This is a genomic window from Enterobacter sp. RHBSTW-00975 (genome assembly GCF_013615235.1).
Lineage (GTDB): Bacteria > Pseudomonadota > Gammaproteobacteria > Enterobacterales > Enterobacteriaceae > Enterobacter > Enterobacter ludwigii.
The window spans coordinates 4,646,177-4,761,519 of the sequence record NZ_CP055883.1 but is presented as its reverse complement, the minus strand read 5'-3'; the positions used below and the strand labels follow the sequence as shown (position 1 = coordinate 4,761,519).

The window sequence follows — 115,343 nt, the reverse complement described above, 5'->3', positions numbered from 1 at the left end:
CAACTGTCGCCGACCTTCTGGCGCGTCGTGGCAAGCTACGGCTGGCGTGAGACACCAAACGTCGAAGAGGTGTTCCATCGCTGCGGTCTGGAAGGTCTGAGCTGTCGCATGATGGAGACCTCGTTCTTTATGTCCCACGAGTCGCTGATTATCGGCAAGCGCCCCTGGTATTTGCGTCTGCGCGGCAAGTTGTACCTTATCCTGCAGCGTAACGCCCTTCGCGCGCCTGACCAGTTTGAGATCCCGCCTAACCGTGTGATTGAGCTGGGAACGCAGGTCGAAATCTAGGTCCTCGAGTGGCCTGAAGCCCTCTCCTGGATGGAGAGGGTGCAACCCTAAAAAAGCGGTAACCAAAGGGTTACCGTTTTTGCATTTATCGCCTTCTCATTTCACGTAGCGAAACGTTTCGACGCCGATCACAAATCTGTTATGTCATGGTGGTTTTCTGAACACCGTTAAGACTAAACTGATTTCAGCGAAACGTTTCGCTAGTGGAGCAAGAAAATGAAGAAAGGCACCGTTCTTAACGCAGAAATCTCATCGGTTATTTCCCGTCTTGGGCATACCGATACGCTGGTGGTTTGCGATGCAGGCTTACCGGTTCCGCGCAGCACCACCCGTATTGATATGGCGTTAACGCAGGGCGTGCCCTCGTTTATGCAGGTACTGGACGTGGTGACGGCGGAGATGCAGGTTGAGGCGGCCATTCTCGCGACGGAAATTAAACACCATAATCCGCAACTCCACGAAACGTTGCTCAGCCACATTGAGCAACTGCAACAACACCAGGGAAACACCATAGAAATTCGTTACACAACGCACGAGCAATTCAAACAACAAACCGCAGACAGTCAGGCGGTGATTCGCAGCGGGGAGTGTTCCCCGTATGCGAATATCATTCTCTGTGCTGGCGTCACCTTCTGAGGCCATCATGGACGCATTACTGCAACTGAAAGGGATCGATAAAGCGTTCCCGGGCGTAAAAGCCCTCTCTGGCGCGGCACTGAACGTTTATCCCGGACGCGTAATGGCGCTGGTAGGCGAAAACGGGGCCGGCAAATCCACCATGATGAAAGTGCTGACCGGTATCTATCAACGCGATGCCGGCTCGCTGCTGTGGCTGGGTAAAGAGACCACGTTCAACGGCCCGAAATCCTCCCAGGATGCGGGGATCGGTATTATCCACCAGGAGCTGAACCTGATCCCGCAGCTCAGCATTGCGGAAAACATCTTCCTCGGACGTGAGTTCGTTAACCGGTTTGGCAAAATCGACTGGAAAACGATGTATGCCGAAGCGGATAAACTGCTGGCGAAGCTAAACCTGCGCTTCAAGAGCGACCGTCTGGTGGGCGACCTTTCCATTGGCGATCAGCAAATGGTTGAAATCGCGAAGGTGCTGAGCTTTGAGTCGAAGGTCATCATTATGGATGAACCGACGGACGCGCTGACCGATACCGAAACCGAATCTTTATTCCGCGTTATCCGCGAGCTGAAATCGCAGGGACGCGGGATTGTCTATATCTCTCACCGTATGAAAGAGATTTTCGAGATCTGCGACGACGTAACGGTCTTCCGCGACGGGCAATTCATTGCCGAGCGCGAAGTCGCCACGCTGACCGAAGATACCCTTATCGAAATGATGGTGGGACGTAAGCTCGAAGACCAGTATCCGCATCTGGACAAAGCACCGGGTGAGATCCGCCTGAAGGTGGACAACCTCTGTGGCCCGGGCGTGAACGATGTCACCTTTACCCTGCGCCAGGGGGAGATCCTTGGCGTGGCGGGGTTAATGGGGGCAGGCCGTACCGAGCTGATGAAAGTGCTCTATGGCGCACTGCCGCGTACCAGCGGTTATGTCACGCTCGACGGTCATGAGGTGGTGACTCGCTCTCCACAGGATGGCCTGGCAAACGGCATCGTCTATATCTCTGAAGACCGCAAGCGTGACGGCTTAGTGCTGGGGATGTCGGTAAAAGAGAACATGTCGCTTACTGCCCTGCGCTATTTCAGCCGCAGCGGTGGCAGCCTGAAGCACAAAGATGAACAGCAGGCGGTCAGCGATTTTATCCGTCTCTTCAACGTTAAAACGCCGTCGATGGAGCAGGCGATTGGTCTGTTGTCCGGTGGTAATCAGCAAAAAGTGGCCATTGCACGCGGTCTGATGACGCGCCCGAAAGTGCTGATCCTTGATGAGCCAACCCGCGGCGTGGACGTGGGGGCCAAGAAAGAGATCTATCAGCTGATTAACCAGTTCAAGGCCGACGGCCTGAGCATCATTCTGGTCTCTTCCGAGATGCCAGAAGTATTAGGCATGAGCGATCGCATTATCGTCATGCATGAAGGGCATCTCGGTGGTGAATTCACTCGCGAGCAGGCCACCCAGGAAGTTCTGATGGCTGCCGCTGTGGGCAAGCTTAATCGCGTGAATCAGGAGTAAGAAGATGACTACCCAGGCTGTTTCTGGTCGCCGTTATTTCACAAAGGCATGGCTGCTGGAACAAAAATCGCTGATTGCCCTGCTGGTGTTGATCGCGATTGTTTCGACCATGAGCCCAAACTTTTTTACCGTTAATAACCTGTTCAATATTCTTCAGCAGACGTCGGTTAACGCCATTATGGCGGTAGGGATGACGCTGGTGATTTTGACATCGGGTATCGATCTGTCCGTCGGTTCCCTGCTGGCGCTCACCGGTGCGGTTGCGGCTTCAATTGTAGGGATTGAAGTCAACGCGCTGGTGGCCGTTGCAGCTGCGCTGGCACTTGGGGCGGCAATTGGTGCCGTGACCGGTGTGATTGTGGCGAAAGGTCGCGTTCAGGCGTTCATTGCGACGCTGGTCATGATGCTCCTGCTGCGCGGTGTCACCATGGTTTACACCAACGGCAGTCCGGTAAATACCGGCTTTACGGATAACGCCGATCTGTTTGGCTGGTTCGGTATTGGTCGTCCGCTGGGTATCCCGACGCCGGTCTGGATCATGGCTATCGTTTTCCTCGCGGCGTGGTACATGCTGCATCACACCCGTCTGGGTCGTTATATCTATGCGCTGGGCGGTAACGAAGCGGCAACGCGTCTGTCCGGGATCAGCGTCAATAAAGTCAAAATCATCGTCTATTCGCTGTGTGGTCTGCTGGCCTCTCTGGCAGGCATCATCGAAGTGGCGCGCCTCTCTTCTGCGCAGCCAACGGCGGGGACGGGGTATGAGCTGGATGCCATTGCGGCAGTCGTTCTGGGCGGTACGAGTCTTGCGGGCGGTAAAGGTCGCATTGTTGGGACATTGATCGGCGCACTGATCCTTGGTTTCCTGAATAATGGTTTGAATTTATTGGGTGTTTCCTCCTATTACCAGATGATCGTTAAAGCAGTGGTGATTTTGCTGGCGGTTCTGGTAGACAACAAAAAACAGTAACTGACGACACTACAGGACATCTTAGATATGAACATGAAAAAACTGGCTACCCTGGTTTCTGCTGTCGCGCTGAGCGCAACCGTAAGTGCTAACGCAATGGCGAAAGACACCATCGCGCTGGTTATCTCCACGCTGAACAACCCGTTCTTCGTCTCTCTGAAGGACGGAGCACAGAAAGAAGCTGACAAACTGGGCTACAACCTGGTGGTGCTGGACTCTCAGAACAACCCGGCGAAAGAGCTGGCAAACGTTCAGGACTTAACCGTACGTGGCACCAAAATCCTGCTGATCAACCCAACGGATTCTGACGCCGTGGGTAACGCCGTGAAGATGGCAAACCAGGCGAAGATCCCGGTCATCACCCTTGACCGTCAGGCGACGAAAGGCGACGTAGTCAGCCACATCGCTTCTGATAACGTACTGGGTGGCAAAATCGCGGGTGACTACATCGCGAAGAAAGCGGGTGAAGGCGCGAAAGTTATCGAACTGCAGGGTATTGCCGGTACGTCAGCGGCGCGTGAGCGTGGTGAAGGCTTCCAGCAGGCTGTTGCAGCGCACAAATTTAACGTACTGGCCAGCCAGCCTGCTGACTTCGACCGCACGAAAGGTCTGAACGTGATGCAGAACCTGCTGACCGCGCACCCTGACGTGCAGGCTGTGTTTGCACAGAACGATGAAATGGCGCTGGGCGCGCTGCGTGCTCTGCAGACCGCAGGTAAATCTGATGTGATGGTTGTCGGATTTGACGGCACGCCGGATGGTGAAAAAGCAGTAAAAGATGGCAAACTGGCGGCGACCATCGCTCAGCTGCCTGAGCAGATCGGCGCAACGGGCGTGCAGACTGCTGATAAAGTGCTGAAGGGCGAAAAAGTTCAGGCCAAATATCCTGTTGACCTGAAACTGGTCATCAAGCAGTAAAAGGCGAATCAGGCAGTCGCTGGCTGCCTGAGGGACACCCTATAAAGAAAAGTGTGGCATACGCCACCGGGTCACACCGGTGGCGCTCTCAGATGGACACCTCAACCATGAAAACCGCAGGCAATCTTGTCGTCCTTGGCAGTATCAATGCCGATCACATTCTTAACCTTGAATCGTTCCCGACACCGGGCGAAACCGTCACCGGTAATCAGTATCAGGTGGCATTCGGCGGTAAGGGCGCCAACCAGGCCGTCGCCGCAGGACGCAGTGGGGCGAAGATCGCCTTTATTGCCTGCACGGGTGATGACGATACCGGTGAGCGCGTACGCAAACAGCTGGCCAGCGATAACATTGATATTGCGCCTGTCAGCGTTGTCGAAGGGGAATCAACCGGCGTGGCGCTGATTTTCGTCAACGCGGAAGGTGAGAATGTCATCGGTATTCATGCGGGGGCTAACGCCGCGCTGACCACTGAGCGGGTGAACGCGCAGCGCGAGATCATCGCGAATGCCGAAGCGCTTCTGATGCAGCTGGAATCACCTGTTGAAAGCGTCCTGACGGCCGCAGAGATAGCGCATCAAAATCATACCACTGTCGTACTCAATCCTGCGCCTGCGCGGGTATTATCAGACGAGCTGCTGGCGCTGGTGGATATCATTACCCCGAACGAAACTGAAGCGGAGAAACTGACAGGCGTTCGCGTTGAAAATGATGACGACGCCGCGCGGGCGGCGAAAGTGCTGCACGATAAAGGCATCGGCACCGTTATCATTACCCTTGGCAGCCGAGGAGTGTGGGCCAGCGTAAACGGGGAAGGCCGTCGCGTGCCGGGCTTTAAGGTTAAGGCTATTGATACCATCGCGGCGGGAGATACCTTTAACGGTGCATTGATGACTGCGCTGCTGGAAGGCAAGAGAATGGATGATGCTATCCGCTTTGCCCATGCCGCCGCGGCGATTGCCGTAACGCGCAAAGGTGCCCAGCCTTCCGTTCCGTGGCGTAAAGAGATTGATGAATTCTTAAGTCAGCAGGGGTAACGCTTGGCCACAATGAAAGATGTCGCCCGCCAGGCGGGCGTTTCTACGTCGACAGTCTCCCACGTCATTAATAACGATCGCTTCGTTAGCGAGGCGATTCGGGAGAAAGTCGAAGCCGCGGTTAAAGATCTCAATTATGCGCCGTCCGCGCTGGCGCGCAGCCTCAAGCTCAACCAGACGCGCACCATCGGCATGCTGATCACCGCCAGTACCAACCCCTTTTATTCTGAACTTGTTCGCGGTGTCGAACGCAGCTGCTTCGAGCGTGGTTACAGCCTGGTGCTGTGCAATACCGAAGGGGATGAGCAGCGAATGAACCGCAACCTGGAGACGCTGATGCAAAAACGCGTCGACGGGTTACTGCTGCTGTGTACCGAAACACATCAGCCCTCGAAAGAGATTATTCAGCGCTACCCTTCTATTCCCACGGTGATGATGGACTGGGCGCCGTTCGACGGTACCAGCGATCTCATTCAGGATAACTCGCTGCTGGGGGGTGACATGGCCACCCAGTATCTGATCGATAAAGGCTATACCCGCATCGCCTGCATTACCGGCCCCCTGGATAAAACCCCGGCGCGTTTGCGTCTTGAGGGGTATCTTTCTGCGATGGCGCGGGCGGGGCTTACTGTTCCGGATGGCTACCGTATTACCGGTGATTTCGAATTTAACGGCGGCTTTGAAGCTATGCAGAAATTGCTGTCGCAAGCGCAGCGTCCGCAGGCTGTGTTTATCGGCAACGATGCGATGGCGTTTGGCGCGTATCAGGCGTTATATCAGGCGGGACTGCGTGTTCCACACGATATGGCGGTGATTGGTTACGATGACATTGAACTGGCCCGCTACATGACGCCGCCGCTCACCACGATTCATCAGCCAAAAGATGAACTGGGCGAGCTGGCCATCGATGTGCTTATCCACCGAATGGCCGAGCCCGGCCTGCAGCAGCAACGTCTGCAGCTTACTCCTGTTCTGATGGAACGGGGTTCGGTTTAGCCTTTGCTTTGTGGCGCTCTTTGATCAGGTTGCGGCCATCTTTGGGTTTTAACAGCATAAAGACCAGCGCCGACACGACGGTGAGTGCGCCCATGGTAATAAAGGTATAGTGGAACTGTTCGACGGTGTTCGCGCTGTCAAAACCTTCATAAAACCGCAGCACCGCCGCACTGACGGCCACCCCCAGACTGATCGATAACTGCTGAGTCACTGCCAGCACGCTGTTGCCGCTACTGGCGTTATCGTCGGTCAGGTCGGCGAGGGTGATGGTGTTCATCGACGTGAACTGTGTCGACATGGCCATTCCCAGCACAAACAGGGGCAGGATCAGCATCCAGACCGGTAAAGAGGCGGATTGCAGGGAGAACTGCGCGATCATCAGCCCGATAAAGACCGTTACACCTACCAGCGTCTTACGATAGCCAAACCAGCGCAACACCTGCGTGACGGTTGATTTGGCCAGAATAGAGCCCATCGCCGTGGGTGCCATCATGCAACCGGCAATCAGAGCCGGGTAGCCGAAACCCACCTGCAGCATCAGTGGCATCAGGAACGGCACGCAGCCCGTCCCCAGGCGTGAGGCAATGTTGCCCGCAATCCCCACGGAAAACGTTCGGGTGTTAAACAGCGACAGAGAAATTAACGGCGTCGGGTGACGGCGTGCATGACGTATATAAAGAAGGAACAGCAAAATACCGCCGAGGATGACGGAGAGTGCAATCCATGTCGCCACGATCTTCTCACCAAACAGCTCCATCCCACTGGAGAAGAGCACCAGGCTCAGGCCAAACAGGAAAAAACCACGCATATCGAAACGGCGTCTTGGGGTGGTGAAGTTCGGCATATATTTGCGGGCATAAAGCAGCCCCGCGACGCCAATGGGAATATTAATCAGGAAGATCCAGTGCCAGCTTGCCCAGGTGACGAATACCCCGCCGAGAACCGGACCCAGTATGGGGCCGACCAGGCCGGGCATTGTGACAAAGTTGAGCACAGGAAGCAGTTCACTGCGCGGATAGGCGCGCAGTAACGCCAGACGCGCCACGGGCATCATCATCGCCCCGCCAACGCCCTGAAGAACACGGAAGATGACCAGCTCTGTAAGAGACGTTGACAGCGCACAGGCCAAAGAGCCGAGCGTAAAGAGCGTCACAGCCAGCATGAATATTTTGCGGGTGCCGAAGCGGTCAGCCAGCCAGCCGCTCACCGGAATGAGCATCGCGACAGTCAGGGTATAACTGATGATGGCGGACTGCATCGCCAGCGGGGATCGGTTAAGGCTTTGTGCAATCGCGGGTAGCGCTGTGTTGAGGATGGTGGCATCCAGTGCCTGCATAAAGAACGCCATGGCTGCAATCCACGGCAATCCGGCCATGCTGCGCGCTTTTTTCTCTCTCATTTATGTACCTGCTGGTGGGTTGGCGCGGCCAGCAATGCCTGGCATGCATCCTGGGCTCGCTGCCCGTCGCTCTCCTGAATGGCATCAACAATCGCCTGGTGCAAATCCAGCTTTACCACTTCGTCTTGCGTAATAGAGGTAAAGTAGGTGTGGTATACCGAATGGAATAAAGAGGCAAAGGATGTCAGGAACGGATTGGCGCTCATCATATAGATGTGTTCATGCCAGGCCATATCGACCTCAATCCAGCGTTCGCGGTTGAAGTGTTTTTTCAGGAACACCATCTCTTCCATCAGGGCATTGAGCTGCGCTTTCTGTTCTGCCGTCCCGAGCGTGGCGGCAAGGAGGCAGGCCTGAGGTTCAAGACTGCTGCGCATCACCAGGAAGTGATCGACAACCTGATGAAAGTTATCTTCCGTCATCCACCATGAGAGCAGTTCCTGATCGAGGAAGTTCCAGTTGCTCTGTGGCATCACACGCGTACCAATGCGAGGACGCGGAAGCACCATGCCTTTTGCCGTTAAGGTTTTCACCGCTTCGCGAACGGCGGTACGGCTCACCCCAAACTGCTCACCCAACTCCATTTCACCCGGCAGGATGCTCCCCGGGGCATATTTACCCGCTAAAATCAGCTGAGCCAGTTTTTCTGCCAGCACATACGACAGGTTTTTTTGGGCAGCCAGTTGTTGTGCGCTTAATGGCATCGCGTTTATTCCTTAAAGATTCATGCTGATAATTATGCCACCTCGGGTGTTATTGTGGTTGCAGATACATCAAATAGAACAATTTGTAGCTTGATTTCACCCCTGTTGGTGAAAAAAAACACGGACAGAAACTTTTTTTGAATTTCCTCTTGTCACTTCAGAATAACTCCCTATAATGCGCCTCCACTGACACGGAACAACGGCACACACGCCGCCGGGTCAGCAGAGATAAGCGAAAATAAATGCTTGACTCTGAAGCGGGAAAGCGTAATATGCACACCCCGCGCCGCAGCGAAAACGAAGCGGCACTGCTCTTTAACAATTTATCAGACAATCTGTGTGGGCACTCAAAGTGACATGGATTCTTAATGTCTTCGGACACTAAATGAATACCAAAGTCTCTGAGTGAACATACGTAATTCATTACGAAGTTTAATTCACGAGCATCAAACTTAAATTGAAGAGTTTGATCATGGCTCAGATTGAACGCTGGCGGCAGGCCTAACACATGCAAGTCGAACGGTAGCACAGAGAGCTTGCTCTCGGGTGACGAGTGGCGGACGGGTGAGTAATGTCTGGGAAACTGCCTGATGGAGGGGGATAACTACTGGAAACGGTAGCTAATACCGCATAACGTCGCAAGACCAAAGAGGGGGACCTTCGGGCCTCTTGCCATCAGATGTGCCCAGATGGGATTAGCTAGTAGGTGGGGTAACGGCTCACCTAGGCGACGATCCCTAGCTGGTCTGAGAGGATGACCAGCCACACTGGAACTGAGACACGGTCCAGACTCCTACGGGAGGCAGCAGTGGGGAATATTGCACAATGGGCGCAAGCCTGATGCAGCCATGCCGCGTGTATGAAGAAGGCCTTCGGGTTGTAAAGTACTTTCAGCGGGGAGGAAGGTGTTGCGGTTAATAACCGCAGCAATTGACGTTACCCGCAGAAGAAGCACCGGCTAACTCCGTGCCAGCAGCCGCGGTAATACGGAGGGTGCAAGCGTTAATCGGAATTACTGGGCGTAAAGCGCACGCAGGCGGTCTGTCAAGTCGGATGTGAAATCCCCGGGCTCAACCTGGGAACTGCATTCGAAACTGGCAGGCTAGAGTCTTGTAGAGGGGGGTAGAATTCCAGGTGTAGCGGTGAAATGCGTAGAGATCTGGAGGAATACCGGTGGCGAAGGCGGCCCCCTGGACAAAGACTGACGCTCAGGTGCGAAAGCGTGGGGAGCAAACAGGATTAGATACCCTGGTAGTCCACGCCGTAAACGATGTCGACTTGGAGGTTGTGCCCTTGAGGCGTGGCTTCCGGAGCTAACGCGTTAAGTCGACCGCCTGGGGAGTACGGCCGCAAGGTTAAAACTCAAATGAATTGACGGGGGCCCGCACAAGCGGTGGAGCATGTGGTTTAATTCGATGCAACGCGAAGAACCTTACCTACTCTTGACATCCAGAGAACTTTCCAGAGATGGATTGGTGCCTTCGGGAACTCTGAGACAGGTGCTGCATGGCTGTCGTCAGCTCGTGTTGTGAAATGTTGGGTTAAGTCCCGCAACGAGCGCAACCCTTATCCTTTGTTGCCAGCGGTCCGGCCGGGAACTCAAAGGAGACTGCCAGTGATAAACTGGAGGAAGGTGGGGATGACGTCAAGTCATCATGGCCCTTACGAGTAGGGCTACACACGTGCTACAATGGCGCATACAAAGAGAAGCGAACTCGCGAGAGCAAGCGGACCTCATAAAGTGCGTCGTAGTCCGGATTGGAGTCTGCAACTCGACTCCATGAAGTCGGAATCGCTAGTAATCGTAGATCAGAATGCTACGGTGAATACGTTCCCGGGCCTTGTACACACCGCCCGTCACACCATGGGAGTGGGTTGCAAAAGAAGTAGGTAGCTTAACCTTCGGGAGGGCGCTTACCACTTTGTGATTCATGACTGGGGTGAAGTCGTAACAAGGTAACCGTAGGGGAACCTGCGGTTGGATCACCTCCTTACCTTAAAGAACCTGCCTTTGTAGTGCTCACACAGATTGTCTGATGAAAAGTAAATAGCAAGGCGTCTTGCGATTGAGACTTCAGTGTCCCCTTCGTCTAGAGGCCCAGGACACCGCCCTTTCACGGCGGTAACAGGGGTTCGAATCCCCTAGGGGACGCCACTTGCTGGTTCGTGAGTGAAAGTCACCTGCCGACATATCTCAAAACTCATCTTCGGGTGACGTTTGAGATATTTGCTCTTTAAAAATCTGGATCAAGCTGAAAATTGAAACGACACACAGTTAATGTGTGTTCGAGTCTCTCAAATTTTCGCAAGCCGGTGATGAATCGAAAGAAACATCTTCGGGTTGTGAGGTTAAGCGACTAAGCGTACACGGTGGATGCCCTGGCAGTCAGAGGCGATGAAGGACGTGCTAATCTGCGAAAAGCGCCGGCGAGGTGATATGAACCTTTGACCCGGCGATGTCCGAATGGGGAAACCCAGTGTGTTCCGACACACTATCGTTAACTGAATACATAGGTTAACGAGGCGAACCGGGGGAACTGAAACATCTAAGTACCCCGAGGAAAAGAAATCAACCGAGATTCCCCCAGTAGCGGCGAGCGAACGGGGAGCAGCCCAGAGTCTGAATCAGCTTGTGTGTTAGTGGAAGCGTCTGGAAAGTCGCACGGTACAGGGTGACAGTCCCGTACACGAAAGCACACAGGTTGTGAACTCGAAGAGTAGGGCGGGACACGTGGTATCCTGTCTGAATATGGGGGGACCATCCTCCAAGGCTAAATACTCCTGACTGACCGATAGTGAACCAGTACCGTGAGGGAAAGGCGAAAAGAACCCCGGCGAGGGGAGTGAAAAAGAACCTGAAACCGTGTACGTACAAGCAGTGGGAGCCTCTTTTATGGGGTGACTGCGTACCTTTTGTATAATGGGTCAGCGACTTATATTCTGTAGCAAGGTTAACCGTATAGGGGAGCCGAAGGGAAACCGAGTCTTAACTGGGCGTTAAGTTGCAGGGTATAGACCCGAAACCCGGTGATCTAGCCATGGGCAGGTTGAAGGTTGGGTAACACTAACTGGAGGACCGAACCGACTAATGTTGAAAAATTAGCGGATGACTTGTGGCTGGGGGTGAAAGGCCAATCAAACCGGGAGATAGCTGGTTCTCCCCGAAAGCTATTTAGGTAGCGCCTCGTGAACTCATCTTCGGGGGTAGAGCACTGTTTCGGCTAGGGGGCCATCCCGGCTTACCAACCCGATGCAAACTACGAATACCGAAGAATGTTATCACGGGAGACACACGGCGGGTGCTAACGTCCGTCGTGAAGAGGGAAACAACCCAGACCGCCAGCTAAGGTCCCAAAGTCATGGTTAAGTGGGAAACGATGTGGGAAGGCACAGACAGCCAGGATGTTGGCTTAGAAGCAGCCATCATTTAAAGAAAGCGTAATAGCTCACTGGTCGAGTCGGCCTGCGCGGAAGATGTAACGGGGCTAAACCATGCACCGAAGCTGCGGCAGCGACGCTTATGCGTTGTTGGGTAGGGGAGCGTTCTGTAAGCCGTTGAAGGTGTCCTGTGAGGGGTGCTGGAGGTATCAGAAGTGCGAATGCTGACATAAGTAACGATAAAGCGGGTGAAAAGCCCGCTCGCCGGAAGACCAAGGGTTCCTGTCCAACGTTAATCGGGGCAGGGTGAGTCGACCCCTAAGGCGAGGCCGAAAGGCGTAGTCGATGGGAAACAGGTTAATATTCCTGTACTTGGTGTTACTGCGAAGGGGGGACGGAGAAGGCTATGTTAGCCGGGCGACGGTTGTCCCGGTTTAAGCATGTAGGCGGAACGATTAGGTAAATCCGGTCGTTTATTAACGCTGAGGTGTGATGACGAGGCACTACGGTGCTGAAGTAACAAATGCCCTGCTTCCAGGAAAAGCCTCTAAGCATCAGGTAACACGAAATCGTACCCCAAACCGACACAGGTGGTCAGGTAGAGAATACCAAGGCGCTTGAGAGAACTCGGGTGAAGGAACTAGGCAAAATGGTGCCGTAACTTCGGGAGAAGGCACGCTGATATGTAGGTGAAGCCCCTGCGGGTGGAGCTGAAATCAGTCGAAGATACCAGCTGGCTGCAACTGTTTATTAAAAACACAGCACTGTGCAAACACGAAAGTGGACGTATACGGTGTGACGCCTGCCCGGTGCCGGAAGGTTAATTGATGGGGTTAGCGGTAACGCGAAGCTCTTGATCGAAGCCCCGGTAAACGGCGGCCGTAACTATAACGGTCCTAAGGTAGCGAAATTCCTTGTCGGGTAAGTTCCGACCTGCACGAATGGCGTAATGATGGCCAGGCTGTCTCCACCCGAGACTCAGTGAAATTGAACTCGCTGTGAAGATGCAGTGTACCCGCGGCAAGACGGAAAGACCCCGTGAACCTTTACTATAGCTTGACACTGAACACTGGTCCTTGATGTGTAGGATAGGTGGGAGGCTTTGAAGCGTGGACGCCAGTCTGCGTGGAGCCAACCTTGAAATACCACCCTTTAATGGCTGGTGTTCTAACGTAGACCCGTAATCCGGGTTGCGGACAGTGTCTGGTGGGTAGTTTGACTGGGGCGGTCTCCTCCCAAAGAGTAACGGAGGAGCACGAAGGTTAGCTAATCCTGGTCGGACATCAGGAGGTTAGTGCAATGGCATAAGCTAGCTTGACTGCGAGAGTGACGGCTCGAGCAGGTGCGAAAGCAGGTCATAGTGATCCGGTGGTTCTGAATGGAAGGGCCATCGCTCAACGGATAAAAGGTACTCCGGGGATAACAGGCTGATACCGCCCAAGAGTTCATATCGACGGCGGTGTTTGGCACCTCGATGTCGGCTCATCACATCCTGGGGCTGAAGTAGGTCCCAAGGGTATGGCTGTTCGCCATTTAAAGTGGTACGCGAGCTGGGTTTAGAACGTCGTGAGACAGTTCGGTCCCTATCTGCCGTGGGCGCTGGAGAATTGAGGGGGGCTGCTCCTAGTACGAGAGGACCGGAGTGGACGCATCACTGGTGTTCGGGTTGTCATGCCAATGGCACTGCCCGGTAGCTAAATGCGGAAGAGATAAGTGCTGAAAGCATCTAAGCACGAAACTTGCCCCGAGATGAGTTCTCCCTGAGACTTTAAGTCTCCTGAAGGAACGTTGAAGACTACGACGTTGATAGGTCGGGTGTGTAAGCGCAGCGATGCGTTGAGCTAACCGATACTAATGAACCGTGAGGCTTAACCTTACAACGCCGAAGGTGTTTTGGCGGTGAGAGACGATTTTCAGCTGATACAGATAACAGAATTTGCCTGGCGGCTTTAGCGCGGTGGTCCCACCTGACCCCATGCCGAACTCAGAAGTGAAACGCCGTAGCGCCGATGGTAGTGTGGGGTCTCCCCATGCGAGAGTAGGGAACTGCCAGGCATCAATTAAAAGAACCCCGTACCGTATGGTGCGGGGTTTTTTGCTTTGGGTTTTTCCCGCTGCCGGAGAGAGCATCAGACAGCACACCAATTCAAAATAAACGCGGCGATCTCCTCAACGTTATTCAAATCCAGTACCGGTATCTCCAGATCCAGGGCTACGTCACTGGCGACTGCAATCACATGCTCATCGAGCGTCAGCTCGTGAACATCATGCCCGGCATGGCTTCTGAACAGCAGGATCTTCGCCACCGCGTCATGCTTAAACCCCTCAACCAGCACCAGATCCAGAGTAGAGTGATCCATCCGACTAACCAGATACATGAGATCCAGCGGCGCTTCATTCGGTGTTTCAGTCATCAATGCCCAGCGCTGATCACTCGCCACCATCGTTTGGGCTGCACCTGCCTTACGCAGCTCATAGCTGTCTTTTCCCGGCTTATCGACATCCATATTGTGATGCGTATGCTTAATTAATCCGGGGCGAACACCTTTAGCGCAAAGCGCAGGGATCAGTTTTTTCAGCAGCGTCGTTTTCCCGGTACCACTCCAGGCTGAAATGGCCAAAACAGGTATCATTTTTTCTCCTGCATCATCTGCAAATCTTCTGTGGTATTGACGTTCATAAACGCCGATTTCAGATCGCTAAAATCGACGGGATGGCCGCCTGACTGGCGCATAAAAGCCATCACCCTGCGCTCTCCTGCCGTCAGGTACTCCTGTAACGCCGGAACTAACGAACGGTGGATCAACGCAACAGCAGGGTGGTCGCGCTCACCGTCATGGGCCCAGACAACGGGTGCGCTACCACGAAGCCGTACCATGCGTTCGACAAGACAAGACGGAATAAACGGGGTATCACACGGACAGAAGATAAACCACTCTCCGTGCGACTGCTGCATAACCGAAAGCATACCGGCCAGCGGCCCGGGGTAATTCTCATGGGTATCCTCGTAAACGGGATACCCGCTACGCTGATAAACATCTCTATGCCTGTTAGCGCTGATGGCCATTGTCATGACCTGGCCCGCAAGCGTATCAGCGACATGCTGCCAGAGTGGCTTACCGTTAAGGAGCTGAAGACCTTTATCTTTCCCCCCCATTCGGGTTGCCTTGCCACCCGCCAGAACAACGCCGATTATTTGCTGGCCATGATTCATGAATATCGCCTCTTTTATTGTGGGATTGACCCTGCTAACGTGTCACTCTCAATGAAAGGAGCACCACCATGAAATGTAAACGTCTGAATGAAGTCATTGAACTCCTCCAGCCGGCCTGGCAAAAAGAGCCAGAGCTTAATCTGATGCAATTTTTACAGAAACTGGCGAAAGAGTCAGGTTTTGACGGCGAACTGACAGACCTTTCTGACGATATCCTGATCTACCATCTCAAAATGCGCGACTCTGCCAAAGACGCTGTTATTCCTGGTATTCAGAAAGATTATGAGGAAGATTTTAAAACCGCGTTGCTGCGCGCACGTGGCGTAATTAAAGAGTAAAAGCTTGTAAGCGGCGGCACCGAAATCGCCACAAGATGATATCCTGAATCATTCGTATAATTTCCGGATGATCGGATGAACGACCAGGCTTTTACTTTCAAGACATTACACCCGGATACCATTATGGATGCGCTGTTTGAACAGGGTATTCGGGTGGATTCCGGGCTAACCCCCTTAAATAGCTACGAAAACCGCGTCTATCAGTTTCAGGACGAGGATCGTCAGCGCTTTGTCGTAAAGTTCTATCGCCCTCAACGTTGGTCCGCAGAACAAATTCAGGAAGAGCACCAGTTTGCTCACGATCTGCTGGATGATGATGTTCCCGTTGCCGCGCCGCTTAAATTTAATAACCAAACGCTGCTCACCCACGAAGGGTTTTACTACGCCGTATTCCCAAGCCTGGGGGGTCGCCAGTTTGAAGCGGATAATATCGATCAGATGGAGTGGGTTGCCCGATATCTGGGACGCATTCACCAGACGGGACGTAAAGAAGACTTTATTGCCCGTCCGACAATCGGTATTCAGGAATACCTGCTTGAACCTCGTCAGGTATTTGAAACCTCGGCGCTAATCCCCAAAGCGCTTAAGGATAATTTCCTCAACGCGACCGATAAACTTATTGATGCGGTGAAAACCTGCTGGTGCGATGATATTTCCGTTCTGCGTCTGCACGGCGATTGTCACGCTGGTAATATTCTCTGGCGTGATGGCCCGCTGTTCGTCGATCTCGATGATGCACGTATGGGGCCAGCGGTTCAGGACCTGTGGATGCTGCTCAATGGCGATAAAGCTGAGCAACGGATGCAGCTTGAAACGATTATTGAGGCCTACGAAGAGTTTAGCCCTTTTAATTCAGACGAAATTGTCCTGATTGAACCTTTACGCGCGATGCGTTTTGTTTATTATCTCGCATGGTTAATCAGGCGTTGGGACGATCCTGCATTTCCCCGTAATTTCCCGTGGCTTACCGGAGAGGATTACTGGCGCAGCCAGATATCCACATTTACTGAGCAGGTTAAGGTTCTTAAGGAGCCCCCTCTGCAATTAACGCCGATGTATTAATTGGACACACCCAGGAGAGAGTTAATCATGAAAAAAATTTGGCTGGCGCTGGCAGGTATGATTCTGGCATTTAGCGCTTCTGCTGCGCAGTTTACCGACGGCAAACAGTATACGACGCTGGAAAAGCCAGTCGCTGGCGAGCCACAGGTTCTGGAGTTCTTCTCGTTCTATTGCCCACATTGCTATCAGTTCGAGCAGGTGCTGCATGTTTCCGATAACGTGAAGAAAAAGCTGCCAGAAGGCACCAAAATGACCAAGTATCACGTTGAGTTCCTGGGCCCATTGGGTAAAGACCTGACTCAGGCGTGGGCGGTAGCTATCGCGCTGGGCGTGGAAGATAAGATCACTGCACCAATGTTTGAAGCAGTCCAGAAAACCCAGACAGTTCAGACGACTGCAGATATCCGTAAAGTCTTCGTGGATGCCGGTGTGAAAGGTGAAGAATACGACGCGGCATGGAACAGCTTTGTGGTGAAATCTCTGGTAGCCCAGCAGGAAAAAGCCGCCGCAGACCTTCAGCTGCAGGGCGTTCCGGCGATGTATGTTAACGGCAAATATCAGCTGAACACGCAGGGCATGGACACCAGCAGCATGGATATCTTCGTACAGCAGTACGCGGATACCGTGAAATATCTGGTCGAGAAGAAGTAAGATCAATAAAGAAAAAAACGCCGGTCACTGACCGGCGTTTTTGTATGAAGATTTAATCTTTTCTATCTGTTCATCTTTCTCATTCCAGAGCGTATTCAGCCAACGCTGGAAAAGACGTTTGAAATTCTTATCGTTAACGTAATCCCCGTGCAACCCGTCATCAACCGGCACCAGCTCGATACGTACAACGATCCGCGTCAGCTTGCCGCTGAGCATATCGAAGAACGGTGTCCTGTCGTTTTCCGGATAGCAGAGCGTGACGTTGAGTAATTTATCGAACTGCGCGCCCAACACGTTAAGCGCCATCGCAATGCCCGCAGCCTTGGGCGGCAGCAGGTGCTGATAAGGAGAGCGAGTTTGTTGACGCTTCTCTTCCGTAAAGCGCGAGCCTTCCACGAAGTTCACAATGGTTGTCGGATGCGCGCGAAATTTTTCGCAGGAGCGGCGGGTGGTTTCTACATCTTTACCACGACGCTCCGGATGACGAAGCAAATAGCTGCGCGAATAGCGTTTCATAAACGGCATATCGAGCGCCCAGCAGGCCAGACCGATAAAAGGCACCCAGGCGAGCTGCTGTTTCAGGAAGTATTTGTTCATCGGGATATGTTTGCGGAAAAGCACGCATAACACCACGATGTCTGCCCAGCTGTGGTGGTTGCAGATAAGCAGGTACCAGTTCTTTTTGTTGAGGCCTTCAAGCCCTTCCACATCCCACTTCAGGTGTGGGTTCAGGTACAACAGGAACGCCAGTCCTTCACACCAGCAGTACATCATGAAATTACAAAATGCGGATACGGCTCGCCATACCACGGGCACGGGCAGCAGCAACTTAATGATGCCGGCAACAATGATCGGCACAGAACAGGCGACAGTCACCAGAATAGTTAAAATGATGCTTAAAGGTAATGTTATTGCTGCGAGCAATCTCGACATGATGAGCTTTTTCAGATGGTTAGCTGTAAGTGAGCGGCCGGCTATCCGGTGCAGGGCGCTGATTTTATCAGAAATCAGACAAAATAAGGGTGCTTTCATGCCAGGCGTTGCGGGATAACGCCCGGGAGCAGAAGATTTCGCTATAACGGCATGCGGCCCTGGGCTTATATCCACATAGACTAAATTGTCATCAATTGGCCATAAAGATCAAATGAAACATAATAACTCTATGATATATAGAATCTATTTATTATGAGGTATGTACTTTTAGCGTCTGTTATTCCTATGACGTAAAAGTATGCACAAACTTATCCACAGATTTATTTTTGCGAGCGATCCTCACGATCGCAAAATCTTTTCCTGTATCTGGCGCTAATAACTGATGTTTTCATCCTTCTGTGGCATCCTTTACGCATAAATTGATTAAAGGCACGGACATTATGGTTCAGATCCCAGAAAACCCTCTTATTCTCGTCGACGGCTCTTCTTACCTGTATCGGGCGTACCATGCGTTTCCTCCTCTGACCAATAGCGCAGGGGAACCTACCGGCGCAATGTACGGCGTGCTAAACATGCTGCGCAGCCTGATCCTTCAGTACCAGCCAACCCATGCGGCAGTGGTGTTTGATGCGAAAGGTAAAACCTTCCGCGACGAGCTTTTTGAGCATTACAAATCTCACCGTCCGCCAATGCCTGACGATCTGCGTGCGCAGATTGAACCGCTGCACGCGATGGTAAAAGCGATGGGCTTGCCGCTGCTGGCCGTCTCTGGGGTCGAAGCCGATGACGTAATAGGTACGCTGGCACGTGAAGCAGAAAAAATGGGTCGTCCGGTACTGATCAGTACAGGGGATAAAGATATGGCGCAGCTGGTAACGCCAGGTATCACCCTGATTAACACCATGACCAACACCATCCTGGGGCCTGAAGAGGTGGTCACAAAATATGGCGTGCCGCCAGAGCTGATTATCGACTTCCTCGCGCTGATGGGCGACTCCTCGGATAACATCCCAGGTGTACCTGGCGTGGGTGAAAAGACCGCACAGGCGCTGCTTCAGGGATTGGGCGGGCTGGATACGCTGTACGCGGAACCGGACAAAATCGCCGGGCTCTCCTTCCGTGGTGCAAAAACCATGGCCGGAAAGCTGGAAGAGAACAAAGAGGTGGCTTATCTCTCCTATAAGCTGGCAACCATTAAAACCGATGTTGAACTGGAACTGGGTTGTGAGCAGCTTGAAGTGCAGCAGCCTTCCGCAGACGAACTGCTGAGCCTGTTTAAGAAATACGAATTCAAGCGCTGGACCACGGACGTGGAAGCCGGTAAATGGCTGCAGGCAAAAGGGGCCAAACCGGCCGCTAAGCCAAAGGAGACGATTGTCGTTGATGCCGAAGAGCTGGCAGAAGAAGAGGCCATCGCGCTCTCTTTCGACAATTACGAAACCCTCCTTGAAGAGTCACAGCTGGTGGCGTGGATTGAGAAACTCAAAAAAGCGCCGTTCTTTGCCTTCGACACGGAAACCGACAGCCTCGATAACATCTCCGCCAATATGGTCGGCCTGTCATTTGCGACGGAGCCGGGAATGGCGGCCTATGTGCCCGTTGCACATGATTACCTCGATGCGCCTGATCAGATCCCGCGTGAGCGTGTGCTGGAGCTGCTGAAACCGATTCTGGAAGATGACAAGGCGCTTAAGGTCGGGCAAAACCTCAAATATGATCGCGGCATTCTGCAAAACTATGGCATTGAGCTGCGCGGCATTGCGTTCGATACCATGCTGGAATCTTACATTCTCGACAGCGTGGCGGGTCGTCATGATATGGACTCTTTATCCGACCGTTGGCTTAAGCATAAGACCATTACCTTTGAAGAGATTGCCGGAAAAGGTAAAAACCAGCTCACCTTCAATCAGATTGCCCTGGAAGAAGCGGGTCGCTACGCGGCCGAAGACGCCGATGTCACGCTGCAACTGCACCTGAAGATGTGGCCAAAACTGCAGAAGCACGAAGGTCCGCTGAACGTGTTCCAGCACATTGAGATGCCGCTGGTACCTGTGCTCTCGCGCATTGAGCGCAACGGCGTAAAAATTGATCCGACGGTGCTGCATAACCACTCTGGAGAACTGGCGCAGCGGTTGACCGAGCTTGAGCAGAAGGCGCATGAGCTTGCCGGCGAACCGTTTAACCTTTCTTCTCCGAAACAGCTTCAGACCATCCTGTTTGAAAAGCAGGGAATTAAGCCGCTGAAGAAAACCCCTGGCGGCGCGCCATCAACGTCTGAAGAAGTGCTTGAGGAACTGGCGCTGGATTACCCGCTGCCAAAAGTGATTCTCCAGTACCGTAGTCTGGCGAAGCTGAAGTCTACCTATACCGATAAACTTCCGCTGATGATCAACCCTAAAACGGGCCGCGTGCATACCTCGTATCATCAGGCTGTGGCGGCGACCGGTCGTCTCTCCTCGACCGATCCAAATCTGCAGAACATTCCGGTACGTAATGAAGAAGGCCGTCGTATCCGTCAGGCGTTTATCGCGCCAGACGACTACCTGATCGTCTCGGCCGACTACTCGCAAATTGAGCTGCGTATTATGGCGCACCTGTCACGCGACAAGGGGCTGCTGACGGCCTTTGCGGAAGGAAAGGATATCCACCGTGCAACGGCGGCTGAAGTCTTTGGGCTGCCGCTGGACAGCGTGACTCACGAGCAACGTCGCAGTGCGAAGGCGATCAACTTCGGTCTGATCTACGGCATGAGCGCCTTTGGCCTTTCGCGCCAGCTCAACATTCCGCGTAAAGAGTCGCAGAAGTATATGGATCTCTACTTCGAGCGTTATCCGGGCGTGCTGGAATATATGGAACGCACCCGCGCACAGGCGAAGGAGAAAGGCTACGTCGAAACCCTGGATGGCCGTCGCCTTTATCTGCCGGACATCAAATCAAGCAACGCCGCGCGTCGTGCCGGTGCAGAACGTGCTGCCATCAACGCCCCGATGCAGGGGACGGCGGCAGACATTATTAAGCGCGCGATGATCGCGGTTGATGCCTGGCTGGAAAAAGAGAAGCCACGCGTGAAGATGATCATGCAGGTACACGATGAACTGGTATTCGAAGTCCACAAAGATGATCTGGACGCCGTGTCGAAGAAGATCCACGAACTGATGGAAAGCAGCATGACGCTTGACGTGCCGTTGCTGGTGGAAGTGGGCAGCGGTGAAAACTGGGATCAAGCTCACTAAGGGTTCTGCCAATAACGCGCTTTTTATGTAAGTTAGCAACATAACAAAGTGCGTTTTGTGACGATCATTAGAATTCCCTATGTAAAGAATGAAAAAAAACTACAAAAAGTGCTTTTTCTACAGCAAAAAAAGGGGTAGAGTTATTCGCGTAGGGTACAGAGGTAAGATGTTCTATCTTTCAGACCTTTTACTTCACGTAATCGGATTTGGCTGAATATTTTAGCCGCCCCAGTCAGTAATGACTGGGGCGTTTTTTATTGCGGCAAAGAATAATCCAGGCAAAAAAAAGCGCGGACATCGCCGCGCTCGGTATTACTCTTCTTCCGCTTCCGTCGCGGGTTCCAGCTCGTTGAACCAGCTATCAAGCTTCTGACGCAGCTTGTCGACACCCTGCTTTTTCAGCGAGGAGAACGGCTCCACCTGTACGTCGCCGTTAAAAGCCAGCACCGCTTCGCGAACCATATTCACCTGCGCTTTACGCGCGCCGCTCGCCAGCTTATCCGCTTTAGTCAGCAGTACCAGCACGGCTATCTCACTTGAGACAGCCCAGTCGATCATCTGCTGATCGAGATCTTTCAGGGGATGGCGGATATCCATCAGCACCACCAGACCTTTCAGGCACTGGCGTTTTTCCAGGTATTCACCCAGCGCACGCTGCCATTTGATCTTCATCTCTTCCGGTACTTGCGCGTAACCATATCCCGGTAAGTCGACAAGGCGTTTGCCTTCTGCCACTTCAAACAGGTTAATCAGCTGAGTACGGCCAGGTGTTTTTGAGGTACGCGCCAGGCTCTTCTGATTGGTCAGCGTATTCAGGGCGCTGGATTTCCCCGCGTTAGAGCGGCCAGCAAAAGCCACTTCAATGCCAGTATCAGAAGGAAGGTGGCGGATATCGGGCGCACTGGTGACAAAATGCGTCTGTTGGTAGTTCCAGGTAGTCACGTGGTCGTCTCCAAAATCGTAATCTGAGGGGGATTATACCTGAATGCCGGCAAAAGACTTTTTTGATTGCACAGTGCCTGTAGGTTAAAACCCTGGCGGTTGTGAGAGATCGGCTATGAATACTATGGGAGATTTCAGAGAATTCGCAGGCGTTAAAAAAGCCAAATTGTTTTAAATCATAAGCTTATTCTCGGGTAATTATCTGAAAATCCGTTTTTGTGCCGTTTCGTTGCTTGTCAGTTTAACTGAACAGGGTAAAGTGTGCGTCAGGGCGAGGAAGCCAACAGGAAACAGACTTAAGGATTAGGGTCAGGAGCGCCAGGAGGCGAAGACGCAGGATTGTCAGGATGACCAACGCCTGGAGGCGTTTTAACAGGAAACGGAACCGTATCACGGATGGTATTAGCCAAGGGATAAACAGGGTTTGTTGTTGGCAAACACGGAATGTCTGACCCGTTAAGGGTTGTGAGTCAGGAAAAAAGGCGACAGATTGCTCTGTCGCCTTTTTTCTTTGCTTGCTTTCTGCTAGATTTCGCCGCAATTCTATACTGAAGAAAACGACTTAAAGATAAAACATCATGAAAAAACCGACCTCCGCTGCGGGCGCTAAACGCCCTGCAAAAGCACACCGCAAAACGCGCGAAGAACTGAACCAGGAATCGCGCGATCGCAAACGCGATAAAAAACATCGCGGTCATGCTGCGGGTAGCCGTGCAAACGGTGGTGATGCTTCTGGCGCTTCTGCGAAAAACAAGCAGCAGAAAGACCCACGTATTGGCAGTAAAACACCTGTTCCACTGGGCGTGACAGACACCCCGGTCACTAAGCAGCACAAACCAAAGAGCGAGAAACCTATGCTTTCACCGCAGGCTGAGCTGGATTTGCTGGAGAACGATGAGCGCCTGGACGCGCTGCTGGAACGTCTTGAAGAGGGTGAAACCCTGACCGCCGAAGAGCAGTCATGGGTTGATGCCAAACTGGACCGCATTGATGAGCTGATGCAGAAGCTGGGTCTGTCTTACGACGATGACGAAGACGAAGAAGAAGACGAAAAGCAGGAAGATATGATGCGTCTTCTGAAGGGTGGAAACTAACATTTGCATCCGGCAGGGACGATAGTCCTGCTAATAACCCTTCCGGTTATATGTTATCTGGTGTGGTTATTCGTTAAACTACGGCGGTTGTCGCGGCGACAGAAGTGGCTGCGCACCCGAGTGATGGCCCGCGATGGGGCCAGAACGGGCCGCCGTATGCGAACGCGACACCAACGGAAGGAGTGAGCATGTCTGTACCAACTATCGACTGGGATTTGGCCCTAATCCAGAAATATAACTATTCCGGGCCGCGTTATACGTCATACCCCACCGCGCTGGAGTTCTCCGATAGTTTCGGCGAGGCGGCGTTTCAGCAGGCTGTCGCGCGCTACCCCGAGCGACCGCTGTCGCTCTATGTCCATATTCCGTTCTGCCACAAGCTCTGCTACTTCTGCGGCTGCAATAAAATCGTTACCCGTCAGCAGCATAAAGCCGATCAGTATCTGGATGCGCTGGAGCAGGAAATTCTGCACCGTGCCCCGCTGTTTGCCGGCCGTCACGTCAGCCAGCTTCACTGGGGTGGGGGGACGCCAACGTATCTGAATAAAGCGCAGATCAGCCGTTTAATGACGCTCCTGCGCAACAACTTCCGTTTTAACGACGATGCTGAAATCTCGATCGAGGTCGATCCGCGCGAAATTGAGCTGGATGTACTGGATCACTTACGCGCTGAAGGTTTCAATCGCCTGAGCATGGGCGTGCAGGACTTCAACAAAGAGGTGCAGCGGCTGGTGAACCGTGAGCAGGATGAAGAGTTTATCTTTGCCTTACTCAACCACGCCCGCGATATCGGCTTTACGTCGACCAATATCGACCTGATTTACGGCCTGCCTAAGCAAACGCCGGAGAGCTTCGCCTTCACGCTGAAACGCGTGGCCGAACTCAACCCGGACCGCCTGAGCGTCTTTAACTATGCGCATCTGCCGACGCTGTTTGCCGCTCAGCGCAAAATCAAAGATGCCGACCTGCCTTCTGCCCAACAGAAGCTGGATATTTTGCAGGAAACCATCGCCTCGCTGACCGAAGCCGGTTATCAGTTCATCGGCATGGATCACTTTGCTCGTCCGGATGACGAGCTGGCTATTGCCCAGCGCGAAGGCGTACTGCACCGAAATTTCCAGGGATACACCACCCAGGGCGACACCGATTTGCTGGGGATGGGCGTCTCCGCCATCAGCATGATCGGTGACTGCTACGCGCAGAACCAGAAAGAGCTGAAACTTTACTATCAGCAGGTAGATGACGCGGGCAACGCGCTGTGGCGCGGTATCGCGTTAACGCGCGATGACTGCATCCGTCGTGACGTGATTAAGGCGCTCATCTGTAACTTCCGACTTGATTTCAGCGAGGTGGAAGCGCAGTGGGATCTGCATTTCAGCGATTACTTTGCTGATGACCTGAAGCTGTTAGCGCCTCTGGCAAAAGATGGGCTGGTGGATGTTTCAGAACGTGCAATTGACGTGACACCCAAAGGGCGCCTGTTGATTCGTAATATCTGCATGTGCTTCGACGCCTATCTGCGTCAGAAAGCGCGTCTGCAGCAGTTCTCACGCGTCATTTAAGACGTGCCAAAATATTTGGCCGGGTAAGGCGAAGCCGCTACCCGGCTTTTTTGTTAGCGACTCTCTAGCTAAACAGCCCAACCAGCGCCGCGCACAGCACAGCAGCAACGGCTGTTTGTGGCGTGTGGCTTTCGGCTGCTCCACTTGAGAGCATATTCACTAATGTTTCCAGCATGATGGTCACCCTCACTTTCCGGGCACGATCATACAAAAATCATTGATACAGTAAAGCGCAAAATAGCAGCAATTTGCGCTCAATTAATAACCTTTACACAAGGGTAAAGATCACTCCATGCCCAGCTCTTTCAGCTTACGCGTCAGGGTATTACGTCCCCATCCCAGCAGGCGTGCCGCTTCCTGCTTATGGCCCTGTGTATGGCGGAGTGCGGTGGTCAACAGCGTGCGCTCCATCTCGGGCTGGGCTTCAGACAGCAAGTTTTGATGACCGGAACGCAGCGCGCGATCGGCCCACTGTGCCAGCAGCGTCGCCCAGCTGTCCGGCAATCCATGTCCGGTGCTGCTTTCTGGCGCAGTCGCTTCAAACAGTTCAGCCGGTAAATCCTGAATCAGGACTTCCTGTCCGGCGGCCATTACGGTCAACCAGCGACAGGTGTTTTCCAGCTGACGCACGTTGCCCGGCCACGCCAGGCGGGTGAGGGCGGCATCGGTTTCCGGGTGCAGCTGCTTGGCTTCCACGCCCAGCTCACGGGCAGCGACCTGCAGAAAATGACGCGCCAGGCGGGGAATATCTTCACGGCGTTCACGTAGCGGTGGCAAATGAACGCGGATCACGTTCAGGCGATGGAATAAATCCTCACGGAATTTACCTTCCTGGACGCGCTGCTCCAGATTCTGGTGCGTCGCGGCAATAATGCGTACATCGACCTTCACCGGCGCATAGCCACCTACGCGATAAAACTGTCCGTCGGCCAACACGCGCAGCAGACGGGTCTGGACATCCAGCGGCATATCGCCGATTTCATCCAGGAAGAGTGTTCCACCGTCAGCCTGCTCGAAGCGACCCTGGCGAATGGTATTCGCGCCGGTAAAAGCCCCTTTCTCATGGCCAAACAGTTCGGATTCAATTAAATCCTTTGGGATGGCGGCCATATTCAGGGCGATAAACGGTGCTTTTGCCCGCGGGCTGTGGCGATGTAAGGCATGCGCTACCAGCTCTTTACCGGTTCCCGATTCACCGTTAATCAGTACGCTGATGGACGAGCGTGACAGACGGCCAATGATACGAAACACATCCTGCATGGCCGGCGCTTCGCCAATGATGTCCGTCGTGGGCCCGAAGTCAGGCGTGTGACGAGGCTGCTGCTGCTCCTGATAGTGGCTGATCGCGCGCTCAACCAGGGCGACCGCTTCGTCAATATCAAACGGTTTGGGCAGGTAATCGAACGCCCCTTGCTGATAGGCGCTCACCGCGGCGTCCAGGTCGGAATGCGCCGTCATTATGATGACCGGAAGCATAGGATGGCGTTGTTTGATCTGCTTTAAAAGCGCCAGCCCGTCCATTCCCGGCATGCGAATATCCGAAAGCAGCACATCCGGCGTTTTGGTGGTGAGTGCGTCGAGCACTTCGCTGCCGCTCTCAAACGTCGTGCAGCTTAATCCTGCCCCTGTGAGCGCGCGTTCAAGCACCCAACGGATGGAGCTATCGTCATCGACTACCCAGACTATCCCTCGTTGCATAAACGTCACCTTTATTTTTTAATCGGCAGGAAAACCGAAAACTCGGTATGTCCCGGCCAACTGGTAAATTCAATTTTTCCAGAGTGTTGATCGATCAAACTACGGGCAATGGATAACCCCAGGCCGGTACCGCCTTCGCGACCGCTGACCATCGGGTAGAACAGGGTGTCCTGAAGATGCGACGGAATACCCGGCCCGTTGTCCTCAACGTCGATGCGGGCAGCCAGACGATAGCGCACGCCGTGCAGTGTGAGCTGGAACGCGGTGCGGGTGCGCAAAATAATTTCGCCCCCTTCCGGCCCCAGCGCCTGCAGGGCATTACGCACAATATTCAGCAAGACCTGCTCAATCTGATCCGGGTCGTGCGCCAGTTCCGGCAGGCTTGGGTCGTAGTCACGGACCAGCGTGACGTTCTCCGGCAGCTCCATCGAGACGAGTTTCACAACCCGCTCAGCCACTTTATGAATACTTTCTGAGACATGCATGCCGGGCTGTTGTGGCCCGAGCAGACGGTCAACCAGGTTACGCAGGCGGTCTGCCTGCTCAATGATGACGTTGGTGTACTCCGCCAGCGCAGGGTCGGGCAGCGCTTTGGTCAGGAGTTGTGCCGCACCGCGTAAGCCACCCAGCGGGTTCTTGATTTCATGCGCCAGGCCTCGCACCAGGTCACGGGCGGCAATTTGCTGGGCATGCTGAAGTTGTTCCTGGCTCAGGCGGCGCTGATTATCCATCGGCGCCATTTCAAGCAGGATCAGCCCTTCAGGAAGCCGTTGTGCGGTAAGCGATAAAATATGTGAGCGCCCGTCGATCACCAGCGTGACTTCGTTATCGGTAAAGCCCTGACCGGCCTGCAGACTTTCCTGCATCAGGCCAATATTCAGCGAGAAATAGCTTAATAATTCCGGAAGCGGGGTGCCAAACAGTTTGCGTGAACTCTGGGCGAGCAGCTGCTGCGCCGCCGGGTTGGCGTAATGTACGGCCAGCTCGTCGTCGACCAGCAAAATACTGTTAATCAAAGAATTGAGGATCTGCCCAGCATCGGGCAGCGTGCCAGTTGCCATTCAGCAGTCTCCTGGAGTTGGTTGCACTAATTTAGTGCAGTATAGCTTTTTCGTCGTAAAAAGCGCGTGAGATCAGTTTGTTGGTGGAGAAAAAAGCCCATCCGGAGATGGGCTGAAAGTTTCCACGGCAACAAATAAAAGCTTGTGAGATCGCGCGTAAAAGGGCGCGCGAAACTCATTGAAACTTAAACGCTGTAGTACAGTTCGAACTCAACCGGGTGTGGCGTCATACGCACACGGTCGTTCTCTTCAGTACGCAGGGCGATGTAAGCATCGATAGCGTCGTCAGTGAACACGCCACCCGCAGTCAGGAACTCGCGGTCTGCGTCCAGCGCCTGCAGGGCTTCTTCCAGAGAGCCTGCAACCTGTGGGATCTCTTTCGCTTCTTCTGGCGGCAGGTCGTACAGGTTTTTGTCCATAGCTTCGCCTGGGTGGATCTTGTTCTTGATACCGTCCAGACCCGCCATCAGCAGTGCTGCGAAGCACAGGTATGGGTTAGCAGCTGGATCCGGGAAGCGAACTTCGATACGACGCGCTTTAGGAGACGCCACCACCGGGATACGGATAGAAGCAGAACGGTTACGGGCAGAGTACGCCAGCATTACCGGTGCTTCGTAGCCTGGGACCAGACGCTTGTAGGAGTTAGTGGTTGGGTTCGCCAGGGCGTTGATCGCTTTAGCGTGTTTGATTACGCCGCCAATGTAATACAGAGCCTGCTCAGACAGACCGGCATATTTGTCACCAGAGAACAGGTTGGTTCCGTTCTTGGACAGAGACATGTGGCAGTGCATACCGGAACCGTTATCGCCAAACATTGGTTTTGGCATGAAGGTCGCGGTTTTACCGAAACGGTGCGCAACGTTGTGCACAACGTATTTGTAGATCTGAATTTCGTCTGCTTTTTTGGTCATGGTGTTGAAGCGGGTTGCCACTTCGTTCTGACCCGCAGTCGCCACTTCGTGGTGGTGAGCTTCAACCACCAGGCCCATCTCTTCCATCACCAGACACATGGTGGAACGGATGTCCTGAGCGGAGTCGACCGGAGGAACCGGGAAGTAACCGCCTTTAACGCCAGGACGGTGACCTTTGTTACCACCTTCGTATTTGGTGGAGGAGTTCCATGCACCTTCGATATCGTCGATGGCAACGTGGGAGCCAGAAATAGAAGCACCGAAACGGATGTCATCAAACAGGAAGAATTCTGGCTCTGGCCCGAACAGTACGGTGTCTGCGATACCGGTTGAACGCAGGTACTCTTCAGCGCGTTTCGCGATGGAGCGTGGGTCGCGGTCGTAGCCCTGCAGTGTGCCTGGCTCAAGGATGTCGCAACGGATGATCAGGGTTGGTTCTTCGAAGAACGGATCAATGACCGCAGTGGAAGCGTCAGGCATCAGAACCATGTCAGATTCGTTGATACCTTTCCAGCCGCCAATGGAGGAGCCGTCAAACATTTTGCCTTCTTCAAAGAATTCGGCGTTTACCTGATGAGCAGGAATAGTGACGTGCTGTTCTTTACCTTTGGTATCGGTGAAGCGCAGATCAACAAACTTCACTTCATGTTCGTTCAGCATCGTCAAAACGTGTTCAGCGGACATACTTAACTCTCCAGATTGGTCATTGTCGTCGTGGTAACGAGGTCTTCAATTTCTGTCTTGGGCTGGCTGTGTGCCATTTTTTTGCCGTATTTTTATAAAGCGAAATCTGTGCCAACTTTTAAAACACACCAAAAAGGCGTTATCATGCGCACCATAGTGCAAAAGTGCTGCACCACAATGGTTATGTTGCACCAGTATAGTGCTTCAGTGTGAACACTGAGCACCATATTGGTGCAATTTTCGTTAAAGTGCCCTTTTTACGCTCCGTGAAAGCGATCACAAAGCATCTCTGCAATACTTGTTTGCGGGGGATGTTTGTGATCCTGTTTTGTAGTGCGATTAATCCGTGTACAATAACGCGCTATTTCTAATGCCTGAGGCAAAGTTGTGATCGAAAATTTGCGTAACATCGCCATCATCGCGCACGTCGACCATGGTAAAACCACCCTGGTTGATAAGCTGCTGCAGCAGTCCGGTACGTTTGATGCTCGTGCCGAAACTCAAGAGCGTGTGATGGACTCCAACGATTTGGAGAAAGAGCGTGGGATTACTATCCTCGCGAAAAACACCGCTATCAAATGGAATGACTACCGTATCAACATCGTTGATACCCCAGGGCACGCCGACTTCGGTGGTGAAGTTGAGCGCGTGATGTCCATGGTGGATTCCGTGCTGCTGGTGGTTGACGCATTTGACGGCCCAATGCCGCAAACGCGCTTCGTGACCAAAAAAGCATTTGCCCATGGCCTGAAACCTATTGTTGTTATCAACAAGGTTGACCGTCCGGGCGCGCGTCCTGACTGGGTTGTTGATCAGGTGTTCGACCTGTTCGTTAACCTCGACGCGACCGACGAGCAGCTGGACTTCCCTATCATTTACGCTTCGGCGCTGAATGGTATCGCGGGTCTGGATCACGAAAATATGGCGGAAGACATGACTCCGCTGTATCAGGCGATTGTCGATCACGTACCGGCTCCGGATGTTGATCTTGATGGTCCGCTGCAGATGCAGATCTCCCAGCTGGACTACAACAACTACGTTGGCGTTATCGGTATCGGCCGCATCAAACGCGGTAAAGTGAAGCCGAACCAGCAGGTTACTATCATCGATAGCGAAGGCAAAACCCGTAACGGTAAAGTGGGCAAAGTGCTGACTCACCTGGGTCTGGAGCGTATCGACAGCGAACTGGCTGAAGCGGGCGACATCATCGCGATTACCGGTCTGGGCGAGCTGAACATCTCTGACACCATCTGCGACCCGCAGAATGTGGAAGCGCTGCCAGCCCTGTCCGTTGATGAACCAACGGTAACCATGTTCTTCAACGTCAACACCTCTCCGTTCTGTGGCAAAGAAGGTAAATTCGTTACCTCTCGTCAGATCCTTGACCGCCTGAACAAAGAGCTGGTGCACAACGTTGCGCTGCGCGTTGAAGAAACTCAGGATGCTGACGCATTCCGCGTTTCTGGTCGTGGTGAGCTGCACCTGTCTGTTCTGATCGAAAACATGCGTCGTGAAGGTTTCGAAATGGCGGTTTCCCGTCCGAAAGTTATCTTCCGCGAAATCGACGGCCGTAAACAAGAGCCGTTCGAGAACGTAACGCTGGACGTTGAAGAGCAGCATCAGGGTTCTGTTATGCAGGCTCTGGGTGAGCGTAAAGGCGACCTGAAAAACATGAATCCAGATGGCAAAGGCCGCGTACGTCTCGACTACGTGATCCCAAGCCGTGGTCTGATCGGTTTCCGTTCAGAGTTCATGACCATGACGTCCGGTACCGGTCTGCTGTACTCCACCTTCAGCCACTACGACGACGTTCGTCCGGGTGAAGTTGGCCAGCGTAACAACGGCGTTCTGATCTCCAACGGTCAGGGTAAAGCAGTTGCGTTTGCGCTGTTCGGTCTGCAGGATCGCGGTAAGCTGTTCCTGGGTCACGGTGCTGAAGTTTATGAAGGCCAGATCATCGGTATTCACAGTCGTTCTAACGACCTGACTGTAAACTGCCTGACCGGTAAGAAACTGACCAACATGCGTGCGTCCGGTACTGACGAAGCAACGGTTCTGGTTCCACCGATCAAGATGACCCTGGAGCAAGCTCTGGAGTTCATCGATGACGACGAACTGGTAGAAGTGACCCCACTGTCTATCCGTATCCGTAAACGTCACCTGACCGAGAACGATCGTAAACGTGCAATGCGCGGTGCGAAAGAAGAGTAATACGGTCAATCCGTAGGCCGGGTAAGCGCATGCGCCACCCGGCACGTAAAAAGCCGCTGAGCGATCAGCGGCTTTTTTTATTATCAGAACGAATACCTTAACCCCAGGCGGATACGGTACTGCTCGCGGTTGTAATCATTCCATCTGTCCAGCCACTGAAGCTCAAGATAGGGCAGCCAGTTTTTATCGATTTTATAGCTAAATTTGTGGGTGATTTCCCAGTGATGGTCTTTGCCATTTTTGCTGTGGTAATCGTTCACGCGCTGGAAAAAATGCGGTTCAAAGGTATAGAAAAACGCATCCGTGACCTTGAAATTCCAGTAGTTAGCGAATTCGTGGGTGTCGTTTTTATCCATCTGGCCATTGTAGTCCGACGTATCGTAATTGTTGTGGTTATAGCGATAGCGGAAGGTCAGGTTAAACCAGTCGAGAAATTTATAATTGGTATCCAGATAGATAGCACCTCCGGACCCGGCGCTGCTGTCATTCAGTAAACCGCCAGGCTGAAAGGTGAGTTTATCGGTCGGTTTAAAAAGCGGATACCACCCTTCAATTTCGTTATAGCTGTGCTTAAGCTCGTCCCATTTGCCCACGTTATAGGCGTTAGTGAACATCAGCCCCGCGCCCTTATCGAAGTTATAGCCAGCACGCAGGATCACTTCGTGCAGTTCAGAGGCCGTATTATAGGCTTCGCGCGTTTCGACATAGGCGCCGGCAACTGCCGAGCAGGACACAGACGACACAACCAGTGCAGTAACGATTCTTTTCATAATCAGTCCATGTATGAGGTACAGAAAGGCCCCCCTCCTGTTACACAGGAAGGGAATCAGGGCCGGATTTATTGTTATAAAGTGACTGCTGACGCTTTATTGTTGGTGGTTAACTCAGGGGGTTTTGCGGGTTGTTTTTTCCGTTTTCCAATCTCCTCAATAATAAAGGCGAAGCGTGCTTCGTTGAGTTTATAAAAGAGTCCCATGGTTATCGCGGCAACGATCGCCAGGCCGCACGGCCAGAGAAAAATTAGCTGACGGAGCCCCAGTAGCGTGCCCGCACTCTGCACGGCGTGTGGAATGTAGCCAATCTGCGTCAACATAATGCCCGGCAGGAAACCGGCGAGGGCGGCGGAGATTTTGCGCGAGAAGGTATAACCGGTATAAACCGATCCTTCGGCGCGAATGCCTGTTTTCCACTCGCCATAATCCACGGTATCGGGCACCAGCGCCCAGTTGAGGCTGTTTACGAATGCCGTACCGAAAAAGGCCATGCAGGAAAAGAGCACAAAGAGCAGGGAGCTGGTTCCCCAGAGGAAGTTCATCACGTCGCCCACGGCCCACAGCGTCAGCCCGCCAAGGTAGACCGGCTTCTTGCCGAAGCGCTTAACCGCGCCAGGCACCAGAAACACTCCAACCAGAATGCAGCCCATACTGAAAAAACCCATCCACGACAGCAGATGCAGATCGTTTAGCACGTACTGGGTGTAGTAGACCTGAATCGCCAGTTTGATATTAAACGCGGCGAGGGTGCAGAGGTTGGCGATACACAACACCAGCAACGGCGGGTTGCGGAAAATGGCACAGAAGGATTTCAGGATGCCAGGCTTATGATGATCGGGCGTGACCTCCACATAGCGCTCTTTCACACCGCTGTAGCACCACCACATGCAGAACAGACCGCCGGTGACGAACACCAGTGCGGCCACCAGATAGCCGAGGGAGGGCTGGCTGACAAACAGCGCCTGGATTGGCATAAACCCTACGGTGCAGAGCAATAACCCAACCGTTGCGCCGCCCTGGCGCCAGGCCGCAAGCTGCGCCCGCTCGTTCGGATTTTTAGTGATGGCGGGAACCATCGCGCCGTAAGAGCAGTTCATCAGGCTATAACAGAGGCCAAACATCATGAAGAGCAGGGTGGCGATAGCGGTTTTCACCGTCAGGCTAAAATCGGTGGCCACAAACTGCGCCGTGGCCACCAGGGCAACCGGCACCGAGGCATAAAGAATAAACGGCCTGAATTTGCCTCTGGCACCGATGTTACGCCGCGAATCCAGCAACACACCGGTCAGCATGTCGGTGAATGCGGTAAAGAACTTCGCCACCAGGAAAATAATGCCGCCATAAAAAGCGGGCATGCCCAGTTCATCAGTATAAAACTTCAGCAGATACAGCGTGCCAATACAGAGCATCAGGTTAGAGCCAAAATCGCCCATCCCGTAGGCGCACTTTTCGCGCAGGCTCAGCTTCAGGGTTAACGGATCACTCTTGTGTGTCATGGTCGATCCTCACAGCGCCCCGCAGGGCGCTCTCTCAAGTCAGTTATGCTGTACGTTTGCGCAGTTCAATTTCTTCCACGATGCGCACATACATCTTCTCGTTGAGGTTGTAGAAACAGCCCATCGCCACGATGGTGATGATGGCCAGCAGACTGGGGTAGATAAATATCAGCTGCCGCAGCCCTTCAACCGTTCCGGCGGATTGCACCACGTTTGGCACATAGCCGATTTGCGTGAGCATGATGCCGGGGAAGAAGCCGGCCAGCGCCTGTGAGACCTTCCGGAAGAAGGTAAAGCCGGTATAGACCGTCCCTTCGGATCGCACGCCGGTACGCCACTCGCCGTACTCCACGGTATCGGACACCAGCGCCCAGTTGAGGCTGTTCACGAAGGCTGAGCCGAAGAAGGCCAGACAGGAGAACGCCACAAAGCTCACCGAACCACCGCCAAAGAAGTAGTTGAGCAGGTCGCCTGCCACCCAAATCAGCAGCCCGCTGATATAGACCTTTTTCTTGCCGAAGCGACGCACCGCGCCGGGCATCATAAAGACGCCGATAAAAATGCAGCCCATGCTGAAAAAGCCCATGTAGGACAACAGAATAGAGTCGTTCAGCACGTACTGCGTGTAATAAACCTGAATGGCGAGCTTGACGTTAAAGGCCCCCAGCGTGCACAGGTTGGCGATGCAGAGAATAAACAACGGTCGGTTACCGGCGATGGCGCGAAACGACTGCAGCAGGCCGGGCTTCTGGGCTGGATTGGCGGGCTGCATCTCAACGTAACGCTCGGTCACGCCTTTATAGCACCACCACATAAAGAACAGCCCGAACAGCGAGAAGAGGGTCGCGGCAAAGATATACCCAAGCTGGTCATTGCCTTCAATCAGGTTCATTACCGGCACAAACCCGACGGTACAGAGCAGCAGGCCAAGCGTGGCGCCGCCCTGACGCCAGGCGGCCAGCGAAGCGCGCTCGTCCGGGTTTTTGGTAATGGCCGGCACCATCGCACCGTAGGAGCAGTTCATCATGCTGAAGAACAGGCCGTAAAGCATGAACAGCACGGTCGCCATCACCGTTTTGCCGGTGATTTCAAACGGCGTGCCGACAAAGTTTGCGATGGCCAGTAACGTCACCGGGAACGCCGCATACAGCACGAACGGGCGGAATTTGCCCTTAGGACCGATCTTGCGTCGGGAATCGAGCATGATACCCGTGCCCATATCGGTGAAGGCGGTGAAGAACTTGGCAATCAGGAAGATGATCCCGCCGTAGGTACCAGGCAGGCCAAGAACGTCGGTGTAGAACTTCAGCAGATACAACGTGCCGATATCCAGAAGGATGTTAGAGCCGAGATCGCCCATCCCGTAGGCGAGTTTCTCTTTAAACGGCAGGCGTAGCGTTGCCGGATCGGAAGCGTGTTGACGCATTATTGTTCTCCATCTGCCCGCAGGTTTCCCTGCGGGCGAGCCTTATCAGATATGACGTAAGGTGCTAAACAGGTCTGCCCATTCGCTTTGCTGACGATAAAACACCGGCGGTTTGCCGAGCGGAGCGTCAACGGTGATGTCACCGCCCTCATGCGTTTCACCCGTCCAGGCATTCACTCAGGTGTCCTCAGGCAAATAGAGCGTCCAGTCACGACGGCCTTCTTCATGGACCGGTGCCACCAGCAGATCGCGGCCAAACAGATACTGGTATTTCAGCGTGTAGCTGCGCGCATCGTTTTCGTAATGCAGGAACAGCGGGCGCATCACCGGCAGGCCGCTTTTCGCGTTCTGCGCAACGGCGGCTTTGATGTAGGGCTTCAGGGTAGTGAAGACGGTCGTCATACGCGCAAAGTGGGCGATGGTTTCGCCGTCGCCATCAAACTGCCAGTTATCGCCAGGGCGGTTGCCCTCGTGGGTACGCATCATCGGTGTGAAGGCGCTGAAGTCGCACCAGCGCAGCAGCAGCTCTTTGCTGCGTTTCATCTCAAACAGCGTGGTATAACCGCCGATGTCGCTGTGATGCAGCCCGTGCCCGGTCATTGCCAGTGAGAGTGCCGCAGGAACCACTGACGCCAGACCGTCGTCCAGGCTCCAGTCGACGTTCTGATCGCCGGCCCACATCATCACCGAGTGTTTCTGGCTGCCGGTATAACCCGCGCGCATAAAGAACAGGATCTCGCCGAGCTTGCCGGTCTCTTCCAGCGCCTCGTAGTTACATTTCGCCCATAGCGCAGGCCAGGCGTTGTGCATGATTTCCGCGCTCACGCCGTTGTGCAGGAAGGTATCAGTCGGCAAATATTCACCAAAATCAGCCATCCAGCCGCCACAGCCCAGTTCTATCAGGTTCTTTTTGATGATCTCTTTGTACCAGTCGTAGGCTTCCGGATTCGTCAGGTCGATAACGCCCGCATAGAACTCGCCGAACTCGACGTGATAGTCCTGACCGTCGGCGTTTTTGGTCAGATAACCGCGTTTCGCCGCCTCTTCACAGAGGTCTCTGTCGCTCGCCACGTAAGGGTTGATATAGGAGAGGAACTGCACGCCTTCCTGCTTCCACTGCGGGATACGTGTATCCAGCTGCGGATACAGATCGCTGTTCCACTTCCAGTTCCACATCACGCGTTTGCCAAAGGAGGTCATCCGGATGCCGGACCAGTCCTGCGCCCAGATACCGTTCACCTTCACACCGCCGTTGCGCATGGTGTCGAGCTTTTGCTGGCACACGTCGGTGCCGCCCTGAACGCCCAGCGTTACCCCGTCGTAAACCCAGTCCGGCAGTTCGGGCTGGCGGCCCAGTAACCCGGTCAGTTTTTCCAGCAGATCGACATACGTTTGCGCACATTCGAAGCGCAGCGTGGCGTTATCTTCCCAGAAGGCCAGCTCATGGAACGCCGGCGCGCTGAAGTCGAAATTCATATAACAGCTGTTATCCACGTGGCAGTAGTACTTCTGGGTACTCACAAAGGTGGGTTGCGGGAAGAAGGTCCAGTAGTAATCGCCGCCCGCGTTCTCTTTGCAGTCTGCCTGCCAGGTGACGTAGGTGTGCTTATTACGGCCCACGCCCTGCTCGCTGGTCCACAACGGGAACGGCTTGCCGCGCAGGTCGAAGTAGGAGAACTGCTCTCCGCAACCATAGATATGATCCTCGGGCTGGGCCGCCAGCCGCAGCCAGATGCGGTTATGGCAGGTGGCATCATTTTTGAGTTTCAGCTCCAGGCGTCCTTCGGCATCCACACCCACCAGTAGCGTGGCGCTGACGGCGTCACCCCGGGTAAAGCGAATCGCCCAGCCCGCATTTTGCGGCGCGACGGTGGCCTCGGTCAGGGCAATTTTTTCGTTGAGTTTGTCTTTGATGCTGAAGTTGCCGCGAAACATCTCGATATCGGCTTCACCTGCGCCGATCCACAGGCATGGGGTGTCGGCGGTGTGGGACAGAATCAGACGATCCTGCCAGCTCAGGGTGAAACCATGTTCACTGCTTTTAAGAATAATATTGTGTAGGGTACGCATAAGATCTCCGTTTTTATTATTTGGCCTGGCTATCCAGTAATCCGGCGGCAACGGCCGGGGCTAACCCTGGCGCCAGCGGTAAGCGAGGGATCACCAGGCAATGCAGCAGATGATAAATATCCTGCTTGCCGTCCCAGACTTTGGTGGTCACTTCGTTATGGATATCCAGCTCCTGCCACCATGAACCGTTCTCGTAGTCGATCAGGTATTTGATGCAGTAATCCCACCATTTCTGATACCAGGCTTCGTACTGCGCCTCGCCGGTGACGGTATAGAGCGCATAGGCCGTTCCCATCGCTTCGACAATCGGCCAGCGCACGCGCTCGCGAACGATGGGTTTACCGTCCCAGCCAACGGAATAGACAAAACCGTCGGCACCATCGGGTGCCCAGGCGTCGCGGATTGTGGCGTGGAACAAGCCTTTTGCATCTTCCAGCAGCCATGCGGGGGGTGTTTCAAAACGCGCTTCCAGCGCAGCGCGCAGGTGCAGCATCAGGCGGCCCCACTCGATCCAGTGGCCTGGCGTACCGCCGTAGGCGCGAAAACGGTGAGCGGGGTTATCAATGTTGTAATCGCGGATGGGGTTCCACTGTGTATCGAAATGCTCATTAACCCGGTACTCGCCCTTGCGTGCCACGTCGTGAATGATCACCGAGGCAATGCGCAGGGCGCGGTCGAGCCATTTACGGTCATGCGTCACGTCATACACAATCAGGAAGGCTTCGACAGCGTGCATATTGGCGTTGCCGCCACGGTACTCTTCGGTTTTGCTGAAGGCCTCATCCCAGGATTCCAGGCACATCTGTTCCTGTTCGCTCCAGAAATAACGCTCAATCACCTCAATGGCATCGTCCAGTAACTTGCGAGCCTGTGGATGGCCGGTGGTGACGGCGCTGGCTGCGCCCAGCAAAACAAAGAAGTGCTGATAGCCCTGCTTGGAGGCATCCATAACGCCTTCATCGTTAATACAGGCGTACCAGCCGCCATATTGCGGGTCACGCAGCGGACCATTCAGGGCGTTGATGCCATGCTCCACCAGGGCATATGCGCCGGGACGTCCCATGTTTGCCGCCACGGCATAAACGTGCAGCATACGGGCGGTGATCCACAGATGCGTGCCCATATCGCTGCGCACCTGACCGTTATTGCCCAGCCAGCCAAAACCGGTCGGCACGGCGGCGTTTTTACCGAAATCGAGAATGCGGTCAGTCTCTTGTTCAAGCCAGCGGTTATGGCTTAGGGTGTTAAACCATTTCATGTTCGGGTCCTTTCTTAACGGCGAGCCATCATTTCGTCGACGATCTCACCCAAACGCTGCAGTTTCGGCACAGAAATATCACGGAGCATCAGTTCCGTGTCCGGCAGGCCAATCACTGATGACCAGACGGCGCGGCCGGCTAAAAAGCCGGATGCGCCCGCCTGCATGGCAACGCTCACCGCCCTTGGGAACAACTTATCGTCCACGCCGGATGAGAGGATCACCCACGGCATGGCGATGTTCTCGTTCAGTTTTTGCGAGGCAGTCAGCAATTCCTGCTGACTGCCTTTGCCGAACAGGGGCATCTCCACTTTGTAGAGGTCAGCTCCGCTGTCTCCCAGCTCTTTTGCCGCGTCGATAATGGCCTGTTCACGATTAAACGTCGCGCCGCGACGCGGCGGGCGGACTACCGGCTCAATAATGCTAAGTAGTCCATTGTTATGGCACAGCTGATTGAACGCCTTCACCATCTCCAGACGCTGCTGTGGATCTTCGTCGCTACGCCACAGCACCAGTAGCTTCAGTGCTTTGCCGCCATCGCGCCTGACCGCCTGAGCATCAACGTTTTTATCGATGACGACGCTGTCAACGGGGATCCCGTTACCCGGAATAAATTCGTCTGCTGCCACAATCATCGCGCAGCTTTTGGCAACGGCCTGTTGCTCAACGATCTGCTGGTAGCAAAACTGCTGATCGACAAGAATGGCGGAGGCATACGGCGACAGAATTTTGGCCGCGTTGACCTTAAAGTCGGTGAGATGCCGATCGGTGACCGGCACCGGAGCGCCCGCCGCAGCAAACATCAGGCGCATCGCTTCGCGCTGGTCAACGGCCAGCATTGCAAAACCGCCGGAAGGTCGGGTGATATCTTTCAGGGTGTACATCGTCATTCCTCAGTCCTTTCGTATCAGTGTGTTTTTTTCAGCCCGGCGGATGCGCGAACCTGTTCAAGAATGGCTGTCCAGTCTTCGCGCCCGCGTCCGGCGGCCCGCGCCTGGTTGTAGACTTCACGGGAGGCGGCGCCCAGCGGCATCGGGACGTGGAGCTGGTTTGCCACGTCCAGCGCGATCCCCAGATCTTTATGCGCGAGGTCGATCATAAAGGCCGGTGTAAGATCGCCTTTGAGCACCTTGTTAGGCCATGAGGTGGTGAAGTGGCCTTTGCCTGCTGGCGTACCGCTCATGACGCTGAGCGCCACATCGAAAGAGAGGCCGAGGGCTTCACACAGCACGGCGGCTTCAGCGGACAGCGCGTTCAGGGCAATGCTCATGTAGTTGTTAATAAGCTTCACGCGGATACCCATGCCTGGCCCACCTGCGTTTATCAGTTCATTGCCCATCGCCATCAACACCGGCGTGGCTCGTTCAACCTGCTGCGCGGTGCCGCCAGCCAGAAGGAGTAATGTTCCGGCGACGGCATGGTCCGATGTGCGTCCGACAGGCACATCCATCATGCTGAAACCACGTTCAGCCATGTCGTGGATCAGGGCATCGGTCTGTAGCGGGTGAATGGTGGACATATCAATGACCAGCGCTTCGCGGGATAACCCTTCGCAGACGCCCTGCTCACCAAACAAGACTGTGCGAACCAGGTCTCCGTTTGGCAGCATGGTGATGACAAATTCGGCCTCCTTTACTGCCTGTGCAGGCGTGGCTGCAGCCAGGGCTCCACGCGCCACCAGGGCCTGTATCGCCTGTGGGTTTACATCAAAAACGTGAAGCTGGTGGCCCTGTTTAAGCAGATTCGTTGCCATAGGCGCACCCATCTGTCCTAACCCGATAAAGGCAATTGCTGACATGCTTCTCTCCTGTCACATCGTGTCAATTATTGAGCGTTTGTGTTGTCTGTTTTTGATCGTATTTGTAATTTATAGTCAAAAAATTGACAGGGGTCACTTTTTAAACATTTCGTGAAATTAAAATGAGAGCATCAGAAAACGCAGAAGGAATCACCATGACTCGCATCGTTTGTGTCGGCATTACCGTGCTGGATCGCATCTGGTATCTCGATGATTTACCGAAAGAAGGTGGCAAATATGTCGCAAAAGACTATACGGAGGTGGGCGGCGGTCCTGCGGCGACTGCGGCGGTGGCGGCAGCGAAACTGGGGGCTGAGGTGGACTTTATTGGCCGGGTGGGTGATGACGATACCGGCAGAAGACTGCTCGCGGAGCTGGAGTCCCTGGGGGTAAACACGCGCTATACGCGGATGGTGAAAGGAGCCCGTTCATCGCAATCGGCCGTGCTGGTGGATGGCCACGGGGAGCGTGTTATTGCTAACTACCCCAGCCCCGATCTCCCGACTACAGCGGCATGGTTGCAGGATATCGATTTTTCGCAATGGGATATCGTATTAGCCGACGTGCGCTGGCACGAAGGGGCTAAACAGGCGTTCACCCTTGCCCGCCAGCAGGGCGTCAGCACGCTGCTTGATGCCGATGTCACCCCGCAGGACATTGCTGAACTGGTCGCCTTAAGCGATCACGCGGCCTTCTCCGCGCCGGGTTTGCGGCGTTTAAGCCAGCTGGACGATACGGAAAACGCGCTGAGAAAAGCACAAACGCTCACAAATGGACATGTCTACGTCACGCAAGGGCGTGAAGGGTGTTACTGGCTGGAGCAGGGCGCGCTTCGTCATCAGCCGGGATTTGCGGTCGACGTGGTGGATACCACAGGTGCAGGAGATGTCTTTCACGGCGCGCTGGCGGTGAGTCTGGCGCAGCAGGGGGCGTCACCAGACGCGGTACGTTTCGCGAGCGCGGTTGCGGCACTGAAATGTACCCGGCCCGGCGGACGGGCGGGTATACCTGACTGTGATCAAACCCGCTCTTTTTTGTCACTTTTTGTATAAAATGCGGGGCGTGATGGTTTTCAGAGGACAGCCCATGAGCCTTACCGAACTGACCGGCAACCCGCGGCACGATCAACTGCTTACGTTGATTGCTGACCGCGGCTATATGAACATTGATGAACTGGCGCAACTGCTGGACGTCTCAACGCAAACCGTGCGCCGGGATATCCGCAAGCTGAGTGAGCAGGGGCTGATCACGCGTCATCATGGCGGCGCGGGCAGGGCATCCAGCGTGGTGAACACCGCATTTGAGCAACGTGAAGTCTCCTTGACCGAAGAGAAGCGGGCCATTGCCGAAGCGATTGCCGACTACATTCCCGATGGTTCAACCATCTTCATTACTATCGGGACGACGGTGGAGCACGTTGCTCGGGCGCTGCTCAACCATAATCATCTGCGCATCATCACCAACAGCCTGCGGGTGGCGCATATTCTGTATAAGAACCCGCGCTTTGAAGTGATGGTGCCCGGCGGTACGCTGCGTCCGCATAACGGAGGCATTATCGGGCCTGCGGCGACGGCGTTCGTGTCAGGCTTCCGTGCCGATTACCTGGTGACCAGCGTCGGAGCAATTGAACACGACGGCGCGATGATGGAGTTTGACGTTAATGAAGCCAGCGTGGTGAAAACCATGATGGCCCACGCGCGACATATTTTACTGGCGGCCGATCATACGAAATACCACGCCTCTGCTGCCGTTGAAATTGGTAACGTGTCGCAGGCAACCGCGCTCTTCACCGATGAGCTACCGGGATCTGCGCTGCACAATCATCTCAAATCCAGCAAGGTAGAAGTCGTTGAGGTGAATTCAGGCGACGAACAGCAGGCAGGCTAACCCTTCTTAATGGCCCGATATTCAGGCTCGGGCCTTTCCTTTCTGTAAGCTGAATCTGGCGCATAGCCAAACCTTATCTTTCCCGCTACAGTTACTTTTCCACGGCGAGCAGGAGATAAAAAATGCTTTATATCTTTGACTTAGGAAATGTAATCGTCGATATCGATTTTAATCGGGTGCTGGGCGCATGGAGCGACTTTAGCCGTGTCCCGCTGGCGACGTTAAAGCAGAGTTTCGCCATGGGCGAGACCTTCCATCAGCACGAGCGCGGCGAAATTAGCGATGAAGAATTTGCTGAACGTCTGTGTCATGAAATGGATGTGCCGTTAAGTTACGAGCAGTTTTCCCATGGCTGGCAGGCAGTGTTCGTCGCGATCCGCCCGGACGTGATCGCCATTATGCATAAACTCCGCGAGCAGGGGCATCGGGTTGTGGTGCTGTCGAATACTAACCGTCTGCATACCACGTTCTGGCCTGACGAGTATCCTGAGGTGCAGGCGGCGGCCGATAAAATCTACCTCTCCCAGGAGATGGGGATGCGTAAACCCGAAGCGCGTATCTATCAGGCGGTTCTGCAGGCGGAAGGATTCACCGCGGCCGATGCGGTCTTTTTCGACGACAATGCCGATAATATAGAGGGAGCTAACCAGTTGGGTATCACGTCAATTCTGGTGACCGGAAAGGAGACGATACCAAACTATTTTGCGAAGCAGTTATGCTAAAAACCGTTCATCAAAAAGCCACGCATCATACTCGTCCGCTCAGGGCGTGGCTGAAACTGCTCTGGCATCGCATTGATGAGGACAACATGACCACGCTGGCGGGTAACCTCGCCTACGTGTCACTGCTCTCGCTTGTGCCGCTGGTGGCCGTCATTTTTGCGCTATTTTCCGCTTTTCCAATGTTTGCAGATGTCAGCCTGCAGCTTCGCCACTTTGTCTTTGCGAATTTTATTCCCGCCACCGGGGACGTCATACAGAACTACATTGAACAGTTTGTCGCTAACTCCAGCAAAATGACGGCGGTTGGGGCGTGTGGCCTGATCGTCACGGCGCTGTTATTGATGTACGCCATAGATAACGCGCTGAATGCCATCTGGCGGAGTAAAAAGGCGCGGCCCAAGGTTTATTCCTTTGCGGTGTACTGGATGATCTTAACGCTGGGGCCCTTGCTGGCCGGTGCGAGTCTGGCTATCAGTTCGTATCTGCTTTCGCTGCGCTGGGCCAGCGATCTCAACGGCGTTATCGATAACCTGTTGCGTATCTTCCCGCTGATTTTATCGTGGCTCTCTTTCTGGCTGCTTTACAGCGTGGTACCGACCACGCGCGTGCCTAACCGCGATGCGGTCGTGGGCGCGCTGGTCGCGGCATTGCTCTTTGAACTGGGCAAAAAAGGGTTTGCCCTTTACATCACCATGTTCCCGTCTTATCAGCTGATTTACGGCGTGCTGGCGGTGATCCCCATTTTATTTGTCTGGGTCTACTGGACCTGGTGTATCGTCTTGCTTGGTGCCGAAATAACTGTCACTCTCGGCGTATACCGCGAACTTAAAAAAGCAGCAGAAGCTGAAAAACAACAAGAAGCAGACCAACCATGATTGCATTGATACAGCGCGTAACCCGTGCCAGCGTCACCGTGGAGGGAGAGGTGACGGGTGAAATTGGCCCAGGACTTTTAGTGTTGTTAGGTGTCGAAAAGGATGATGACGAACAGAAAGCCAACCGCTTGTGCGAGCGCGTGCTGGGCTACCGCATTTTCAGCGATGCGGAAGGTAAGATGAACCTGAACGTTCAGCAGGCGGGTGGCAGCGTGCTGGTGGTCTCCCAGTTTACGCTGGCGGCCGATACCGAGCGCGGCATGCGCCCGGGTTTCTCTAAAGGTGCCGCACCGGATCGTGCAGAAGCCCTTTACGAGTACTTTGTGGCGCGTTGTCGTCAACAGGACATGAATACGCAAACCGGACGATTCGCTGCAGATATGCAGGTATCGCTGGTGAACGATGGCCCCGTCACATTCTGGCTCCAGGTATGAGCCAACTGGCGGCGTGGCCGCGGGTAACAAGAGAGAGTACAGCTATGTATCACCTTCGAGTACCGCAAACGGAAGAAGAGTTAGAAGCCTATTACCAGTTCCGCTGGGAAATGTTACGCAAGCCATTACATCAGCCAAAAGGGTCTGAGCGCGACGCCTGGGATGCGATGGCTCATCACCAGATGGTGATGGACGAAGAGGGTAACCTCGTCGCCGTTGGGCGTTTGTACATCAATGCCGATAACGAAGCTTCAATCCGCTTTATGGCGGTTCATCCTTCCGTGCAGGATAAAGGCCTCGGCACCTTGATGGCGATGACCCTTGAGTCCGTCGCCCGTCAGGAAGGGGTTAAGCGCGTCACCTGTAGCGCCCGCGAAGACGCCGTCGAATTCTTCGCCAAACTCGGTTTTGTTAACCAGGGGGAAATCACCGCCCCGCAAACCACGCCGATTCGTCACTTTTTGATGATCAAACCCATCGCTACGCTGGATGATATTCTCCATCGCGCCGACTGGTGTGGGCAGCTCCAGCAGGCCTGGTATCAGCACATTCCCCTGAGTGAAAAAATGGGCGTGCGTATTCAGCAGTACACCGGGCAAAAATTCATTACCACCATGCCGGAAATCGGCAATCAGAACCCCCATCACACCCTGTTTGCCGGCAGCCTGTTTTCACTCGCCACGCTGACCGGCTGGGGGCTAATCTGGCTGATGCTCCGCGAACGCCATCTTGGCGGCACCATTATTCTGGCCGATGCCCATATTCGTTACAGCGCGCCGATCAGTGGTAAGCCGAGCGCCGTTGCCGATCTTGGCGCACTTGGGGGCGATCTCGACCGCCTGGCGCGCGGGCGTAAAGCGCGCGTACAGATGCGCGTTGAGCTGTTCGGCGATGAAACGCCGGGTGCCGTCTTTGAAGGTACCTACATCGTTCTTCCTGCGAAGCCGTTTGGCGCGTTTGAAGAGGGTGGAAACGAAGAAGAGTAGGCTCCGGCGTCCCGGCATGATTGCCGGGCTAATTCCCCGCGCCGATCCGTCTGGCAATATCCCTCAGAAGATCGCGCGCAGACGGGCTGACCCCGCCAAGCTGGAAAAATCCATGGATAACCCCCAGCCACCGCTGAGCCGTACACGTGACGCCTTGCTCAGTCAGGCGCTGATATAGCGCTTCACCTTCGTCGCAAAGCGGATCAAACTCGGCAGTAATGATGTGCACGGGAGGCAGGCCGCTAAAATCCTTTCGCCAGAGCGGGCTCGCTTCAGGATGCTGGCGTTCCGTGTTGGCCAGATAGAGCTCATATCCGCTCAGCAGCGTATCGCGGGTGATGACGTAATCCGCGCCGTTACGGGTATAACTTTCAAAATAGGCCGTGGCATCCAGCATTGGGTAGATAAGAATGAGCTGCGCCGGCTGCCAGAGTCCGGAAGACGTGATCCGCAGGGCAGTCACCAGTGCCAGATGGCCTCCCGCGCTGTCCCCGCACAGGGTGATACGGTTTTTATCCACGCCAAACATATCCGCGTATTGCCAGACCAGATGTGCGCCTCTTTCTGCATCATCATGGGCGGCAGGGTAGGTATGTTCAGGAGCAAGTCTGTACTGGATCGCAATGACGCGGCAGTTGCCATAAAACGCTAACTGGCGCAGTTGATTATCGTGAGTATCGAAGCCGCCGCTGATAAAGCATCCCCCGTGGTAGTAGATAACGGTCGGCAGCTTTTCAGCAGTATCTGGCGGAGAGAAGACGCGATATGTGATGCCTTCGAGGTTCTGCGTCTCTACGTCAACGCGCGTTTCTGTCTCACCGGCAAGCGCCGTGCTGGCAATATAGCCTGCTCTCCGGTCATCAATACTTTGGCTACGCGCAGAAGGACGTCCTGCTGCGATGAACGCCTGAACCAGCGTATCAATCCCTTTTTCGAGTGCCATGTGGGTCCCTTTAATCTGTATGAATATACAGTGTTATAACTCAGTTTGTTGTCGAGTGAAACAGGGAAAACGAGGCTGAAAACGATTCTGGAAAGCGGCTCGCAAAAGTAAACATGAATGTTAAATTTGGCTTTAGTCCTGAATAACGCACGTGTAGTTTGCCTGCACAGTGATGCTGGAAGATATGCGAGAGGAAGGCGAGGATGTTTCAGTCAACCAGATACAGGCCGGGCAAACCAACGTTGCCCGGCACTGTGAGTGGGGATTACTCCCCTTCACCCGGGAACAGGAACGGGTTAATAGAGCTGCGGGCAAAGCCCTCTTGCTCCATTTTGGCGTCCAGAATCAGCGAGGCGAGATCGTCGGCGACGGCTTCGACTTTCGGGTCTTTTTCCTGATAAAGGATCTTCAGGTAGGTACCGCAGTCGCCGCAGCTTTCAGCTTTGACCGCCGCGTCTTCATTTTCCAGCGACCAGTAGTTGAGATCGCGCGTCTGCTCGCAGTTGCTGCATTTAATGCGCACCACGTGCCACTCGGTTTCACACAGGTTGCAGTGCAGATAACGCAGCCCCTGAGTGGTACCGATCTGCACCATGCTGGACACCGGCATTGAGCCGCATACCGGGCAGAATTGACGCGCTTCACCGTATTCGGCGCGGGCTTTACCCGGGATCAGGCTGGCCATTTGCGCCCAGTAAAGCGACAACGCCGCCCAGATGAACGGCGCTTTGTCGCTGCTGACCAGGGAGAAATCGGACGCAAACAGCGCGCTCGCCATCTCTTCCAGCTCCTGATCGGAGGCTTTTTCCAGATTCTCAATGACCGCCAGCGCGGTACCGCTCATCTCGGGTTTCAGCTCGGCAATCAGGGAGTGCAGCAGCGTATGCCAGTGCTTATCGCGCGGCAGAACGTGGATATCCAGCGGAGGCTTACCCTGCTCGCTGGCCTCTTTGATGCGCGCGGTCAGGTCAATTTGCAGCGGGTGGTCGTACAGCACCACTTCCTGCGCATGGGCAACCAGCGCGGCAAAACGCAGAAAATCGCCCAGTGGGTTGTTCTCAGCCAGCTCGCGCAGACGCTCTGCGCGGCGGTTATAGAGGTTCTTGAGTCTGGGGAATAACAACGGCGGAATATAATCCGCCGTGCGTTTCTCGCTCGAACCCAGCTCATCTTGCGGGATTATGCGAATACTCATTCAGATGACTTTTCCTGTTTCTGGCGGACCTCTCGGTACCAGCGCGGGTGATGTTTCTTCGCCCACGTACTGGTTACCCAGCCTTCCACCATCGCGGTAATGGTGCCTTTCACCCAAAGGGCGGCGTAAATATGCACCATGATAACCACAATTAACGCCACTGCGGCAAATGAATGCAGCATCAGCGCGAATCGGATCACCGGGATTGAGAAAGCAGGCGCAAAATACGGACGCCAGATGATCACGCCGCTCACCAGCAACAGGACCAGGAAGATAATCGCCGCCCAGAATACGCACTTCTGGCCGAAGTTATAACGCCCGGTATCACCCACTTCCTCGTTGACGACGATCTTACGAATATTCTTCGCCCAAAAGATATCATCCCGATTGATTAGGTTATGGTGCCAGTATCGGAAAAACATGATGATGAACGACGCGAACATGATGACGCCAACAAACGGGTGCAGTATACGCGCCAGCTGTGGTGTCCCCATGATCTGCATCAGCCAGTTGAAGGAGGGGAAGAAGAACCCCAGCCCGCTTATCGCCGCCAGCATGAAGCAGAAGGCGGTGACCCAGTGGTTAATGCGTTCCGGCGCGGTATAGCGCACGATGGTGTCACGTTTTTTCATTTGCGCACCTCGTCTTTCTCTTCATGCAGGTTGTCGTCTTCCTCTTCCGCGCGGTTCGGACCAACACCGACATAGTGGAAGATGCTCGCTGCGAAGGTGGCAGCAAAACCCACCGCTGCCAGCGGTTTCCAGATGCCTTTCCAGAACTTCACGGTCGCGCTGATTTCCGGGTTCTCCGGCAGGCCGTGATACAGATTCGGCTTGTCTGCGTGGTGCAGCACATACATCACGTGCGTGCCGCCCACGCCGGCCGGATCGTACAGGCCTGCGTTGTCGTAGCCACGGGTTTTCAGTTCGCCCACGCGTTCAGCCGCCAGCGTTTTCATATCCTCTTTGGAACCAAAGTGGATAGCGCCCGTCGGACAGGTTTTCACGCACGCAGGCTCCTGGCCGACGTTTACGCGGTCTACGCACAGCGTGCATTTGTAGACGCGGTTGTCTTCCGGGTTCATGCGAGGGACATCGAACGGGCAGCCCGCTATGCAGTAGCCGCAGCCAATGCACTGCTCGGACTGGAAGTCGACGATACCGTTAGCATACTGAATGATAGCCCCTTCTGACGGACATGCCTTCAGGCAGCCCGGATCCGCACAGTGCATACAGCCATCTTTGCGGATAAGCCATTCCAGTTTGTCGTTCTGTTCCACTTCCGAGAAACGCATCACCGTCCAGGACTTGGCGGTCAGGTCAGCCGGGTTGTCGTACACCCCGACGTTGTGACCCACTTCATCACGGAGGTCGTTCCACTCAGAACAGGCCACCTGGCAGGCTTTACAGCCGATACAGGTGGTCACGTCGATAAGCTTCGCCACTTCCTGCTGGTGGTCCCGCGCCTGAGGCGCGGGCGTGAAACCGTTAGTCGCGGAACGACGGATAATGTCTTGAGATTGATAAGCCATAAGTCGTCTCCGTTACACCTTTTCCACGTTCACGAGGAAGGCCTTAAACTCCGGCGTCTGCGTGTTCGCATCACCGACGAACGGCGTCAGGGTGTTCGCAATGAACCCTTTCTTCGCCACGCCCTCATAACCCCAGTGAATCGGAATACCGATGGTATCCACCTGCTGACCGTGAACGTTCAGCGTGCGAATACGCTTGGTCACCACCGCCTTGGCCTTGATGTAGCCACGGTTAGAAGAGACCTTCACGGTATCGCCATGGGCAATGCCGAGCTTGTTCGCCAGCTTCTCGCCGATCTCCACAAACTGTTCCGGCTGCGCGATAGCGTTAAGCAGCGCGTGCTTGGTCCAGTAGTGGAAGTGTTCGGTCAGACGGTAAGTGGTGCCCACATACGGGAACTTGTCTTTTTTACCCAGCGCGTCGAAATCGCCTTTAAAGATGCGGGCTGCCGGGTTAGAGACCACGTTCGGGTGCAGCGGGTTGGTGCCCAGCGGCGTCTCAAACGGCTCGTAGTGTTCCGGGAATGGCCCTTCCGCCATCTTATCGATAGCAAACAGGCGTCCCATCCCTTCAGGCTGCATGATAAACGGTCCGACATCGCTGCCTGGAGGGGCAGTACTGTAGTCCGGAATATCCACACCGCCCCATTTCGCGCCGTCCCATTTCAGCAACTGACGCTTCGGATCCCACGGATTACCCTGCGGGTCAGCGGAAGCACGGTTGTAGAGAATGCGGCGGTTCAGCGGCCATGCCCAGGCCCAGCCCAGCGTATTGCCGAGGCCTGACGGGTCAGCATTATCGCGGTTGGCCATCTGGTTACCTTTCGGCGTCCAGCTACCGGCAAAGATCCAGCAGCCACTGGCGGTCGTGCCGTCATCACGCAGGTGCGCGAAGGTACTGAGCTGATCGCCTTTCTTCGCCAGCACCGTCCCGGTGGCCGGGTCGATAACATCTGCCAGCGCTTTACCGTTGCTCTCCATCGCCACTTCTTCCGGCGCTGGGTTTTCCGGCGTCGAGTAGTTCCAGGTCATGTTCAGCACCGGTTCCGGGTTCGCACCGCCTTCTGCCGCATACATCTTACGCAGGCGTAAGAAGATACCGGCCAGGATCTCGCCGTCGTTCATGGCGATGCCAGGGGCGTCCGCACCTTTCCAGTGCCACTGCAGCCAGCGGCCAGAGTTCACGATGGAACCGTTCTCTTCCGCGAAGCAGGTAGAAGGCAGACGGAACACTTCAGTCTGAATCTTCGATGGGTCAACATCATTCGACTCACCGTGGTTCTGCCAGAAGGTCGACGTCTCGGTGTTGAGTGGGTCAATCGTCACCAGGAACTTCAGTTTCGACAGCGATTCAACCACCTTGTTCTTGTTCGGGAATGAGGCGACCGGGTTAAAGCCCTGGCACAGATAGCCATTCACCTTGCCCTGATGCATCATCTCGAAGTACTGCAGAACGTCGTAACCTTTGTCCCACTTCGGCAGCCAGTCAAAGCCCCAGCTGTTTTCCGCTGTCGCTTTGTCACCGAAGAAGGCTTTCATCATCGAGACGAAGAACTTCGGATAGTTGCCCCAGTAGTTCACCTGACCTTCGAGCAGCGGTTTAGGCGTGCTGGCTGTGAGGTAGGTTTGCAGGTCGGTCTGTTTTTCGCTTGGCAGGTTCATGTAACCTGGCAGGCTTTGAGACAGCAGACCAAGGTCGGTCAGACCCTGAATGTTGGAGTGACCACGCAGGGCGTTCACGCCGCCGCCTGCCATCCCCATGTTGCCGAGCAGCAGCTGAACCATCGCCATGGTACGGATGTTCTGTGCGCCGACAGAGTGTTGGGTCCAGCCGAGCGCGTAGAGGAACGACGCCGTTTTGTCTTTCGCGCTGGTTTCGGCGATAAGCTCGCACACCTTCAGGAAGTCTTCCTTCGGCGTACCACAGATGTTTTCGACAACGTCCGGCGTGTAGCGGGAAACGTGCTCTTTCAGCAGGTTCCACACGCAGCGCGGATGCTGCAGCGTCGTATCACGCTTCGCAAAGCCTTTCTCGTCCAGCTCATAGTTCCAGCTGGTCTTGTCGTATTTGCGTTTTTCGGCGTCATAACCGCTGAACAGTCCATCTTCGAAGTGGTAATCCTCACGCACGATCAGGCTGGCGTTGGTATAGGCTTCGGTGTATTCGCGGTTATATTTTTCGTTGGTCATCAGGTACAGCAATACGCCTGACAGGAAAGTGATGTCAGTACCTGAACGAATAGGGGTGTAGAAATCCGCCACTGACGCAGTACGCGTAAAGCGGGGATCGATCACAATCAGTTTCGCACCGTTGTGGATTTTGGCTTCCATCGCCCAGCGGAACCCGACAGGGTGCGCTTCAGCGGCGTTACCGCCCATCACCACAATAAGGTTGGCGTTCTTGATGTCGACCCAGTGGTTGGTCATCGCACCGCGACCAAATGTTGGAGCAAGACTTGCTACCGTTGGTCCGTGTCAGACACGCGCCTGGTTGTCGACCGCGAGCATACCGAGTGCACGCGTAAATTTCTGGGTTAAATAGCCGGTTTCGTTACTGGAAGCAGACGCACACAGCATCCCGGTGGAGAGCCAGCGGTTGACGGTGACGCCTTCAGCGTTCTTCGCAATAAAGTTGGCATCGCGGTCTTCTTTAATCAGTTTAGCGATGCGGTCAAATGCGTCTTCCCAGCTGATTTGCTGCCATTTATCGGAACCTGGCGCACGATATTCAGGGAATTTCAGGCGGCTTTCGGAGTGGATAAAGTCAACCAGGCCGGCACCTTTCGGGCACAGCGCACCGCGGTTGACCGGATGGTCCGGGTCACCTTCGATATGGAAGATAGACGCTTTGGCGTTTTTAGCACCGTCGCCGAGGCTATACATCAACAGCCCGCAACCGACAGAGCAGTACGTACAGGTATTACGGGTTTCACGGGTGCGCAGCAGTTTATATTGCCGCGTCTCCGCCAGCGCTACACCGGGTGCAAAACCCAGTGCCGCCGCCGTGGTGCCTGCCATACCGCCAGCGCAGATCTTAAAGAACTGCCTTCTGCTGACCTGCATGGGTCACTCCTTGTTTCGACATTGCTTACATATGTAGTTTTGACTTCGCGGTTGAACGGTGACCGCAAAGGAGAAAAATTTGCGTTAATCCCTCAGTTCTACGAGGGATATCATCAGAATACCACAATGTCGGTACGCCTGTTCCAATGGCGTTAATACAAAGTGAACGTATTATCACTGTGTTGATTATAAAGTGTGACGCGAGTCACATTATTGCCCCGGCATGTTAAAGGGCTGTATCACCGCCTCGGTTGCGCCTCTCCCAAATGAGTAGGTAAACTTGATGAGGATGGGTGCTGAAAAGTTGATCCATACTATGCGTATGGCCTGCGGTTTGTGATGCAATAGCAGGCTCACCTCCGTGGTTGTTCAGGAATACCGCTGTGTCTAAACAAAACCGTGTTACCCACTCGTCGCCACTGCCTGCCGGTATCGTGGAACTGTCGGTACACAGACCGCCCCACATTACCCACACCACGCCTGATTTTCTGGCGGAGGAAGTGCCCGTTGCTCTGGTTTACAACGGTATTTCCCATGTGGTGATGATGGCCTCGCCGAAAGATCTGGAGCTGTTCGCGATTGGTTTTTCCCTCTCGGAAGGCATCATTGAGCACCCGCAAGAAATTTACGGCATGGATGTGGTGAAGGTCTGCAACGGCCTTGAAGTGCAAATCGAACTCTCAAGCCGCCGGTTTATGGGGCTCAAAGAGCGGCGACGCGCGCTGGCCGGGCGTACCGGATGCGGGGTTTGCGGGGTAGAGCAGCTCAATGATATCGGTAAGCCTGTCGCACCTCTGCCGTTTACCCAGACCTTCAATCTGGCCCATCTCGATCATGCCCTTGAACATCTGAATGACGTGCAACCTGCCGGCCAGCTGAGCGGATGCACGCATGCGGCGGCATGGGTTCTGCCATCGGGCGATATTGCCGGGGGGCATGAGGATGTCGGCCGCCATGTGGCGCTGGATAAACTGATGGGCCGCCGGGCGCGCGAAAGCGAACTCTGGCAGCAGGGGGCGGCACTGGTCTCCAGCCGCGCCAGCTACGAGATGGTGCAAAAATCGGCGATGTGCGGCGTTGAAATCCTTTTTGCCGTATCGGCCGCGACCACGCTGGCGGTAGAAGTGGCGGAGCGCTGTAACCTGACGCTGGTGGGGTTCTGTAAGCCGGGAAGGGCGACGATTTATACCCATCCGCAGCGATTAATAGTTAATCAGTAAATTTGAAAAAGAATAGCAAATCCTTCCGCTTTTAGTTGTTCATGATGAGGTCTACTATTTATCTCATCAAGGCACGGTGCCTTAAACAAACAACTAATTGAAAGGGTTTATATCATGAAAAGCATCAAAACTTTTGTCGCAGTAATCGCTCTGGCTACATCTTTCGGTTCTTTCGCTGCACAGACTGTGACCGCAACCGCCTCTACCATTGATGGCGCAGAAGCGAAAATCGCTGCACAGGCTCAGGAAGCGGGCGCGTCATCTTACAAAATTACCCAGGCGTTTACGGGTAACCGCGTACACATGACCGCTGAACTGAACAAATAAGCTGCCACACCGTCGAAAGAGCGCCCCCGGGGCGCTTTTTTTATTGGATACCCGCCAGGCGCAGCAATGCAGTCACGACCGCTGCCGCCACGATCACCACAATTAACGGCATTTTTCGCCATGCCAGAAACACTGCAAACGCCACGCCCAGTACGCGCGCCATACCGGCAAAATGCTCACCTTCATAGAAGGTGGTCGCCAGTGCGACGGAAAACAGCAAAACCGTTGCCGCATCTGAAAGCAGAGCCTGAGAGCGGTCTGACAGCGCCAGTCGGTTGCCGAGTTTTGCCCCGCCGAGACGCATTAAATAGGTTCCCACGGAAAGCACGGCGATACCGAGAATAAAGACCGTCATATTCCCCATTATTTTTTCCTCGCAGCAAGACCGAGTAAAGAGAGCAGAACCGGTAAACCCACCGGGGCAAACGGCACGGCGGCCAGTGACAATGCAGCACCGCTGCAGGCGCGGATCAGGGTGGTGCGATTTTTAAAAGCCGGCACCACTAACGCCAGTAAAATCGCCGGGAATACCGCATCCAGCCCGATGGTTTCAAGGTCCGGCAACAGTTTGCCAACCATGGTGCCCAGCAATGTACCCAGCGGCCAGACGATCGCCACGCCTAAACCGCATAACCAGTAAGCCGCCTTACGCTGTTCGGGCGTTTTTTGCGACAACCCGAACACCACGCTTTCGTCGTTCATAATGTGGCAACCCAGAAAACTCAGGCCACGTTTACCCACCAGTTCACGCACCGTCACCCCAAACGGTACATGACGTGCATTAACCAGTAATCCGGCAGCCGCCGCCGCCAGAGGGTTACCGCCGCTTGCCACAATGCCGATAAACATAAATTCAGAGGCACCCGCCAGCACGGTAATGGAGAGTAAAAACGGGACCCAGACCGGGAAACCGTAGGCCATTGCCAGCGAGCCATAGGACATCCCGACGACGCCTACCGCGAGACACACCAGGATGATTGCTTTTATCGTGTCGCCTTTCAGGGTGGAGAGATGATGCTTCATACAATTTTAGCCATATCGAACGTATTTCCATTATAATGAACGCATCAGAACCGTTTTTCAAGGCGAACGATTCGTTCGATTTATAGAACAAAGGGGCCGTTTTTATGACGCAGCCAATCAGCGTGATCGCTAAAAGTCTGGTGCGAGAACGCCTGCGAACCGGACTTTCACTGGCGGAAATCGCGCGCCGTGCCGGGATCGCTAAATCCACGCTGTCGCAGCTGGAGTCCGGCAACGGGAATCCCAGCCTGGAGACGCTCTGGTCACTCTGTGTGGCGCTGGACATTCCTTTTGCCCGTTTGCTCGAACCGCAGCAGCCGACCACTCAGGTGATCCGCCGTGGAGAAGGAACGAAGGTGGTTGCCGGACAGGCCAACTATGAAGCCATTTTGCTGGCGGCGTGCCCGCCGGGCGCGCGTCGTGACATCTACCTGTTACTCACCCAGCCGGGTGCCGACCGCATTTCTCAGCCACATCCGGCAGGCTCAGTGGAGCATATTATTGTGACGCAGGGTAGAGCGCTGGTTGGTCTGATCGATGCGGCGGAAGAGCTTGGCCCGGGGGATTACATTTGCTATCCCGCTGACCAGCCGCATATCTTTAAGGCCCTGGAGCCGGATACGCACGCGCTTCTGGTGGCTGAACAAAATTAACGCAGATACGGAAAATCATGTCGCTTAAAGCCATTGCCAAAGAACTGGGGCTGTCTGTTACCACCGTCAGCCGCGCCCTTAACGGGTATGACGATGTCTCCCGCGAGACGCGCGCCCGCGTCGAAGCGGAGGCTCAGCGCCGTGGCTACCGGCCAAACACCTTCGCGCGTCGCCTGAAGATGGGCAAAATCGACGCCGTGGGTCTGGTTTTTCCGGTGCATCCTGTTCCGCTCAATAACAGCGTCTTTATGGACATGGTCGGCGAAATTAGCCACGAACTGGCGCGACATGAAATCGATCTCCTGCTGATTGCCGATGACGATCTGGCGGATAAGCACAGCTATATGCGTATGGTGCAAAGTCGTCGCGTGGATGCGCTGATTGTGGCGCACACGCTGGATCATGACCCGCGGCTGGAACAGCTTCAGGCCGCCGGTTTTCCCTTTCTCGCGCTCGGACGCAGCCAGCTACCGCAGCCCTATGCGTGGTTTGATTTCGACAACTATGCCGGCACGTACAATGCCACCCGCTGGCTGATTGAAAAGGGGCATCGCCGCATCGCCTTGCTGGGTGAAAGCAACAATCAGGCCTTCATCACCCAGCGCCGCCAGGGTTATCTGGATGCGCTACGCGAAGCCGGGTTATCCAGCGAATGGCTGCGCGCCATGCCGCCTTCGCGCCGCGTGGGTTACGCCACGACGAATGAACTTCTCTCCTTGCCGCAGCCCCCCACGGCCATCATTACCGACTGCAACACTCACGGCGACGGTGCGGCCATGGCGCTGGCGCAGCGGGGTCTTCTCTGCGGTGAAAACGCCGTTTCGCTGGTGGTTTACGACGGCTTACCGCAGGACAGCATTGTCGATGTTGATGTGGCGGCGGTTATTCAGTCCACCCGCCAGGGCGTCGGGAAACAGATCGCTGACATGGTGCGTCAGTTGATTAACGGCGACGATATCGCTCAGCTACAGGTGCTCTGGCAGCCAGAGTTCTTCCCGGGTCAGACGGCCTAAACACAGCAAAATTCCAAAGCCGATCACAGATCCGAAACGTTTTGGTTTGTATCCGAAACGTTTCGGATCAACACTCAGATCATCCCGATGACAGGAGAGGTCTGATGCACGATTCCATTTTTCGACTCGAAAGTAAGGCGGTTGACCTGGTGATCACCACGCACCCGTTCGCCGAAATTCTCTACTGGGGGCCGCACCTTCACCACTTTTCACCGCAAGATGTGGTAAGTCTGGCTCGTCCGGTGGCGAACGGCAGGCTCGACGTTGACGCCCCGGTGACGCTGATGGCGGAGCTTGGACACGGCCTGTTTGGTTCGCCCGGTATTGAAGGGCACCGCCAGGGGCTGGACGGGTCGCCTGTCTTTAAAACCACCCATGTGCAGCACCAGGGGCAAACCCTGACGTTAACGGCGGAAGATGAACATGCCGGGTTGCGTCTGACCAGCGAGCTGGCACTGGATGCAAGCGGGGTTCTGGTGGTGCGTCACGGTTTAACTAACCTGCGGGCGCAGGCGTGGCAGGTTGATCGTTTCGCCGTGACGCTACCGGTCGCTGAACGCGCGCAGGACGTGATGGCGTTCCACGGACGCTGGATCCGTGAGTTCCAGCCGCATCGCGTGAAGCTTGAACACGACAGCGTTGTGATTGAAAACCGCCGCGGCAGGACCTCTCACGAACACTTCCCGGCGCTGATCGCCGGTACGTCCTCATTTAACGAAATGCACGGCGACGTCTGGGGCGTGCATCTGGGCTGGAGCGGCAACCACCGCCTGCGTGCGGAAGTCAAAACCGACGGACGCCGCTATCTGCAGGCCGAAGCCCTCTACCTGCCGGGAGAAATGGCGATTGAAGAGGGGGAAACGCTCTGGACACCACGCCTGTATGCGAGCTACTCCGCACGGGGTCTGAACGGCATGAGCCAGTCGTTCCACCGGTATCTGCGCGACAACGTTATCCGCTTCCCTGAAAACAAACCGCGCCCGGTACATCTCAATACCTGGGAGGGGATCTACTTCAGCCATGACCCGGCGTACATCATGCGCATGGCCGATGAGGCTGCGGCGCTGGGCGTGGAGCGTTTTATCATCGACGACGGCTGGTTCAAAGGCCGTAACGATGACCACGCGGCGCTGGGTGACTGGTACCTGGACGAGAAAAAATACCCGGACGGGCTGACGCCGGTGATTAACCATGTGAAAAAGCGCGGCATGGAATTTGGTATCTGGATTGAGCCGGAGATGATTAACCCGGACTCGGATCTGTATCGTGCCCATCCCGACTGGGTGCTGGCGCTGCCGGGCTACACCCAGGCAACGGGCCGTCATCAACTGGTGCTCAACCTGAATATTCCGCAGGCTTTTGATTATCTGGTCGAGCGCATGAGCTGGCTGCTGGGCGAACATCCCATCGACTACGTTAAGTGGGATATGAACCGCGAACTGGTACAGCCCGGGCACCACGGCAAAGCCGCTGCGGATGCGCAGACGCGGCAGTTTTATCGTCTGTTAGACGTGCTGGGCGAGCGTTTCCCGCACATTGAATTTGAGTCCTGCTCCTCGGGCGGCGGGCGAATCGACTATGAAGTCCTGACCCGCAGCCACCGCTTCTGGGCCTCTGATAATAACGACGCGCTGGAGCGCAATACCATCCAGCGTGGCATGAGCTACTTCTTCCCGCCGGAAGTGATGGGCGCGCATATCGGTCATCATAAATGTCACGCCACCTTCCGCCAGCACAGCATTGCTTTCCGCGGCCTGACGGCACTGTTTGGCCACATGGGACTGGAGCTTGATCCGCTCACCGTCGATGCTCAGGAGCGTGAAGGCTATCGCCATTACACCGCGCTGCACAAGCAGTGGCGGGAAGTCATCCATCACGGTACCCAGTGGCGCGTGGATATGCCGGATGCCAGCACGCTGGCGCAGGGTATAGTGAGCGAAGACAAAACGCAGGGGTTGTTTATGGTCAGCCAACTGGCCATGCCGGATTACACGCTCATGATGCCGCTGCGCATGCCGGGGCTCGACGCGCAGGCGCAGTACCGCATCACGCTGCTCGACCACCCCAACATTCGACTCACCGGTGAGGGCGGGCACACCATGCGCAAGCTGCCGGCGTGGATGGAAACGTCCCAGACGGCCAGCGGTGAGTGGCTGATGCAGGCGGGGATCGCACTGCCGATTCTGGACCCGGAAACCGCCATTCTGATTGGCGTTGAACGCGTGTAAGGGTGATGGGCCAGGAGACTGGCCCTCCGTTGAGGATAAAAATAATGAACACAACAACCTGTACCCACAAAGACAACCCTAACTTCTGGATCTTCGGGCTGTTCTTCTTTCTCTACTTCTTCATTATGGCCACCTGCTTTCCGTTTCTGCCGATCTGGCTGTCGGATGTCATCGGCCTGAACAAAACCCATACCGGGATCGTGTTCTCCTGTATCTCGCTTTCGGCCATCGCCTTTCAGCCCGTGCTTGGGGTCATTTCGGATAAGCTGGGGCTGAAAAAACACCTGCTGTGGATTATCACGGTGCTGCTGTTTCTGTTCGCGCCGTTCTTCCTGTATGTCTTTGCGCCACTGCTGAAAACCAGTATCTGGCTGGGGGCGCTGAGCGGCGGTCTGTACATCGGTTTTGTCTTCTCCGCAGGTTCAGGCGCGATTGAGGCCTACATCGAACGCGTGAGCCGTAACAGCGTGTTTGAATACGGCAAGGCGCGCATGTTCGGCTGTCTCGGTTGGGGGCTGTGCGCTTCAACGGGCGGTATTCTGTTTGGCATCGACCCGTCGTATGTCTTCTGGATGGGGTCAGCGGCTGCGCTGCTGCTGATGTTGTTGCTGGTGGTTGCGAAACCGAAGCCAAACCAGACTGCGCAGGTGATGAATGCGCTGGGGGCCAACCAGCCGCAGATCACCGCCAGGACGGTCTTTAACCTGTTCCGTCAGCGCAGAATGTGGATGTTCATTCTGTACGTCATCGGTGTGGCCTGCGTGTATGACGTTTTTGACCAGCAGTTTGCCACCTTCTTTAAAACCTTCTTCGCAACGCCGCAGGAGGGAACGCGAGCCTTTGGTTTTGCCACCACGGCGGGGGAAATTTGCAACGCGATCATCATGTTCTGCTCGCCGTGGATCATCAACCGTATCGGCGCGAAGAATACGCTGCTGATTGCCGGGCTGATTATGGCGACGCGCATTATCGGCTCGTCGTTCGCCACCACCGCGGTGGAGGTCATTGCCCTGAAGATGCTGCACGCGCTGGAGGTTCCGTTCCTGCTGGTGGGGGCGTTCAAATACATCACCGGCGTGTTCGATACCCGTCTGTCGGCCACTATCTATCTGATTGGCTTCCAGTTTGCCAAACAGTCGGCGGCGATTTTCCTCTCTGCTTTTGCCGGGAATATGTATGACCGGATCGGTTTCCAGGAGACCTACCTGATGCTGGGCTGTTTTGTACTGGCGATTACGGTGGTCTCGGCCTTTACGCTGAGCAGTAAGCAGGAGATTGCGGCGCGCCGCGCTGCGGTGGAGGCAAACTAACGCAGGACGCTGCCGCGGATGCGGCAGCGTTAACGCTTTAGAGCAGGTAAAACACCGCTTTCAGTTCGGCACTCACCGGGCTGTTGTCGGGGTTTGAGGGCATTACCTCACCCATGTATTTCCACCAGCGCTGACAAACGTCGGTCTTTGCCACCGCGTTCCAGCGCGCTTCCGATTCAATCTCAACGCTCGCAAACAGCAGGTTACGCGCCTCATCGAGATAGATAGCGTAGTGGTGCGCACCGTGGTCTTTTAATACCGCCTCCAGCTCTGGCCAGATGGGGTTATGGCGACGCGCGTACTCGTCGTGCGCGTCAGGGTTTACCTGCATCACAAATGCTTTGTGGATCATCATGCCTCCAGCCGCTTTCGCGGGCCGCTATGGGTACAAATCCAGTGCCGACTGCATCGGCGTGACGCCAAAGCGTTTACCGAGTGCAATCAGCTCTTCCCGGGTGATGGTCTGCTTCATGCCGCCCATCGACAGAACCTTCACCAGCACCTCGGCGGACTTCTCGGCGGTATCAATCAGACCAAACGTTTCGTCGAGCGTCGGCCCGCTGCCGAATACCCCGTGGAACGGCCACAGCACCAGGGAGTGTGACTGCATTTCGATGGCGGTGGCCTGGCCGATTTCGTCGGTACCCGGCACCATCCACGGCAGAATGCCGACCCCGTCGGGGAAAACCACCAGACATTCGGTGCTGCCTTCCCACAGCTTTCGCGTGAGGTAATCGCTATTGTTTTCCAGCACGTAGGTCAGGGCGATCAGGTTGGTGGCGTGACAGTGCATGATCACCCGGTCTTTGCCGTGGGTTGCCTTGATACGCTCACAGTGAGAGAGGAAGTGCGCCGGGAGTTCAGACGTGGGCACTGCATCGTCCGTCAGCCCCCAGAGGATGTGATAGCCTGCGCCGTCGCTGTCCACTCTCACCACCCCGAGGTTGGCCTGCGGGTCGAGCTGCACGTTACGGAAGAATTTACCGGAACCGGTGACGATAAACGGCGTACTGGCGAGCTGCGGCATTGGCTGGCTCAGGGCGATATAGCGCGGCCTCTGATGGAACTCGGCGGCGAACGGTTCAATGTCGGCATCATCCAGGCGCAGCGTCAGGTTACCGCCATTGCGCTCGTCCCAGCCTTTCAGCCAGGCGTCGGAGGTGGCTTTAATCATGCCCTGGACGAACCAGGCGTTAGTGATGGTCTGCATAGTGTTTCATTTCCCGTGATCGCGGTGAGCGTTTCCCTCACCCCGGCCCTCTCCCTGTGGGAGAGGGGGTAAAAGTGGCCTCTTCCACAGGAAGAGGGTGAGGGCATATTTATCCGCGCTGACTCAGCACGTCTTTCTCATACATCCGCACGTTATCCAGCCACTGACTGCCCGCTGGGGTGTCGTTACGCTGGCAGTACATCTCCCACACCGCCTGCCACGGCAGGGTTTTCTGCTCTTCCAGCAGCACCAGGCGCGCGGTGTAATCGCCGTTCTCTTCCAGCTGCTTCAGGGCGCTGGTGGGCTCCAGCAGCGCACGCAGCAGGGCTTTTTTCATGTTGCGGGTGCCAATCACCCAGGCTGCGATGCGGTTGATGGAGGCGTCAAAGAAGTCGAGGCCAATGTGCACGCGGTCAAACAGATCGTGGCGAATGATTTCGCTGGCGATGGCCTGGGTTTCGTCATCCAGCAGCACCACGTGATCGCTGTCCCAGCGTACGGGACGGCTCACGTGCAGCAGCAGGCGGGGTACGTAGAGCATGGCGGCGGAGATTTTGTCGGAGATCACCTCCGTCGGGTGGAAGTGGCCGGCATCCAGGCACAGCGCGGTCTGGCGGCTGGTGGCGTACCCCATGTAAAACTCGTTCGAGCCAACGGTGTAACTTTCCGCACCAATACCGAACAGCTTGCTCTCTACGGCGTCGATGTGGTGCGCCGGGTTCAGTTTTTCGCTGATGGCTTCATCCAGCGCCGCCAGCAGGCGCTGACGCGGGGCCAGACGGTCAACGGTGATGTCTTTCATGCCGTCCGGGATCCAGATGTTCATCACCGACGGCGTGCCGAGCTGCTCGCCAAAGTACGCGGAGACGCGGCGGCTGGCTTTTACGTGGTCAATCCAGAACTGGCGGATATCGTCGTTCGCGTGGGCAAGGGTAAAACCGTCGGCGCTAAGCGGGTGCGAGAAGCAGGATGGGTTGAAATCCAGGCCCAGCTGGTTGGCTTTCGCCCACGCTACCCAGTTTTTAAAATGCGCAGGTTTGATCTCGTTACGCGCGACCGGCGTGTCAGATTCCAGATAGATAGCATGCAGGTTCAGCCGCTTAGGCCCCGGGATCAGGCTCAGCGCCAGCTCCAGGTCGGCGCGCAGCTCGGTGGCGTTACGCGCTTTGCCCGGATAGTTGCCGGTGGCCTGAATGCCCCCCGTCAGCGAGCCGCCCGGGTTTTCAAAACCGGCAACGTCGTCGCCCTGCCAGCAGTGCATGGAGACCGGCAGACGATCGAGCTGACGCAGCGCCTCATCGACATCCACGCCGACGGCGGCGTAACGCTGTTTAGCCAGGTCCCAGGCTTGTTCAAGTTGAGTGGTCATGCGCAAAGCTCCTTAGTCAGTCGGTTTTGCTGAAACTGCGCCCGATAGCGGGCAATTTCATGGCAGGGATTGGGGATGAACGTGGTCAGCGTGGCGTTCGCCGACACCACCGTGCGGAAATCGTCCACGCTGGCGAGTTCGTCCAGGGTCATGAGCTGAATGCCAATATTGCCGAGCGTCGACGCTTCAATCGGGCCCGCCACCACGGTGATCCCGCAGGCATCGGCGCAGAGCTGGTTCAGAAGCTGGTTCTGGCAGCCGCCGCCGACAATATGCAGCTGAGTGAACGGCCGGCCACGAAGGTCGGCCAGCTCGCTCAGGATCTCGGCATACAGCAGGGCGAGGCTGTCGAAAATACAGCGTGCCAGTTCTGCCGGTTTCGATGGCACGGGCTGCCCGGCGTCGACGCAGGCGGCCTGGATTTCGGCGCTCATGTCCGCCGGGTTGATAAAGCGGTCATCATTGGGATTGATCAGGAAACTGCAGGCTTTCAGTCTTTCCGTGTCGGCAATAAGCGCGGGCAGGTCGGTAATGTTCTGCTCTTTAAGCACGCGCTGGAGCAGCCACAGACCCATGATGTTCTTCAGCACGCGGTAGCGCCCTTCGGCACCGCCTTCGTTGGTGATGTTCGCGGCCAGCGCGGCATCGCTGGTGTAGGGGGTTTTGCTCTCAAAGCCCATCAGCGACCAGGTCCCGGAAGAGAGGTAGGCCGCGTCGTTACCGGCAAGCGGTGACGCAATGACGGCGCTGGCGGTATCGTGACTCGCAACCGCCACCACCGGGATCGCATTACCCTGCGGGCACATCCATTGCCCGATCACATTGCCAGGATGCGTCGGCGTACCGAACCAGGAGGGTGAAGCCCCGGTCCAGGCCAGCAGGTGTTCATCCCAGTTATCGGAGTTGATGTTCACCAGTTGCGTGGTGGTGGCATTGGTGTATTCCCAGTTCATGTTGCCGGTCAGGCGGTAGCTGAAGTAGTCCGGGATCAGCAGTGCATGCGCCACGCGGGGAACCAGCGCCGGCTGCTGTTCGACCAGCGCGCGCAGTTGATAGAGGGTATTGAATGGCAGGAACTGAATGCCGCTGCGGCCATAAATATTCTCTTTGCCAAGCCCGGCAATCGCACGCGCCATCAGGCCGTCGGTGCGGCTGTCGCGATAGGCTATCGGCAAACCAACGCGTTCACCGTTGCTGTCCAGCAGTACGTAATCGACGCCCCAGGTATCGATGCCGATACTGTCGATACGGATCCCCGCATCGCAGACCTTCTGCAGTCCGGTGCGGATCGCTGCCTCAAGGCTGTCGATATCCCATACCTCACAGCCGTCCTGCTTTTGCAGGCAGTTAACAAAGCGGTGCATCTCGCGAAGCGAAAGCGTCTGCCGCTTGCCGTCATAAGTGGCCAGCATTACACGGCCGCTGGATGCGCCTAGATCGACAGCCACGCAATGGCGAAAAGTCATGGTTGTGTCCTTCTTAAAGTCATTAGCGGTGAGTGTAAAAAAAGGAACCCATCACCACCTTCTCGCCAGTGACAGCGGTTTTCCGGGGCTGGCAAGAAAGCAAAGGTGAACGTGAGGGAGTTCACAGTTTCCAGGCGTGACGGGGTTTGCAGGCAGTGTGACGCTTACCGCATTTCCTGATCTTTCAGCCTGTTTCTTGAAAAACGGACAGTTTTTGCGAGGTTTACGGTCAAAAATTTAAGGTGAGGGGGCGGGGCCTTAATTACTATTTTGAGAACATTTCTCATTGGTGGGGGCCGTTATGACCGTACTGCACAGCGTGGATTTTTTTCCTTCGGGTGGGTCGTCTGTCGCGATTGAACCGCGACTCCCTCAGGTGGCGTTCCCTGAGCATCATCATGATTTTCACGAAATTGTGATTGTTGAACACGGAACGGGGATCCATGTGTTTAACGGCCAGCCGTATACCATCAGTGGTGGGACGGTCTGCTTTGTGCGCGATCATGACCGGCACTTATATGAACATACCGACAACCTGTGCCTGACTAACGTGCTCTACCGTTCGCCCGATGCGTTCCAGTTCCTGTCCGGGCTGAACCATCTCCTGCCGCAGGAGAAGGACGGCATCTATCCTTCGCACTGGCGGGTGAATCAGTCCACGCTGCAGCAGGTGCGCCAGCTGGTGAGCCAGATGGAACAGCGCGACGAGGGACAGGAGACCCACGTCATCGCCACGCGTGAGCTGTTGTTTATGCAGCTGCTGGTGCTGCTGCGCCGCAGTAGCATGGTGGCCGGGCTGGAGAATAACGATGCGCGTTTGACTCAACTGATGGCCTGGCTGGAGGACCATTTCGCCGAGGATGTCTGCTGGGAAACGCTGGCGGATGATTTTTCGCTGTCGCTTCGGACCTTGCATCGTCAGCTGAAGCAGCAAACCGGGCTGACGCCCCAGCGCTATCTGAACCGTCTGCGCCTGATTAAAGCGCGCCATCTGCTGCGTCATACCGATGAGAGCGTCACGGATATCGCCTATCGTTGCGGTTTCGGCGACAGTAACCACTTTTCGACCCTGTTTCGCCGGGAATTTAGCTGGTCACCGCGCGATATTCGCCAGGGAAAGGACGCGTCACTGCAGTAACGCGAGGGTTGTCACCGTTTCCCGTGGGCAAAAACGCTAATAATGTCAGGTTATTTGCTGTCGAGGTGGTGTCGTGGTTGCTCAGCTAATGCTTCGCAAAGTGGATTTTTTTGCCTCCGCCGGCCAGGCCGTCGCGGTGGCGGATCGCTATCCGCAAAACGTCTTTGCCGAGCACACTCATGAGTTCTGCGAGCTGGTGCTGGTGTGGCGGGGCAATGGCTTGCATATCCTCAACGATCGGCCCTACCGCATTACGCGTGGGGATCTGTTTTACATCCGTGCTGAAGACAAACACGCCTACGCTTCGGTCAACGACCTGGTCCTGCAGAACGTGATTTACTGCCCCGACAGGCTGAAACTCAACGTCGACTGGGCGGCTTACATTCCGGGTTTTAATGATACGAAGTGCGCGGCGCACTGGCGACTGAGCAGTAACGGCATGACGCAGGTGCGACAGGTGATTTCTCAGCTGGAGCAGGAGAGCCAGAAAAGCGATCCTGAGGCTCACCAGATGGCAGAACTGCTTTTCGCCCAGCTGGTCATGACGTTGACGCGCCATCGCTACGCCATTGATAACCCGTCGGCTACCGCGCAGGAAGCCCTGCTCGATAAGCTCATTACCACCCTGGCGGGCAGCCTTAACAAAAGCTTTGTGCTGGAGAAATTCTGCGAGCAGGCGCAGTGCAGCGAGCGCGCGTTGCGCCAGCAATTCCGCACCCAGACCGGGATGACGGTGAACCACTATCTGCGCCAGCTGCGCATCTGCCATGCCCAGTACCTGCTTCAGCATACGGAACTGATGGTCAGCGATGTGGCGATGCGCTGCGGCTTTGAGGACAGTAACTATTTTTCGGTGGTCTTTAACCGCGAGGTGGGGATGACGCCGGTTCAGTGGCGTCATCGCAGTCGTAACGCGGCGTAATCAGTTCGCCATGCCGAGACCCACAATGTTGGCCGCAATAATGATCACCACGCACCCCAGACTCAGCACGCCCACCGGGCGACGCCCGGCGTTGTTCCACTCTTTCAGAAGCAGACCCACCAGCCCACCGCACAGCACGTAGAAGCTCATGTGCAGCATCCAGCTCATATAGTCATACTGCGCCGGAATACTGGCGTGACCCCACGCGTAGAAGAAGAACTGGAGATACCACATCAGCCCACCGAGCGCCGAGAGCAGCACGTTCCCGATAATCATCTTTTTAGCCAGCGAGAAGTCGGCTTTCAGTGACAAGGTCTTCACGTTTGCCAGACGGAAAAAACAGAAACCGAGGTTAACCACCGCTCCGCCACCCATGATCACCACGTAGCTTGGCAGTGCCACGTACAGCGGGTCGACGCCCAGTGCGGCAGCAGCTTCATGCATCGGTTTGGCGGCGTTCATCGCGAATGACATGCCTGCGGAGAAGATCCCGCACATCACCGCCAGCAGCAGGCCTTTCTTCAGGTTGAACTCTTCGGCTCTGATGCCCATTTTGCGCTCTTTCAGCTGCCCTGCGCGGGTGACAATGCCCACGCCAATAACGGCCACCAGCACGCCCAGCAGCGTCATCTGGCCGCCTTTGGTGTTGATCAGCACGTCAACGTTGCCGTTGAGGATTGGCGTCATCAGAGTGCCGACAATCAGCGTAATACCAATCGCGATGCCAATGCCCATCGACATGCCGAGGTAGCGCATGGTGAGGCCATAGTTAATGTTACCGACGCCCCACATGGCGCCAAAGAGAAAGACCGGCAGCAGGGTGGAGGCGTTAAAGGAGGAGAAGTAGCCCCAGAAATCCGGGAGCAGCATGGCGCTGATGGTCCAGGGAAGAATTATCCACGAGACCACACCGCCGACGGACCACATGGTTTCCCATGACCACTGTTTGACCTGTTTAAACGGGGCATAGAAACAGGCTGCACTGGCCGCGCCTATCAGATGCCAGAAAATACCCATCGTAATCGCATGATTCATGTTTACATCCTCATCGTTTTTATATGCCGGTGGCTTCCCACCGACTCGATGAGTGTAAAAATTAAGCAGTCGGGTAACCTTCGGAAGGTTGCCGCACTTTGGTTTTGAATGGCAATCAACGCGTTAACCGGGTGAGCAGACTCACAATTTCAGCAATAACCGAAAACCGAATAACCTTATAAAAACTACGGCATTGATAATCATTTTCAATATCATTTAATTAACTATAATGAACCAACTGCTTACGCGGCATTAACAGCTGTGCCGCCCGACAATAATGGAGAGGATTATGAGTTATACACTGCCATCCCTGCCGTATGCCTACGACGCACTGGAACCGCATTTCGACAAGCAGACGATGGAAATCCATCACACTAAACACCACCAGACCTATGTGAACAACGCGAACGCCGCGCTGGAAAGCCTGCCAGAGTTCGCTAGCCTGCCTGTTGAAGAGCTGATCACCAAACTGGACCAGCTGCCAGCTGACAAGAAAACCGTTCTGCGTAACAACGCAGGTGGTCACGCTAACCACAGCCTGTTCTGGAAAGGCCTGAAAACCGGTACCACCCTGCAGGGCGACCTGAAAGCGGCTATCGAGCGCGATTTCGGTTCTGTAGACAACTTCAAAGCGGAATTCGAAAAAGCCGCTGCGACCCGTTTCGGCTCTGGCTGGGCGTGGCTGGTTCTGAAAGGTGACAAACTGGCGGTTGTTTCAACGGCTAACCAGGACTCCCCGCTGATGGGTGAAGCAATCTCTGGCGCATCCGGTTTCCCTATCCTGGGTCTGGACGTGTGGGAACACGCTTACTACCTGAAATTCCAGAACCGTCGCCCGGACTACATCAAAGCCTTCTGGGACGTGGTGAACTGGGACGAAGCAGCAGCGCGTTTCGCCGCGAAAAAATAAGGTTGCATTGACGCCTGTGAGAAGCGAGTCTGATGACTCGCTTTTTTTGTATCTGCAGAAAGGAGCAGCGATGCATTTTCCGGTGAATGTCTTTACAGGCAAGGTAAGGGAGTACGACGGCAGCCGCCCGAGCGCCATCGCGAAAGTTCAGGTCGACGGCGAGTTGACGTTAACCGACCTCGGGCTGGTGGGCGATGAGCAGGCCGAAAAGAAAATCCATGGCGGGCCTGACCGCGCGCTGTGCCACTATCCGCGGGAACATTATCAGCACTGGATAACCGAGTTTCCCGAACAGGCGGATATGTTTGTCGCGCCCGCGTTTGGTGAGAATCTCTCAACGGAAGGGCTGACCGAGAAAAACGTCTTTATCGGCGATATCTACCGCTGGGGCGATGCCCTGATTCAGGTGACGCAGCCGCGCTCGCCGTGCTTCAAACTAAACTATCATTTCGGCATCAGCGACATGTCTGCCCGACTGCAGAACGCGGGTAAAACGGGCTGGTTATATCGGGTGGTGCTGGCAGGTCAGGTATCGGCAGATGCGCCGCTGGTGCTGGCATCGCGCCTGAGTGATGTCTCGGTATATGACGCCTGCGCGATCGCCTGGCATATGCCGTTTGATGACGACCAGTACCATCGGCTTTTGTCCGCTGCGGGGCTGTCCACGAGCTGGACTCGAACGATGCAGAAACGCCGTTTAAGTAGCAAGATCGAAGATAATTCGCGGAGATTGTGGGGGAAATAGTTTCCCCGCAGGAGAGGCAAGCCGGGTCAGCGATACCGCCGCCCGGCTAAACGGCTACGAACGTTTATACAACGGCAGCCACAGCGTTAACCGCAACCCACCCAGCGGGCTGTCGTCGGCCTTCACCCAGCCGCGATGCTGCTGCATGGCGGTTTCCACAATCGCCAGACCCAGCCCCGTGCCGCCAGATTCACGGTCACGCGCCTCGTCGGTACGGTAGAACGGACGGAAAATCTGTTCGCGGTCTTCCGGGCTTACCCCAGGACCATCGTCATCAACGATGATGGTGATCCCGTCTTTATCCACCGAGAAGGCTACCTCAATCTTCGTGTGCGAATAGCGCAGGGCGTTACGTACGATGTTCTCCAGCGCGCTTTCCAGCGTGTTGGGGTTACCGTACAGCGGCCATGGCCCCGGCGGGAAGTTGACGGTAAAGGATTTCCCCATCTGCTCCGCTTCGAACGCCGCGTTATCAAGCACTTCATGCCACAGGTGGTTGGCTTTCACCGTTTCGCTCACCAGCGCATTTTTCTGCTGATTGCGCGACATGACCAGCAGGTCGTTAATCATGCTGTCCAGACGATGCGCTTCCGTTTCAATACGTTCCAGCTCTTTGCTCTCACCGCTGCGGCGACGCAGCAGCGCGGTGCCGAGCTGTAAGCGCGTGAGTGGCGTGCGCAGCTCGTGCGAGATATCCGACAGCAGGCGTTGCTGTGCCGTCATCATGCGGTCGAGGGCGCTCACCATCTGGTTAAAACTGGTCCCGGCGGCAAGGAACTCCTGTGGACCGGCTTCCAGTTCAGGGTGTTGTCGCAGGTTACCCTGCGCCACTTCGTCCGCCGCGTTTTTCAGCTTACGCGCCGGTTTCGCCAGACTCCACGCCAGCCACAGCAGCAGCGGTGAGCTGACCAGCATGGTGACAATCAGCAGCAGAAGCGGACGGTCAAACAGCAGGTTGATGAAATCGGACTGGGAGTTGCTCGCCGGGCGGATCAGGTAAAGCTGGTAATTATCCTCGCCATCTCTGACGGAGAAGGGGCCTACCATCTCAACCCGACCGTATTTTTTCTTCTGAGGATGGTCGGCGTTATCCGCCTGACCAATGAAGTTACGGATGATCTGCATTTCATTGCGATCGGCGCCAATCACGCGCCCTTCGCTGGTCACCAGCAACAGGCGCTGTCCTGGCGGTGCCCATTTGTCGATAGCGCGAAACAGCCTGCGCCACCACATTAAATCGTTCGGCGGGTCGTTTGCCAGCTCGGCTTCCACGTGCTGCTCGATCATCACGCCCTGACGTTGCTCGCTGTCGAGAAGCTCCGTCATCTGGCGTGAGTCGAGTTTTGGCAACATCAAAACGAGCATTAAAACCAGTGCCAGCGTCAGCCAGAAAATGGCGAAGATGCGGGCTGTTAAGCTTCCTATCATGAAGCGGAAACCATCAGATAACCGCGACCACGCAGGGTTTTAAACCACGGGTGCCCGTCCTTGCGTTCCGGCAGCTTGCGGCGCAGGTTCGATATATGCATATCGATGGCGCGATCAAACGGGGTGAGGCGTTTGCCAAGCACTTCCTGGCTCAAATGTTCACGCGATACCACCTGGCCGAGGTGCTGGGCCAGCAGATACAGCAGGGTGAACTCGGTGCCAGTCAGTTCCAGCGTTTCACCGTCAAAACTCGCTTCCTGACGGCCCGGATTCAGGCTCAGGGAGTCGACTTCCAGCGTCGGTGAACTGTTGTCGCTGTTCTGCTGCTGTTCGCTCCAGTGAGAGCGACGCAGGATAGCGCGAATACGGGCAACCAGTTCACGGTCGTTAAACGGCTTTGGTAAATAGTCATCCGCGCCCAGCTCAAGGCCAAGTACACGGTCAAGTTCGCTACCGCGAGCGGTCAGCATAATTACGGGCGTCTGGTGTGTCTGGCGAAGCTCTTTCAACGTATCAATGCCGTTTTTCTTCGGCATCATTACGTCGAGCAAAAGTAAATCGATGCTGTCGTCAAGGAGACTCAGCGCCTGCTCGCCATCATGGGCAACCAGAACGTTGAAACCTTCCATGTCGAGCAACTCCTTTAAAAGGGATGTGAGCTCTCGGTCATCATCAACTAACAGGATTTTATTCATTGTTTAAATACCTCCGAGGCAGAAATTACGACATCAAGGCTATCTAATCCATGACTTTACGTTGTTTTACACCCCCTGACGCATGTTTGCAGCCTGAATCGTAGACTGTCTCTCGTTGAATCGCGACACGAAAGATTTTGGGAGCAAGTGATGCGCAAAGTTACCGCTGCCGTCATGGCCTCAACGCTGGCGTTCAGTACATTAAGCCAGGCCGCTGTAGCTATCCCCGGCGATAACGGGCCCTCAACGGAGGGGGCAACGCAGCACAGCAGCCAAAGCCATATGTTTGATGGCATAAGTTTAACCGAACATCAGCGTCAACAGATGCGAGATCTGATGCAGAGGGCACGACACGACCAGCCCCCTGTTAATGTTAGCGAAATGGAGACAATGCACCGCCTTGTCACCGCAGAAAAATTTGACGAAAGCGCTGTACGCGCTCAGGCCGAAAAAATGGCACAGGAGCAGGTTGCCCGCCAAGTAGAGATGGCGAAGGTCCGCAACCAGATGTTCCACCTGCTAACGCCCGAGCAGCAAGCGGTTTTGAACACAAGACATCAGCAGCGAATGGACCAGTTGCGTGAGGTTGCACGGATGCAGCGAAGCTCAGAAACAACGTTTTTCAGTAGCAATAGCAGTACCCGTAGTAACCAGTAAACCCTGTTTTCCTTGCCATAGACACCATCCCTGTCTTCCCCCACATGATGTGGGGGTTTTTTTTGCCCTTCATTCTGCTTTGTTAACCGTTTATTCATCCTTTGACTCCCCATGCTTCCGTTATACTAGCGGCATGACATGACAGGAGCGTTTATGAATCAATCCTATGGAAGACTGGTAAGTCGGGCAGCGATTGCAGCAACCATCGTGGCTTTAAGCCTGTTAGTGATTAAAATTTTTGCGTGGTGGTATACCGGCTCAGTCAGTATTCTCGCGGCGCTGGTGGACTCGTTGATGGATATTGCCGCCTCGCTGACGAACCTGCTGGTTGTGCGTTACTCGCTGCAACCGGCGGATGAAGAACATACGTTTGGGCACGGGAAAGCCGAATCGCTGGCCGCGCTGGCGCAAAGCATGTTTATTTCCGGCTCCGCGCTGTTTCTGTTTTTAACCGGTATTCAGCATCTCGTCTCGCCGTCACCGATGAACGATCCCGGCGTGGGCGTGGTCGTGACGATTGTGGCACTTATATGCACACTTGTTCTGGTAACGTTCCAGCGCTGGGTTGTTCGCAAAACGCAAAGCCAGGCTGTACGGGCGGATATGCTTCATTATCAATCTGATGTTATGATGAATGGCGCTATTCTTATTGCGCTCGGTCTGGCCTGGTATGGCTGGCATCGGGCCGATGCGTTGTTTGCGTTAGGGATTGGCATCTATATTTTATATAGCGCCTTACGGATGGGGTATGAAGCGGTGCAATCGCTTCTGGACCGCGCCCTCCCGGACTCAGAACGTAATGAAATTTTTTCTATCGTGACCTCCTGGCCTGGTGTCAGAGGTGCACACGATCTTCGAACGCGGCAGTCAGGGCCGACCCGCTTTATTCAGATTCATATTGAAATGGAAGACAACCTGCCACTGGTTCAGGCTCACGTTATTGCTGAGCAGGTCGAGCAGGCGATTTTGCAGCGTTTTCCTGGTTCAGACGTCATTATTCACCAGGATCCCTGCTCGGTTGTACCCGGACATGTTGAGCTTTCGTAATTGGTTGTAAAAAAGTGAGCCAGGCCAGCATTTTGTGTATAAATTACCGCCATTTGGTCTGACCTGAATCAATTCAGCTGGAAGTGATTGATATACTATTTGCAGTATTCGTTGGTCGATAAATTCTTCCGGCAACAGATTTCAATTTTGCATTCCTAAGTTCAGAGGTAGTCATGATTAAGAAAATCGGTGTGTTGACAAGCGGCGGTGATGCGCCGGGCATGAACGCGGCAATTCGTGGGGTTGTCCGTTCAGCGCTGACGGAAGGCCTGGAAGTTTTTGGTATCTATGATGGTTATCTGGGCCTGTATGAAGATCGCATGGTTCAGCTCGACCGTTACAGCGTGTCCGACATGATCAACCGTGGCGGTACCTTCCTCGGTTCTGCGCGCTTCCCGGAATTCCGTGATGAACACGTCCGTGAAGTGGCTATTGAGAACATGAAAAAACGTGGCCTCGACGCACTGGTTGTTATTGGTGGTGACGGCTCGTACATGGGTGCAAAACGTCTGACTGAAATGGGCTTCCCGTGCATCGGGCTGCCGGGTACGATCGACAACGACATCAAAGGCACTGACTACACCATCGGTTATTTCACCGCACTGGGCACCGTTGTTGAAGCGATTGACCGCCTGCGCGACACCTCTTCTTCCCACCAGCGTATCTCCATCGTGGAAGTGATGGGCCGTTACTGTGGTGACCTGACGCTGGCTGCGGCCATCGCCGGCGGTTGTGAGTTCGTGGTGGTTCCGGAAGTGGAATTCAGCCGTGAAGATCTGGTGGCTGAAATCAAAGCGGGTATCGCAAAAGGCAAGAAACACGCCATCGTAGCCATCACCGAGCATATCTGTGACGTTGACGAGCTGGCGAAGTACATCGAAACCGAAACCAAACGTGAAACGCGTGCTACCGTTCTGGGCCACATCCAGCGTGGGGGTTCCCCGGGTCCATACGACCGCATCCTGGCATCACGTATGGGTGCATACGCCATTGAACTGCTGCTGCAGGGTCATGGCGGTCGTTGCGTGGGTATTCAGAACGAAAAACTGGTTCACCATGACATCATCGACGCCATTGAAAACATGAAGCGTCCGTTCAAGGGTGACTGGCTGGACTGCGCAAAAAAACTGTACTGAGCGGTGACTTTCCCCCGGTCGCGCTGAGTTAACCGGGTCCGCAGTCCACGCTCATAAAGACCGGGTAAGGCGATATCGCCGCCCGGTTTTTTTATGCCTGCTCGTTTTTTATTCCTCTACGTTATAGCCAATCTTTTTTTATTCTTTAATCATTGGTTAGCTTTCTGGCACGCTGCAAGCATCAAAACACTACACAAGAGATCCGGGCGATGAATAAATGGGGCGTGGGGTTAACATTATTGCTGGCATCGACCAGCGTTTTGGCTAAGGACATCCAGTTACTGAACGTGTCATACGACCCGACGCGTGAGCTGTACGAGCAGTACAACAAAGCCTTCGCGGCACACTGGAAACAGGAAACCGGCGACAACGTGGTGGTGCGTCAGTCTCATGGTGGCTCCGGTAAGCAGGCGACCTCAGTCATCAACGGGATTGAAGCCGACGTGGTTACCCTGGCGCTGGCCTATGACGTCGACGCCATCGCCGAGCGTGGGCGTATCGATAAAAACTGGATCAAACGCCTGCCAGACAACTCAGCGCCTTACACCTCGACCATTGTTTTCCTGGTGCGTAAGGGCAACCCAAAACAAATTCATGACTGGAACGATCTGGTTAAGCCGGGCGTTTCCATTATCACCCCGAACCCGAAAAGCTCGGGTGGCGCACGCTGGAACTACCTGGCGGCCTGGGGCTACGCGCTGCATCACAACAACGGTGACCAGGCGAAAGCCCAGGCGTTCGTGAAAGCGCTGTATAAAAACGTTGAGGTGCTGGACTCTGGCGCACGTGGTGCCACGAACACCTTCGTTGAGCGTGGGATTGGCGACGTGCTGATCGCATGGGAAAACGAAGCCCTGCTCGCCACCCACGAACTGGGTAAAGACAAGTTCGAGATCGTTACGCCAGGCGAATCTATCCTCGCCGAACCTACCGTTTCTGTGGTTGATAAAGTGGTTGAGAAGAAAGAGACCAAAGCGGTGGCGGAAGCGTACCTGAAGTATCTATACTCGCCAGAAGGCCAGGAAATTGCGGCGAAAAACTACTATCGTCCACGCGATCCGGCAGTGGCGAAGAAATATGAAAGCGTCTTCCCGAAACTGAAGCTTTTCACCATTGATGAAGAGTTCGGCGGCTGGGCGAAAGCGCAGAAAGAGCACTTCTCTAACGGCGGAACTTTCGACCAGATCAGCAAGCGCTAAACGTTAGCAGGACAGACACGGTGACCCGGCGCGAGAAATCCGCCGGGTTTTTTATTTGGTCATCATTTTGCGTTACTCTTTCGCCACTATCGAAAACAGGGAACGCATTGTGAAAAAAATACTATTACTGATTCTGGTTGTCATCATTCTTGCCGCGGGTGGCTGGTACTGGATGAAAGCGGGTAATCCGAATGCGTTGCGTCATATCGTTCTCGACCAGTGTCTGCCGAATCAACTCCAGCACCGTAACCCGGCCCCGTGCGCGCAGGTGAAGCCTGATGTGGGTTATGTGGTGTTTAAAGACCGCAACGGGCCGCTGCAGTATCTCCTGATGCCGACTTACCGTATCAAAGGAACCGAAAGCCCGCTGTTGACCGAGCCGAATACGCCCAACTTCTTCTGGCTGGCCTGGCAGTCACGCAACTTTATGAGCATGAAGCGCGGGGCCGAGGTGCCGGACAGCGCAATTTCGCTCACCATTAACTCCCCGACAGGCCGTACGCAGAACCATTTTCATATCCATATCTCCTGCCTGCGCCCGGACGTGCGCGAGAAGCTTAATGCTGCGCAGGGGCAAATCAGTACCCAGTGGTTACCGTTCCCGGGCGGGCTGGAAGGGCATGAGTACCTCGCCCGTCGCGTGACGGAAAATGAGCTGGTACAGCGCAGTCCGTTTATGATGCTGGCTGAAGAGCTGCCGGAAGCGCGTGACCATATGGGGCGCTTCGCGCTGGCCATGGCTCAGCAGTCGGATGGATCGTTTGTCTTACTGGCGACCGAACGTAACTTGCTGACCCTGAATCGCGCGTCGGCTGAGGAATTGCAGGATCATCAATGCGATATCCTGAAGTGACATCACCATAAATAGCGTTTACTCGTCCTGCCTGTCGCCGTAGACTTGCTGAAAAAAACGACAGGAGACAGGAATGTCGCTCTGGTTAACGCATCCTCTGTTTGTGCCCTCATTGATAGTCGGCGTCACCATCGTGCTGTGGGCGACGTCGCTATTGCCGGAATTTATCACCGCGCTGCTGTTTTTCACGGCGGCGATGGCCGCCAGAATCGCCCCGGCGGAGGTGATTTTTGGTGGTTTTGCCTCGTCTGCATTCTGGTTAGTGTTTAGCGGCTTCGTGCTGGGGGTGGCAATCCGTAAAACCGGTCTGGCGGACAGGGCCGCACGGGCGCTGTCGGCAAAACTCACGGATTCGTGGGTATTGATGGTGGCAAGCGTGGTGGGGCTGAGCTACGCGCTGGCGTTTGTGATGCCGTCGAATATGGGCCGTATCGCGCTGCTGATGCCGATTGTCGCCGCCATGGCCAAAAGGGCCGCCATCCCCGACGGTTCCCGCGCGTGGTATGGCCTGGCGCTAGCCGTCGGGTTCGGAACCTTCCAGCTCTCGGCGACCATCCTGCCTGCCAACGTGCCGAATCTGGTGATGAGTGGCGCCGCGGAGGGCTCGTACGGGATCCATCTGAACTATGTCCCGTATCTGCTGCTGCATACACCCGTCCTCGGGATCCTGAAAGGGGGCATTCTGATCGGCCTGATCTGCTGGTTGTTCCCCGGCAGCCCGAAACCGGCCACCGATCTTACGCCGTCTGAACCGATGGGGCGGGATGAAAAACGTCTCGCCTGGCTGCTGGCGGTGGTGCTGGGGATGTGGGTGACAGAGAGCTGGCATGGCATTGGACCGGCGTGGACGGGCCTTGCGGCGGCGGTCATCGTCATGCTGCCACGCGTCGGGTTTATCACCGGTGAAGAGTTTTCTGCGGGAGTGAACATGCGCACCTGCATTTACGTGGCGGGGATTCTCGGGCTGGCGATTGTGGTGACCCAAACGGGTATCGGTTCCGCGGTGGGGGAGGCGTTATTGCGGATTATGCCGCTTGATGCCAACAGACCGTTCACCAGCTTCCTGGCGCTTACCGGTATTACCACGGCGCTCAACTTCATTATGACCGCGAACGGTGTACCGGCGTTGTACATCACGCTGGCACAGAGTTTTTCGGACGCCACCGGTTTCCCGCTGTTGTCGGTGATCATGATTCAGGTACTGGGGTATTCCACGCCGCTGCTGCCGTATCAGGCGTCGCCGATTGTGGTGGCAATGGGTTTAGGGAAGGTGCCTGCAAAAGCGGGGATGTTGCTCTGTCTGGCGCTGGCGATTGCAACGTATCTGGTGCTGCTGCCGCTGGATTATCTGTGGTTTAGCGTGCTGGGGAAAGTGTAATTTCCCTCCCCGGTGGGGGAGGGAAGTCGGTTTTTACGCCTGTTTAGCCGCTTCTGCTGCTTTAACGATCACCGCGAAAGCGTCAGCTTTCAGGGATGCACCGCCAACCAGCGCGCCATCGATGTCTGGCTGGGTGAACAGCTCAGCAGCGTTGGATGCGTTAACGGAACCGCCGTACTGAATAATTACCTGCTCAGCCACTTTCGCGTCCGCTTTAGCAATGTGGTCACGGATAAATTTGTGAACCGCCTGTGCCTGCGCAGGGGTCGCTGATTTGCCGGTACCGATCGCCCAGACGGGTTCGTACGCGATAACCGCGCCTTCGAATGCTGCAGCACCCTGCGTTTTCAGCACGGCGTCGATCTGACGAGCACACACTTCTTCCGTTTTGCCTGCTTCGTTTTCGGCTTCGGTTTCACCGATGCACAGAACCGGGATCAGACCCTGCTCTTTCAGCACCGCGAATTTCTTCGCGATAAATTCGTCGGATTCTTTGTGGTAAGTGCGACGCTCAGAGTGGCCGATGATGATGTATTTCGCGCCGATATCTTTCAGCATTTCAGCAGAGGTTTCACCGGTGAATGCGCCTGACAGGTTAACGTCAACGTTCTGTGCGCCCAGAATGATGTGGCTGCCGTCAGCGGCATGTTTAGCCAGATCCAGGTACATATCCGGCGGAGCGATAGCAACCGCGCAGCCCGTCACGCCCGCCAGCTCTTTACGCAGGTTCGCAACCAGTTCGTTTACCATGTGGCGGCTGCCGTTCAGTTTCCAGTTACCCATCACTAAAGGATGTCGCATTTCAATTCTCCACGCTAAATTAGCGAATTAAGGAATATGGCCGCCCTGTCGGGCAGCATGGTCTGTGAATCAGTATAGAGATTTTCCCTCGAAAGGCTTTGCTTTTTGTCATTAATTCGCCCCTCCGAGTGTGTCTGATAGTGCCAGCTTAATCGGTTCAACAGCGAAGGTCAGTCCTTTTTCGCCGTTATCTGCCACCACATAGCGTATGGCCCCTTCGGTATCGGCGTAGTAACGCTTATTTTTACCGGCGGTGAGGAGTTTTTGCAGCTTTTGCTGGCTTTGCTTTTTGGTCAGCGCGGGCGTAAAAGCCTGCAGTATCGCGCTCATGTACTCGAGCGCTTTTGCCTTAGCGGCTTTCTGCTCTGGCCCCTGAATCGGCAGCCAGGTTATTTGCATGCTTTTGATTTTTAGCGTGCCGCGCTCCAGCGCAGTGGAGGCATATAAATTCTCGTTGATCTTGCTCGCAGCCCGGGTCAGGGTTGGCGTATCCCGGGAGCTGTCAATGGCGCGGAATTCATCCAGCGGTAGCGTGGGGTTGGTTTTATTGAAGGTTTCACGAAACTGGCTGATTGACTGATCGAACGAGGGCGCACCTGCCAGCAGATAGGGGGCTGTCGTCGGGGCAGTGGTTTCGGCGGCGTGCAGGGGGACACCCGCGATGAGCATCGCTAAACACAGGAAAAGAGAACGTGCCGAACTTTTCATCAACATTGCCCCTGGCCGTAAGTGCTCATGATTAAATCGATATCTGGTCGGCTTGTCAAAAGGTCACAACTCCAGGGTAAAATGCGCGCTATATGATAATAAGGAACCTTACATGACCATACAGCAGTGGTTGTTCTCATTCAAAGGGCGTATTGGACGCCGTGACTTCTGGATCTGGATGGCGACGTGGATCGTTGCCATGCTGCTTCTGTTTTTCGTGGCCTTCAACGCATGGCTCAGCACACAAACGGCGGCGTTTGCGCTGGTCTGTTTGCTGTGGCCAACCGCGGCCGTGGTGGTGAAACGTCTGCACGATCGCGGCCGTTCCGGCGCGTGGGCTTTTCTGATTATTCTGGCGTGGATGCTGGTGGCCGGGAACTGGTCGATACTTCCGTCCATCCTTCCCTGGGTGGTGGGCAGACTGCTACCAACCATTATTTTTGTCATGATGGTGGTCGATCTGGGCGCGTTTATCGGCACCCAGAGCGAAAACAAATACGGCAAAGACACCCTTGAGGTGAAATACCGCTGATCACCAGTAGTGTTCGGCGGTCATATGGCCCGGCCGGCGGCGAAGATGTTTCGTCATCTGCCGGGTATCCTTCAGAAGCTGCTGCGTGTCGCGAACCATCTGCGGGTTGCCACACAGCATGACGTGGCTGGTTTCAGCGCTCATCGGCAGGCCAATTGCGTCTTCCAGTGCACCACTCTCAATCAATGCCGGTACGCGGCCCGTCAGTGAACCTGCTGCGGTTTCGCGGCTGACCACGGTCTGAATTTTCAGTTTCCCGCCGTACTGCTTTTCCAGCGCCTGCATCTGCGGAAGATAGCTCAAGTCTGCGGCATAGCGCGCGGCGTGAACCAGCACGATGTTTTTAAAGCGCTCAAGGTCTTTGCCGTACTGCAAAATAGAGAGATAGGGGCCAATGGCCGTGCCGGTTGCCAGCATCCAGAGGGTGTCGCAGTCCGGGATTTCGTCCAGTACGAAGAAACCGGCCGCTTCACTCACAATTTGCACATCGTCACCGGGCTTAAGCGCGGCAAGGCGTGGGCTGAGTTTGCCGTCCGGGACGGTGACCAGATAGAACTCGAGATCCGGGTTATCGGGGGCATTAACGTAGGAATAGGCGCGCTGCACGCGCTCGCCGTCAACATCCAGCCCCAGCTTCGCAAATTGCCCGGCCGTAAACGGGTGGACGGGAGCATGCAGGGTGAGACTAAATAGCGCATCGGTCCAGAACTGTATTTTTGTGACTTTACCTGTTACCCAGTCCGCCATGATCTTCTCCTGTGCTTTTTCTCTGTTCTATCTTCCGGACTTGTGGCGAAGATTTCCAGCCCATTTGGGCCGGAAAGCTCTATCGATCAAACGGTTTTACAGAATGTGCGCCTGCACGTCAGGGTCTTTACGATCCAGATAGTGAACAGACTGAATGCGGCGAATGGTGCGCGATTTACCGCGGATCAGCAGGGTTTCGGTGGTGGCCATATTGCCCTTACGGGTGATGCCATCCAGCAGGTCACCTTTGGTGATGCCGGTTGCGGAGAAGACAACGTTGTCGCTGCGCGCCATGTCATCCAGCGCAAGCACCTTGTTGGCTTCAATACCCATCGCTTCGCAGCGTGCCAGCTCTTTTTCCCCAATACGGCGATTCTCTTCGCTGTCGCCTTTGACTTCATGACGGGGCAACAGACGGGCCTGCATGTCGCCATCCAGAGCGCGGATCACCGCGGCGGAGACCACACCTTCCGGCGCGCCGCCGATGCCGTAAAGCACATCCACTTCGCTGTCTGGCATGCAGGTCAGGATAGATGCTGCCACGTCGCCATCCGGGATGGCAAAGACGCGAACGCCGAGCTGTTGCAACTGGGCAATGGTGGCATCGTGGCGCGGTTTCGCCAGAATGGTCACGGTGAGCGCGCTAAGCGGTTTTTCCAGCGCCCTGGCAACGTTACGCAGATTCTCTTCCAGCGGCAGGCTCAGGTCGATAGCCCCTTTGGCGCCGGGGCCGACAATCAGCTTTTCCATGTACATATCCGGCGCGTTGAGGAAACAGCCTTTGTCCCCTACCGCCAGCACGGCCAGCGCGTTGGCCTGGCCCATTGCCGTCATGCGGGTACCCTCAATCGGGTCAACCGCGATATCCACGGCATCACCTTTGCCGGTGCCCACTTTCTCACCGATATAGAGCATTGGCGCTTCGTCGATCTCGCCTTCGCCAATGACGATGGTGCCATCGATGTTGACCTGGTTAAGCACAATGCGCATGGCATGGACAGCCGCACCGTCTGCGGTATTTTTGTCGCCACGGCCGAGCCATTTATAGCCCGCCAGTGCGGCAGCTTCAGTGACGCGGGAAAACTCGATAGCCAGTTCACGTTTCATGAGGTACTCGTGCAATCAAAAGGAATTGCACGAAGTTTATCACAGAGTGGGGGTGGGTGCGGTCGGTCCCCTCTCCCCGGCGGGGAGAGGGGACGGGAGAAATTACTGCTCGTGCTCTTCCCACGCCAGGGCGCGTTTCACCGCTTTCTTCCAGCCGCTGTAGCGATAGTTACGCTCAGTGGTTTCGATGCCAGGGCGGAATTCGCGTTCGATAACCGCTTTTTCCTGCAGTTCATCCAGATTCTGCCAGAAGCCGACAGCCAGACCTGCAAGGTACGCCGCACCCAGCGCGGTGACTTCACGTACTTCCGGGCGCTCTACGCGGGTGCCCAGAATGTCGGACTGGAACTGCATCAGGAAGTTGTTGGCAACGGCGCCGCCGTCCACGCGCAGGGCGTGCAGACGAATGCCGGAGTCAGCCTGCATTGCTTCCAGTACGTCGCGCGTCTGATAAGCGATGGATTCCAGCGTAGCGCGGATAATGTGGTTCGAGTTTACCCCACGGGTCAGGCCGAAAATCGCGCCGCGTGCATACGGGTCCCAGTAGGGTGCGCCCAGACCGGTAAAGGCCGGAACCACATACACACCGTTGGTGTCCTTCACTTTGGTTGCGAAATACTCGGAGTCAAACGCATCGCTGATGAGTTTCATCTCGTCACGCAGCCACTGAATAGACGCACCTGCCATGAACACCGCACCTTCCAGCGCATAGTTCACTTCACCGCGTGGGCCGCAGGCGATGGTGGTCAGCAAGCCGTTTTCTGATTTCACCGCTTTCTCACCGGTGTTCATCAGCATAAAGCAGCCGGTACCGTAGGTGTTTTTCGCCATCCCTTCCTTAACGCACAGCTGGCCAAACAGCGCCGCCTGCTGGTCACCGGCAATACCGGCGATTGGAATACGCGTGCCGCCTTTGCCGCCGATATTGGTCTGACCGTAAACTTCAGAAGATTTGCGGACTTCTGGCAACATCGCGCGCGGGATATCCAGCGCGTCCAGCATCTTGTCATCCCACTCCAGGGTATTGATGTTGAACAGCATGGTGCGCGAGGCGTTGGTGTAATCAGTGACGTGGACACGCCCCTGGGTCATCTTCCAGATAAGCCAGGTGTCGACGGTACCGAACAGCAGCTCACCGCGTTTTGCACGTTCACGTGAACCCTCAACGTGGTCGAGGATCCATTTCACTTTGGTACCGGAGAAATACGGGTCAACGACCAGACCGGTTGCGCTACGCACATAGTCTTCCATACCGTCGCGCTTCAGCTGTTCGCAGATTTCTGACGTACGGCGGCACTGCCAGACGATGGCATTGTAAATGGGCTTACCGGTTTCGCGCTCCCAGACGATAGTGGTTTCACGCTGGTTGGTAATACCGATAGCGGCAATCTCGTCGGAACTGATATCGGCTTTCGCCAGCACTTCTACCAGCGTGGAGCTTTGTGAAGCCCAGATCTCCATAGGATCGTGTTCAACCCAGCCTGGACGAGGATAGATTTGCTCAAATTCGCGCTGTGACACGCTGACGATATTCGCGTCATGATCCATTACGACAGCGCGGGAGCTGGTAGTGCCCTGGTCGAGCGCAACGATATATTTTTTTTCGGTCATGGTATGTGTCCCGTAGTCAGATTACAGCGAAGCTTTTTGTTGTGCGGTAGAAGTCGTTTCCTTCTCCTCTTCCACACAGGTGTCGCACGGTAAATGGCGACCAATTAATTTGCGGTAGCTAAATGCACCCAGCGCAGCCCCGACAACCGGTGCAAACAGCGGTACCAGGAAGTAAGGGATATCTTTACCGCCGGTGAAGGCCACGTCGCCCCATCCTGCGATAAAGGCAAAAGCTTTAGGTCCGATATCACGCGCCGGGTTCATCGCAAACCCAGTCAGCGGGCCCATGGATGCGCCGATCACCGCAATCAGCAGGCCAATCAGCAGCGGTGCCAGCGGGCCGCGCGGAATGCCGTTTCCGTCGTCGGTCAGCGCCAGGATAACGCCCATCAGAATAGCGGTAATCACCATTTCAACTGCGAACGCCTGCACAAAATTGATATGCGGGTTGGGATAGGTTGAGAAAATGCCTGCCAGATCCAGACTTTCGACACTGCCACGCACCATATGATGAGTCTGTTCGAAGTCGATGAAAAGATTGTAATAAAGCCCGTAAACTAACGCCGCTGCGCAAAACGCGCCGGCAAACTGAGAAAGGATGAAGGGAACAACTTTGCGTCCGTCGAAGCACGCGAACAGCCACAGCGCGATGGTCACCGCCGGGTTAAGATGTGCGCCGGAAACCCCTGCGGTCAGGTAGATGGCCATCGCCACGCCCAGACCCCAGATAATACTGATTTCCCACTGACCGAAACTGGCACCCGCCACTTTCAGTGCAGCAACACAGCCCACTCCGAAGAATATCAACAACCCGGTACCAAGGAACTCGGCAATGCACTGGCCTTTTAAGGTTGATGTCTGACTCATAATCGGAATCCTGAAGAAATTGATGTTTATTGTTAGCATGACCGCCCGTGACAGCCACGATGCCCTGTAGACATAGTGTTAATTTATCGTTAACGAGCAAAAACGAGAAATATCGAAATCAAAATGTGTGGTCTGCGTCAATAAAATGAGCGTTTTCGCGCCATAAAGCGCATTTTTACACCAATAGCAAAATGTGAGCTGAATCATTTCATTAACGAATGAGTTAACAATTTAGGGGTATATGCCGCGAACGCACCAGGACGAGGCCGAAAAGTGTTGCAAACCACGATCTGCGCGGTCTGCCGCTGGACAGGGGCGACGGGGCTTCATACAATCGGCATATCTGTTGTGCGCGTTTACGTTAAAGCGTCGCCTTGCAATTCAGGAGAGGTAGGATCATGTCTTTAGAAGTGTTTGAGAAACTGGAATCGAAAGTACAGCAGGCGATTGACACCATCACGCTGCTGCAGATGGAAATTGAAGAGCTGAAAGAGAAGAACAACAGCCTGGCGCAGGAAGTTCAGAACGCCCAGCACAGCCGTGAAGAACTGGAGCGCGAAAACAACCAGCTGCGTGAACAGCAGAATGGCTGGCAGGATCGTCTGCAGGCGCTGCTGGGGCGTATGGAAGAAGTGTAATTTCTTTCGGGAAATGCAGAACAGGCCGGGTAAGGCGTCGCCGCCACCCGGCTTTTTTATTACTCGATATCCAGCGGATCTTCGGAAAGGATAATCCCGGTGTTATCGGCATAGAGATGGTCACCGGAGAAGAAGGTCACGCCGCCGAAATTGACGCGCACGTCGCTTTCGCCGATACCTTCACCTGCAGCACCCACCGGAATGGCCGCGATAGCCTGAATGCCAATGTCCAGGTCTTCGAGATCGTCCACCTGGCGCACTGAGCCATACACCACAATGCCTTCCCACTCGTTCTGTACGGCAAGACGGGCGAGCTCAGCATCAATGAGGGCACGACGTACGGAGCCCCCGCCATCAACCAGCAGAACGCGGCCACGGCCGTTCTGTTCGAGCAGATCATAGAGCAACCCGTTATCCTCGAAACATTTCACCGTGACGATTTGTCCGCCAAACGACGACCGCCCACCAAAGTTGGAGAACAGCGGTTCAACGACGTTGACATCTTCCTGGTAGATGTCACAAAGCTCGGAGGTATCGTATTTCATAGGTTTAACGCTCAGTTGCTGCGAATGTGTTCAGTATATCGTGCTAAATGCGTTGTTGGCAAAATCATCAATTGTTAATTGATATTTGTCAGTTAACCCAGCGTCTGACTTAAGACAATCCCGATGACGAACAACAGGTTAGTCAGCAGTGCCCCTTTTACCGTACGCTCCAGCATTGGCGGCATGGCCGCAGGGCTGAGTTCACGCATGACGAATCGCGCCTGCTTAATCAGCAGCGGTGCGGCGAGTACAAACAGCCAGCCCCATATGCTGTGCAGCGAGATAACGTTAAACAGCGCCAGGCACAGCAGAGCGCCCAGCAGCAGACACGCATGATAACGGCGTGCATTAACGGGCCCCAGACGCACGGCCAGCGTGTTTTTGCCGTTCTCACGGTCGCTGTCGATATCGCGCAGGTTGTTGATGTTAAGCACCGCCGTCGCCAGCATGCCGCAGGCGGTTGCCGGCAGGAACAGGGCCGGGATCAGGGTATGTGCCTGTAAGTACCCGCTCCCCATCACGCTCAGCCAGCCGAAGAACACCAGCACGGAGATATCACCCAGCCCAATATACCCGTAAGGGCGGGTACCGACGGTATAGGTAATGGCGGCAATAATGGCGAGCAGACCCAGTACCAGGAAACCAATGAAATCGCTGGGGGTTTTAGACGCGACCGTTACCAGCGCCAGGCCGGAAAGACAAATCAGCGCCACGGTGATGATCAGCGCGCGCTTCATCTGCGCCTGGGTAATGACCCCTTTCTGCATACCGCGCAGTGGCCCGATACGGTCGGGTTTGTCGCTGCCTTTAACCGCATCGCCATAGTCGTTGGCGAGATTGGAGAGAATTTGCAGCAGACCGGCGGTAATCAGTGCCAGCCCGGCAACCAGCGGATCGAAATAGCCTTGCCACCAGGCAAGCGCCGTACCGACGATAATGGCGGCAAAGGCCAGAGGAAGAGTTTTAGGGCGCAGACTTTCGAGCCACGCCTGAGTACGGCTGATGTCAGTCATAGTAATTTAGCCAATAAAAATGGGGGCATTAGCCCCCATTAAACGTGATGAGAATGCAGTAACCGCGATTATAGGATAAAACGGCTCAGATCTTCATCTGCCACTAACGCATCCAGGTGTTTACCCACATATTCTGCGTCAATGGTAATGCTTTGACCGTTCAGGTCGCTCGCATCATAAGAGATATCTTCCATCAGGCGCTCCAGCACGGTGTGCAGACGACGGGCACCGATGTTCTCGGTGGTTTCGTTGACCTGCCAGGCGGCCTGGGCGATGCGTTTGATACCGTCTTCAGTGAACTCGATGTTCACACCTTCGGTTGCCATCAGCGCTTTGTACTGTACGGTCACAGAGGCATTTGGCTCGGTCAGGATGCGTTCGAAATCTTCAGTGGTCAGCGCCTGCAGCTCCACGCGAATCGGCAGACGACCCTGCAGTTCCGGGATCAGGTCAGACGGTTTCGCCACCTGGAATGCGCCAGAGGCGATAAACAGGATGTGGTCCGTTTTGACCATACCGTGTTTGGTGGAGACGGTGCAGCCTTCAACCAGCGGCAGCAGGTCGCGCTGAACGCCTTCACGGGAGACATCCGGGCCTGAGGATTCGCCACGCTTACAGATTTTGTCGATTTCGTCGATAAACACGATACCGTGCTGCTCAACCGCGTCGATAGCATCCTGCTTCAGCTCTTCCGGGTTCACCAGTTTCGCCGCTTCTTCTTCGATCAGCAGCTTCATGGCGTCTTTGATTTTCAGCTTACGCGCTTTCTGCTTCTGGCCGCCCAGGTTCTGGAACATAGACTGCAGCTGGCTGGTCATCTCTTCCATGCCAGGCGGTGCCATGATTTCCACACCCATAGGGGCAGCAGCAAGATCGATCTCAATCTCTTTGTCGTCCAGCTCGCCTTCACGCAGTTTTTTGCGGAACGCCTGACGCGCCGCTGACGGCTCAGCCTGCTGTTCAGCCTGGCCCCAGTTGTTCTTCGCCGGTGGGATCAGGACGTCAAGAATGCGCTCTTCTGCCATCTCTTCGGCACGGTAGCGGTTTTTCTCAATCGCCTGGACGCGCACCATTTTGATCGCCGAGTCGGTCAGATCGCGAATGATGGAGTCCACTTCTTTACCCACATAGCCCACTTCGGTGAACTTGGTGGCTTCGACTTTGATGAACGGGGCGTTAGCCAGTTTCGCCAGACGACGGGCGATTTCGGTTTTACCGACACCGGTCGGGCCGATCATCAGAATGTTTTTTGGCGTCACTTCATGGCGCAGCTCTTCTTCGAGCTGCATGCGGCGCCAGCGGTTACGCAGGGCAATAGCCACGGAACGTTTGGCGTTGTCCTGGCCGATAATATGTTTGTCCAGTTCGCTGACAATTTCGCGTGGGGTCATTTCAGACATGGGAGATCCTTACGCTTTAGACGGTAATTCTTCGATGGTGTGGTTGTGGTTGGTATAGATGCAGATATCACCTGCAATATCCAACGCCTTCACCGCGATATCGCGCGCGTTCATGTCGGTGTTTTCCAACAGCGCACGGGCTGCAGCCTGGGCGTACGGGCCACCAGAGCCAATAGCAATCAGGTCGTTTTCAGGCTGAATGACGTCACCGTTACCGGTGATGATAAGCGAAGCGGTTTCATCGGCCACCGCCAGTAGCGCTTCAAGTTTGCGCAGCATGCGATCGGTACGCCAGTCTTTCGCCAGCTCAACGGCGGCTTTCACCAGGTGACCCTGGTGCATTTCCAGTTTGCGTTCAAACAGTTCGAACAGCGTGAAGGCGTCAGCTGTGCCGCCTGCAAAACCGGCGATCACTTTGTCGTTGTATAAACGACGAACTTTTTTCACGTTGCCTTTCATTACGGTATTACCCAGCGTGGCCTGGCCATCACCGGCGATTACCACGTGGCCGTTACGGCGTACACTTACTATTGTTGTCACGAGCAGACCCCCTGGTTACAGAATCGGGAAACAGAAGCCCTGAGCCTGTGCTCAGGGCTGAATAGAATGATAGATGGGGGGGAATTTGGGGGTTTCAACCCCCGGTAGCGAGTCGAATGCAGTTTGTGTGTCCCGCCACTTTCAAACGGGAAATGGTTCCGTCGGCATTTTCTTTGCCTTTGACCGGGCCAATCACCACGCGATTCCAGCCGTTATTGGTGGTAATGCGTGAATCAAACCCTTCAAAAGCCAGCTGTGCGCGCACCGTTTCCGCCTGCTCAGCACCTTTGAATGAACCACATTGCACCATCCAGCGGCGTTCGTCTTTTTTCTCAGCAGTCTGCTTCGGCGCATCGGTCTCTTTGGTTACCGGTGCGGCCTGCTGCGTTTTCGGCTGCTGCGCAGTGGTATGCGCCGGCGTCTGCAGCAGATCCTGATACGGCTGAGCCGCCTGTTTCTGCGGCTGGGCCTTCGGCGGTTGCTGCACTGGCTGGGACTGCGCCGTTCGCGTTTGCTGCTGATACGGCTGTTCCGTCACCCGCGGCTGCGTTTTAGGCTGCTGCACTGGCTGGGTTTGCGCCCACTGCTGTTGTTGCTGCTGTTGCTGTTGGAGCTGCTGCTGCGCCTGACGACGCTGCAGCGTTTGCTGACGCTGTTCCGGCGTCTGCTCGTTCCACGGCACTTCGTTCAGCTGCGTAGGCTGCTGGCGCATATCGGCCTGCATTTGTGCCAGCAACTGACGCTGTTCATCCGTCAACTGGCTGGCATTTTGCACTTCGCCACCCGCTGAAGGTTCGGTCGGCGCACGTACGCCAGGCTGACGGCTTTCCAGCTCTTTGATATAGCGCCAGCGCTCTTCAGGCTTCGGCGGGAGGCCGTTTCCGGCAACCTTGCTGGCCTGAAGCGCCTCGGACTCTTCTTTTTTATGGTGCGTGATGAAGTACAGACCACCAATAAAGGCCACGACTACAGCCGCAGCAATAGCGACCATCGCTGGCGAGACAGCAGGCAGGTTACGTTGCTTTTTCCTTGAGCTACTCTTTTTGCGTCGCGAAGGTGCCGGCTGGCCGCGACGTACATAATCTCGTTGTGCCACTATCGTTTCGCTGTATTTATTCGTTCGTCAGCCCGCCATGTTACTTAAGCGGCGGGGCTTTGACCAGATAAGGGTGTCTGAAAGACATTTACTTTAAGTCAATGCCTGGGTAGAACCGCGCACAATCAATTCACAGTCCAGCAACCGCGAGCCGCTGTTAACTGTTTGACCATGCAGCTGATCCAGCAGAAGAAGCATCGCTTCACGCCCAATATCATAGCGCGGCTGCGCCACGGTCGAGAGTGGAGGATCGCAAAATTCTGACAGCGAAATATTATCGAATCCGATGATCGACAAATCTTTCGGTATGCGCAGGCCGCGGCGCTTCGCATACGATAATGCCCCCAGTGCCATCACATCGCTGTGACAGAATACAGCGGTCGGCGGCTCGGGCAGATCCAGCAGCTTCTCCAGCGCCTGTCCACCAGCTTCAAAGGTGAAATCCCCGCGAGCAATGTAGTGCGGGTCGACGGTGACGCCGGTACGGCGCAGCGCCTGAACGTAGCCCTGCAGGCGGTAGTGGCACAATGGCATCTCTTCCGGCCCGGCAATGCAGCCAATACGCTTGTGCCCCAGCTCCTGAAGATAGTTGACGGCGTTGAACGCGGCGGTCAGGTTATCAATATGTACCGTCGGCAGCTCCAGCTCGGGTGCAAACTCGTTGGCCATCACCATCGGCGGTAAATTGCGCTGCTCTTCAATGCTGGCATCAAACGGCAGGCGAGACCCAAGCAGCAACATGCCGTCGATCTGCTTGGTGATAATGAGGTCGATAAAGGTTTTTTCCTGCTGGTTCTGGTGAGCACAGTCGCCAATCAGCACCAGATAACCTTGCTCTGCCGCCGTCACTTCGATACCGCGAATAATCTCGCTGAAGAAGGGATCGCAGATGTCCGGCACAATCACCAGGATGGTGCGCGACTCATTGCGTTTAACGTTTCGTCCCATCGCCTGCGGGAAATAGCCCACTTCCAGCGCAGCCTGCTCTACCCGGTTACGGGTCGCCTGGGAGACTTTATCCGGGTTCATTAATGCGCGGGACACGGTTGCCGTAGAGACTTGTGCTTTCTGGGCAACGTCTTTCATGGTCGCCGTGGCAACCTCTTTCCTGGACTTCAACGTCTTCTCCTCGCCTGAACACCGAACTTCTGACGCCACCATTTTTACAGATAGTTAATGGAATCGGTTACAGAATTTTCATAAAAAGTGTGAGGAGCGTTAAATTTTTCGATCCGTCTTCAGCCTTCGATAGGATCAACGTCCAGCACCCACTTCACTTTGCGCGCTTCCGGTAGGGTATTGATCAGCACCAGCGCGCCGCTGACGATATGTTGCAGGCGGATGCGCGAAGGGTGCTGGAGCAAAATCTGCCAGCGGAAACGTCCACCACGCTTTGGTGCCAGCGCCGGCACCGGCCCCAGTATCCACAGCGGGTTATCCACCAGCGGACTGGCCTGCAGGAGGTTTCTCAGCTGCTGCAGGAAAAGCGGTGCCTGCTGGTTGTTGTGATCTTCTGCGCGAATGATGACGTGGCTGGTCCACGGCGGAAGCTGCATCGTCTGGCGTTCTGCCAGCGCCTGCTCCGCAAACGCGTCATAGCCTTTATGCAGCAGGGTTTGCAGTAGCGGATGTTCAGGATGGTGGGTCTGTAAAACCACCTCACCCTGTTTGCCTGCGCGACCGGCACGTCCGGCAACCTGGGTATAAAGCTGGGCAAAACGTTCTGCTGAGCGAAAATCGGCCGAAAACAGCGCGCCGTCTACGTCCAGCAGGGCGACCAGCGTTACGTCCGGGAAGTGATGCCCTTTGGCCAGCATCTGCGTGCCAATCAGAATGCGTGCGCCACCGCGATGCACTTCCGCCAGCTGCTGTTCCAGCGCCCCTTTGCGGCTGGTGGTGTCACGGTCGATGCGGGAAAGAGGAACGTCAGGGAAGAAAGGCTTAAGGGCCTCTTCCAGTTGCTCCGTCCCCAGGCCGACCGGCACGATATGCGTTGAGCCACATGACGGACACTGGCGTGGTACCGGCCGCTGGCTGTCGCAGTGGTGGCAGCGCAAATGGCGCTGGGCCTGATGGAACGTGTAGTAGTGGTCGCAGCGCGGGCATTCGGCAATCCAGCCGCAGTCGTGACACAGCAGCGCCGGGGCAAACCCGCGGCGGTTAAGGAACAAAATGACCTGATTACCGGCCTGCAAATGCTGGCGCATCCGGGTGATAAGCGCAGGCGCTAACCCCGCCTGCACCTGCTGGCCTTTTAGATCCAGCACATGCTGAATGGCAGGGCGTGCGTTCCCTGCGCGCCGCGTCAGGCGCAGCATGTGGTATTTACGCTGGCGAACGTTATGCAGCGTTTCGAGGGCGGGCGTCGCGGAGCCAAGAATAATCGGGATTTGCTCGCTGTGGGCGCGATAAACGGCCAGATCGCGGGCGTGATAGCGCCAGCCTTCCTGTTGCTTATAGGAGCTGTCATGCTCTTCATCGATGACGATAACGCCGAGGTTTTTAAACGGCGTAAACAGCGAGGAACGGGTGCCAATCACAATCGCCGCTTCGCCGTTTTTGGCTTTCAGCCAGGCGCTGAGGCGCTCGCTGTCGTTCAGGCCCGAATGTAACACTTCAACCGGCGCATTAAACCGCTCGCGAAAACGGGCGATGGTTTGTGGCGTGAGGCCGATTTCCGGAACCATCACCAGCGCCTGTTTACCCTGCGCAAGCACGTTTTCCAGTACGCTGAGATACACTTCTGTTTTGCCGGAGCCGGTGACCCCTGCCAGTAGCCAGGCGGAGAAATGATCGGAGGCGCTGTGAATGGCTCCTACGGCGGTGGCCTGCTCGGTGTTGAGTCGCAGACGATCCCCTGAAACGGAGAAACTGTCCCGCCAGTCATAAAGGGCAGGCGCCTCGCTTGCCAGTTCGCTCAGCCCTTTTTTGCGCAGGGCCTGCAGCGCCGTTTCACTCACCTCAAGCTCGTCAACCTGATGTCGCCAGATTTTCCCCTGACGCAGGGCCGCCAGCGCCTGCTGCTGTTTCTGCGAGCGTTTCAGGCTATTGATATCGACCGCCTGACCCTCCTCAGTGGCAAACCAATACCAGAGGGGAGCGTGGCTGGCACTTTTACCCTGACGAAGCATAATAGGCAGGGCGTGGAACAGGACATCGCCGATGGGATGATGGTAGTAATCTGCCGCCCACAGCAGGAGCCGCCAGATGCTGGTGGAGAACACGGGCTCGCTGTCCAGTACCTCCGCGACGGCTTTCAGCTCATTGAGCGGCAATTCGCTCTTATCGCTCACCGACACCACAATCCCAATACGCTGCTGTTTGCCAAATGGCACGGTCACGCGACAGCCCGCTTTGGCGCTCATGCTGTCAGGCAGCAGATAGTCAAAGGTGCGGGGAAGCGGAACGGGCAGGGCAACGTGAGCGACGGGCATCGAATCTTCCTGACTTGAAAAGTGGCGCGTTAGTATACACATTAGTGAAAGCGGCGTGCGGATCAGTTTGCATACGTTGGTCAAATTCTGTATGATTCGCCGCCTTTGGTGTACTTTACGCCAAAGAACTTACATTCAACATCGCGTGGTGTCTGGCGTTAGGGCTGGAAGAGCGACGCGGCCTTAACTGAGGTTCTCCCATGAAAAAAGATATTCACCCGAAATACGAAATGATTACTGCAAACTGTTCTTGCGGTAACTCTATCCAGATCCGCTCTACCGTGGGTCACGATCTGAACCTGGACGTGTGCGGCAAATGCCACCCGTTCTACACTGGTAAGCAGCGTGATGTTGCAACCGGTGGCCGTGTTGACCGCTTCAACAAGCGTTTCAGCATCCCGGGCGCTAAGTAAGTTTCCCGAAAAAAAGGCACCGCAAGGTGCCTTTTTTGTATCCGCTTCTCAGTATTCCCACGTATCCGGGTCGATACCCAGTTCACGCATGATCACCTTCGCCTCTTCCGGAATTTCATCACTACGCTCTTTGCGCAGATCTTCATCGTTTGGCAACGGTTGACCGGTAAACGCATGCAGAAACGCTTCGCACAGCAGTTCGCTGTTGGTCGCGTGGCGCAGGTTGTTCACCTGACGACGCGTACGTTCATCGGTGAGGATCTTCAACACCTTCAGAGGAATGGAAACCGTAATTTTCTTTACTTGCTCACTCTTCTTACCGTGCTCAGCGTATGGGCTGATATATTCGCCGCTCCATTCAGCCATGAGATACCTTTAATCCTCTCAGTCATTAATCTAAAGGTGCAAAACCCGTCATCGCCAGTTTTGACCGTAATCCAGCGTAGTTTACCGTAGAGACGATACCGTGGCACGGATATTGCCGCTGCAGCGTGCACTAAAGCATATAATTTTAACGGCTATTTGCGCATTGCTCAATCTATACGCAAAGAAGTTTAGATGTCCAGATGTATTGACGTCCATGCTTTCAGTGTTTACTCTGGTGCCTGACTTTTCACCTCTTTTAGCCAGGAAGCCTTCACCATGACGCGTAAACAGGCCACCATCGCAGTGCGTAGCGGATTAAATGATGACGAGCAGTACGGCTGTGTTGTCCCGCCAATTCATCTTTCCAGTACTTACAATTTTACCGGTTTTAATGAACCCCGTGCGCATGACTACTCCCGTCGCGGCAACCCGACGCGTGACGTAACCCAGCGCACGCTGGCGGAGCTGGAAGGCGGTGCAGGCGCCGTGTTAACCAACACCGGGATGTCTGCGATTCACCTGGTGACGACGGTATTTCTGAAGCCGGGCGACCTGCTGGTGGCACCGCACGACTGTTACGGTGGTAGCTATCGTCTGTTTGACAGCCTCGCAAAACGCGGGTGCTACCGCGTGCTGTTTGTCGATCAAAACGACGAACAGGCGCTGAAACAGGCGCTGGCAGAGAAACCGAAGCTGGTGCTGGTGGAAAGTCCAAGCAATCCATTGTTGCGCGTCGTCGATATTGCGAAAATTTGTCAGCGCGCAAGGGATGCGGGAGCGATAAGTGTAGTGGATAATACCTTCCTCAGTCCGGCCCTTCAGAACCCGCTTGCGCTGGGTGCCGATCTGGTATTGCATTCATGCACTAAATATCTGAACGGTCATTCTGATGTGGTAGCGGGCGTGGTGATTGCAAAAGATCCCGACGTTGTCACCGAACTGGCATGGTGGGCCAATAACATTGGCGTCACTGCGAGCGCTTTCGACAGCTACCTGTTGTTACGCGGTATTCGCACGCTGTCGCCGCGCATGGAAGTGGCGCAGCGCAATGCTCAGGCGATTGTCGATTTTCTGAAGACCCAGCCGCTGGTGAAAAAGCTCTATCACCCGTCGCTGCCGGAAAACCAGGGGCACGAGATTGCCGCGCGTCAACAAAAGGGATTCGGCGCGATGTTAAGTTTTGAACTGGACGGTGACGAGCAAACGCTGCGTCGCTTCCTGAGCGGGCTGTCATTGTTTACGCTGGCGGAATCATTAGGTGGGGTTGAAAGCTTGATCTCCCACGCCGCGACCATGACGCACGCAGGTATGGCACCAGAAGCACGTGCCGCCGCCGGTATTTCTGAGACGCTGCTGCGTATCTCGACCGGTATTGAAGATTCTGAAGATTTAATTGCCGATCTGGAAAATGGCTTCCGGGTCGCAGCCAAGGGGTAATCATGAGTGTGATAGCGCAGGCAGGGGCGAAGGGTCGTCAACTGCACAAGTTTGGTGGTAGTAGTCTTGCTGATGTGAAGTGTTACCTGCGTGTCGCAGGGATCATGACAGAGTATTCGCAGCCGGGGGACATGATGGTTGTCTCCGCGGCTGGCAGCACCACCAACCAGTTGATTAGCTGGCTCAAACTGAGTCAGACCGATCGCCTCTCTGCGCATCAGGTGCAACAGTCCTTACGTCGTTACCAGAGTGAGCTGATTGCCGGCTTACTGCCAGCGGACATCGCGGACGGATTGATTAGCGCCTTTACGCATGACCTTGAGCGTCTGGCTGCCCTGCTGGACAGCGGTATTACCGACGCGGTGTATGCCGAGGTGGTCGGCCACGGTGAAGTGTGGTCTGCGCGCCTGATGGCGGCCGTGCTGCAACACCTGGGCGTGGATGCGGCCTGGCTTGACGCGCGCGACTTCCTGCGTGCCGAACGCGCCGCTCAGCCACAGGTGGATGAAGGCTTGTCATATCCGCTGCTGCAACAGCTGCTGGTTCAGCATCCGGGCAAACGTATTGTGGTGACCGGCTTTATCAGCCGCAGCAGTGCCGGTGAAACCGTGCTGCTGGGACGTAACGGCTCTGACTACTCAGCGACGCAAATTGGTGCGCTGGCAGGCGTTTCCCGCGTCACCATCTGGAGCGACGTGGCCGGTGTTTACAGTGCTGACCCGCGTAAAGTGAAAGATGCCTGCCTGCTGCCGCTGCTGCGTCTGGACGAGGCCAGCGAGCTGGCACGCCTGGCGGCACCGGTTCTGCATGCGCGTACGCTACAGCCGGTTTCCGGGAGCGACATCGACCTGCAGCTGCGCTGTAGTTACACCCCGGATCAAGGCTCTACCCGCATCGAACGCGTCCTGGCGTCCGGTACGGGGGCGCGAATTGTGACCAGCCATGACGACATCTGCCTGATTGAGTTCCAGGTCCCGGCGGGCCAGGATTTCAAACTGGCACACAAAGACATCGACCTGATCCTCAAACGCGCCCAGGTGCGTCCGCTCGCCGTTGGCGTGCATAACGACCGCCAGCTGCTGCAGTTCTGCTACACCGCCGAAGTGGCGGACAGCGCCCTGAAAATTCTTGATGAAGCGGGCCTGCCGGGCGAGCTTCGCCTGCGTCAGGGTCTGGCGCTGGTGGCGATGGTGGGGGCGGGCGTTACCCGCAACCCGCTGCACTGCCACCGTTTCTGGCAGCAGCTGAAAGGCCAGCCGGTTGAATTCACCTGGCAGTCGGAAGAGGGCATTAGCCTTGTGGCCGTACTGCGTAAAGGACCCACCGAGAGTCTGATTCAGGGGCTGCATACCTCTCTGTTCCGTGCGGAGAAACGCATCGGACTGGTGCTGTTTGGTAAAGGTAACATCGGCTCACGCTGGCTGGAGCTGTTCGCGCGCGAGCAGGTGACTCTCTCAGCGCGTACCGGGTTTGAATTTATTCTCGCGGGCGTGGTGGACAGCCGCCGCAGCCTGTTGAACTACGAAGGGCTGGACGCCAGCCGGGCGCTGGCCTTCTTTAACGATGAAGCGGTTGAACAGGACGAAGAGTCGCTGTTCCTCTGGATGCGCGCGCACCCGTATGACGATCTGGTGGTACTGGACGTGACCGCCAGTGAACAGCTTGCCGATCAGTATCTTGATTTCGCCAGCCACGGTTTCCATGTTATTAGCGCCAATAAGCTGGCGGGGGCGAGCAGCACGGACAAGTACCGTCAAATCCACGACGCGTTTGAAAAGACAGGCCGTCACTGGCTGTATAACGCCACGGTGGGCGCTGGCTTGCCGGTTAACCATACCGTGCGTGATTTGATTGAAAGCGGCGACAGCATTCTGGCGCTGAGTGGCATCTTCTCCGGCACGCTCTCCTGGCTGTTCCTGCAGTTTGATGGCACCGTGCCGTTCACTGACCTGGTGGATCAGGCATGGCAGCAGGGCTTAACGGAGCCTGACCCACGCGTTGACCTCTCCGGTAAAGACGTTATGCGTAAGCTGGTGATCCTGGCGCGCGAAGCCGGGTATGACATCGAACCTGATGCCGTCCGCGTTGAGTCGCTGGTGCCTGCTGGCTGTGAGGACGATTCTGTCGACCATTTCTTCGAGAACGGCGAAGAGCTGAACGAGCAGATGGTGCAACGTCTGGAAGCGGCAAACGAGATGGGCCTGGTGCTGCGCTACGTGGCGCGTTTCGAAGCGAACGGAAAAGCACGTGTGGGTGTCGAGGCGGTTCGTCCTGAACATCCGCTGGCGGCGCTGCTGCCGTGCGATAATGTTTTCGCCATTGAAAGCCGCTGGTACCGCGATAACCCACTGGTGATCCGTGGCCCGGGTGCGGGGCGCGATGTGACCGCCGGGGCTATCCAGTCCGACATCAACCGTCTGGCTAAACTGCTGTAATCCTTCTTGTTCCCTCTCCCGGTGGGAGAGGGACAGGGTGAGGGCATCAGACCGCACTCACCCGCTATCATGAACTCCCTTCATCTTCCCTGAGCATTCCTCACCATTCCTGGCGATTATTTCTGTTGACGTCCCTCCGCTTTTCCGTCATTTTTACATCTGGACGTCTAAACGTATAGAAGTTCGAAACACAACACACAATGACACGCGATTGATGAGGTAAGGTATGAGCTTTTTTCACGCCAACCAGCGGGAAGCCCTGAATCAGAGCCTGGCCGAAGTAAATGGTCAGATTAACGTCTCTTTTGAATTTTTCCCGCCGCGCACCAGTGAAATGGAGCAAACCCTCTGGAGCTCTATCGATCGCCTGAGCAGCCTGAAACCGAAGTTTGTCTCCGTCACCTACGGTGCCAACTCCGGTGAGCGTGACCGTACGCACAGCATCATTAAAGGCATTAAGGACCGTACGGGGCTGGAAGCGGCTCCGCACCTGACCTGTATCGACGCGACGCGCGACGAGTTGCGTGCCATTGCCCAGGACTACTGGAACAACGGTATTCGCCATATCGTCGCCCTGCGCGGTGACCTGCCGCCGGGGAGCGGTAAACCGGACATGTACGCCACCGATCTGGTCGCGCTGCTGAAAGAGGTCGCAGACTTCGACATTTCCGTTGCCGCTTACCCTGAAGTTCACCCGGAAGCGAAAAGTGCCCAGGCGGATCTGCTTAACCTGAAGCGTAAAGTGGACGCCGGTGCGAACCGCGCCATTACCCAGTTCTTCTTTGATGTGGAAAGCTACCTGCGCTTTCGTGACCGCTGTGTGTCCGCGGGCATCGACGTCGAAATTATCCCGGGAATTTTGCCGGTCTCTAACTTCAAACAGGCGAAGAAATTTGCCGATATGACCAATGTGCGCATTCCGCACTGGATGTCTAAAATGTACGAAGGGCTGGACGATGACCCGGAAACACGCAAGCTGGTGGGCGCAAACATCGCGATGGACATGGTGAAGATCTTGAGTCGTGAAGGGGTGAAGGATTTCCACTTCTATACGCTCAACCGCGCGGAAATGAGTTACGCCATTTGCCATACGCTGGGTGTTCGGCCTGGCGCATAACAAATAGAAGCCCTCTTCGGAGGGTTTTTTGATTTATAAGGGTTTTATTTCCCCGCCATATCAGCAATGCTGCCTTTGACGTACAGAACGCACATACTTTCAATGGGAAATTAAACGGAATTAACTATCGAATCTGTGGGTTATCTCAACTATACCTTATCAACAAGGGCGTATATCGTAACCGTAACACTGTAAAAGGGAGCATAGCGATGAGCACGTCAGACGACAGCAATAATGCGGCATCAATCGGCAAGTGCCCGTTCCATCAGGGCAGCGTCGATCACAGCGCGGGGGCAGGCACAGGCAGCCGCGACTGGTGGCCAAAACAACTCCGCGTCGATCTTCTTAATCAACATTCCAACCGTTCTAACCCTCTGGGTGAAGACTTTGACTACCGCAAAGAATTCAGCAAACTTGATTACTCAGCGCTCAAGGGCGATCTCAAAGCACTTCTGACCGACTCTCAGCCGTGGTGGCCAGCCGACTGGGGCAGCTATGCGGGCCTGTTTATCCGTATGGCCTGGCACGGCGCAGGTACCTATCGCTCCGTTGACGGTCGCGGTGGCGCAGGGCGCGGTCAACAGCGCTTTGCCCCCCTGAACTCCTGGCCAGATAACGTAAGTCTGGATAAAGCGCGCCGTCTCCTGTGGCCTATCAAGCAAAAATACGGTCAAAAAATTTCCTGGGCTGACCTCTTCATCCTTGCCGGTAACGTGGCGCTGGAGAACTCTGGCTTCCGTACCTTTGGTTTTGGGGCCGGGCGTGAAGATGTCTGGGAACCGGATATGGACGTGAACTGGGGTGATGAAAAAGCCTGGCTCACCCACCGTGACCCGGAAGCACTGGCGAAGCGCCCACTGGCAGCCACCGAAATGGGGCTGATTTACGTTAACCCGGAAGGGCCAAACGCCAGCGGTGAACCGCTGTCAGCGGCCGCGGCGATCCGTGCCACCTTTGGCAACATGGGGATGAACGACGAAGAGACCGTTGCGTTGATTGCAGGCGGTCATACCCTCGGTAAAACCCACGGTGCAGGTGAGGCGACCCATGTCGGCGCCGACCCGGAAGCCGCGCCAATTGAAGCGCAGGGTCTGGGCTGGACCAGTACGCACGGTACCGGCGTTGGCGCAGATGCGATCACCTCCGGGCTGGAAGTCATCTGGTCACAAACGCCGACCCAGTGGAGTAACTACTTCTTCGAGAACCTGTTCAAATACGAGTGGGTGCAGACCCGCAGCCCGGCGGGTGCGATTCAGTTCGAAGCCGTGGATGCACCAGACATTATGCCTGATCCGTTCGACCCGTCGAAAAAGCGCAAACCGACGATGCTGGTCACCGATCTGACGCTGCGTTTTGACCCCGAGTTCGAGAAAATCTCCCGCCGCTTCCTGAACGATCCGCAGGCCTTTAACGAAGCCTTTGCCCGCGCGTGGTTCAAGCTGACCCACCGTGATATGGGGCCAAAAGCGCGTTACATTGGTCCGGAAGTGCCGAAAGAAGATCTCATCTGGCAGGATCCACTGCCGCAGGCGGTGTTCAACCCGACCAAAGAGGACATCGAGAGTCTGAAAGCGGAAATCATTGCCTCGGGTCTGTCCGTGAGCGACCTGGTTTCCGTTGCCTGGGCGTCTGCATCGACCTTCCGCGGTGGCGATAAGCGTGGCGGCGCCAACGGTGCGCGTCTGGCACTGGCACCCCAGCGCGACTGGGAAGTTAACGCCGCAGCGGTTCGCGCGTTACCCGCCCTGGAAGCTATTCAGCGTACCACCAACAAAGCGTCACTGGCCGATATCATCGTGCTGGCAGGTGTGGTGGGTGTTGAACAGGCGGCGAAAGAGGCCGGCGTTTACGTCAATGTACCGTTCACGCCGGGCCGCGTTGATGCGCGCCAGGATCAGACGGATATCGAGATGTTTAACCTGCTCGAACCGATTGCCGATGGCTTCCGTAACTACCGTGCACAGGTTGATGCCTCCACTACCGAGTCTCTGTTGATTGATAAGGCCCAGCAGCTGACGCTCACTGCACCAGAACTGACGGTGCTGACTGGCGGTCTGCGCGTACTGGGGGCGAACTTCGATGGCAGTCAGAACGGCGTGTTCACCCATCGTGAAGGCGTGCTGAGTAACGATTTCTTCGTGAACCTGCTGGACATGAATACCCAGTGGAAAGCGACCGATGAATCAAACGAGCTGTTTGCCGGCAGCGATCGCGCCAGCGGTGAAGTGAAATACACCGCCACGCGTGCCGATCTGGTATTCGGTTCGAACGCCGTGCTGCGCGCGCTGGCCGAGGTTTACGCCAGCAGCGACGCCCATGAGAAATTCGTCCGCGACTTTGTTGCCGCTTGGGCGAAGGTGATGGATTTGGATCGGTTTGATCTGCAGTAAATACAATCCCCGCTTCGGCGGGGATTTTTTTATTATCCGGCCATACCGGTTACGCCCACTCCCGCAGGAACCGTTGCCCGTACTGATCGGCCACCAGCAGCGCCGCGTAAACCTGATCAGGTGACACCCCGCCTGGCATGTTGTGAATGGTTTCCCCCTCTGCGCAGGCAGCCTCGGCAATCAGCCGCATTTTAAGCGGAATATCCTCTTTAATATTCAGTTGTGCCAGCGTGATGGGCAAACCTACGCTGTGACACAGCGCCGCGACGGTTTCAATTTCCTCTACCGGGGCATTTTCCAGCACCAGTTGCGTCAGCGTCCCAAACGCCACTTTTTCACCGTGATAGAACGAATGTGCCTCCGGCACGGCGGTCATTCCGTTGTGAATGGCGTGTGCGGCCGCCAGTCCACCGCTTTCAAATCCAACGCCGCTCAGATAGGTATTGGCTTCAATGATGCGCTCCAGCGCCGGTGTGACCACGTGCTGCCCGGCTGCGAGCATCGCTTTCTCACCCTCTTCAATTAACGTGTTGTAGCACAGCTCGGCAAGGGCTAGCGCAGCCTGGGTACATTTTCCGCCCGCCATGGTGATCGCGCCACTACGGGAACAGGCGCGCGCTTCAAACCAGGTGGCAAGGGCATCGCCTATCCCGGCGGCCAGCAGACGCGGCGGAGCGCCAGCCACCACCCGGGTGTCGACAATCACCATGTTCGGGTTATGCGGCAGCATCAGGTAGCGATCGAATTCACCGCTGTCGGTATAAATGACAGAAAGGGCGCTGCACGGGGCGTCGGTGGAAGCGATAGTCGGGGCGATGGCAACAGGCACGTCCATAAAATGCGCCAGCGCTTTGGCGGTATCCAGCGTTTTCCCGCCGCCGATACCGAGCACCGCCATACAGTCGGCGCCGTCGGCCCGTTTTTTCAGGCGATCGATTTCGTTTTGCGAACATTCGCCCCCGAAGGGCGCGATTTCAGCATGAATTTCCGCTTTTTTAAAACTCTCAAGCAAGGTCTCTTGTGCAAAACCCAGCACAAACTTATCGCCCACAACCAGCCAGCGTGTTGCCAGTGGTTTCAGATAGTCGCCGAGACGGGTGAGAACATCAGCGCCCTGGATATATTTCCCCGGCGATTGAATGATACGGTCCATAACAGATCTCCCTTAGAGGTTGAGGTTACCAAACGCGTTTTTCCAGTCGTGCTCAAACTTCTCTATGGCTGACTCTACCGCCGGGGTGCCGAGCATTTGTTGCGCTACATCTAAAGGAAGCGTGATTGCTTCACATCCGGCGAGCAGGCAGTCCAGCGCCTGACGTGGTGTTTTGAAGCTGGCGGCCAGCACGCTGCTTTCTGGGGCGTGGCGTTCGAGCAGGGATTGCAGCTCCTGTACCATACGAATGCCGTCCCCGCCCTGAGCGTCGACGCGGTTAACATACGGTGCGACATATTTCGCTCCCGCCAGCGCGGCCAGTAAACCCTGGGCGGCGCTGTAAACGGCCGTGCCTAACGTGGTAATGCCCTCTTTTTTCAGCATTTTTATCGCCATAAGGCCCTGTGCGGTCACCGGGATTTTCACCACGATGCCAGGAATGGCGTTACTCAGGCGTTTGGCTTCTGCCACCATCCCTTCGGCTTCACGGCTCATGGTCTGGGCAAATAGCGTACCCTGTGGCCCGATGGCGTTTTGCAGACGCGGCAGTACGTTCCAGAGGGTTTCGCCGCTGGCGGCTACAATGCTCGGGTTGGTGGTGACGCCGGCAATCGGAAAAATGCGCGCCAGGTGCTCAACCTCTGCCACGTTGGCAGTATCCAGATACAGTTCCATTATTTTTCCTTAAGTCAGAAAGGTTAACTCAAGGATAAGGTGGGGCTGCTGGCCGGGGATACAGGTCAATTTTGCCAAATACTGGACAAATGTAATGTGCTTAGTGAAGTGAGAGGGCGATCACAATGCTAGTTTTTGGCAGTCAGCTGGCTGTGATACTGGCGGCGGTACTCGGAAGGGGAGCGTTCGGTATGTTTACGAAAGAGGCGGCAGAAGTAGTTGCTGTCTGTAAAGCCGCAGCGGGCGGCAATGTCTTTGATTTTTAGGTCATAACCCTTGAGCAACTGGCGCGCGTGTTCCAGACGCGTTTGGGTCAGGTATTCATTGAACCCCACGTTCCCGGTCTTCTGAAACAGATGTGAAAGGTAGTTGGGTGAAATATAAAACGCCTGCGCCACGGAATCGCGGGTCAGCGGTGAGGAGTGATGTTCATCGAGATAGCGCCGGATGGCTTCAAACAAAGCGCGACTGCGGCTGTCAGTGTGAATGTCGCTGCCAAGAAGATCGCGACAGTGGCTGAGCATACTCAGTACCACCAGTCTGGCCGTTTCCTGTTCATCAGGCTGCATCTGCAGTTCGGCCAGCGTTTGCAGGAGAAACGCTCCGGTTCGGGGGCCGCGCCGGGCAACCTGCTGGTGCTGTATAAGCACGTTATCCCGATAAAGACGAAGCGACAGCTGCTGTTTACCGAAGCTGATGCTGAGCGCGTGACCGGTATGAAGTAACCCCTCCGCAGAGGAAGAAAACCACGCTTCGCAGGCATTATCGAGGTTAATGACCAGGCAAGGCGTTGTGCGGGAGTGTGGGTCGGGCGGGGTGAAAAACCGTACGTCACGTAGCGCGACGGTGCCATTAATGAGGTCGGTCAGAAGGGTGCTGATGTCGTGGTGCATGGCGTGAATACCGGATATCGCCCGGCAGCGTTAGCGCTGCCGGGCCTGTATGAAGCCAATGGATTAGCCTGTGTTACGCATACCTGCCGCAACGCCTGCAATCGTCACCATCAACGCCTGTTCGACGCGTGGATCCGGCTCTTTACCTTCTTCTTCCGCCAGACGTGAACGGTGCAGCAGCTCCGCCTGCAGGACGTTCAGGGGGTCGGTGTAGATGTTACGCAGCTGGATGGACTCGGCAATCCACGGCAGATCCGCCATCAGGTGCGAGTCGTTAGCAATGTCCAGCACCACTTTGATGTCGTCTTCCAGCAGTTCGCGCAGCTCTTTACCCAGCGTCCACAGCTCAGGCTTCACCAGACGCTGATCGTAGTATTCCGCCAGCCACAGGTCTGCTTTCGAGAAGACCATCTCCAGCATACCCAGACGGGTGGAGAAGAATGGCCAGTCGCGGCACATGGTTTCCAGTTCGTTCTGTTTGCCATCTTCCACCACTTTCTGCAGCGCCGCGCCTGCGCCCAGCCAGGCGGGCAGCATCAGACGGTTCTGGGTCCAGGCGAAGATCCACGGGATGGCACGCAGAGACTCTACACCACCGGTCGGGCGGCGTTTAGCCGGGCGTGAACCCAGCGGCAGTTTACCCAGCTCCTGCTCAGGGGTAGCTGAACGGAAGTAAGGCACAAAATCTTTGTTTTCACGCACGTAGCCGCGGTACAGATCGCAGGAGATATCTGACAGCTCGTCCATGATATGGCACCAGGACTCTTTCGGCTCTGGTGGTGGCAGCAGGTTCGCTTCCAGAATTGCACTGGTATAGAGCGACAGGCTGCTGATGGTCACTTCCGGCAGGCCGTACTTGAAGCGGATCATTTCGCCCTGTTCGGTCACACGCAGGCCGCCTTTCAGGCTTCCCGGCGGTTGTGACAGCAGTGCCGCATGCGCTGGCGCGCCACCACGGCCAATCGAGCCGCCGCGTCCGTGGAACAGCGTCAGTTCGATGCCCGCTTTTTCACAGGTTTTGATCAACGCATCCTGTGCCTGATACTGCGCCCAGGATGCCGCCATGACGCCCGCGTCTTTTGCGGAGTCGGAATAGCCAATCATCACCATCTGTTTGCCCTGAATAAAGCCGCGGTACCAGTCGATATTCAGCAGCTGCGTCATGACGTCGTTGGCGTTGTTCAGGTCATCAAGGGTTTCAAACAGCGGTGCAACCGGAAGGGCATAGTCGATACCGGCTTCTTTGAGCAGAAGGTGAACGCCCAGCACGTCAGACGGCGTTTTCGCCATGGAGATCACATAGGCAGCCACCGATCCTTTCGGCGCATCAACGATCGCTTTACAGGTGTTGAGCACCTCGCGGGTTTCGTTGCTTGGCTCCCAGTTACGTGGCAGCAGGGGACGCTTGGAGTTCAGTTCGCGGATCAGGAAGGCTTGTTTGTCCGCTTCGGACCAGCTTTCATAGTCGCCGATGCCGAGATAGCGGGTCAGTTCGCCCAGCGCTTCGGTATGACGGGTGCTTTCCTGACGGACGTCAATACGCACCAGCGGCACGCCGAAACACTTCACGCGACGCAGGGTGTCGAGCAGTTCGCCATTCGCGATGATGCCCATTCCGCAGGCCTGCAGTGATTTATAGCAGGCATACAACGGCTCCCAGAGCTGCTCGTTCTGGCTCAGCAGGCCTTCCGGCTTCGGCAGGCGCTGGCCTTTCAGACGCGCTTCCAGCCAGGCCTGCGTCGCCATCAGTTGGCCACGCAGTTTTTTCATCAGGAAACGATACGGCTCGCTGGCACCTTCTTCGCCGGCCAGCGCGCGCAGTTCAGGCGTGGCCTCTACCATCGACAGCTCGGAGATCAATACCTGAATATCTTTCAGGAACAGGTCGGTTGCTTTCCAGCGGCTCAACAGGAGCACGTGGCGGGTAATTTCCGCGGTGACGTTCGGGTTGCCGTCACGGTCGCCGCCCATCCAGGAGGTGAAGCGTACCGGCACAAAATCGACCGGCAGGCGGTAATCCAGATTCGCTTCCAGCTGCTCGTTCAGCTCACGCAGGTAGTTCGGCACCCCTTCCCACAGGCTATTTTCCACCACCGCAAAGCCCCATTTGGCTTCGTCGACCGGGCTTGGACGATGCTTACGAATTTCATCGGTGTGCCAGGACTGGGCAATCAGCTGGCGCAGACGGCGCATCAGCTGGTTGCGCTCGTAGTCAGCAATGTCTTTGTTATCCAGCTGCTTGAGGCAGTTGTTCACTTCCACCATTTTGTGGATCAGGGTGCGGCGAGTGATTTCGGTTGGGTGAGCGGTCAGAACCAGCTCCAGCGAAAGGGACTCCACCGCTTTTTTGATGATGTCTTCGTTGAGGTCTGGCTGGTCTTTCAGTTTACGAAGCGTACGGGCAATGACTTCCGGGTTGCTGGCAGCTTCGCCATTCGGCGAAATGCTGTGGTATTGCTCAGCGGTGTTTGCCAGGTTCAGAAACTGGCTGAAGGCGCGGGCAACGGGCAGCAGCTCATCGTTAGAAAGGTTCTGCAAGGTGGTGAGCAGCTCCTGACGACTGGCCTCGTTACCTGCACGGGAAGATTTTGACAGCTTGCGGATGGTTTCAACGCGGTCGAGGATGTTTTCCCCCAACGCATCTTTGATGGTATCTCCAAGCACTTTGCCGAGCATACTGACATTACTACGCAACGCGGAATATTGTTCGTTCATAAAAACCCAGTCACCCCATCATTTTTGTTTATGCCCAATCGAAAATCTTTTGGACAATATTTTGTCATCTCCCTTTATAAAGCCACGTAAAACCCCCGTCGTCAATTGCTGCGAAAACGGTTCAGCAAACGAATAAATGTGGGTAATTTACGAAATTTAATTCGCTTTGCGTCAGATAAGAGATGCTTATGGGAATGTGACGAAGATCGCGGGATTTGTTGCCCTTACCCTGACCCTCTCCCACCGGGAGAGGGAACCCTCAGGGGCATTTTAATGCCAGCAGAAGTGATGCACGACCTGGGTAATCAGTTCACGGGTCGGTTTGATAAAGCGCGTTTCCAGATATTCATCCGGCTGGTGAGCCTGGTTGATGGAACCCGGGCCAAGCACCAGCGTAGGACACAGGGTCTGAATAAACGGTGCTTCGGTGCAATAGTTCACCACGTCGGTTTTCTCGCCGAGCAGCTTTTCCACGACTTCAACCAGTTGATGATCCGGCGGACATTCGTAACCAGGGATCGGCGGATGAAGCTCGGAGACCGTCAGGCGGCCCGGCCAGCGCTCGCTGACCGGCGCCAGCGCTTCGGTCAACAGGCCGTCGAGATCGCTCAGCGTCATGCCCGGCAGCGGACGGATATCCATATGCAGTTCGCAGCAGGCGCAGATACGGTTGGATGCATCGCCACCGTGCAGGCTGCCGAGGTTCAGCGTCGGGTAAGGCACGGTGAATGCGTCGTAGTGATAACGCTCTTTCAGCGAGTCGCGCAACTGCATGATGCGGCCAATGGCGTCGTGCATCAGTTCGATGGCGTTGACGCCGCGCGCCGGATCGCTGGAGTGGCCTGACTGGCCCAGCACGCGCACCGCCGTGGAGATATGGCCTTTGTGGGCGCGGATTGGCTGCAGTGACGTTGGTTCACCAATAATGGCGCAATCCGGGCGAATTGAGGTGTTTTCAGAGAAGTAGCGCGCGCCGGCCATGCTGGTCTCTTCATCGGCAGTGGCCAGAATGTAGAGCGGTTTCTTCAGCGTTGTCACGTCCACGTCACGCAGCGCATCGAGGATAAAAGCAAAAAAGCCTTTCATGTCGGCGGTGCCCAGACCGTAAAGCTTGTTGTCATGCTCGGTCAGGGTGAACGGATCGCGCGTCCAGCGACCATCGTCAAAGGGAACGGTATCGGTATGACCGGCCAGCAGCAGGCCGCCGGCACCCTGTCCGGTACTGGCGAGCAGGTTAAATTTATGGCGTGTTCCGGGGACGGGCTGAACCTCAACGTTAAACCCAATATCGCAAAACCAACCTGCCAGCAGATTGATTAAAGACTCATTGCTCTGATCCAGCGCTTCTTCGGTCGCACTGATGGAGGGTGTGGCAATCAGGGCGCGGTAAATCTCGATAAATGGCGGTAAGTTCATTTTCATTGTTGACACACCTTAGGTCGTGATAGTATCAATATTCATGCAATAAATGTGAATAAAAATACATTAACGTTGAGCATAAAGGAACCCGATGTTGAATACGCTGATTGTAGGCGCTAGCGGTTATGCGGGCGCAGAGCTTGTAAGCTACGTGAATCGCCATCCTCATATGACCATAACCGCTTTGACCGTGTCAGCGCAAAGCAATGATGCAGGAAAGTTAATTTCCGATTTGCATCCGCAACTTAAAGGCATTGTTGATCTGCCGCTGCAGCCAATGTCTGACATCCGCGCGTTCACCGGCGGCGTTGACGTGGTGTTTTTAGCTACCGCGCACGAAGTCAGCCACGACCTGGTTCCGCACTGTCTGGCGGCCGGCTGTGTGGTGTTCGACCTCTCCGGCGCCTTCCGTGTGAATGACGGCGCGTTCTACGAAAAATATTACGGTTTCACCCATCAACACCCTGAACTGCTGGAAAAAGCGGTATACGGCCTGGCGGAGTGGAGCACAGATAAACTGAAGGAAGCGGATCTGGTTGCCGTGCCGGGCTGTTATCCGACGGCAGCACAGCTTTCTCTGAAGCCGCTGATCGACGCAGACCTGCTGGATCTGAACCAGTGGCCGGTGATCAACGCCACCAGTGGTGTCAGCGGCGCGGGGCGTAAAGCCGCTATCGCTAACAGCTTCTGCGAAGTGAGCCTTCAGCCGTATGGCGTGTTCAATCATCGCCATCACCCTGAAATCACGACGCATCTGGGTGCGGATGTCATCTTCACGCCGCATCTGGGCAGCTTCCCGCGTGGGATCCTCGAAACCATCACCTGCCGCCTGAAACCCGGCGTGACCCACGAACAGGTGAGCGAAGCCTTTACGCAGGCCTATGCGGACAAACCGCTGGTGCGTCTGTACGACAAAGGCGTGCCGGCGCTGAAAAACGTGGTCGGCCTGCCATTCTGCGACATCGGTTTTGCCGTGCAGGGTGAGCACCTGATTGTGGTGGCTGCGGAAGATAACTTACTTAAAGGCGCTGCCGCACAGGCAATGCAGTGTGCAAATATTCGTTTCGGTTTCCCGGAAACCCAGGCTCTTATTTAAGGTGTGATGATGAACCCATTAATTATCAAACTCGGTGGTGTACTGCTGGACAGCGAAGAAGCGCTGCAGCGTCTTTTTACCGCGCTGGTGAACTATCGCGAATCACACCAACGTCCGCTGGTGATTGTGCACGGCGGCGGCTGCGTGGTTGATGAGCTGATGAAAGGGCTCAACCTGCCGGTGAAAAAGAAAAATGGCCTGCGCGTCACGCCTGCTGACCAGATTGACATTATAACCGGTGCCCTGGCGGGGACGGCGAACAAAACGCTGCTGGCGTGGGCGAAGAAACACCATATCGCCTCTGTCGGCCTGTGTCTGGGCGATGGTGACAGCGTAAAAGTGACCCAGCTCGACGAAGAGCTCGGACACGTTGGACTGGCACAGCCTGGTTCGCCTAAGCTGATTAACATGCTGCTGGAAGGAGGATTCCTGCCGGTGGTGAGCTCTATCGGGGTGACCGAAGAGGGCGAGCTGATGAACGTCAATGCAGACCAGGCGGCAACGGCTCTGGCGGCTACGCTGGGCGCGGACCTGATTCTGCTCTCTGACGTAAGCGGTATTCTCGACGGCAAAGGCCAGCGTATTGCGGAAATGACCGCAGCGAAAGCCGAACAGCTTATCGAGCAGGGCATTATTACCGACGGCATGATTGTCAAAGTCAATGCGGCGCTGGATGCCGCGCGTACGCTTGGACGTCCGGTGGACATCGCCTCCTGGCGCCACGCGGAGCAACTCCCGGCGTTGTTTAACGGCACGCCGATTGGCACGCGTATTCTGGCGTAAGCAATTTACCGATTCTGCAGGCCCGGTCAGCGCAGCGCAGCCGGGCAATGAAATTCAAAGATATTAAGGAAGCATGTTATGGCACTTTGGGGTGGGCGTTTTACACAGGCAGCGGATCAACGGTTCAAACAGTTCAACGACTCTTTGCGCTTCGACTACCGCCTGGCCGAGCAGGATATCGTCGGCTCTGTGGCCTGGTCCAAAGCGCTGGTCACCGTGGGCGTTCTGACCGCAGACGAACAGCTGCAGCTGGAAGAGGCGCTGAATAACCTGCTGGAAGAGGTGCGTCTGGACCCGCAGCAGATCCTCGCCAGCGATGCGGAAGATATTCACAGCTGGGTGGAAGGGAAACTCATCGATAAAGTCGGCCAGCTGGGTAAAAAACTGCATACCGGGCGTAGCCGTAACGACCAGGTCGCGACTGATCTGAAATTGTGGTGTAAAGATACCGTTGGTGAACTGCTGGCAGCCAACCGTCTGCTGCAAGGCGCGCTGGTGGAAACCGCGCAGAACAACCAGGACGCGGTGATGCCGGGTTATACCCACCTGCAGCGCGCGCAGCCGGTAACCTTTGCCCACTGGTGTCTGGCCTACGTTGAGATGCTGGCGCGTGATGAAAGCCGTCTGCAGGATACCCTGAAGCGTCTGGACGTGAGCCCGCTGGGCAGCGGTGCGCTGGCAGGGACGGCCTATGAAATCGACCGTGATCAGCTGGCAGGCTGGCTGGGCTTTGCTTCAGCCACCCGTAACAGCCTGGACAGCGTCTCTGACCGTGATCACGTGCTGGAGCTGCTTTCCAATGCGTCTATCGGCATGGTGCATCTGTCGCGCTTTGCCGAAGACCTGATTTTCTTCAACTCCGGTGAAGCCGGGTTTGTTGAGCTGTCTGACCGCGTGACGTCAGGCTCCTCCCTGATGCCACAGAAGAAAAACCCGGATGCGCTGGAGCTTATCCGCGGTAAGTGTGGCCGTGTGCAGGGCGCGCTGACCGGCATGATGATGACCCTGAAAGGGCTGCCGCTGGCGTATAACAAAGATATGCAGGAAGACAAAGAAGGGCTGTTCGACGCGCTCGATACCTGGCTGGACTGCCTGCATATGGGCGCGCTGGTGCTGGATGGCATTCAGGTGAAACGCCCGCGTTGTCAGGAAGCGGCGCAGCAGGGCTATGCAAACTCGACCGAGCTTGCCGATTACCTGGTGGCGAAAGGTGTACCGTTCCGTGAAGCGCACCATATTGTCGGTGAAGCGGTGGTTGAAGCTATTCGTCAGGGTAAGGCACTGGAAGCGTTGCCGCTGACCGACCTGCAGAAATTCAGTGCGGTTATCGGTGATGATGTGTATCCGATTCTGGCGTTGCAGTCTTGTCTGGATAAGCGTGCAGCGAAAGGCGGCGTGTCACCGAAGCAGGTCGCGCAGGCGATTGCGGATGCGAAAAACCGGCTGGTTTGATGAGTGCGGGCTGGTGCCCTCACCCGCCCTCTCCCACGGGGAGAGGACGTAAACACTAAAAATGGCAACTTCGGTTGCCATTTTACTTTTATCCCTGGGCTTTTTTACGCAAAAAAAAGCGGACCACGGGGTCCGCAAAAGTTCACGTTGGCTTTAGTTGTTCGAGTTTTGAGAGAAACTCGCTGACGGTGCGGGGACGTCAAGGGTCAAACACGTGCCGCCTCGTCTATGTGGTGTATTATTCAACAGAATGCTTGATAGGGATAATCGTTCGTTGCTATGCTATCTATCGCCATGAACTATCGTGGCGACGGAGGATGAATAATGAATATTCGTGATCTTGAATACCTGGTAGCGCTAGCCGAGCACCGCCATTTTCGCCGCGCGGCAGATTCCTGCCACGTCAGCCAGCCTACCCTGAGCGGCCAGATCCGCAAGCTGGAAGACGAGCTGGGCGTGATGCTGCTGGAGCGCACCAGTCGTAAGGTACTGTTCACCCAGGCAGGTCTGCTGCTGGTGGATCAGGCGCGCACCGTGCTGCGCGAGGTCAAAGTGCTCAAGGAAATGGCAAGCCAGCAGGGGGAGGCGATGTCCGGCCCGTTGCATATTGGCCTGATCCCAACCGTTGGCCCGTACCTGTTGCCGCACATCATTCCAATGCTGCATCAGACGTTCCCGAAACTCGAAATGTATCTGCATGAAGCGCAAACCCATCAGCTGCTGGCGCAGTTAGACAGCGGCAAGCTCGACTGTGCCATTCTGGCGCTGGTCAAAGAGAGCGAAGCTTTTATTGAAGTGCCGCTGTTTGATGAGCCCATGATGCTGGCGATCTATGAAGATCACCCGTGGGCGAACCGCGATCGTGTGCCGATGGCCGATCTGGCCGGTGAAAAACTGCTGATGCTGGAAGATGGTCACTGCCTGCGCGATCAGGCGATGGGCTTCTGCTTCGAAGCGGGTGCTGACGAGGATACCCATTTCCGCGCAACCAGCCTTGAAACGCTGCGGAATATGGTGGCGGCGGGCAGTGGGATCACATTGCTGCCGGCACTGGCCGTGCCGCGCGAACGTAAACGTGACGGCGTGGTTTATCTGCCATGCATTAAACCAGAGCCACGTCGTACCATTGGTCTGGTTTATCGTCCGGGTTCACCGCTGCGCAGCCGCTATGAGCAGCTGGCAGAGGCCATCCGTGGTTCGATGGATGGCCATTTTGACAATGCGTTAAAACAGGCGGTTTAAGCCGTTCAGTGCCGCGACCCGATAGGCTTCCGCCATGGTCGGGTAGTTGAAGGTGGTGTTAACGAAGTACTCGATGGTGTTACCACCACCTTTTTGCTCCATGATCGCCTGGCCGATATGAATAATCTCCGCCGCGCGTTCACCGAAGCAGTGAATACCGAGGATCTCTTTCGTCTCGCGATGGAACAGGATCTTCAGCGTACCCACGCTCATTCCCACGATTTGCGCCCTCGCCAGATGTTTAAACTGTGCGCGACCCACCTCGTAAGGCACCTTCATTGACGTCAGCTGCTGCTCGGTTTTCCCGACGGAGCTGATTTCCGGGATGGTATAAATACCTGTCGGAATATCTTCGATCAGATGTGCCGTCGCTTCGCCTTTCACCAGCGCCTGCGCCGCGATGCGTCCCTGATCGTATGCTGCAGAAGCCAGGCTTGGATAACCGATAACATCACCGACAGCATACACATGCGGCAGGGCTGTCTGGTACATGCTGTTCACTTTCAGCTGACCGCGGCTGTCGGTTTCGAGCCCGATATTTTCCAGAGCCAGAGAATCGGTGTTACCGGTACGGCCGTTGGCGTACAGCAGGCAGTCTGCTTTCAGCTTCTTGCCCGATTTCAGATGCATGATCACACCGTCGTCGCAGCCTTCAATTTTCTCGTACTCTTCGTTGTGGCGAATCACCACGCCGCTGTTCCAGAAGTGGTAAGAGAGCGAGTCTGACATTTCCTGATCGAGGAAGGCCAGCAGGCGGTCGCGGGTGTTGATCAGATCAACTTTCACGTCCATACCCCGGAAGATCGACGCATATTCGCAGCCAATCACCCCTGCGCCATAGATAATCACATGACGGGGTTCGTGGTGCAGGCTCAGGATGGAGTCGCTGTCGTAAATGCGCGGGTGGGAGAAGTCCACGTCTGCCGGATGGTACGGGCGTGAACCACAGGCGATGACAAATTTTTCCGCCGTGATGGTTTCGACCGACCCGTCGTGGCATTCGAGTGCCAGAGTGTGTTCATCAACAAAGTGCGCATTGCCCTGCAAAATTTCACAGTGGTTACGCTCATAAAACCCCTGGCGCATCCGTGTCTGCTGGTTAATAACGGTATCCGCATGATTCAGGATGTCAGCAAAGGAGGAACGAAGAAGTCGGGAGTGGTCGCTGTAAAGAGGGTTCTGGTTAAATTCAATAATGCGGCTAACGGCATGGCGGAGGGCTTTGGAAGGGATGGTGCCCCAATGGGTGCAACCGCCGCCAACGTTATGGTAGCGCTCTATCACCGCTACTCTGGCTCCCTGTTTCACCAGCCCCATAGCAGCGCCTTCGCCGCCGGGGCCGGAACCTATCACAATTGCGTCGTAATCGTAGGAATGTGGCATGGTAAGGCTTACCTGTTCTTATACATAAAAGCAACAGAATCATAACATCATTGCCCGAGTAACCCAATTATCGTTGTGCTTTTTTCCGGCAGTGGAGCACAAACCGTACGTAAACAATCATTCACAAAGCCAGGCAAACAGATTAATTTTATTCTCTGGTATAGTGCTATCAGGCCTTTGGAAGGATTCAACTATCGTGATGGGCGTAAGAGCACAACAAAAAGAGAAAACCCGGCGTTCGCTGGTGGAAGCCGCATTCAGTCAACTGAGTGCCGAGCGTAGTTTTGCCAGTTTAAGCCTGCGTGAAGTTGCGCGCGAGGCCGGGATTGCGCCAACGTCCTTCTATCGTCATTTCCGTGATGTGGATGAACTGGGTCTGACCATGGTCGACGAGAGCGGTCTGATGCTGCGTCAGCTTATGCGCCAGGCGCGGCAGCGTATCGCTAAAGGGGGGAGCGTGATCCGCACCTCTGTGTCGACCTTTATGGAATTTATTGGCAATAACCCCAACGCGTTTCGCCTGCTGTTGCGGGAACGTTCCGGAACATCAGCCGCGTTCCGTGCCGCTGTGGCGCGTGAAATTCAGCATTTTATCGCGGAACTTGCCGACTATCTTGAACTCGAAAACCATATGCCGCGTGCGTTCACTGAAGCACAGGCTGAGGCGATGGTGACGATTGTTTTCAGCGCGGGTGCCGAAGCGCTGGATGTCAGCATCGAACAACGCAAGCAGCTCGAAGAGCGACTGGTATTACAGCTCAGGATGATCTCCAAAGGCGCGTACTACTGGTATCGCCGTGAACAAGAGAAACTGGCACATCAAACCGAAGAGTGAAGGTGAGTAATGAAACAGTCAGGTCAGGATAAGGGTACGCTGTTGCTGGCATTGATCGCTGGCTTATCAATTAATGGCACGTTTGCGGCTGTGTTCAGCTCGATCGTTCCATTTTCTATTTTCCCGCTCATTGCGCTGGTGCTGACGGTGTACTGTCTGCATCAGCGTTACCTGAACCGCACCATGCCGGTCGGGTTGCCTGGGCTGGCCGCGGCCTGCTTTATTCTTGGCGTGTTGCTGTATAGCACCGTGGTGCGTGCAGAGTATCCGGATATCGGTTCTAACTTCCTGCCGGCGGTACTTTCTGTGGCACTGGTGTTCTGGATTGGCTCGCGCATGCGTAGCCGCAAGCACGAGCTGCCGGAGTAAGAGAGTGGGGTTGCAGGCAGGTTGACCTGCCTGCCATCACGTTACTTCGCGGTAAGAAGTACGCCGCACTCCATATGGTGCGTATACGGGAACTGATCGAAGAGAGCCAGACGTTCAACATTGTGCGTCTGGCTTAATGTTTCGAGATTCTTGCACAGCGTTTCCGGGTTACAGGATATGTACAAAATACGCGGGTACGCCTGCACCATCTTCTCGGTTTCGCTGTCCAGGCCACTGCGCGGCGGATCGACAAAAATCGTCTCGCACTGGTAGCTCTTCAGATCGATCCCCTCCAGGCGATTAAACTGGCGTACGCCATTCATGGCCTGCGTGAACTCTTCTGCAGACATACGAATGATCTGCACATTGTCGATGTGATTGGCGGCAATGTTGTACTGTGCAGCGGCAACGGACGGCTTGGCAATCTCCGTCGCCAGGACGCGCTCAAAGTTACGTGCCAGCGCCAGGGAGAAGTTGCCGTTCCCGCAGTACAGCTCTAGCAGATCGCCCTTTGACCCTTCGGTCGCCTTCAGCGCCCAGTCCAGCATCTGTACGTTCATTGCTGCGTTTGGCTGGGTAAAGCTGTTCTCAACCTGGCGGTACACCATCTCTTTTCCCGCCACCGACAGACGTTCGTCGATGAAATCCTGATCCAGCATGATTTTGGTTTTTGTCGCACGACCAATCAGGTGAACGTTGATGTTCTGCGCGCGCAGGGCATCGCGCAGCGCTTCTGCCTGCTCGCGCCATTCGTCATTCAGCGCTTTGTGATACAGCAGAGAGACAATCGCCTGGTTGCTTTGTGTGGTCAGATAATCAATCTGGAACAGCTTGTGGCGCAGCACAGGATTGTTGCGTACGCCGTCGATCATCAGCGTCATGAGCTGGTTGATGAGTTCACTCGCCGCCAGGAAGCTGTCGACCCGAATGCGGGACTTCGTCTGCTGATCAAAAATGATGTGGTACAGGTCGTCACCGTCGTGCCAGATGCGGAACTCCGCACGCATGCGGTAGTGGCTAACGGGCGAGCGGAACACCTCAGGAACGGGCGCGTTGAAAGGCGTCATCATACTTTGCAGGCGGACAACTTTCTCTGCCAGCTGTGCGTCGTACTGTTCTGTTGGGAGGTGTTCGGGGGTCATGATGCGTCCTGAGTGATAAAGAATTACGCGGGGATTGTAGGGATTGTGCAGTGGATGTCCAGATTTAATGGCCAATAGCTATCTGGACATCTATACGTGTCTAATTGTAGCATTCTGTTTCCGGTCTCCTGAGAGTG

The 115,343-nt window shown here is 55.4% G+C and carries 102 protein-coding genes, 1 tRNA gene, 3 rRNA genes, 1 pseudogene and 1 riboswitch (2 of these 108 running past the window's edge); of the genes and pseudogenes, 55 read left to right on the top strand and 52 right to left on the bottom strand.

Translation table 11 applies throughout. The annotated features are described in order from the left end of the window. The 7 genes from kup to rbsR form a co-directional block, all read left to right on the top strand. Nucleotides 1-288, top strand: the 3' end of a protein-coding gene (gene kup, locus HV340_RS23020; protein ID WP_014172271.1) for a low affinity potassium transporter Kup. It extends 1,581 nt beyond the left edge of the window; the window shows 288 of its 1,869 coding nt (coding positions 1,582-1,869); the start codon falls outside the window, past its left edge; its stop codon occupies nt 286-288. Nucleotides 289-504: 216 nt separating this feature from the next. Next, nucleotides 505-924 (top strand): D-ribose pyranase, encoded by a 420-nt coding sequence (rbsD, locus tag HV340_RS23015; protein ID WP_020882770.1) that lies wholly within the window; start codon nt 505-507, stop codon nt 922-924. Between the two features lie 7 nt (nt 925-931). Beyond that, nucleotides 932-2,437, top strand: a complete 1,506-nt coding sequence (gene rbsA, locus HV340_RS23010) for a ribose ABC transporter ATP-binding protein RbsA (protein WP_020882771.1) — start codon at nt 932-934, stop codon at nt 2,435-2,437. Nucleotides 2,438-2,441: 4 nt separating this feature from the next. Then, nucleotides 2,442-3,407, top strand: coding sequence for a ribose ABC transporter permease (gene rbsC / locus HV340_RS23005; RefSeq protein ID WP_020882772.1), 966 nt, complete (start codon nt 2,442-2,444; stop codon nt 3,405-3,407). A 27-nt stretch (nt 3,408-3,434) separates the two neighbouring features. Further along, complete coding sequence (gene rbsB / locus HV340_RS23000; RefSeq protein WP_014172267.1) at nt 3,435-4,325, top strand: ribose ABC transporter substrate-binding protein RbsB; 891 nt, start codon at nt 3,435-3,437, stop codon at nt 4,323-4,325. 107 nt (nt 4,326-4,432) lie between these two features. Beyond that, nucleotides 4,433-5,362, top strand: coding sequence for a ribokinase (gene rbsK / locus HV340_RS22995; protein ID WP_181216564.1), 930 nt, complete (start codon nt 4,433-4,435; stop codon nt 5,360-5,362). Between the two features lie 3 nt (nt 5,363-5,365). Then, nucleotides 5,366-6,358 (top strand): ribose operon transcriptional repressor RbsR, encoded by a 993-nt coding sequence (gene rbsR / locus HV340_RS22990; protein WP_072255737.1) that lies wholly within the window; start codon nt 5,366-5,368, stop codon nt 6,356-6,358. Here the strand turns inward: rbsR and mdtD are convergent. Both mdtD and HV340_RS22980 read right to left on the bottom strand, forming a co-directional pair. Next, nucleotides 6,324-7,757, bottom strand: a complete 1,434-nt coding sequence (mdtD, locus tag HV340_RS22985) for a multidrug transporter subunit MdtD (RefSeq protein WP_014172264.1) — start codon at nt 7,755-7,757, stop codon at nt 6,324-6,326. The genes rbsR and mdtD overlap by 35 nt on opposite strands. Further along, nucleotides 7,754-8,461 carry a FadR/GntR family transcriptional regulator gene (locus tag HV340_RS22980; RefSeq protein WP_020882776.1) on the bottom strand — a complete coding sequence of 236 codons (708 nt, stop codon included), beginning with the start codon at nt 8,459-8,461 and terminating at the stop codon, nt 7,754-7,756. Before HV340_RS22980 ends, mdtD begins: the two co-directional genes overlap by 4 nt. Nucleotides 8,462-8,915: 454 nt before the next feature. Here HV340_RS22980 and HV340_RS22975 point away from each other — a divergent pair. From HV340_RS22975 to rrf, 4 genes are all read left to right on the top strand, one after another. Then, nucleotides 8,916-10,455, top strand: a 16S ribosomal RNA gene (locus tag HV340_RS22975). Nucleotides 10,456-10,540: 85 nt separating this feature from the next. Beyond that, nucleotides 10,541-10,616: transfer RNA gene (locus HV340_RS22970), tRNA-Glu, on the top strand. A 192-nt stretch (nt 10,617-10,808) separates the two neighbouring features. After that, nucleotides 10,809-13,715, top strand: a 23S ribosomal RNA gene (locus HV340_RS22965). 63 nt (nt 13,716-13,778) lie between these two features. Next, nucleotides 13,779-13,894, top strand: a 5S ribosomal RNA gene (gene rrf / locus HV340_RS22960). The 16S, 23S and 5S rRNA genes sit together here with 1 tRNA gene alongside, the layout of an rRNA operon. Before the next feature lie 74 nt (nt 13,895-13,968). Here rrf and mobB read toward each other — a convergent pair. Both mobB and mobA read right to left on the bottom strand, forming a co-directional pair. Continuing rightward, nucleotides 13,969-14,472, bottom strand: a complete 504-nt coding sequence (mobB, locus tag HV340_RS22955; protein ID WP_063925929.1) for a molybdopterin-guanine dinucleotide biosynthesis protein MobB — start codon at nt 14,470-14,472, stop codon at nt 13,969-13,971. After that, on the bottom strand, nt 14,469-15,053 hold the full coding sequence (gene mobA / locus HV340_RS22950; protein ID WP_047356003.1) for a molybdenum cofactor guanylyltransferase MobA: 585 nt from the start codon (nt 15,051-15,053) through the stop codon (nt 14,469-14,471). Before mobA ends, mobB begins: the two co-directional genes overlap by 4 nt. Nucleotides 15,054-15,121: 68 nt before the next feature. On the opposite strand from mobA, the gene HV340_RS22945 reads away from it, so the two are divergent. From HV340_RS22945 to dsbA, 3 genes are all read left to right on the top strand, one after another. Then, the gene (locus HV340_RS22945) at nt 15,122-15,391 is read left to right on the top strand and encodes a YihD family protein (RefSeq protein WP_010436801.1); all 270 of its coding nucleotides are present in this window, start codon (nt 15,122-15,124) and stop codon (nt 15,389-15,391) included. Between the two features lie 75 nt (nt 15,392-15,466). Continuing rightward, nucleotides 15,467-16,453, top strand: a complete 987-nt coding sequence (locus tag HV340_RS22940) for a serine/threonine protein kinase (protein WP_063925928.1) — start codon at nt 15,467-15,469, stop codon at nt 16,451-16,453. Between the two features lie 27 nt (nt 16,454-16,480). After that, nucleotides 16,481-17,104, top strand: coding sequence for a thiol:disulfide interchange protein DsbA (dsbA, locus tag HV340_RS22935; RefSeq protein ID WP_020883990.1), 624 nt, complete (start codon nt 16,481-16,483; stop codon nt 17,102-17,104). Between the two features lie 24 nt (nt 17,105-17,128). On the opposite strand, the gene HV340_RS22930 is transcribed toward dsbA, so the two are convergent. After that, nucleotides 17,129-17,980 carry an acyltransferase gene (locus HV340_RS22930; RefSeq protein ID WP_229216791.1) on the bottom strand — a complete coding sequence of 284 codons (852 nt, stop codon included), beginning with the start codon at nt 17,978-17,980 and terminating at the stop codon, nt 17,129-17,131. Here HV340_RS22930 and HV340_RS24550 point away from each other — a divergent pair. Further along, nucleotides 17,877-18,155 carry a hypothetical protein gene (locus HV340_RS24550; protein ID WP_226864116.1) on the top strand — a complete coding sequence of 93 codons (279 nt, stop codon included), beginning with the start codon at nt 17,877-17,879 and terminating at the stop codon, nt 18,153-18,155. The two genes, HV340_RS22930 and HV340_RS24550, sit on opposite strands and share 104 nt — an antisense overlap. A 322-nt stretch (nt 18,156-18,477) precedes the next feature. Continuing rightward, entirely contained in the window at nt 18,478-21,270 is a 2,793-nt protein-coding gene (gene polA / locus HV340_RS22925) for a DNA polymerase I (RefSeq protein ID WP_047356005.1), read from the top strand. 312 nt (nt 21,271-21,582) lie between these two features. On the opposite strand, the gene yihA is transcribed toward polA, so the two are convergent. Then, complete coding sequence (gene yihA, locus HV340_RS22920; protein WP_014172255.1) at nt 21,583-22,212, bottom strand: ribosome biogenesis GTP-binding protein YihA/YsxC; 630 nt, start codon at nt 22,210-22,212, stop codon at nt 21,583-21,585. Between the two features lie 578 nt (nt 22,213-22,790). Here yihA and yihI point away from each other — a divergent pair. Both yihI and hemN read left to right on the top strand, forming a co-directional pair. Then, the gene (gene yihI / locus HV340_RS22915; protein ID WP_014172254.1) at nt 22,791-23,306 is read left to right on the top strand and encodes a Der GTPase-activating protein YihI; all 516 of its coding nucleotides are present in this window, start codon (nt 22,791-22,793) and stop codon (nt 23,304-23,306) included. Nucleotides 23,307-23,494: 188 nt separating this feature from the next. Continuing rightward, nucleotides 23,495-24,868 carry an oxygen-independent coproporphyrinogen III oxidase gene (gene hemN, locus HV340_RS22910; RefSeq protein ID WP_050737758.1) on the top strand — a complete coding sequence of 458 codons (1,374 nt, stop codon included), beginning with the start codon at nt 23,495-23,497 and terminating at the stop codon, nt 24,866-24,868. Between the two features lie 64 nt (nt 24,869-24,932). Here the strand turns inward: hemN and HV340_RS22905 are convergent, their stop codons facing one another. The 4 genes from HV340_RS22905 to glnA form a co-directional block, all read right to left on the bottom strand. Beyond that, entirely contained in the window at nt 24,933-25,043 is a 111-nt protein-coding gene (locus HV340_RS22905) for a YshB family small membrane protein (protein ID WP_032670298.1), read from the bottom strand. A 110-nt stretch (nt 25,044-25,153) separates the two neighbouring features. Then, on the bottom strand, nt 25,154-26,566 hold the full coding sequence (gene glnG, locus HV340_RS22900; RefSeq protein ID WP_063925927.1) for a nitrogen regulation protein NR(I): 1,413 nt from the start codon (nt 26,564-26,566) through the stop codon (nt 25,154-25,156). A gap of 11 nt (nt 26,567-26,577) precedes the next feature. Further along, on the bottom strand, nt 26,578-27,627 hold the full coding sequence (gene glnL, locus HV340_RS22895) for a nitrogen regulation protein NR(II) (protein ID WP_014172250.1): 1,050 nt from the start codon (nt 27,625-27,627) through the stop codon (nt 26,578-26,580). 185 nt (nt 27,628-27,812) lie between these two features. Further along, complete coding sequence (gene glnA, locus HV340_RS22890; protein WP_014172249.1) at nt 27,813-29,222, bottom strand: glutamate--ammonia ligase; 1,410 nt, start codon at nt 29,220-29,222, stop codon at nt 27,813-27,815. A gap of 387 nt (nt 29,223-29,609) precedes the next feature. On the opposite strand from glnA, the gene typA reads away from it, so the two are divergent. Then, a complete protein-coding gene (gene typA / locus HV340_RS22885; RefSeq protein ID WP_014172248.1) occupies nt 29,610-31,433 on the top strand; it encodes a ribosome-dependent GTPase TypA in 1,824 nt (607 codons plus the stop codon). Between the two features lie 83 nt (nt 31,434-31,516). Here typA and ompL read toward each other — a convergent pair whose 3' ends face one another. The 7 genes and pseudogenes from ompL to yihU form a co-directional block, all read right to left on the bottom strand. Then, on the bottom strand, nt 31,517-32,203 hold the full coding sequence (gene ompL, locus HV340_RS22880) for a porin OmpL (protein WP_063925926.1): 687 nt from the start codon (nt 32,201-32,203) through the stop codon (nt 31,517-31,519). 74 nt (nt 32,204-32,277) lie between these two features. Next, on the bottom strand, nt 32,278-33,702 hold the full coding sequence (locus HV340_RS22875; protein ID WP_020883983.1) for an MFS transporter: 1,425 nt from the start codon (nt 33,700-33,702) through the stop codon (nt 32,278-32,280). Nucleotides 33,703-33,745: 43 nt separating this feature from the next. Continuing rightward, on the bottom strand, nt 33,746-35,128 hold the full coding sequence (locus tag HV340_RS22870; protein WP_063925925.1) for an MFS transporter: 1,383 nt from the start codon (nt 35,126-35,128) through the stop codon (nt 33,746-33,748). 45 nt (nt 35,129-35,173) lie between these two features. Next, nucleotides 35,174-37,198, bottom strand: a pseudogene (locus HV340_RS22865) (alpha-glucosidase). A gap of 16 nt (nt 37,199-37,214) precedes the next feature. Further along, nucleotides 37,215-38,456: a sulfoquinovose isomerase gene (gene yihS / locus HV340_RS22860; protein WP_014172243.1), complete on the bottom strand. Its 1,242-nt coding sequence runs from the start codon at nt 38,454-38,456 to the stop codon at nt 37,215-37,217. A gap of 14 nt (nt 38,457-38,470) precedes the next feature. Further along, nucleotides 38,471-39,346, bottom strand: coding sequence for a sulfofructosephosphate aldolase (gene yihT / locus HV340_RS22855; RefSeq protein ID WP_014172242.1), 876 nt, complete (start codon nt 39,344-39,346; stop codon nt 38,471-38,473). Nucleotides 39,347-39,363: 17 nt separating this feature from the next. Further along, nucleotides 39,364-40,254: a sulfolactaldehyde 3-reductase gene (gene yihU, locus HV340_RS22850; protein WP_040018305.1), complete on the bottom strand. Its 891-nt coding sequence runs from the start codon at nt 40,252-40,254 to the stop codon at nt 39,364-39,366. Between the two features lie 155 nt (nt 40,255-40,409). Between yihU and HV340_RS22845 the strand changes: the two genes are divergently transcribed. The 6 genes from HV340_RS22845 (at nt 40,410) to fabY (ending at nt 45,158) form a co-directional block, all read left to right on the top strand. Then, nucleotides 40,410-41,306 (top strand): sugar kinase, encoded by an 897-nt coding sequence (locus HV340_RS22845; protein ID WP_044867216.1) that lies wholly within the window; start codon nt 40,410-40,412, stop codon nt 41,304-41,306. A gap of 34 nt (nt 41,307-41,340) precedes the next feature. Then, nucleotides 41,341-42,141, top strand: a complete 801-nt coding sequence (locus HV340_RS22840) for a DeoR/GlpR family DNA-binding transcription regulator (protein ID WP_032679260.1) — start codon at nt 41,341-41,343, stop codon at nt 42,139-42,141. 122 nt (nt 42,142-42,263) lie between these two features. Beyond that, nucleotides 42,264-42,863 carry a glucose-1-phosphatase gene (yihX, locus tag HV340_RS22835; RefSeq protein WP_014172238.1) on the top strand — a complete coding sequence of 200 codons (600 nt, stop codon included), beginning with the start codon at nt 42,264-42,266 and terminating at the stop codon, nt 42,861-42,863. Continuing rightward, complete coding sequence (locus HV340_RS22830) at nt 42,857-43,738, top strand: virulence factor BrkB family protein (protein WP_014172237.1); 882 nt, start codon at nt 42,857-42,859, stop codon at nt 43,736-43,738. The genes yihX and HV340_RS22830 overlap by 7 nt, the downstream gene beginning before the upstream one ends. Next, nucleotides 43,735-44,172: a D-aminoacyl-tRNA deacylase gene (gene dtd / locus HV340_RS22825; RefSeq protein WP_020883977.1), complete on the top strand. Its 438-nt coding sequence runs from the start codon at nt 43,735-43,737 to the stop codon at nt 44,170-44,172. Before HV340_RS22830 ends, dtd begins: the two co-directional genes overlap by 4 nt. A 44-nt stretch (nt 44,173-44,216) precedes the next feature. Then, entirely contained in the window at nt 44,217-45,158 is a 942-nt protein-coding gene (fabY, locus tag HV340_RS22820; protein WP_020883976.1) for a fatty acid biosynthesis protein FabY, read from the top strand. 28 nt (nt 45,159-45,186) lie between these two features. On the opposite strand, the gene HV340_RS22815 is transcribed toward fabY, so the two are convergent. The 5 genes from HV340_RS22815 to fdnG all read right to left on the bottom strand — a co-directional run bounded on the left by HV340_RS22815 (nt 45,187) and on the right by fdnG (nt 51,890). After that, nucleotides 45,187-46,101 (bottom strand): alpha/beta hydrolase, encoded by a 915-nt coding sequence (locus tag HV340_RS22815; RefSeq protein WP_047356011.1) that lies wholly within the window; start codon nt 46,099-46,101, stop codon nt 45,187-45,189. A gap of 265 nt (nt 46,102-46,366) precedes the next feature. Next, nucleotides 46,367-47,296: a formate dehydrogenase accessory protein FdhE gene (fdhE, locus tag HV340_RS22810; RefSeq protein ID WP_014172233.1), complete on the bottom strand. Its 930-nt coding sequence runs from the start codon at nt 47,294-47,296 to the stop codon at nt 46,367-46,369. After that, nucleotides 47,293-47,928, bottom strand: a complete 636-nt coding sequence (fdoI, locus tag HV340_RS22805; RefSeq protein WP_014172232.1) for a formate dehydrogenase cytochrome b556 subunit — start codon at nt 47,926-47,928, stop codon at nt 47,293-47,295. Before fdoI ends, fdhE begins: the two co-directional genes overlap by 4 nt. Next, nucleotides 47,925-48,827 carry a formate dehydrogenase subunit beta gene (fdxH, locus tag HV340_RS22800; protein WP_014172231.1) on the bottom strand — a complete coding sequence of 301 codons (903 nt, stop codon included), beginning with the start codon at nt 48,825-48,827 and terminating at the stop codon, nt 47,925-47,927. The genes fdoI and fdxH overlap by 4 nt, the downstream gene beginning before the upstream one ends. A 12-nt stretch (nt 48,828-48,839) precedes the next feature. Next, on the bottom strand, nt 48,840-51,890 hold the full coding sequence (gene fdnG / locus HV340_RS22795; RefSeq protein WP_088202997.1) for a formate dehydrogenase-N subunit alpha: 3,051 nt from the start codon (nt 51,888-51,890) through the stop codon (nt 48,840-48,842). A 383-nt stretch (nt 51,891-52,273) separates the two neighbouring features. Here fdnG and fdhD point away from each other — a divergent pair, with 383 nt between their 5' ends. Together fdhD and HV340_RS22785 are read left to right on the top strand one after the other, a co-directional pair. Next, entirely contained in the window at nt 52,274-53,110 is an 837-nt protein-coding gene (gene fdhD / locus HV340_RS22790) for a formate dehydrogenase accessory sulfurtransferase FdhD (RefSeq protein ID WP_063925922.1), read from the top strand. Nucleotides 53,111-53,224: 114 nt separating this feature from the next. After that, nucleotides 53,225-53,437 (top strand): DUF1471 domain-containing protein, encoded by a 213-nt coding sequence (locus HV340_RS22785; RefSeq protein WP_008501827.1) that lies wholly within the window; start codon nt 53,225-53,227, stop codon nt 53,435-53,437. Nucleotides 53,438-53,477: 40 nt separating this feature from the next. On the opposite strand, the gene HV340_RS22780 is transcribed toward HV340_RS22785, so the two are convergent. Together HV340_RS22780 and HV340_RS22775 are read right to left on the bottom strand one after the other, a co-directional pair. Next, nucleotides 53,478-53,801, bottom strand: coding sequence for an AzlD domain-containing protein (locus HV340_RS22780; RefSeq protein WP_032680064.1), 324 nt, complete (start codon nt 53,799-53,801; stop codon nt 53,478-53,480). Next, nucleotides 53,801-54,460 (bottom strand): AzlC family ABC transporter permease, encoded by a 660-nt coding sequence (locus tag HV340_RS22775; RefSeq protein WP_014172226.1) that lies wholly within the window; start codon nt 54,458-54,460, stop codon nt 53,801-53,803. The genes HV340_RS22780 and HV340_RS22775 overlap by 1 nt, the downstream gene beginning before the upstream one ends. Nucleotides 54,461-54,564: 104 nt before the next feature. Here HV340_RS22775 and HV340_RS22770 point away from each other — a divergent pair, with 104 nt between their 5' ends. The 4 genes from HV340_RS22770 to HV340_RS22755 all read left to right on the top strand — a co-directional run bounded on the left by HV340_RS22770 (nt 54,565) and on the right by HV340_RS22755 (nt 59,664). Beyond that, nucleotides 54,565-55,113, top strand: coding sequence for an XRE family transcriptional regulator (locus HV340_RS22770; RefSeq protein WP_014172225.1), 549 nt, complete (start codon nt 54,565-54,567; stop codon nt 55,111-55,113). Nucleotides 55,114-55,130: 17 nt separating this feature from the next. Next, nucleotides 55,131-56,126 carry a substrate-binding domain-containing protein gene (locus HV340_RS22765; protein WP_014172224.1) on the top strand — a complete coding sequence of 332 codons (996 nt, stop codon included), beginning with the start codon at nt 55,131-55,133 and terminating at the stop codon, nt 56,124-56,126. Between the two features lie 104 nt (nt 56,127-56,230). Continuing rightward, nucleotides 56,231-58,354, top strand: coding sequence for an alpha-galactosidase (locus tag HV340_RS22760; RefSeq protein ID WP_181216241.1), 2,124 nt, complete (start codon nt 56,231-56,233; stop codon nt 58,352-58,354). A gap of 44 nt (nt 58,355-58,398) precedes the next feature. Beyond that, entirely contained in the window at nt 58,399-59,664 is a 1,266-nt protein-coding gene (locus tag HV340_RS22755) for an MFS transporter (protein ID WP_044857714.1), read from the top strand. Nucleotides 59,665-59,701: 37 nt separating this feature from the next. Here the strand turns inward: HV340_RS22755 and rhaM are convergent, their stop codons facing one another. The 4 genes from rhaM to rhaB form a co-directional block, all read right to left on the bottom strand. Then, nucleotides 59,702-60,016, bottom strand: a complete 315-nt coding sequence (gene rhaM, locus HV340_RS22750; protein WP_181216240.1) for an L-rhamnose mutarotase — start codon at nt 60,014-60,016, stop codon at nt 59,702-59,704. A gap of 27 nt (nt 60,017-60,043) precedes the next feature. Continuing rightward, complete coding sequence (rhaD, locus tag HV340_RS22745; RefSeq protein WP_181216239.1) at nt 60,044-60,874, bottom strand: rhamnulose-1-phosphate aldolase; 831 nt, start codon at nt 60,872-60,874, stop codon at nt 60,044-60,046. Nucleotides 60,875-60,983: 109 nt separating this feature from the next. Next, entirely contained in the window at nt 60,984-62,243 is a 1,260-nt protein-coding gene (rhaA, locus tag HV340_RS22740) for an L-rhamnose isomerase (protein WP_020883965.1), read from the bottom strand. Continuing rightward, nucleotides 62,240-63,709, bottom strand: a complete 1,470-nt coding sequence (gene rhaB / locus HV340_RS22735; RefSeq protein WP_020883964.1) for a rhamnulokinase — start codon at nt 63,707-63,709, stop codon at nt 62,240-62,242. The genes rhaA and rhaB overlap by 4 nt, the downstream gene beginning before the upstream one ends. A gap of 136 nt (nt 63,710-63,845) precedes the next feature. Here rhaB and HV340_RS24640 point away from each other — a divergent pair, with 136 nt between their 5' ends. The 3 genes from HV340_RS24640 (at nt 63,846) to rhaR (ending at nt 65,769) form a co-directional block, all read left to right on the top strand. After that, entirely contained in the window at nt 63,846-63,950 is a 105-nt protein-coding gene (locus HV340_RS24640) for an ABC transporter ATP-binding protein (protein WP_104440762.1), read from the top strand. A gap of 60 nt (nt 63,951-64,010) precedes the next feature. Continuing rightward, nucleotides 64,011-64,847 (top strand): HTH-type transcriptional activator RhaS, encoded by an 837-nt coding sequence (gene rhaS / locus HV340_RS22730; protein WP_041162912.1) that lies wholly within the window; start codon nt 64,011-64,013, stop codon nt 64,845-64,847. A gap of 73 nt (nt 64,848-64,920) precedes the next feature. Next, nucleotides 64,921-65,769, top strand: a complete 849-nt coding sequence (gene rhaR / locus HV340_RS22725) for an HTH-type transcriptional activator RhaR (RefSeq protein WP_014172216.1) — start codon at nt 64,921-64,923, stop codon at nt 65,767-65,769. Here rhaR and rhaT read toward each other — a convergent pair whose 3' ends face one another. Further along, entirely contained in the window at nt 65,770-66,804 is a 1,035-nt protein-coding gene (gene rhaT, locus HV340_RS22720; protein ID WP_014172215.1) for an L-rhamnose/proton symporter RhaT, read from the bottom strand. It abuts the gene before it with no gap. Nucleotides 66,805-67,093: 289 nt separating this feature from the next. Here rhaT and sodA point away from each other — a divergent pair, with 289 nt between their 5' ends. Both sodA and yiiM read left to right on the top strand, forming a co-directional pair. Further along, on the top strand, nt 67,094-67,714 hold the full coding sequence (sodA, locus tag HV340_RS22715; RefSeq protein WP_014833772.1) for a superoxide dismutase [Mn]: 621 nt from the start codon (nt 67,094-67,096) through the stop codon (nt 67,712-67,714). Between the two features lie 7 nt (nt 67,715-67,721). Continuing rightward, nucleotides 67,722-68,459: a 6-hydroxyaminopurine reductase gene (gene yiiM, locus HV340_RS22710; RefSeq protein WP_126547816.1), complete on the top strand. Its 738-nt coding sequence runs from the start codon at nt 67,722-67,724 to the stop codon at nt 68,457-68,459. Between the two features lie 54 nt (nt 68,460-68,513). On the opposite strand, the gene cpxA is transcribed toward yiiM, so the two are convergent. Both cpxA and cpxR read right to left on the bottom strand, forming a co-directional pair. Continuing rightward, entirely contained in the window at nt 68,514-69,887 is a 1,374-nt protein-coding gene (cpxA, locus tag HV340_RS22705; protein WP_010436910.1) for an envelope stress sensor histidine kinase CpxA, read from the bottom strand. Next, a complete protein-coding gene (gene cpxR / locus HV340_RS22700) occupies nt 69,884-70,582 on the bottom strand; it encodes an envelope stress response regulator transcription factor CpxR (RefSeq protein WP_014172213.1) in 699 nt (232 codons plus the stop codon). The genes cpxA and cpxR overlap by 4 nt, the downstream gene beginning before the upstream one ends. Before the next feature lie 150 nt (nt 70,583-70,732). Here cpxR and cpxP point away from each other — a divergent pair, with 150 nt between their 5' ends. The 6 genes from cpxP (at nt 70,733) to HV340_RS22670 (ending at nt 76,852) form a co-directional block, all read left to right on the top strand. Further along, entirely contained in the window at nt 70,733-71,239 is a 507-nt protein-coding gene (cpxP, locus tag HV340_RS22695) for a cell-envelope stress modulator CpxP (RefSeq protein WP_020883960.1), read from the top strand. 153 nt (nt 71,240-71,392) lie between these two features. After that, nucleotides 71,393-72,286, top strand: a complete 894-nt coding sequence (gene fieF, locus HV340_RS22690) for a CDF family cation-efflux transporter FieF (protein ID WP_059305924.1) — start codon at nt 71,393-71,395, stop codon at nt 72,284-72,286. 173 nt (nt 72,287-72,459) lie between these two features. Then, a complete protein-coding gene (pfkA, locus tag HV340_RS22685; RefSeq protein WP_014172210.1) occupies nt 72,460-73,422 on the top strand; it encodes a 6-phosphofructokinase in 963 nt (320 codons plus the stop codon). 209 nt (nt 73,423-73,631) lie between these two features. Then, nucleotides 73,632-74,621, top strand: coding sequence for a sulfate ABC transporter substrate-binding protein (locus tag HV340_RS22680; protein WP_032680073.1), 990 nt, complete (start codon nt 73,632-73,634; stop codon nt 74,619-74,621). 109 nt (nt 74,622-74,730) lie between these two features. Continuing rightward, nucleotides 74,731-75,474 (top strand): CDP-diacylglycerol diphosphatase, encoded by a 744-nt coding sequence (locus tag HV340_RS22675; RefSeq protein ID WP_063925917.1) that lies wholly within the window; start codon nt 74,731-74,733, stop codon nt 75,472-75,474. Nucleotides 75,475-75,547: 73 nt separating this feature from the next. After that, nucleotides 75,548-76,852 carry an SLC13 family permease gene (locus HV340_RS22670; RefSeq protein WP_181216238.1) on the top strand — a complete coding sequence of 435 codons (1,305 nt, stop codon included), beginning with the start codon at nt 75,548-75,550 and terminating at the stop codon, nt 76,850-76,852. Between the two features lie 33 nt (nt 76,853-76,885). Here the strand turns inward: HV340_RS22670 and tpiA are convergent, their stop codons facing one another. Together tpiA and HV340_RS22660 are read right to left on the bottom strand one after the other, a co-directional pair. Then, nucleotides 76,886-77,653, bottom strand: a complete 768-nt coding sequence (tpiA, locus tag HV340_RS22665; RefSeq protein WP_014172206.1) for a triose-phosphate isomerase — start codon at nt 77,651-77,653, stop codon at nt 76,886-76,888. 111 nt (nt 77,654-77,764) lie between these two features. Beyond that, complete coding sequence (locus HV340_RS22660) at nt 77,765-78,361, bottom strand: DUF1454 family protein (protein ID WP_020883954.1); 597 nt, start codon at nt 78,359-78,361, stop codon at nt 77,765-77,767. 112 nt (nt 78,362-78,473) lie between these two features. Between HV340_RS22660 and HV340_RS22655 the strand changes: the two genes are divergently transcribed. Further along, a complete protein-coding gene (locus HV340_RS22655; RefSeq protein WP_025202755.1) occupies nt 78,474-78,893 on the top strand; it encodes a DUF805 domain-containing protein in 420 nt (139 codons plus the stop codon). Here HV340_RS22655 and fpr read toward each other — a convergent pair whose 3' ends face one another. The 4 genes from fpr to HV340_RS22635 form a co-directional block, all read right to left on the bottom strand. Further along, nucleotides 78,894-79,640: a ferredoxin--NADP(+) reductase gene (gene fpr / locus HV340_RS22650; RefSeq protein ID WP_014172203.1), complete on the bottom strand. Its 747-nt coding sequence runs from the start codon at nt 79,638-79,640 to the stop codon at nt 78,894-78,896. A gap of 96 nt (nt 79,641-79,736) precedes the next feature. Next, nucleotides 79,737-80,747 carry a class II fructose-bisphosphatase gene (glpX, locus tag HV340_RS22645; RefSeq protein ID WP_020883952.1) on the bottom strand — a complete coding sequence of 337 codons (1,011 nt, stop codon included), beginning with the start codon at nt 80,745-80,747 and terminating at the stop codon, nt 79,737-79,739. 102 nt (nt 80,748-80,849) lie between these two features. After that, complete coding sequence (glpK, locus tag HV340_RS22640) at nt 80,850-82,358, bottom strand: glycerol kinase GlpK (protein WP_014172201.1); 1,509 nt, start codon at nt 82,356-82,358, stop codon at nt 80,850-80,852. Nucleotides 82,359-82,379: 21 nt separating this feature from the next. Continuing rightward, on the bottom strand, nt 82,380-83,225 hold the full coding sequence (locus HV340_RS22635; protein WP_014885705.1) for an MIP/aquaporin family protein: 846 nt from the start codon (nt 83,223-83,225) through the stop codon (nt 82,380-82,382). Nucleotides 83,226-83,623: 398 nt separating this feature from the next. Here HV340_RS22635 and zapB point away from each other — a divergent pair, with 398 nt between their 5' ends. Further along, the gene (zapB, locus tag HV340_RS22630) at nt 83,624-83,863 is read left to right on the top strand and encodes a septal ring assembly protein ZapB (protein ID WP_008501806.1); all 240 of its coding nucleotides are present in this window, start codon (nt 83,624-83,626) and stop codon (nt 83,861-83,863) included. 59 nt (nt 83,864-83,922) lie between these two features. Here zapB and rraA read toward each other — a convergent pair whose 3' ends face one another. From rraA to priA, 7 genes are all read right to left on the bottom strand, one after another. Beyond that, nucleotides 83,923-84,408 (bottom strand): ribonuclease E activity regulator RraA, encoded by a 486-nt coding sequence (rraA, locus tag HV340_RS22625; RefSeq protein ID WP_014172197.1) that lies wholly within the window; start codon nt 84,406-84,408, stop codon nt 83,923-83,925. 92 nt (nt 84,409-84,500) lie between these two features. After that, nucleotides 84,501-85,421 carry a 1,4-dihydroxy-2-naphthoate polyprenyltransferase gene (menA, locus tag HV340_RS22620; protein ID WP_014172196.1) on the bottom strand — a complete coding sequence of 307 codons (921 nt, stop codon included), beginning with the start codon at nt 85,419-85,421 and terminating at the stop codon, nt 84,501-84,503. Nucleotides 85,422-85,489: 68 nt separating this feature from the next. Continuing rightward, complete coding sequence (gene hslU, locus HV340_RS22615; RefSeq protein ID WP_014172195.1) at nt 85,490-86,821, bottom strand: HslU--HslV peptidase ATPase subunit; 1,332 nt, start codon at nt 86,819-86,821, stop codon at nt 85,490-85,492. Nucleotides 86,822-86,830: 9 nt separating this feature from the next. Continuing rightward, nucleotides 86,831-87,361, bottom strand: coding sequence for an ATP-dependent protease subunit HslV (gene hslV, locus HV340_RS22610; RefSeq protein ID WP_014172194.1), 531 nt, complete (start codon nt 87,359-87,361; stop codon nt 86,831-86,833). A 94-nt stretch (nt 87,362-87,455) separates the two neighbouring features. Beyond that, the gene (gene ftsN, locus HV340_RS22605; RefSeq protein WP_014172193.1) at nt 87,456-88,457 is read right to left on the bottom strand and encodes a cell division protein FtsN; all 1,002 of its coding nucleotides are present in this window, start codon (nt 88,455-88,457) and stop codon (nt 87,456-87,458) included. 93 nt (nt 88,458-88,550) lie between these two features. Then, the gene (gene cytR, locus HV340_RS22600; protein WP_020883949.1) at nt 88,551-89,576 is read right to left on the bottom strand and encodes a DNA-binding transcriptional regulator CytR; all 1,026 of its coding nucleotides are present in this window, start codon (nt 89,574-89,576) and stop codon (nt 88,551-88,553) included. A 119-nt stretch (nt 89,577-89,695) separates the two neighbouring features. Next, a complete protein-coding gene (gene priA / locus HV340_RS22595; protein WP_106503576.1) occupies nt 89,696-91,891 on the bottom strand; it encodes a primosomal protein N' in 2,196 nt (731 codons plus the stop codon). Nucleotides 91,892-92,091: 200 nt separating this feature from the next. On the opposite strand from priA, the gene rpmE reads away from it, so the two are divergent. Next, entirely contained in the window at nt 92,092-92,304 is a 213-nt protein-coding gene (gene rpmE / locus HV340_RS22590; RefSeq protein WP_003862040.1) for a 50S ribosomal protein L31, read from the top strand. Between the two features lie 48 nt (nt 92,305-92,352). Here the strand turns inward: rpmE and metJ are convergent, their stop codons facing one another. Continuing rightward, nucleotides 92,353-92,670 carry a met regulon transcriptional regulator MetJ gene (gene metJ, locus HV340_RS22585; protein WP_007369220.1) on the bottom strand — a complete coding sequence of 106 codons (318 nt, stop codon included), beginning with the start codon at nt 92,668-92,670 and terminating at the stop codon, nt 92,353-92,355. Between the two features lie 276 nt (nt 92,671-92,946). On the opposite strand from metJ, the gene metB reads away from it, so the two are divergent. The 4 genes from metB to katG all read left to right on the top strand — a co-directional run bounded on the left by metB (nt 92,947) and on the right by katG (nt 100,049). Next, nucleotides 92,947-94,107 (top strand): cystathionine gamma-synthase, encoded by a 1,161-nt coding sequence (gene metB, locus HV340_RS22580; RefSeq protein ID WP_014172189.1) that lies wholly within the window; start codon nt 92,947-92,949, stop codon nt 94,105-94,107. A gap of 2 nt (nt 94,108-94,109) precedes the next feature. Beyond that, nucleotides 94,110-96,542, top strand: a complete 2,433-nt coding sequence (locus HV340_RS22575; protein ID WP_014172188.1) for a bifunctional aspartate kinase/homoserine dehydrogenase II — start codon at nt 94,110-94,112, stop codon at nt 96,540-96,542. 226 nt (nt 96,543-96,768) lie between these two features. Further along, nucleotides 96,769-97,659 (top strand): methylenetetrahydrofolate reductase, encoded by an 891-nt coding sequence (gene metF / locus HV340_RS22570; RefSeq protein ID WP_014172187.1) that lies wholly within the window; start codon nt 96,769-96,771, stop codon nt 97,657-97,659. Between the two features lie 209 nt (nt 97,660-97,868). After that, nucleotides 97,869-100,049 (top strand): catalase/peroxidase HPI, encoded by a 2,181-nt coding sequence (gene katG / locus HV340_RS22565; protein ID WP_086533022.1) that lies wholly within the window; start codon nt 97,869-97,871, stop codon nt 100,047-100,049. Nucleotides 100,050-100,098: 49 nt separating this feature from the next. Here katG and HV340_RS22560 read toward each other — a convergent pair whose 3' ends face one another. The 5 genes from HV340_RS22560 to argE form a co-directional block, all read right to left on the bottom strand. After that, nucleotides 100,099-101,202 (bottom strand): glycerol dehydrogenase, encoded by a 1,104-nt coding sequence (locus HV340_RS22560; RefSeq protein ID WP_032679239.1) that lies wholly within the window; start codon nt 101,200-101,202, stop codon nt 100,099-100,101. A gap of 12 nt (nt 101,203-101,214) precedes the next feature. Continuing rightward, nucleotides 101,215-101,877 (bottom strand): fructose-6-phosphate aldolase, encoded by a 663-nt coding sequence (fsa, locus tag HV340_RS22555; RefSeq protein WP_151887089.1) that lies wholly within the window; start codon nt 101,875-101,877, stop codon nt 101,215-101,217. Between the two features lie 128 nt (nt 101,878-102,005). Then, a complete protein-coding gene (locus HV340_RS22550; RefSeq protein WP_181216237.1) occupies nt 102,006-102,770 on the bottom strand; it encodes an AraC family transcriptional regulator in 765 nt (254 codons plus the stop codon). Nucleotides 102,771-102,833: 63 nt separating this feature from the next. Then, nucleotides 102,834-105,485 carry a phosphoenolpyruvate carboxylase gene (ppc, locus tag HV340_RS22545; RefSeq protein WP_014172182.1) on the bottom strand — a complete coding sequence of 884 codons (2,652 nt, stop codon included), beginning with the start codon at nt 105,483-105,485 and terminating at the stop codon, nt 102,834-102,836. Nucleotides 105,486-105,755: 270 nt separating this feature from the next. Beyond that, nucleotides 105,756-106,907: an acetylornithine deacetylase gene (gene argE / locus HV340_RS22540; RefSeq protein WP_181216236.1), complete on the bottom strand. Its 1,152-nt coding sequence runs from the start codon at nt 106,905-106,907 to the stop codon at nt 105,756-105,758. 88 nt (nt 106,908-106,995) lie between these two features. Here argE and argC point away from each other — a divergent pair, with 88 nt between their 5' ends. The 4 genes from argC to oxyR all read left to right on the top strand — a co-directional run bounded on the left by argC (nt 106,996) and on the right by oxyR (nt 111,477). Further along, the gene (gene argC / locus HV340_RS22535; protein ID WP_181216235.1) at nt 106,996-108,000 is read left to right on the top strand and encodes an N-acetyl-gamma-glutamyl-phosphate reductase; all 1,005 of its coding nucleotides are present in this window, start codon (nt 106,996-106,998) and stop codon (nt 107,998-108,000) included. A 6-nt stretch (nt 108,001-108,006) separates the two neighbouring features. Continuing rightward, nucleotides 108,007-108,783, top strand: coding sequence for an acetylglutamate kinase (gene argB / locus HV340_RS22530; protein ID WP_134180239.1), 777 nt, complete (start codon nt 108,007-108,009; stop codon nt 108,781-108,783). 78 nt (nt 108,784-108,861) lie between these two features. Continuing rightward, nucleotides 108,862-110,235: an argininosuccinate lyase gene (gene argH / locus HV340_RS22525; RefSeq protein WP_049022992.1), complete on the top strand. Its 1,374-nt coding sequence runs from the start codon at nt 108,862-108,864 to the stop codon at nt 110,233-110,235. A 324-nt stretch (nt 110,236-110,559) separates the two neighbouring features. Continuing rightward, nucleotides 110,560-111,477 (top strand): DNA-binding transcriptional regulator OxyR, encoded by a 918-nt coding sequence (oxyR, locus tag HV340_RS22520; RefSeq protein ID WP_014172176.1) that lies wholly within the window; start codon nt 110,560-110,562, stop codon nt 111,475-111,477. Here oxyR and sthA read toward each other — a convergent pair. Then, a complete protein-coding gene (sthA, locus tag HV340_RS22515) occupies nt 111,460-112,860 on the bottom strand; it encodes a Si-specific NAD(P)(+) transhydrogenase (RefSeq protein WP_014172175.1) in 1,401 nt (466 codons plus the stop codon). The two genes, oxyR and sthA, sit on opposite strands and share 18 nt — an antisense overlap. 196 nt (nt 112,861-113,056) lie before the next feature. Between sthA and fabR the strand changes: the two genes are divergently transcribed. Together fabR and HV340_RS22505 are read left to right on the top strand one after the other, a co-directional pair. Further along, complete coding sequence (gene fabR / locus HV340_RS22510; protein WP_008501784.1) at nt 113,057-113,695, top strand: HTH-type transcriptional repressor FabR; 639 nt, start codon at nt 113,057-113,059, stop codon at nt 113,693-113,695. 9 nt (nt 113,696-113,704) lie between these two features. Then, on the top strand, nt 113,705-114,064 hold the full coding sequence (locus tag HV340_RS22505) for a YijD family membrane protein (protein ID WP_020883939.1): 360 nt from the start codon (nt 113,705-113,707) through the stop codon (nt 114,062-114,064). A gap of 41 nt (nt 114,065-114,105) precedes the next feature. Here the strand turns inward: HV340_RS22505 and trmA are convergent, their stop codons facing one another. Further along, a complete protein-coding gene (gene trmA, locus HV340_RS22500; RefSeq protein WP_059305936.1) occupies nt 114,106-115,206 on the bottom strand; it encodes a tRNA (uridine(54)-C5)-methyltransferase TrmA in 1,101 nt (366 codons plus the stop codon). A gap of 104 nt (nt 115,207-115,310) precedes the next feature. Further along, nucleotides 115,311-115,343, top strand: a riboswitch (cobalamin riboswitch) (it continues 144 nt past the right edge of the window).

What these genes read in the sequence shown, in the direction of transcription:
- HV340_RS22680 (WP_032680073.1), top strand. Translation starts at nt 73,632, where the DNA reads ATGAATAAATGGGGCGTGGGGTTAACATTATTGCTGGCATCGACCAGC.
- rhaM (WP_181216240.1), bottom strand. Translation starts at nt 60,016, where the DNA reads ATGATCCACAAAGCATTTGTGATGCAGGTAAACCCTGACGCGCACGAC.
- HV340_RS22670 (WP_181216238.1), top strand. Translation starts at nt 75,548, where the DNA reads ATGTCGCTCTGGTTAACGCATCCTCTGTTTGTGCCCTCATTGATAGTC.
- hemN (WP_050737758.1), top strand. Translation starts at nt 23,495, where the DNA reads ATGTCTGTACCAACTATCGACTGGGATTTGGCCCTAATCCAGAAATAT.
- rpmE (WP_003862040.1), top strand. Translation starts at nt 92,092, where the DNA reads ATGAAAAAAGATATTCACCCGAAATACGAAATGATTACTGCAAACTGT.
- fieF (WP_059305924.1), top strand. Translation starts at nt 71,393, where the DNA reads ATGAATCAATCCTATGGAAGACTGGTAAGTCGGGCAGCGATTGCAGCA.
- dtd (WP_020883977.1), top strand. Translation starts at nt 43,735, where the DNA reads ATGATTGCATTGATACAGCGCGTAACCCGTGCCAGCGTCACCGTGGAG.
- sthA (WP_014172175.1), bottom strand. Translation starts at nt 112,860, where the DNA reads ATGCCACATTCCTACGATTACGACGCAATTGTGATAGGTTCCGGCCCC.
- HV340_RS22770 (WP_014172225.1), top strand. Translation starts at nt 54,565, where the DNA reads ATGACGCAGCCAATCAGCGTGATCGCTAAAAGTCTGGTGCGAGAACGC.
- cpxP (WP_020883960.1), top strand. Translation starts at nt 70,733, where the DNA reads ATGCGCAAAGTTACCGCTGCCGTCATGGCCTCAACGCTGGCGTTCAGT.
- HV340_RS22575 (WP_014172188.1), top strand. Translation starts at nt 94,110, where the DNA reads ATGAGTGTGATAGCGCAGGCAGGGGCGAAGGGTCGTCAACTGCACAAG.
- fdxH (WP_014172231.1), bottom strand. Translation starts at nt 48,827, where the DNA reads ATGGCTTATCAATCTCAAGACATTATCCGTCGTTCCGCGACTAACGGT.
- fdoI (WP_014172232.1), bottom strand. Translation starts at nt 47,928, where the DNA reads ATGAAAAAACGTGACACCATCGTGCGCTATACCGCGCCGGAACGCATT.
- HV340_RS22775 (WP_014172226.1), bottom strand. Translation starts at nt 54,460, where the DNA reads ATGAAGCATCATCTCTCCACCCTGAAAGGCGACACGATAAAAGCAATC.
- fsa (WP_151887089.1), bottom strand. Translation starts at nt 101,877, where the DNA reads ATGGAACTGTATCTGGATACTGCCAACGTGGCAGAGGTTGAGCACCTG.
- rhaD (WP_181216239.1), bottom strand. Translation starts at nt 60,874, where the DNA reads ATGCAGACCATCACTAACGCCTGGTTCGTCCAGGGCATGATTAAAGCC.
- HV340_RS22945 (WP_010436801.1), top strand. Translation starts at nt 15,122, where the DNA reads ATGAAATGTAAACGTCTGAATGAAGTCATTGAACTCCTCCAGCCGGCC.
- yihU (WP_040018305.1), bottom strand. Translation starts at nt 40,254, where the DNA reads ATGTCAGCAATTGCCTTTATCGGGTTAGGACAGATGGGTGCGCCTATG.
- priA (WP_106503576.1), bottom strand. Translation starts at nt 91,891, where the DNA reads ATGCCCGTCGCTCACGTTGCCCTGCCCGTTCCGCTTCCCCGCACCTTT.
- HV340_RS22655 (WP_025202755.1), top strand. Translation starts at nt 78,474, where the DNA reads ATGACCATACAGCAGTGGTTGTTCTCATTCAAAGGGCGTATTGGACGC.
- rhaT (WP_014172215.1), bottom strand. Translation starts at nt 66,804, where the DNA reads ATGAATCATGCGATTACGATGGGTATTTTCTGGCATCTGATAGGCGCG.
- rhaS (WP_041162912.1), top strand. Translation starts at nt 64,011, where the DNA reads ATGACCGTACTGCACAGCGTGGATTTTTTTCCTTCGGGTGGGTCGTCT.
- dsbA (WP_020883990.1), top strand. Translation starts at nt 16,481, where the DNA reads ATGAAAAAAATTTGGCTGGCGCTGGCAGGTATGATTCTGGCATTTAGC.
- mobA (WP_047356003.1), bottom strand. Translation starts at nt 15,053, where the DNA reads ATGAATCATGGCCAGCAAATAATCGGCGTTGTTCTGGCGGGTGGCAAG.
- HV340_RS22560 (WP_032679239.1), bottom strand. Translation starts at nt 101,202, where the DNA reads ATGGACCGTATCATTCAATCGCCGGGGAAATATATCCAGGGCGCTGAT.
- metF (WP_014172187.1), top strand. Translation starts at nt 96,769, where the DNA reads ATGAGCTTTTTTCACGCCAACCAGCGGGAAGCCCTGAATCAGAGCCTG.
- oxyR (WP_014172176.1), top strand. Translation starts at nt 110,560, where the DNA reads ATGAATATTCGTGATCTTGAATACCTGGTAGCGCTAGCCGAGCACCGC.
- HV340_RS24550 (WP_226864116.1), top strand. Translation starts at nt 17,877, where the DNA reads ATGAAATTACAAAATGCGGATACGGCTCGCCATACCACGGGCACGGGC.
- trmA (WP_059305936.1), bottom strand. Translation starts at nt 115,206, where the DNA reads ATGACCCCCGAACACCTCCCAACAGAACAGTACGACGCACAGCTGGCA.
- yihT (WP_014172242.1), bottom strand. Translation starts at nt 39,346, where the DNA reads ATGACGATGTACACCCTGAAAGATATCACCCGACCTTCCGGCGGTTTT.
- yihI (WP_014172254.1), top strand. Translation starts at nt 22,791, where the DNA reads ATGAAAAAACCGACCTCCGCTGCGGGCGCTAAACGCCCTGCAAAAGCA.
- rbsK (WP_181216564.1), top strand. Translation starts at nt 4,433, where the DNA reads ATGAAAACCGCAGGCAATCTTGTCGTCCTTGGCAGTATCAATGCCGAT.
- rbsD (WP_020882770.1), top strand. Translation starts at nt 505, where the DNA reads ATGAAGAAAGGCACCGTTCTTAACGCAGAAATCTCATCGGTTATTTCC.
- fabY (WP_020883976.1), top strand. Translation starts at nt 44,217, where the DNA reads ATGTATCACCTTCGAGTACCGCAAACGGAAGAAGAGTTAGAAGCCTAT.
- ompL (WP_063925926.1), bottom strand. Translation starts at nt 32,203, where the DNA reads ATGAAAAGAATCGTTACTGCACTGGTTGTGTCGTCTGTGTCCTGCTCG.
- cpxA (WP_010436910.1), bottom strand. Translation starts at nt 69,887, where the DNA reads ATGATAGGAAGCTTAACAGCCCGCATCTTCGCCATTTTCTGGCTGACG.
- HV340_RS22660 (WP_020883954.1), bottom strand. Translation starts at nt 78,361, where the DNA reads ATGAAAAGTTCGGCACGTTCTCTTTTCCTGTGTTTAGCGATGCTCATC.
- mdtD (WP_014172264.1), bottom strand. Translation starts at nt 7,757, where the DNA reads ATGAGAGAGAAAAAAGCGCGCAGCATGGCCGGATTGCCGTGGATTGCA.
- argE (WP_181216236.1), bottom strand. Translation starts at nt 106,907, where the DNA reads ATGAAAATGAACTTACCGCCATTTATCGAGATTTACCGCGCCCTGATT.
- glnG (WP_063925927.1), bottom strand. Translation starts at nt 26,566, where the DNA reads ATGCAACGAGGGATAGTCTGGGTAGTCGATGACGATAGCTCCATCCGT.
- metJ (WP_007369220.1), bottom strand. Translation starts at nt 92,670, where the DNA reads ATGGCTGAATGGAGCGGCGAATATATCAGCCCATACGCTGAGCACGGT.
- HV340_RS22780 (WP_032680064.1), bottom strand. Translation starts at nt 53,801, where the DNA reads ATGGGGAATATGACGGTCTTTATTCTCGGTATCGCCGTGCTTTCCGTG.
- ppc (WP_014172182.1), bottom strand. Translation starts at nt 105,485, where the DNA reads ATGAACGAACAATATTCCGCGTTGCGTAGTAATGTCAGTATGCTCGGC.
- HV340_RS22765 (WP_014172224.1), top strand. Translation starts at nt 55,131, where the DNA reads ATGTCGCTTAAAGCCATTGCCAAAGAACTGGGGCTGTCTGTTACCACC.
- HV340_RS22815 (WP_047356011.1), bottom strand. Translation starts at nt 46,101, where the DNA reads ATGGCACTCGAAAAAGGGATTGATACGCTGGTTCAGGCGTTCATCGCA.
- tpiA (WP_014172206.1), bottom strand. Translation starts at nt 77,653, where the DNA reads ATGCGACATCCTTTAGTGATGGGTAACTGGAAACTGAACGGCAGCCGC.
- rhaA (WP_020883965.1), bottom strand. Translation starts at nt 62,243, where the DNA reads ATGACCACTCAACTTGAACAAGCCTGGGACCTGGCTAAACAGCGTTAC.
- HV340_RS22875 (WP_020883983.1), bottom strand. Translation starts at nt 33,702, where the DNA reads ATGACACACAAGAGTGATCCGTTAACCCTGAAGCTGAGCCTGCGCGAA.
- HV340_RS22755 (WP_044857714.1), top strand. Translation starts at nt 58,399, where the DNA reads ATGAACACAACAACCTGTACCCACAAAGACAACCCTAACTTCTGGATC.
- HV340_RS22635 (WP_014885705.1), bottom strand. Translation starts at nt 83,225, where the DNA reads ATGAGTCAGACATCAACCTTAAAAGGCCAGTGCATTGCCGAGTTCCTT.
- rbsA (WP_020882771.1), top strand. Translation starts at nt 932, where the DNA reads ATGGACGCATTACTGCAACTGAAAGGGATCGATAAAGCGTTCCCGGGC.
- glpK (WP_014172201.1), bottom strand. Translation starts at nt 82,358, where the DNA reads ATGACCGAAAAAAAATATATCGTTGCGCTCGACCAGGGCACTACCAGC.
- HV340_RS22760 (WP_181216241.1), top strand. Translation starts at nt 56,231, where the DNA reads ATGCACGATTCCATTTTTCGACTCGAAAGTAAGGCGGTTGACCTGGTG.
- glpX (WP_020883952.1), bottom strand. Translation starts at nt 80,747, where the DNA reads ATGAAACGTGAACTGGCTATCGAGTTTTCCCGCGTCACTGAAGCTGCC.
- HV340_RS22830 (WP_014172237.1), top strand. Translation starts at nt 42,857, where the DNA reads ATGCTAAAAACCGTTCATCAAAAAGCCACGCATCATACTCGTCCGCTC.
- HV340_RS22505 (WP_020883939.1), top strand. Translation starts at nt 113,705, where the DNA reads ATGAAACAGTCAGGTCAGGATAAGGGTACGCTGTTGCTGGCATTGATC.
- fdhE (WP_014172233.1), bottom strand. Translation starts at nt 47,296, where the DNA reads ATGAGTATTCGCATAATCCCGCAAGATGAGCTGGGTTCGAGCGAGAAA.
- fpr (WP_014172203.1), bottom strand. Translation starts at nt 79,640, where the DNA reads ATGGCGGACTGGGTAACAGGTAAAGTCACAAAAATACAGTTCTGGACC.
- argC (WP_181216235.1), top strand. Translation starts at nt 106,996, where the DNA reads ATGTTGAATACGCTGATTGTAGGCGCTAGCGGTTATGCGGGCGCAGAG.
- rraA (WP_014172197.1), bottom strand. Translation starts at nt 84,408, where the DNA reads ATGAAATACGATACCTCCGAGCTTTGTGACATCTACCAGGAAGATGTC.
- argB (WP_134180239.1), top strand. Translation starts at nt 108,007, where the DNA reads ATGATGAACCCATTAATTATCAAACTCGGTGGTGTACTGCTGGACAGC.
- pfkA (WP_014172210.1), top strand. Translation starts at nt 72,460, where the DNA reads ATGATTAAGAAAATCGGTGTGTTGACAAGCGGCGGTGATGCGCCGGGC.
- HV340_RS22940 (WP_063925928.1), top strand. Translation starts at nt 15,467, where the DNA reads ATGAACGACCAGGCTTTTACTTTCAAGACATTACACCCGGATACCATT.
- rhaB (WP_020883964.1), bottom strand. Translation starts at nt 63,709, where the DNA reads ATGACTTTTCGCCATTGCGTGGCTGTCGATCTAGGCGCATCCAGCGGC.
- HV340_RS22845 (WP_044867216.1), top strand. Translation starts at nt 40,410, where the DNA reads ATGACTCGCATCGTTTGTGTCGGCATTACCGTGCTGGATCGCATCTGG.
- metB (WP_014172189.1), top strand. Translation starts at nt 92,947, where the DNA reads ATGACGCGTAAACAGGCCACCATCGCAGTGCGTAGCGGATTAAATGAT.
- HV340_RS22980 (WP_020882776.1), bottom strand. Translation starts at nt 8,461, where the DNA reads ATGCCATTAAGCGCACAACAACTGGCTGCCCAAAAAAACCTGTCGTAT.
- zapB (WP_008501806.1), top strand. Translation starts at nt 83,624, where the DNA reads ATGTCTTTAGAAGTGTTTGAGAAACTGGAATCGAAAGTACAGCAGGCG.
- HV340_RS22870 (WP_063925925.1), bottom strand. Translation starts at nt 35,128, where the DNA reads ATGCGTCAACACGCTTCCGATCCGGCAACGCTACGCCTGCCGTTTAAA.
- sodA (WP_014833772.1), top strand. Translation starts at nt 67,094, where the DNA reads ATGAGTTATACACTGCCATCCCTGCCGTATGCCTACGACGCACTGGAA.
- katG (WP_086533022.1), top strand. Translation starts at nt 97,869, where the DNA reads ATGAGCACGTCAGACGACAGCAATAATGCGGCATCAATCGGCAAGTGC.
- rbsC (WP_020882772.1), top strand. Translation starts at nt 2,442, where the DNA reads ATGACTACCCAGGCTGTTTCTGGTCGCCGTTATTTCACAAAGGCATGG.
- menA (WP_014172196.1), bottom strand. Translation starts at nt 85,421, where the DNA reads ATGACTGACATCAGCCGTACTCAGGCGTGGCTCGAAAGTCTGCGCCCT.
- mobB (WP_063925929.1), bottom strand. Translation starts at nt 14,472, where the DNA reads ATGATACCTGTTTTGGCCATTTCAGCCTGGAGTGGTACCGGGAAAACG.
- hslU (WP_014172195.1), bottom strand. Translation starts at nt 86,821, where the DNA reads ATGTCTGAAATGACCCCACGCGAAATTGTCAGCGAACTGGACAAACAT.
- cpxR (WP_014172213.1), bottom strand. Translation starts at nt 70,582, where the DNA reads ATGAATAAAATCCTGTTAGTTGATGATGACCGAGAGCTCACATCCCTT.
- HV340_RS22550 (WP_181216237.1), bottom strand. Translation starts at nt 102,770, where the DNA reads ATGCACCACGACATCAGCACCCTTCTGACCGACCTCATTAATGGCACC.
- glnL (WP_014172250.1), bottom strand. Translation starts at nt 27,627, where the DNA reads ATGGCAACTGGCACGCTGCCCGATGCTGGGCAGATCCTCAATTCTTTG.
- HV340_RS22905 (WP_032670298.1), bottom strand. Translation starts at nt 25,043, where the DNA reads ATGCTGGAAACATTAGTGAATATGCTCTCAAGTGGAGCAGCCGAAAGC.
- HV340_RS22785 (WP_008501827.1), top strand. Translation starts at nt 53,225, where the DNA reads ATGAAAAGCATCAAAACTTTTGTCGCAGTAATCGCTCTGGCTACATCT.
- glnA (WP_014172249.1), bottom strand. Translation starts at nt 29,222, where the DNA reads ATGTCCGCTGAACACGTTTTGACGATGCTGAACGAACATGAAGTGAAG.
- polA (WP_047356005.1), top strand. Translation starts at nt 18,478, where the DNA reads ATGGTTCAGATCCCAGAAAACCCTCTTATTCTCGTCGACGGCTCTTCT.
- yihX (WP_014172238.1), top strand. Translation starts at nt 42,264, where the DNA reads ATGCTTTATATCTTTGACTTAGGAAATGTAATCGTCGATATCGATTTT.
- argH (WP_049022992.1), top strand. Translation starts at nt 108,862, where the DNA reads ATGGCACTTTGGGGTGGGCGTTTTACACAGGCAGCGGATCAACGGTTC.
- HV340_RS22840 (WP_032679260.1), top strand. Translation starts at nt 41,341, where the DNA reads ATGAGCCTTACCGAACTGACCGGCAACCCGCGGCACGATCAACTGCTT.
- rbsB (WP_014172267.1), top strand. Translation starts at nt 3,435, where the DNA reads ATGAACATGAAAAAACTGGCTACCCTGGTTTCTGCTGTCGCGCTGAGC.
- yihS (WP_014172243.1), bottom strand. Translation starts at nt 38,456, where the DNA reads ATGAAATGGTTTAACACCCTAAGCCATAACCGCTGGCTTGAACAAGAG.